We start from the raw sequence: 85,020 nt of genomic DNA on the forward strand, positions 1-85,020 counted from the left end.
GCCATGCCTGCTCCGGTTATTGTGTCGCGGCGACACTTTCGGCATTTCGTCGGATGGTCAAGCCGGTTGTGTGCCGACGCCTGCCCCTCAGCCCTTTAAGGCCGAAGTTTGCTGTAGCGCAGTTTCGGCCTTGGTTCGATCGCAGACTTTGCGGAATTCGAGCTGTGAAGGGACTTGCCAACGCAAAGCCGCTTGCGGACTTGGCGCGATGCCTTCCTTGAGCATCGCCTCATCGATATCGGTCGGGATCACGTGTGTCGAGGTAGTCTGTTCCGGCCGAACAAACGGCGCGAAGTACAGCACCTGGAGCCCAAGCAATGGAAAGTCTCCTGAGCAAACGGATGTGGCGAAACCCCACAAACCCTGATCCTTCTCGGCCTTCAGCACCCCCTTATGACCAAAACCACGCCGTCAAATTTCCTGTTTAACGATTCTGAAACGAATCATTTCCGGCCGTTTGCGGGGCCATGTTCGGAAAAAAGTCGCTCGCGGCACCAATGATTTACACCTGTGGTTGTGACACTCATCACAGACAGGGGCGCATTGTTTCACTTATGAAGTCAATGCGGGCATTACGTGAGTCACTGAACTCAAAATGCCACATTTCGCAGGCAATTTTATTTCGCTTTTTGCTTATTTTGAGAAACTTTGTCACCCTGATTTGGGGGAACACATTTTAAAGAGCGGGGGTCGCTCATGTATATTCAAACGAACACGGAAGGGTCGGGTCCGATTTTGGCCCGCAAGGTATCAACAGATCTGGATTGTGAAACCGCAGCACTTCTGCGTGCAGCGATCCGCCCAGTTTTTGCCAGCGCCGCCAGCTGGGGTAACCTGTCAGACATACTGAAAGACAAAGGTTACCACCTGGCGTTTCGACAGGGTCGGTTGTGCATCACGGATCTTGCGACGGGTGCGCGGGTTTGCGGGCTACGGTTTCTTGGTTTCGAATTAAAGGACCTGATCAGCCGACTGGGCCGTCCAATCGTTGTTGCACGCGGCAATCAGGCGGATGGCGACGTACTGGCTGTACGGCCAACATCTGCTCAGACCTGAACGCTAATCACACGCGGTTAAACAGCGTCTTCCAGAGATGCACTGCCGTCCACTGAACGGCAGGTGCCAGGCCCTTTTTGCCCGAGGTCCTCAGGTCAAGCGATGTTCTGATAGATCTCGGCGATCTTCGTGACGGCTGCCTCGGGGCTGAGCTCTTCGCTTTCGCCGGTGCGGCGGCTTGTCAACTCGACTACACCGTTCTTCAAACCGCGCGGCCCGACGGTGATACGCCAGGGCAGTCCTATCAGGTCCATCGTGGCGAACTTCCCGCCTGCGCGTTCTTTGCGATCATCATAGAGCGGGTCCAGCCCCAGCGCAGTCAGCGCTTTGTAGATACTGTCACACGCTGCGTCAGCTTCATCATCGCCCTGCTTCAGGTTGACGATGCCGCAATGGAACGGGGTTACGCCTTCAGGCCAGATGATGCCCTTGTCGTCATGGCTTGCCTCAATGATCGCTCCGACCAGACGGCTGACACCAATACCGTGGCTGCCCATGTGCACAGGAACTGGCTTGCCATCGGGGCCTTGGACGGTCGCGCCCAGTGGCTCGGAGTATTTGGTGCCGAAGTAGAAAATCTGTCCAACCTCGATTCCGCGCGCCACGCGACGGCGGCCTTCGGGGATCTGGTTGAAAAGCGCTTCGTCATGGGTTTCATCCGTGCGGGCGTATTTCGAGGTGAACTCTTCGAGAATCGACTGGCATTGCGCGCGATCGTCATAATCGATCTCGCGATCACCAAAGGTCAGATCGGTGACGGCACCGTCATAGAAGACCTCGGATTCACCCGTATCGGCGAGCACCAGGAATTCGTGCGTATTGTCGCCACCGATGGGTCCGGAATCGGCGCGCATCGGGATTGCCTGCAGACCCATGCGTTCGTAGGTGCGCAGGTAGGTCACCAGATGGCGGTTATAGGCGTGCAGAGCGTCCTCTTTATTTAGGTCGAAATTGTAGCCGTCCTTCATATAGAATTCGCGACCACGCATCACGCCAAAACGCGGGCGGATTTCGTCACGGAACTTCCACTGGATCTGGTAGAGAGTAAGCGGCAGATCCTTGTAGCTGCTGACATGGCCGCGGAAGATGTCGGTCACCAACTCTTCGGCCGTGGGGGTGAACAGCATGTCCCGGTCATGCCGGTCTTTCATCCGCAGCATTTCCTGACCGTAATCATCATAGCGCCCGGATTCCCGCCACAGATCCGCCGATTGGATGACCGGCATCTGGATCGCGATATGGCCAGCGCGCGCCTGTTCTTCGTGCACAATGTTTTCAATCTTGCGCAGTACTTTGAAGCCCAGTGGCAGCCAGGAATAGATACCGGCCGAAGCTTGCTTGATCATGCCCGCGCGCAGCATCAGCCGATGGCTGACAATCTGGGCCTCGGAGGGGTTTTCCTTGAGAACGGGCAGAAAGTAACGGCTGAGGCGCATAGTTTAACCTTCAAAGGTGAAAATCGACTTCAAAGGTGATTATGCCAAAGCCCCGCCGGGGGCAATCATGCATTGATGAATTTGCGACCTCAGGATGGTCGGTTTTTGATTGACCCGCCGATCAGGAATTTCAAATGTGACGGAACCACAAACTTCATGAGGCGTCGATGCAGACCATTCAGGAACCCGCCCGTCAGATCCCTGTTGTCCACAAAACAGATGTATTGGTCGTGGGGTCTGGCCCTGCGGGCTTGGCCGCAGCACTTGCAGCCGCACGCGCCGGTGCCGACGTCTCGCTGGTCGACCGCTTCGGTTGCATGGGTGGTAACATCACCGCCGTGGGCGTCGAAGGGTTTGCCTGGTATCGTCATGAGCAAACGGTCGAGGCTGGTGGCATCGGCATGGAGTTCGAAACCCGCGCCAAGGATATGGGCGCAGCGGTGCCTGAGAGCCAATCGTTGAGCTACGAGCTAGACAGCGAGGGGTTCAAACTGGTCGCTGACAAGCTGGTAGAAGAGGCAGGTGTGCATCCCATGCTGCACCGCCAGTTCGTTGCCCCGATCATGGAGGGCGACCGGATCACCGGTGTCATCACAGAATCCAAAGCCGGGCGTGAGGCGATCCTGGCCCGTCTCGTCATCGACGCGACGGGGGACGCCGATGTGGCGCATCGCGCTGGTGCCCCCACGCGCAAGACAGCGCGGGAAGATATGATGGCGGCGTCGGTCATGTTTCATCTGGCGGGCGTCGACAAACGTGCCTTTATGGACGGGGTCAAATCCGATCCGCAGACCTATAAGGACTGGGGCGGTGGCGGTGAGTGGAACATCGAAACCAGCGGTAAGGAGGACGACATGTTCTCGCCCTTCGTGCACAAACCGTTTCAGCAGGCAATTGATCAGGGTCTTATCCCGCCGCATCTGAATACCATCGCGGGCACATGGGGTGCGATGCATGATACCGGCGAGTTGACCTATATGAACCTGATCCATCTGGCCGAGATAGATGGCACAGACCCCGACAGCCTGACCCGAGGTGAGATCGAAGGCAGGCGGCAATCCATGCTGGCGATCGAGGCGCTGCGCCGTTTCATGCCGGGCTGCGAAAATGCGCGGCTGCGCAATTTCGGAATGACCATCGGCATCCGAGATACCCGCAAGATCGATGCGGTTTACAACATGACCGAAAATGACGCGCGTCATCAGGGACGGTTCGAAGACTCGATCGGGATCTATCCCGAATTCATCGATGGATATGGCATCCTGATCCTACCTACCACGGGCCGGTACATGCAGATCCCCTATCGCTCTATGCTGCCAAAAGGGATCAAAGGCCTATTGGTCGCGGGCCGCTCGCACGGGTCGGACAAGGTGGCACATGCCGCGACCCGGAATATGGCCTGTTGCGCCGTCATGGGCCAAGGCGCAGGAATTGCAGCAGCGCTTGCCCTCCGAAGCAATCAGGACCTGCACAGCATGAACCTTGCGCCGGTCCATGCCGAGCTGGATCGCCAGGGTGTCAGGGTTCACTGATGGTGCGAATTCCATCTATAAACATATCTCCACTGTGGGACAAAACCAGCGCGGGCTATGATGAGACAGTTCAGCAGATTTTAGAAGCCTGCACCGAAATCGGATTTTTATCGATCACGGGAACACATGTGCCACAAGATAAAGTCGACCAGGTTCGGCGCGTGACCCAGGCGATTTTCGACGTCGATGAGCAACGGAAATGGGATAAGGCCATCACCCGTGACAATTATCGCGGCTATATCCCGATGGGATTCTTTTCACCCAATGACGGCTCGGGGCAGACCGACAAGTATGAAGGGTACAAGCTGCATTATGACGTAGCTGAGGATGCCGAGGTTCGTCAGCAATGCGCCCTCTATGGACCCAATATCTGGCCCGAGGAGGTGCCCGAGGCGCGGGACGCTATTCTGGAATACTGGGCTCAATTGGATCAGGTCGCAGATCGCCTGTTAGACGCGTTGGAGGTCGGTATGGATCTGCCACCGAACATTCTGCGCGATGCGTTTCGAGACCCGATGACCAACATGACCTTGTTGCATTACCCGCCGCAGGCCCCGGACGAAGGCGGCTATGGGATTCACCCGCATAAGGATACCGATGCCCTGACGATCATCGCCCCCGACCCCGTTGGCGGCCTTGAAGTTCAGACCCGCAATGGCGGCTGGATCACACCTGACTGCCCCCCCGGCGGTTTCGTGGTCAATATCGGGGACATGCTGGAGCTTTGGTCCGGTGGTCGTTTGAAATCCACGCCACATCGTGTTGTGAACAAATCAGGCAGACAGCGCTACTCGTTCCCTTACTTCGCGGTCCCACGACACGATGTGGTTGTCGCGCCATTGCTGCCCGCCCTGCCCGGCTTCAAGCGCCCCTCAGTGCATTGCGGCCATTGGTCAGCCGAAATCTGGCGCACCAACTGGCCGGACCAGACGGCGGCCGAGGATACTCCGGAACTGGGAACGTTGCAGGATTAACGACCGAAAACGGCAGATCTATGAAGCGCTTGCATCGCAAGCCTTCATACGCCAAGAACGCAAGGAAAGGTCGCAACAAGGGGACCCACATGGCTTTGCCGGTAAAGGATCAGCTCAGGTACTGGGGCGTCGTTTCCGCGGTTATCGTGCTGCTGCTTTGGGCGCTTGGGGACGTCCTGTTGCCCTTCGTGATTGGGGGCGCGATCGCCTATTTTCTGGATCCGGTTGCAGACCGGCTGGAAAGACTGGGCCTGTCGCGCATGGCCGCGACTGCAATCATCACAGTCGTCGGAGTTTTGGGGTTTGTCCTGATGATCCTGATGGTTGTTCCCGCCCTGATCACGCAGTTGTTGGATCTGATCGATGTGCTACCCAGTCTGTTCAAGGAACTACGCGGGTTCATCGAAAAACAGTTCCCGGCCCTTCTGGACCAGGATTCGAACACGCATCAGATGCTGATCTCGTTCGGCGAAACGCTTAAGTCCAAAACCGGGGATGTGCTGCAGACCGTCCTCAGCTCACTGGGATCCGCGCTGAACATCGTTGTTCTCTTGGTCATCGTTCCCGTTGTCGCCGTTTACCTGCTGCTGGACTGGGATCGCATGATCGCCCGGATCGCCGAGCTGTTGCCACGCGACCACGCGCCGACCATCAAACGTCTGGCGGGAGAGATTGACGCGGTTCTTGCGTCATTTGTGCGCGGGATGGGGACAGTTTGTCTGATCCTTGGCACGTATTATGCCGTCGCCCTCATGCTGGTGGGTCTGCAATTCGGCCTGATCGTCGGGTTCATTGCTGGTCTGGTCACCTTCATTCCTTATCTCGGGGCGTTGATCGGCGGCAGTTTGGCGATTGGTTTGGCGCTGTTTCAGTTTTGGGGTGACTGGGCCCATATCGGGTTGGTGGCCGGGATCTTTGCACTGGGTCAGGTCACCGAGGGCAATTTCCTGACACCAAAACTGGTCGGCAGTTCGGTCGGGTTGCACCCGGTCTGGCTGCTGCTTGCGCTGTCGGTGTTTGGCGCCCTTTTTGGTTTTGTTGGCATGCTGATCGCAGTTCCAGTCGCCGCAGCATTGGGCGTATTGGCGCGGTTCGGAACCTCAATGTATCTGGACAGCCGCCTGTATACAGGCTTGCAGGGCCAGGATCAGGAAGACGAATAAATGCCTCGGCAATTGAGCTTTGATCTACCAGCAAAGACTGCGCTGGGACGCGAGGATTTCTTTGTCTCACCAGCCAATGCGTTGGCAGTTGCAATGATATCGGCTACGTCCTGGCCGGGAAACAAGCTGGTCCTCAGCGGGCCGACCGGGGCGGGTAAGACGCATCTGGCACATGTTTGGGCAGCCGAAACAGGCGGGCGTATCGTTCAGGCCACAACACTTCGGTATGATAACGTGCCGGAACTGGCGCAGGCACCAATTGCTGTTGAAGATATCCCCAATATTGCTGGCGATATGGACCAGCAAAAAGCACTGTTTCACTTACACAACCTGGTTCTGGCCGAAGGGCATGCCTTGTTGATGACCGGGCGTCTGGCGCCAAAACTCTGGCAATTGCCCCTGCCAGATTTGCAAAGCCGGGTTGAAGGCGCTCATCATGTTGCGCTGGATCCGCCCGATGATGCCTTGTTGGGCGCGGTGTTGGCGAAACTGTTCCTGGACAGGCAGCTGAACCCTTCGCCAGACGTGATCTCTTACCTGGTCAAACACATGGATCGGCGCTTTGAAACCGCCGCTGATACGGTGGCGCAGTTGGATCAGCTGGCGCTGTCCGAGAAACGCGACATCACCCGCGCTTTGGCGGTTCGGGTTCTGAATTCGGATGTAAATTCAGTCGATGCCGATGATTGACCCGCAAGCATCGATTTCGCATCCTGCGCCTGCAACACCTGGAAAAGATATGGATCAGACTGTCGATACCGACATCCCGGATTGGGGACCTTTCGGAAAACCTTTGTTCGATGACCCGGGAGCCCGCGCCCTATCGCGGGTTGGGGTTGTCGATGTAGGGTCAAACTCGGTCCGTATGGTGATCTTTGACGGCGCGGCGCGATCGCCCGCCTATTTCTACAATGAAAAAGTGATGTGCGAACTAGGGGCGGGTCTGTTGGAAACCGGCTGTCTCAACCCGCGCGGACGAGAGCGCGCGCTGGCAGCGTTGCGGCGGTTTCAGCAGCTTGCACAGGATCTGGACTTGCCCGGTTTGCATGTTGTGGCCACCGCCGCCGTAAGAGAAGCCAAAGATGGCCCAGATTTTTGCGAACAGGTTCGGGACGAAACCGGATTGCATGTTGGTGTCATCGACGGGCAGGAAGAGGCGCGATTATCAGCGCAAGGCGTGCTTTTGGGCTGGCCAGGTGCTTATGGTCTGATTTGCGATATTGGCGGATCTTCCATGGAGCTGGCTGAAATCGGCGATGGTCAGGTTGGTCGGCGGGTAACCTCTGCCCTTGGCCCGCTGAAGCTGCGCGATATCAAGGGCGGACGACGCGCCCGAAAGGCGCATATCAAATGCACGATGGAAGAGTTGCGCGATCAGATGGGACCACAGCGAGATCGGCTGTTTCTTGTCGGCGGCAGTTGGCGGGCTTTTGCCCGACTGGACATGTTGCGGCGAGGATACCCGCTGAACGTTCTTCATGAATACCGTATGACCACCAAACAAGTGCGCGAAACGATCAAGTTCATCGAAAAGAATGACCGCGACAAGTTGCGAAGTCAGGCGGGTGTTTCAAGCTCGCGCATGGCGCTAGTCCCTTATGCGATGGATGTGCTGGCCCGGCTAATCCGGACCTTCAAACCCAAAGACATCGCAATCTCAAGCTATGGGATTCGCGAAGGGCTGTTGTATGAGCAGATGTCGCAAGAGCAGCGCGACCGGGACCCGCTGATTGAAGCCAGCCGATTTTCCGAATCCAAGGATGCCCGACTGCCCGGATTTGGCCGTCATCTGTATGATTTCGTAACACCCCTGTTCAAATCCGCCCCACCAACACGCATTCGGCTGATCAAGGCGGCCTGTCTGCTGCATGACGTCAGCTGGCGCGCGCATCCCGATTATCGCGCCGAGGTCTGTTTCGACAATGTCACCCGCGCAAATCTAGGCGGTCTAAAGCACTCAGAACGGGTTTTCATTGGTCTCGCCCTGCAACACAGGTATCGCAACAAGCGCGAAGGCAACCGGTTTGCCCCACTGTACGAACTTTTGGATGAAAAGGACCAGAAGCAAGCCGAGATATTGGGCAAAGCGATGCGCTTCGGGGCAATGCTTTGGATGCACAGTGACGCCAATATGGGCCGGTTGCGGTTTTATCCAAAGAAGCGAGAACTTGAACTGTTTCTACCCAAAGCTGCTGCGTCGCTGTTCAACGAGGTTGCCGAGGCGCGCCTGAGTTCGTTGGCGAACGCGCTGAAATCTGACGCACGTGTCATCGTAAAGGGCTGACCCGGGCCATAATCAAATATCGGTTACGCCTTCAGATTCTTCTTCGTCAGGTTCGACGTCTTCCGGTGAGTCCTGTGTCGGCTTCTTTCGAATGATGATATCACCGTTCGGCAATATCTCGGGCGTTTCATAAACGCTCCAATCTTGGATTTCACCAGCCAGTTCGGCCAGGGCCGGGCCCATTTCTTCAAAGAATGACTGCATTGCCGGGCCGAACTCTTCAGCCAGCCCCAGCAACTCACCCAGTGCTGGTTCCATTTCCTTGCGCAGGCCTTCGAAAAACAGCTCGGCCCCCTGCTCCATCAGCGACTTACCGTTTTCTTGCGCAACAGTAGGCGCACCTAAGGCGCTAACCATCGCACTGATCATCAGAATCCGTTTCATGGGTGAAATATAAGCGACGCAATGCACGCTTGAAAGGTCACAACTCGATATCCAGTGTAACGGGGAAATGATCCGAGGCGGTCAGCAAGGCATCGCGAAGATCAGGCGAGGCCCAGCAAGCTGCATCGCGAAAGGGGTGCCAGATGCGCCAAGCGGGTCGGTTGGTCTGCAGGTCTTCGCTGATCATGATGTAGTCCAGCAAAGCCTCGAGGAATGTACCCTTGTCCGGGCGCGCAAACCGGGCCGTCGACAGGACGGAACCGGGCCGTGGCCCATGGGCCATGGCCGCATGCGGATCATACAGCCCCGCCTGCAACAGTATTTCGACCGAAGAGCGCCCAAACAAATGTTCGAATTCATCCAGACCCGGCCCGTCATTCAGATCGCCCAATAGTATCACCGGCTCGTCCGCACCAATATGCGTTTCGACCCGCCGAGCCAGCCAGATCGCCTGTGCCAGCTGCTTGCGGCGATTGGCAATCGAAATGCGGATCGCTTCATCCCGCGAATCCGCCCCGTGCGGCGCTTTGGATTTCAGATGTGCGCCGATCAGCCTGAATTCGGAACCTGCATGGGTCCGCACCGCCAGTTCCATTGGTGGCTTTGAGAACTGAATCACATCCTCGGTCGCGTCGATGTCCAAATCGATCCGAAAGTCACCATCGAATCGCGGGGCACGCGTCGACGTCACGTCCCCTTTGGGATCATGGCGCGCGGTCAACACATCGCGATCATACAGCAACGCCAATTCCTGATGTGTGTCATTGGCAAACCCCATAAGCGCATTGGATGTACGCAGTCCGAACGCCTCAGCAAATACCTGCAGGGCGCGAACCGTATTCTGGGTCTTGCCGGTGTTCGGCGCTTCGACGATCAGGACGGCGTCCGCATCAATTGCCGTCAGGACTTTGGCGATGGCCTCAATCTGCTGCGCCTTGGTAACGTCATGGCGGCCCGACCAACTGTTGTCGACAATCAGATTGTCTTCTCGGTCAAACAGATTGGCAAACCACTCGATGTTATAGGTCGCCAACCGCATCTGATCAGGCTCGCACGCCTTTGATTTCGTCCCAGGCGCGATTGATGTCGATCATCTTTTTTTCAGCCAGACGTATGGCTTCCTCAGGCACGCCCCGCGCCATCATCGCATCGGGATGTGTGTCGCGAACCAACTGGCGCCAGATCTTGCGAATGTCAGACACCGGCATATCGCGAGGCACGCCAAGGACCGTGTACGGATCATTTGGCGCATCTGGCACAAACCGTGCCCGCAAAGCCATAAATTGGGCATCGGTCTGGCCAAAGATCTGGCTGACGTCTTCAAGGAATTCATTTTCGTTCGGATGGTAGAAGCCATCGGCCATCGCTATGTGAAACAGCCCCTCCATCAGGTCACACAAGGTAGTGCTGTCTTCTGAGAACATTCGCGCAATTCGCTGCGCGTAATCTCGATATCCTGCGACATCAGTGCGTGCCATATCGAAAACGCGCGCTGCGCCCTCTTCATCCTCGCGCGCGATTTGAAAGACGTCGCGAAAAGCGGTCACTTCGTCCCGTGTCACCTGCCCGTCTGCCTTGGCCATCTTGGCGCCCAAGGCAATCACCGCAATCGTGAAGGCCACGGAACGTTCGGGCGGCGTGCGCAGTTTTTCAAAAACAGCGGTCAGGCTTTCGCCCTGGGCGAGCGCGCTGAGCGCATCGGATATTCTAAGCCAGATCGACATGCGCGTACCCTAGCGCTACAAAACCGGACTGTCAGGTGCGACAGATCACTCCGGCGAAAGAATTTTCTGCATCAACACAAGATCCAGCCGTTGACCCCATTTGAACCCCACTTCGGGCAAATGGCCAACCTCAGCAAAACCCAAAGCAGCGTGAAAGGCCACAGCCGCAGGGTTTGCCGAGGATATCCCTGCTATCAACACATGCACGCGTTCTGCCTGTGCCGCCTCTTGCAGTTTTGTCATCAAAAGACGACCCAGCCCGCTACCGCGCACCTCGGGTGCAAGCTGTATCGAATGTTCGCGGCATTGCGCATATCCAGGGCCGGAACGGAAGGGGCCATAGGTGGCAAACCCAATCACTTCACCCTCATGCTCGGCTACAAGGAAGCCGGGACCGCGGGCCCTGATATCAGCGACGATACTTTCAGCACTGCGTTCGTTTGTGGTGAACGTCACCAATGTTTCACGAATAATCGTGTTGGTGATGGAGGTTATGGAACCAGCATCCTCGACCCGTGCCTGACGGATGTTCATTCCAACACACGCATCCCATGTGGTGTCTCAATTTCGGCACGTAACGCCGCTGAACCGGGTTCGAAAACCACATCCTTTAGCTCACCCAAATGTTGTTCCAGTGTCGGCGCATCTGGATGACTGACGATCAACCGTTTCAAACGGCATCCGCTGTCATTCAACATCTGGGCGGGGTGCAGATCGCCCTGCCATTGGATAAGGGCAGGAAACAGATTGTCGTACGGCAAACGGCCATCGGGTGGCACGGCCATCCGCCAGCGTAGCGATCCGCGGGTCAAATCAATCGGCTGACCAACACCATCTGGGAACGCGGACAAGGCCGCTTCGATGTCGGGTACGCGGCAGATCCAATTGGTCAGGCGGGGCTTCCCTGCAAACCGATCCAGATCGAACCATCTTGTGCGTTGCGGGTGGCGCGCATTTGGATCAATGGAAATTGCCTCGAGATAAAGCCCGTCCCTCAGCCCTAATAGCTGGTTATGCGTTCCGAACTTCTCATGCTTGCCGCCTTCCTGCAGCTTTACTCCGAGGGTGTCCTCGACATGGGCTGCCGCCTCTTCCAGAGTGGCGCCGGCCACCGCGATATGATCCAGTTCCATAGCACCTCCCAAACACGTTCAGCCTACCGGTGAACCAAATGGGCGCAAGCCTAAGCTGCGCCCATTTTTTCCGCGATTGAGTGCCTGCTTGGTCGTCTTTTTGTCCGGCAAGATCTCTGGCTTCGTTCCTTAGCTTTAACGGCGTGCCTCAGCGATCAGTCGCAGGATATCCTGCGCAGCCTCGGGAATATTGGTACCCGGGCCAAAGATCGCCTTGACTCCATGGTCATAGAGGAACTGGTAATCCTGTTGTGGGATAACGCCGCCACAGATTACGATGATGTCGCCTGCTCCGGCTTTCTTAAGCTCTTCCACCAGCTGTGGTGCCAAGGTCTTGTGCCCCGCCGCCTGTGAAGAAATGCCAACAACGTGCACGTCGTTGTCCACGGCGTCCTGTGCTGCTTCGGCAGGCGTCTGGAACAGCGGACCTACATCAACGTCAAATCCGATGTCGGCAAAGGCTGTGGCGATCACTTTGGCGCCGCGATCATGCCCGTCCTGCCCCATCTTGACGACCAGAAGGCGGGGACGACGACCTTCAGTCTCCGCAAATTCCTCGATAGATTTCTGGATCGCGGCAAACCCTTCATCGCCTTCATACGCAGCCCCATAGACGCCGGCCAGTGTCTTGACCTCGGCGCGGTGGCGGCCGAATTCCTTTTCCATTGCCATGCTGATCTCTCCTACTGATGCACGGGCGCGGGCGGCCTCAACCGCGGCGGCCAGAAGGTTACCGCCGTCGCGGGCGGTATTGGTCAGGGCGTCCAGTGCTGTCTGGCACGCCGCTTCGTCTCGCGTTGCGCGGATGCGTTCCAGCCGGGCAATCTGCGCTTCGCGCACGGCGACATTGTCGACATCCAGAATGTCAATCGGGTCTTCCTGTTTCTTGCGGTACTTGTTGACGCCGACGACCACCTCTTCGCCACGGTCGATCATGGCCTGACGGCGCGCAGCGCTTTCTTCAATCCGCAGCTTGGGCATGCCGCTGGCAACGGCCTTGGTCATGCCGCCCATCTCCTCAACCTCTTCCATCAGAGCCCAGGCCTTTTCGACCAACTCATTGGTCAGGCTTTCGATGTAGTAAGAGCCCGCCAATGGGTCGACCACGTCCGTCACCCCGGTTTCTTCCTGCAGCACCAGTTGCGTGTTGCGCGCGATGCGGGCCGAGAAATCCGTGGGCAAGGCAATCGCCTCGTCCAGAGCGTTTGTATGCAGTGACTGCGTACCACCCAGAACCGCGCTCATTGCCTCATAAGCGGTGCGGATCACGTTATTGTACGGGTCCTGTTCCTGCAAAGACACGCCAGATGTCTGGCAGTGGGTCCTCAGCATCTTGGAGCGTTCGGATTTTGCGCCAAAATCCGTCATCACCCGGTGCCACAGCGTGCGGGCCGCGCGCAGCTTGGCGATCTCCATGAAGAAATTCATGCCAATGGCGAAGAAAAACGACAGACGGCCTGCGAACTTGTCCACGTCCATCCCAGCCTCGGTCGCGGCTCGGACGTATTCTCGCCCGTCGGCCAGCGTATAGGCCAGTTCCTGGACCAGATTCGCCCCGGCCTCTTGCATGTGATAGCCGGAGATTGAGATCGAATTGAACTTGGGCATATCGTTCGAGGTGTATTCGATAATGTCCGAGATGATCCGCATCGAGGGTTCCGGCGGATAGATATAGGTGTTGCGCACCATGAACTCTTTCAGAATGTCATTCTGAATGGTGCCCGCCAGCAGCGACTTGTCATGCCCCTGCTCTTCGCCCGCAACGATGAAGCTCGCCAGAATCGGGACCACCGCACCGTTCATGGTCATCGAGACCGAGACCTTGTCCAGTGGGATGCCGTCAAACAGGATTTTCATATCCTCAACAGAGTCGATGGCCACACCTGCTTTACCGACATCGCCAACCACACGCGGATGGTCGCTGTCATAACCGCGGTGTGTCGCCAGATCGAAGGCCACCGATACTCCCTGCTGCCCTGCTGCCAAGTTACGGCGGTAGAAGGCGTTCGATTCCTCGGCCGTTGAAAAACCGGCGTATTGGCGGATGGTCCAAGGACGGCCCGCATACATCGTTGCCTTCACGCCACGCGTGAACGGCCCGAACCCGGGCATCGATCCCATATGTGGCAGATCAGCGGTGTCTTCCTGCGTGTAGAGCGGTTTGACCTCGATACCTTCCAGAGTTTCCTTGGTCAGGTCGTCCAGCGGTCGTCCGCGTAGTTCTTTCTCGGCCAGCGCGCGCCAGTCGTTGGTGTCAGTCATTGAGTTATCCTCTCGTCATTTCGGATCGCGCAGGGCTAAGCCTGTGCGTAAATGTGTTGGGGGCCGTCGTTTCGAAAACGGCTAAGCGCGACATTTTGAGTGCCCGACGCATTTCGCCGGTCGCATTCGGGCGCATAGGGGCTATATTCAACAGAACAGGAGGCCCCATGAATCGTACGCTTGTCCTTGTTTTTTCGGCACTATTCCCTTTGACTGCTATGGCAGCCGACGGCGCCGCGCCTGTCGATGACGCGTTTGTCCGTCCTGTCGGCGACAGTGAGTTGGCCGATTTTCTGTGGACCCATCGACCGATTGTGGTCTTTGCGGACACCCCGGCGGACCCAAGGTTCCAACAGCAAATCGATATGCTGGCAAAGGGCGAAGATGTGATGCGCGACCGCGATGTGGTGGTTCTGACCGATACCGACCCATCTGCCCGTTCCGCAATTCGGTCCGAACTGCGCCCGCGCGGGTTCCAGATGGTTTTCGTCGACAAGGATGGTGTCGTGAAGCTGCGCAAACCCGCGCCGTGGAGCGTACGGGAAATCGGGCGGTCCATCGACAAAACGCCGCTGCGCCAGCGGGAAATCCGTGACCGGCGTGGCGGGAACTGAGCCGCACTGCGCTTGTAAAACCTGTTGGATTCACCTATATTTAGGACATGCAGGGCGTTGTGTCCTGCAGGCAAACAAGGAAAGGGCAACTGAATGGAGAAAGATCCTAACATTCCGTTTACTCCGATCCCTGTGACAGGTCGGACTGGACCGCGGCCGGGTTACTAAGCTTTTTGGCCAGCCTTTCAGCGGCTGGCTGACCTTTATCCGCATATTCCTTGATCAGGCGAAGCGCGAATTGCCCCATGGCAAAGGCGCTTTTTCGTGTTTCAAAATAGTCGCGATACATCAGGATGCGCCGTTCCTGCGCCATATCAGAGCTGCGAAATACATCGCCTCGCATATCTTCGGCCTGCGCCGATATTGATTTGATCAGACTGTAATAGGCGACCACCGCATCAATCGTGATGCGAGGCAAGACCTCGATTTCATCAACAAGAGAATCATAGACAAAATCGTGATGCTCGCGCGGGATCAATGGAATGAAATCCGGGTCTGCGGTCATCCGTTCGACCATCGCCTCGGCCTCGTCTTCAGCCTTACCGCGATCCCACAGCACCTGTAGCGTGTTACCTATCTCGGCATAGAGCGCTTTGTGGTAATCCCGCAGCTTTTCGGCCTTATCTCGGGATTTCCCGAGTTCGCCGAAAATCGCGGTTGTTAACCAACCTGTGGTGATCACAAAGCCTGCAATGATTGCCGCCCAGATGCGTTCATCAAAATTCGTACGCACGGCCATAATCGCCAGCCCGCTGCCGAAAATGACCAACAGCGGAAGGGCGATATTCAGAATGAATTGCACAAATACGCGTCGCGCCACATGGGCATCCTCGGACAGCCAGAAAGCAATCACGAGGACAGCGCAGGCGCCCACTGCCAACAAAAGCCAGTTATTTGTGAGAAACTCGGTCATCAGCCGACTATTCGAACTCCATGATCACATCATCAACAGCCAGGCTGTCACCCGGGCCTGCGTTGATCTTGGTCACAACGCCTTTCTTTTCAGCACGCAGTATGTTTTCCATCTTCATCGCCTCGACGGTGCACAATGCCTGACCTTCCTGAATTTCCTCGCCGACCTCGACGCTGATCTTAACGATCAGACCAGGCATCGGGCAAAGCAGCATTTTTGACGTATCGGGCGGTAGTTTCTCGGGCATCATGCGGGCAAGCTCTGCCTGACGCGGGGTGCGCACATGTACCTTAAGATCAGCGCCGCGATTGCGAATGCGAAAGCCACCGGATACTTTGCCAACCTTCAGAATTAGCGGGCTGCCGTCGACGTCCAGAACCGCCAACTGGTTCCCTGGCGTCCAATCTGAAGCAACTCGTAGCACGCCACCATCCAAGAATGTCACTGTGGAGCCGTCTTGGTCAGCCTCGATAGCGACCTCGAATTCTTGATCTTGCAACGTGACGACCCAGTCAGTGCCAACCTTGCGCTCGTGGTTGTCCATTCGACCGGAGACGCGGGCACGTCGAATTTCTGCGACGCGATGCATCGCTGCGCAGGAGGCTGCAATCCGGCGCAGGTCCGTTTCGGGAAGTTCGACGCCCTCGAACCCATCGGGGTACTCCTCGGCGATGAAAGCTGTTGTCATGTCGCCACTGATGAAAATGGGATGATCCATAACAGCCGACAGGAACGGCAGGTTATGCCCGATACCTTCGACTTCGAAGCTGTCCAGCGCCACACGCATGGCTTCGATGGCCTGATCCCGGGTCGGCGCCCAGGTACACAGTTTGGCGATCATCGGGTCGTAGTACATGCTGATCTCGCCGCCTTCATAGACGCCAGTGTCATTGCGAACAGCAGTAGCGCCTGCCGGTGCATCCCCCTGCCACTTACCATTGATCAACATCGGCCCAGCGGCGGTTTCCTGCGGCGGGCGATAACGGGTCAGACGACCGATTGATGGCAGGAAGCCACGATAAGGATCTTCGGCATACAGGCGGTTTTCGATGGCCCAACCCGTCAGGGTGACATCATCCTGTGTGATCGACAAAGGCTCACCAGCAGCGACGCGGATCATCTGTTCGACCAGATCGACACCAGTGATCAGCTCGGTCACTGGGTGTTCCACCTGCAGACGGGTGTTCATTTCGAGGAAATAGAAGTTCTTGTCACCATCGACGATGAACTCGACCGTACCTGCACTGGCATAGCCCACCGCCTTGGCCAGGGCGACCGATTGCTCGCCCATGGCGCGACGGGTCGCTTCATCCAGAAAAGGGGATGGTGCCTCTTCCACCACTTTCTGATTCCGGCGCTGGATCGAACATTCGCGCTCGCCCAGATAGACACCATTGCCATGGCTATCGCACAGAACCTGAATTTCGATGTGGCGTGGTTGGGTTACGAATTTTTCGATGAAAATCCGGTCGTCGCCAAAAGAATTTGCTGCCTCATTCTTGGATGACTGAAACCCTTCACGCGCCTCGTCGTCATTCCAGGCGATCCGCATGCCTTTGCCACCACCTCCGGCACTGGCTTTGATCATCACCGGATAACCGACTTCATTGGAAATCTTCACCGCTGCATCCGCATCCTCGATCAGACCCATATACCCGGGTACTGTTGAGACATTTGCCTCCTGAGCGATCTTCTTTGATGTGATCTTGTCACCCATCGCCTCGATTGCGCCTTTCGGAGGGCCGACAAAGGCAACACCTTCAGTCTCAAGCGCTTCGGCGAATTTGGCGTTTTCCGACAAGAAACCATAGCCGGGGTGGACCGCCTGCGCACCGCTTTGACGGATCGCATCCATGACCTTGTCAATCACGATGTAGGATTGGTTGGCCGGGGCCGGGCCGATATGCACAGCCTCGTCCGCCATCTCAACATGCAGAGCCTGACGATCCGCATCCGAATAGATGGCGACCGTGCCGATGCCCATTTTGCGCGCGGTCTTGATAACGCGGCAGGCGATCTCGCCTCGGTTGGCGATCAGGATCTTGTTGAACATGGTACGTCCTTTGTCTTGAAGGTCTGAAAACGCAAAAACGCCACCACAGGGCATTGACCCCGTAGCGGCGTGTTGCGCGATATGTGTTGGGACGCTGCAGGCCCCAAAGAAGGTGTCTTAGTTACAGTTGTTCTGCGTCTTGCAATACAGCACGTTGCCCGCTGCACCGACCGCAGCGCCGAAAAGCGGGTCGGCGCTAAGGACGGCGGCCCCGACCGCGCCGGCGCCTCCGCCAAGCAACGCCTGTTCGCCAGTGGTGTCGCCGCAGGCCGCAAGGCCCGCACAGGTCGCCAATACAAAGAAAATCTGTGGGATTCGCATGTTGTCTGCCCTTCTGATGTTTTTGACTGCTTTGGGTGCAGTTGCGGGCAGCAGGAGCTCACAGGCAATAAACGATGCTGTTGATCGGTGTTTTGCGCAGAAATCTGCCGCTTTTTGCCCGGAACATGCGCAAAGAAAAACGCGGGCAGGATGATGTGGAAACCACAAGCCTGCCCGCGGAAGGAAGGGGTACGGAATAGTAGGTGCATGTGCGGCGCAGGCAAAATAGAGCCACACGGCTGCATCAGAATGCACGGCACAATCAGGCCCGCAAGAAAAGTATTGTTTCCAGTCAAGATTCCGGCTGGTTTCTGCCCATTCGGCGAAACACCGCGCAAATTCGTGCCGAACACGGTCAGACGACGATTTGCGCTCCAAAGATCGGGAGATCGCGCTGCATCGCAGCGAAATCCGCGCCTTGACAGTGTCGAGCGTCGCCGCATTTGTGCTGCCACGCCTCGACGCCACCTCGCGTGAAGCGATGTTTCATCCGTTGGAACCGAAATATGTGGCGTCACGGCACCCATGATCAGGATGTCTCACCAAAGATGTCGGGAAAAGATGCGCGGGCCACATCCAGGTCGATCACCAGCAACGCTTCATAGCTTGCAGGATCAAACGGATCTTCTGCCGGAATAACCTCGCGTTCGAACAGCCAACTGATCCGACCCGCATCCAGATTGCCACGTTCAAAAGGCTGATCTCCGAAATGCCCCCACAGCGCCTCCATGAAAGCTGCATCCGCGCGCCTGTCTGCGGGTTTGCGATCACGGAACCTTTCGCGCTTGGTCAGCGGAGTGACGCCTTTTGGGTTGGCCCGACGAATGGTGAACTGAAAGTCCGTGCCTGTCAGACGGCCAGGGAATCCGCGATGTTTCAGCATGTCGGCCCCTCAGTCGCTAGAGTGTTTACCAAGTCGGAAATTTTGCATCCGCCAAAGGATGGGATCATGTTGTGCACCTCCAAAGCCGCACCGTTGGTCTGAGACGCTCTGGGATCATGAAAGCAATGGTTCACGGTCAGAGTCCCTCCCAGATACACCGGGACTGCTCCAGCCGGTAGGCTTCGAAAAACTGTGTCGCATCCGGAGCGGCATCGCCAAAATCAATTGGGCGGTCGGACAGCGAAACAACAACACGAAACGGCTCTAACTGATGTTGCGCCACGTAAGGAACGGCCAATGTCTGGCACAGGTGCTCCATGTCTTTGGTGGCCACATCGTAGCCGATCCGACCCACTGAGGACCCGATCTTTGGTGCTATGAAACGAAACCGGACCCACAGCTCGCCGGGGTTATTGTCCAGAAGAACGTCGCTCAGATGAACTGGCTGACCCGATGGCACCGGCAACAGTGTTTCTGTCTGAGCCAAAACCGGAGCGCAATGAAAGAAAAGCATCAGACCAATGGCGCAATCCCGGACCCGCCAGCGGCAGGCTCCTCCTTCCGGGATCGCGCGCGCAGCGCTGTTGGCCTGCGCGGTTTTATGTCTGATGGATCGGATCATTCAACTATTTGGCGGTTTTTGTCAAACTTGCGCTGTTTTCAGGCACTTTCTGAACATTCCGCTACACCTTTTCAAAGATCAGAGCGGAATATTGTCGTGCTTTTTCCATGGGTTCTTCAACTGTTTGCCACGCAGGCTGGCAAACGCCTTGGAGACGCGGCGGCGAGTCGAATGCGGCATGATCACCTCATCGATAAATCCCCGCTCAGCCGCAACAAATGGGTTGGCGAACCTGTCCTCGTAGTCTTGCGTATGCTGAGCAATCTTGTCCGCATCACTGAGGTCGGCGCGATGAATGATCTCGGTTGCGCCCTTGGCGCCCATCACCGCGATCTCGGCCGTGGGCCAAGCATAGTTGAAATCGCCGCGCAGATGTTTGGACGCCATAACGTCGTAAGCCCCACCATATGCTTTGCGAGTGATTACTGTCACCTTAGGCACCGTCGCTTCACCATAGGCAAAGAGCAGCTTGGCTCCGTGTTTGATAACACCGCCATACTCCTGACTGGTGCCGGGCAGAAATCCGGGAACATCGACCAAAGTCAGGATTGGGATTTCGAAGCAATCACAGAAACGCACGAACCGCGCGGCCTTGCGTGAGCTGTCAATGTCAAGACAGCCAGCCAGAACCATCGGCTGATTGGCGACAACGCCAACGGTTTGGCCTTCCAAACGGATGAAACCAGTGATGATATTCTTGGCGAAGTCTTCCTGAATCTCGTAGAAATCGCCCTCATCCGCCACTTTGGTGATCAGTTCCTTCATGTCGTAAGGCGTGTTGGCGTTATCAGGGATCAACGTGTCTAGCGAGCTTTCGATCCGATCCGGTTCGTCAAAAAACGGGCGAACGGGCGGTTTCTCGCGATTGTTGAGCGGCAGGAAGTCAACAAGGCGTCGCACTTCTGCCAGCGCCTCAACATCGTTTTCAAACGCGCCATCCGCGACCGAGGATTTCTTGGTGTGGGTCGATGCGCCTCCAAGCTCTTCGGCCGTGACCACTTCATTCGTGACGGTTTTCACCACCTCCGGGCCAGTCACAAACATGTAGGACGTGTCTTTGACCATGAAGATAAAGTCTGTCATCGCCGGGCTGTAGACTGCACCACCGGCACACGGGCCCATGATTACGCTGATCTGCGGCACTACGCCGGACGCCATGATATTGCGCTGGAACACTTCGGCGTAGCCCGCCAAAGACGCCACACCTTCCTGGATTCGCGCCCCGCCCGAGTCGTTAATACCGATCACTGGCGCGCCATTTTGCACCGCCATATCCATGATCTTGCAAATCTTTTGTGCGTGGGTTTCTGACAGTGATCCACCGAAAACTGTGAAATCCTGACTGAACACATAGACCATGCGACCGTTGATCGTGCCCCAACCTGTCACAACCCCATCGCCCGCAGGCTTTTGTTTTTCCATTCCGAAATCAGTACAGCGGTGGCTGACGAACATGTCGAACTCTTCAAAGCTGCCTTCGTCCAGCAGCAATTCGACACGCTCGCGCGCAGTCAATTTTCCGCGCGCATGCTGCGCATCGATCCGCCTTTGCCCGCCACCCAGCCGGGCTTCGTTGCGGCGGTCTTCAAGCTCGGAAAGGATGTCTTTCATGGCGATAATCCCCTGTAAAATCTGAGCGGACCGTATATGTTTCGATGTCTCAGCCAAAGTGGTTTTCCGCAAATTTGCAAAGTTTTGGCAACCAGAAACTGACAAAGTGTAAACTTGCTAAGTTTCAAATTGAAACGGGTGGACGTCTGGCAATCCCAAATTCCGTGACTATACATGTGAACAATGCAGTTCAGTTCGTCCACGGTTCGCCGCACACCGCCCTCAATTACAACGCTTGTCTTGCTCTCGGGGCTGTCCGCCCTGAGCATGAATCTGTTTCTGCCAAGCCTACCCAACATGGCTCTGCATTTCGAAACCGACTATAAGGTCATGCAGCTGTCCATTGCATTGTACCTGCTGGTTAATGCTGTTCTGCAAATTCTGATCGGCCCAATTGCCGACAAAGCTGGGCGCAGACCGGTATTACTTTGGGGGCTGAGTTTATTTCTGCTTGCAACCCTTGGCTGCATCTATGCGCCAAGCGCGGCAGTTTTTCTGGCGTTCCGAATGTGTCAGGCAGTGGTGGTGGTCGGGATGGTCCTGAGCCGTGCGGCTGTTCGCGACCTTTACGATCAAGACCAAGCCGCATCCATGATCGGCTATGTCACAATGGGAATGGCCGTGGTTCCGATGATCGGCCCTGCCATTGGAGGATTGCTTGAAGAAAGTTTTGGCTGGAGGGCCAACTTCTGGCTGCCCTTCGCGGTCGGCGCCCTGACTCTCGCCCTTACATTCACAGATTTCGGCGAAACCTCGACCAAAAGCGGCAAGACGTTGCTCCAGCAATTCCGGGAATATCCCGAACTGCTGACGTCGCCGCGGTTTTGGGGTTATTCGCTGTCATCGGCGTTTTCGTCAGGGGCGTTTTTTGCCTATCTCGGCGGAGCCCCCTTCATTGGCACCGAACTGTTCGGGATGAGCGCCGCCGAAGTCGGCATTTATTTTGGCGCCCCAGCTGTCGGCTACTTTGTCGGGAATTTCATCAGCGGGCGATACTCCGTACGCTTTGGCGTGAATCGCATGGTTCTTTGGGGGTGCTGGCTCAACGCTTTGGGTGTAGCACTCTCTGCTGTTCTGTTCCTGGCCGGAATGGGAACCGCGCTAAGCTTTTTTGGATTCATGACATTCGTGGGCGTTGGCAACGGGATGACCATTCCAAATGCGACCTCAGGTGCATTATCGGTGCGCCCGCATTTGGCCGCAACAGCCTCAGGCCTGAGCGGCGCAATCATGCTGGGTGGCGGTGCGGGGCTGAGCGCACTTGCAGGTGCAGTTTTGACAAAAGAGACCGGAGCAATGCCCTTGTTGTGGCTTATGCTCGCGACGGCTGTTCTGGCCATCGCAGCCATAAGTGTTGTGGTCTGGCGCGAACGGCAGCTGGGGTTGTAACACCACTTGCCCTTGAGGGTTTGCAAAGTTAGCTTTCAACTTTAGAAAAGTTGCAAAGGCACCACATGGGCACCCAAAAACTCTATGCTGGCGCGAAACTGCGCGAAATGCGCACACGCCTGACCCTGACGCAACGCGAGTTTGCGGCAAAACTTGGCGTCTCACTGCCTTACCTGAACCAGATGGAGAACAACAACCGGCCGATATCAACCACGGTTGTTTTGGCTTTGGCGCAGGAATTCGGAATGGACGTCACCGAACTCAGCACAGGTGACAGCGAGCGTCTGGTCTCAGATATGCGCGAAGCGCTGGCGGACCCGGTATTTGCGGATGCCCTTCCCCCCTTGGCAGATCTGCGTTTGACTGCCTCAAATGCTCCGGCACTTGCGCGGGCCTTTATCGAATTGCACCGAACATATCGCCAGACTCATGAACGGCTTGCGTCATTGGACGAAGCACTGGGTCGGGAAGATGCACGTATTCAGGCCAGCCCGTGGGAGGAGGTGCGCGATTTCTTCCACTATTGCGACAATTACATCGACGCAGTGGATCGCGCTGCTGAGCTGTTCGCAAATCGCGCCGAAGGCCCGGGTGGCGTTCGTCAGGCAGCACTGACCAGCCTGTCCGAACGTGGGATACAGGTCATCTTTTCAGACATCGCGTCCTTGCGCAGTTACGATACAGAAAGCAGGATCCTGCGCCTGTCGTCTCGCGCCGCTCCACAAACCCAGGTGTTTCAACTGCTGCTTCAGGTCGCTTTGATCAGTCAAGACAAACTGCTCGAGGCAACATTGGACTTCGCCAAATTTCAAAGCGAAGAGGCACGGTCTATCGCCAAGATAGGTTTGGCCAATTACTTCGCAGGGGCGTCCCTGATGCCCTATGCCGCCTTCCTGGCGGCAGCTCAGGAAGACCGACACGATCTCGAATTGCTCAGCAACCGGTTCGGCGCATCGATAGAACAAGTGGCCCACCGCCTGTCCACATTGCAAAGACCCGGCGCCAAGGGCATTCCGTTCTTTTTCGTGCGGGTTGATCAGGCAGGCACCATCACCAAACGCCACTCGGCGACGCGCTTGCAATTTGCTCGTTTTGGCGGGGCCTGCCCACTATGGAACGTACATCGCGCGTTCGAGACACCCGGCCACTTCCTGCTGCAACTTGCAGAAACCCCGGACGGGGTGCGCTATATTTCTTTGGCACGAGACGTGTCGAAATCGGGCGGGTCTTTCGGTGCGCCTGTGCGCCGATATGCCATCGCCCTGGGATGCGAGGTGCGGCACGCCCAAGCATTGGTCTATGCTGACAACCTCGACGTCAACAAGGCCAGCGCATTCGAACCCATTGGCATTTCCTGCCGTATCTGTGAGCGGCAAAACTGTCACCAGCGCTCGGTTCCACCGCTCGAACGTCGCCTGACCATCGACGCGCATACTCGCGGGACACTTCCCTACGAGGTCACCTGATCTTCATCTGGCCACAAGTATCCCGGAGGAGGCGCGGCTTGCCGCGACGGGGGCAGAGCCCCGCCCTTTTGTTCAGACCTTAGACAAGATGGTCCAAATTTCGTCTTTGAGCGCGGCCCGTTTTTTGCGCAGCTCGATCTCCGCCAACTCCTCCATCGGCTCGACATGTGTTTCAGCCCTGTGCACGACGCGATTGACCTCGTGATACTCATCTGCCAGCCGGGCAAAATGTGCGTCCGACTGCTTGAGCTGGCTCATAAGTTCCGTCTTGTCGGGAAATTCTTCCGCCAGTTCATGCGGGGTGTGAGACATTCCTGTTCGCTCCTTGATCTGTCATTGCAATCCATAGCTAGAGTTGATGGAAGCATACCTCTTTGACGCGGATCAAGTTGTGTGACGTTTAGCGACCTGCCTTACGCCATCCTGCGGCTTTGGCCTCGGTCTCGGAACAAAACCATCGCTCTTTGCCACCTGCACTTACCCGTGTTTTCGAATAGTGTTCTTGTCCCGGCGCGTGATAGATACGTTCGCCAGAAAATGAGATGTTGCCCTTGATCCGGCAAGGTCCGGACGATTGCGTAACACCAGACGCCCGGTACACCCACGGCATCTGAACATACGCGCTGTGCAATCCAGCCCGCTCGGACGCCGCATGAGCTTCTTCCGCTACATAATCGGTCGAGTACTTACGATAAGCAAAGGCCACGCCACGGCGCACCATGTCACGCCCGGCGTCCTGTCCAATGACCCGGCACCGCGCGATCACTCTGCCGTATCGATCCCAATCCAGTGGAGTGCACTGCGCAGGTTTTCGATGAAACCGCCGACGCACTTCTTGGGTCAACCAATTTCCACAGGCCCAGGCTTTGCCGTCGTTCTTTTCGCAGTTCTGACCCACTTCCGGCGCGTCTATGCCATGCAATCGTACTCGAACACCGCCCACAACCCAGGTGTCGGCATCGATAACATTCACCGGCCCTTCGACCAGATCAGCCGCGATAGCTATAGACGGGGCGAACAAAACAAAAGCCAAACAAAACCTTAACATTCCCTCGATATGCGCCCAGGCTCAGGCATATTCAACGGGGGCTGTTCACAAAGGTTAACGCTGTGCGGCCGCCCATCCTGGATGGATCCACGGGCGATCGTTTGACTTAGGCAAAGGGACCTTACCCAACAGGGAATCGGACATTTTCTCACCAACCATGATGGACGGTGCGTTCAGGTTACCATTGGTGATCTGAGGGAAAATCGAACTGTCCGCGACCCGCAGACCTTCCACACCAACAACACGACCTTGCGGATCAACAACAGTGTTTTTATCATCCGCTCGCCCCATGCGACAGGTGCCGCAAGGGTGATAAGCGCTTTCAGCATGTTCAGCGATAAACTCATTTAGCTCTTTATCCGTCTGTACGTCAGCGCCCGGTTGAATTTCTTTTCCCGCATAGGGCTTGAAAGCTTCCTGCCCAAAGATCTCACGGGTCAGGCGAACACAGTTGCGGAAGTCTTCCCAATCTTCTTCTTGGCTCATGTAGTTGAACCGGATCACTGGTGCGTCGTCGGGCTGGGCCGAGCGCAGCGTGACCGCCCCCCGCGAAGGCGAACGCATCGGGCCGACATGGGCCTGGAACCCATGCCCTTCGGCCGCAACCTGGCCATCGTATCGAACCGCGATAGGTAGAAAATGGTACTGTATATCGGGATACTCTACGCCCGGCTTCGACCGGATGAATGCTGCGCTCTCGAACTGGTTCGACGCGCCAAGACCGGTCTTGGTGAACAGCCATTGAGCCCCAATCAGGCCTTTGCTGAACAGGTTCCAATGCTTATAGAGCGTGATCGGCTGTAGCGAGGCCTGCTGGATGTAAAGCTCCAAATGGTCCTGAAGGTTGGCGCCAACACCCGGGCGATCCGCAACAACGTTAATCCCATGTTCGGCCAAGTGCGCACCTGGGCCGATCCCGGACAGCATCAACAGCTTGGGTGAGTTAATCGAAGATGACGCAAGCACCACTTCGCGGCGGGCACGGATGACTTCCGTTCTGCCCCCACGGACCAGCTCAACCCCGGTTGCGCGCCCGTCGTCCAGGATCACGCGCGTGGCCAGCCCGCGCACGATATCGCAATTCTCGCGCTTGAGCGCCGGTTTCAGATAGGCGTTTGCCGCAGACCAGCGCCGACCTTTCCAGACGGTCTGCTCCATCGGGCCAAAGCCCTCCTGCTTTTCACCGTTGTAGTCACCGGTGACTTCGTATCCCGCCTGTTGCCCAGCATCGACAAAAGCTTGAAACAAAGGATTTTGTCGGGGGCCGCGTGACACATGCAGTGGGCCATCAGTTCCGCGCCATGTTGGGTCGCCCCCATGGCCACCGTCGTGCCATGTCTCCATTCGTTTGAAATAGGGCAAGACGTCAGCATAAGACCATCCGTCAGCCCCCATGTCCGCCCATGTGTCGAAATCCCGCGCATGGCCGCGCACATAGACCATCCCGTTGATCGAGGATGACCCGCCAATCACCTTTCCCCGTGGGCACGCCAGCCGACGGTTGTTCAGGTGCGGTTCCGGTTCGGATTCGTAGCCCCAGTCATAGCGCGACATGTTCATCGGATAGCTCAGCGCTGCGGGCATCTGAATGAACGGCCCGACATCAGAGCCCCCATGTTCGATAACCAAAACCGACGCGCCCGCCTCGCTGAGGCGATAGGCCATCGCGCAACCCGCGGACCCGGCGCCCACGATGACGAAATCTGCTTCCATACTTAAGACTCCTCGCTCCGCCGAAACATGTTGCAACGCCTTCGGCGAGAGTATTTTTTGAAAAGATGAAGAGTTATTCCCCGCGCGGGAAGCGGGCGTTTTCCTCGACGATATTCAGATCCATGTGATTGCGCATGTAACGTTCGGATGCTTTCTGCAGTGGTTGGTAATCCCACGGGTAATAGCCGCCCTGCCGCAGCGCCTCGTACACGACCCAGCGACCTGCCTGGCTGGCACGAACGTCTGCGTCGAACCGCTCCAGATCCCATCTGGTTTCGGATTTCGCGCGCAGGGTGGCCAATGTGCCCGAGTGTTCCGGATTGTCAGCCAGATTTATCAATTCGTTTGGATCTGCGTCCAAATCGAACAGTTGATCAGGGTCCAAATCGCACCGATTGTACTTCCACTTACCGTAACGCAAGGACACCAAGGGGGCATACGACGCCTCGGCCGCGTACTCCATGGCGACCGGAGCGGTGCGTTCGGTCCCCTTTGCCAAGGGCACAAGATCCTGGCCATCCGTCCAAGGCGAGATTTCTTCCATGTCGACACCAGCGAGTGAACCCAACGTCGGAGTGACATCGATAGTCGATACCGGAGTGTCGATCCGACCCGTTGGCAGTTCCGGCGCTGAGATCATCAGCGGCACCCTTGCTGAGCCCTCATAGAAGGTCATTTTGAACCACAGGCCACGCTCGCCCAGCATGTCGCCGTGATCGGAAACGAATAGAATGGTTGCGTCTTGCCGGGTGGTTTCCAACACGTCCAGGATCTCACCGATCTTATCATCGAGATAGGAAATATTGGCGAAGTAAGCGCGCCGGGATTTACGGATATCCTCCTCGGTGATGTCAAAGCTCCGCCAATCATTGGCGTCGAAAATCCGCCGCGAATGTGCATCCTGATTATCATAGCCAAGATCCGCAATCTCGGGCAAAAGATGCTCACAGTCTTCGTAGAGGTCCCAGTATTTCCGCCGCGCCACATAAGGGTCATGCGGATGCGTGAAGCTGACGGTGAGGCACCAGGGTCGGTCATCCTTGCCGCGTGCCAGATCATAAAGCTTGGCCGTGGCGTTGTAGGCAACCTCGTCATCATATTCGATTTGGTTCGAGATTTCGGCGACGCCCGCGCCGGTTACCGAGCCCATATTGTGATACCACCAATCGATCCGCTCGCCCGGTTTGCGATAGTCCGGGGTCCAACCGAAATCGGCCGGGTAGATATCGGTCGTCAGTCGATCTTCGAAACCATGCATCTGGTCCGGCCCAACAAAGTGCATCTTGCCCGACAGGCAGGTGTAGTAACCTGCACGGCGCAGATGATGGGCATAGGTTGGAATATCACTGCGGAACTCGGCCGCATTGTCATAAACTCCCGTGCGCGAGGGCAGCTGACCTGACATGAAACTGGCCCGCCCCGGTGCACATAGCGGCGACGCGGTGTAAGCATTGGCAAACCGGGTCGATCGCTCCGCCAGCTTCTTCAAGTTCGGCGCATGCAGCCAGTCGGCGGGACCGTCGGGAAAGAGGGTTCCGTTCAACTGATCCACCATCAGGATCAGAATGTTTGGCTTTGTCATTTTTCAGCCTCGAGCAGAGTATTGAGGACACGCAGCGCGTGATTTACCGCCAGTTGCGGCTCTTCCGGAGCGCTAAGGGCAGCGCGAATGTATAAACCATCAATAAGCGCGATCATGTTCTCGGCCGCTTCGACGGGATCTTCCAGAAGGGGGCGCAACGCGTAGATCAGATTGGATCGGATGCGCGCCTGATAAATCTGCCACAGCCGCAATGCGTCCTTATTGGTCTGCGCCAGCACGTAGAAGGTCATCCAGGCTGCAATCGCATCAGGGGTAAAACAGGACGGCGCAAAACAGGCCCGGATGATGGCTTGGGCCCTTTGATCCGGCGCGGCCCCTTTAAGCTCGCTGCGGGCCTCGTTGGCAAAATCGGCGAGGATCTGTCGCATCGCCGCCAGAAATATCTGATCCTTGCCACCGAAGTAGTGATGTGCCAGCGCGCTTGACATACCGGCGCGTTTGGCAATCTGGCTGACAGTTACATCGAGGGATTTTTTGACGCCCAGCTCAGCGATCGTCGCACGGACGATCGCATCACGGCGAATTGGCTCCATTCCGACTTTTGGCATCGCTACCCCCTGAACACGCGCTATGGGAGCGAACGCTATGCGGTTTTTATTGACTCGTCAATCAATAACGGACAGGCCTATGCCACACTATAGCTTTGGCGCAATACTTGGGGGCGTCAAGTCTCGACGGTTGAGCACCGCCTCGCGCCAGGAAATAAAACTGACTGCAGCAAGGATCAGTGTTCCACCGGAAATCACCCAGACATCGACGCTTTCGTGAAACACTGCAGCGCCAAGCGCCGTTGCCCAGATAAGCTGAAGAAACGTAACGGGTTGCGTGACGGCCACCGGGGCCGCTTGTAAGGCAAGCGTCATGAAGTAGTGACCGGCTGTTGCAAAGCTCGCGACCAAGAATAGCACGCCCAGATCGCGCAGGCTGGGCGTGCTCCAAACGGCGATGGCAAAGGGAATCAGCGCGATAGTCACCCAGATCGACAGATGTGCCACAACGACTGAAGGTGGGATGTCACGCACCAGTAGCTTGGCCAACAGATATGATCCGCCCAAGGTCAGTGCTGTTCCCAGCATCGCAAGGTGGCCTGCGGAAACCTCTCGGAATCCCGGGCGCAGGATGATCAGAACCCCAACCAACGCGACCACAATCGCGGCAATGCGGCGAATGGCTAGTTTCTCGCCCAAAAACAGCGCCGCGCCGAGGGTGACGTAGACGGGAGTCATGTAGTTCATCGCCGTAACCTCGGCCAATGGGATTTGGGTCATGGAGAAGAACCACAACATGACGGCCGCTGCATGGATAACACCGCGCAGCCCAAACAAGGTCAGATGTCGGGTCGTCAGGTGCGTTTTCAGGATCAAGCGCAGCGCGGGCAACACGAAAACCAACCCCAGAACATAGCGCAGAAAAGCCGCCTGAATGGGGTCCATCGTCGTGCCCAAGGATTTCACAAGCGCCGTCATGACAACAAATGAAATGCCGGCGGCGAACATCCAGAACATGCCCGCGATCGGACGAGATGAGGCGACAGCTGTTGTCATGGCCCTGGTTGAACACGGAAAGCTGGCCGGGGACAACCCTTCACATGATAACAAGTTTCAAAGCGATACCCAGCATGACAACACCGATCACCACATCCAGAACCTGCCAGGCGCGAGGGCGCGCGAAAACGGGCGACAAAACACCCGCCCCGTAGCCCAAAGAAAAGAAGAAAACAAAACTGGACGACATCGCACCGATGGCAAACCCAAGCCGGTCGTCATACTGCGCCGAAATCGACCCGATCAGAACAACCGTATCCAAATACACATGTGGATTCAGCCATGTGAACGCCAGGACTGTCAGCAACACCGTACGTAGGCTGGTGCGATGGCTTTCGCCGACCTCCAATGCCGACCCGCCCTGCCACGCAGACCAAAAACTGCGCAATCCGTACCATAGCAAAAACGTTGCCCCACCATAGCGCATCACGGTTTCGAACCACGGCACGGCCCGCGCCAAAGTGCCAAACCCAGCCACGCCGGCACCGATCAGGATGGCATCAGACACGGCACAGGTCAGACACAGAACAAACACATGCTCGCGTCTAAGCCCCTGTCGCAGGACAAATGCATTTTGTGCACCAATTGCCAGGATCAGGCTAAAGCCAAGGGCAAAACCAGCAATCAGAGATGGGGACATGAAACCTCCTGTGTTCAAGGTGTTTGACTAAAGCCCGGCCAACGATCTATCAAATTAAAGATGCTTACCTGAATTAAGTTGCACTAATGCTGCTCGATCCTCATCATCTTTCCGCGCTGTCCGCCATTTTGCACTATGGCAGTTTTGACGCAGCAGCGTCTCAACTGGCTGTAACCCCGTCGGCGGTATCCCAGCGGATCAAAGCGCTGGAAGATCGCGTGGGCGCATCGTTGATCAATCGGGGATCCCCCTGCACCGGAACCCCGGCGGGGTTGCGCATTGCCCAATACGCAGAAGATATTGGCCTGCTTGAGGCGCAATTGTCGCGTGAGCTGGCCCTGGAACAGGGCGCGGGACCCGGTCAGGTACGGATTGCGGTGCCAGCTGATAGCCTTGCGACCTGGTTCGTTGATGCGATGGCCCAGACCCAGGACATGATGTTTGATCTGATTGTCGATGATCAGGACTACTCGGCAGATTGGTTGCGGCGAGGTGAAGTGAGCGCGGCAGTCACTGTCGGCGGTCAGCCTGTCTCCGGTTGTGATGCCGTGGCGCTTGGAGCCATGCGATACCTGCCCACGGCTAGTCCCGATTTTATCAGCACGTGGTTCAAAAACGGCGTCACTGCCAAAACGCTGGATCTGGCGCCGAGCCTGACATTCAACCGGAAAGACGGCCTTCAAAATGCGTGGATGGAGGCTCAGACAGGCAGCCGCCTCTCGCCTCCGACACATTTCATGCCTTCTTCACACGCTTTTGTCGAAGCCGCAATTGCCGGGCTGGGATGGGGGATGAACCCTCAAGAGCTGGTGCGCGCGCCGATCAAAGACGGGCAACTACGCTCGATCATCCCGGATGCACATTTGGACGTTACGTTGACCTGGCAGGTTGGCCGCATTCTTGCCCCTGCCCTCATGCCACTCACCAGTGCGGTTCAGAAGGCCGCCGCGAAGGTATTGCTCTCTCCGGTCAAAGCCGAGCGGCACCGTTAGGAATGCGCCGGTTCCTTGGCTGGGGGAACAACAATGCGATAACACGCAACGCTAGCCACCAAACTGGCCAAGATGATAATGTCGATCGCCAGCGCAACTTCGTGTAAATGCGCTATCCCCGCCAATGTGGCCGAGATAACTACAGCAGTCACACGGGCGATGCTTTTAACTGCAGCTGCCCCCTGAACACGCTGAGCTTTGGGTGCGACATCCAGAAAATACAATTTGCGGGCACTGCTAACGCCTGTCGAGGCGACGGTGACAACAAACAAGGCGGCCGCATGCAAGTGTACATCATGGTCGATATGCAAATAGTGGAAAGCCAGTAGCACCACACCCGTGATTGCCACCATGAGCGTTCCGGTCACCATGACCGCACGGTGAGACTTCATGTTCACAAGTTGCCACAATGGTGCGGCAACAAGATATCCGGACGCCGAGGATACGATGAGCGCCGTCAGGCCCCGGGTTGACGCATGATGGGCTTCGGCAGCGATCAGAGCAAAGAAGGGCACCGACAGAGAAACAAAGACCAGAGGTATACGCATAACCATATACCGCCTGAACCATGCGTGGTCGAACATGTCCAGGATGCCTTTGATGTTTGCAGCAAGGGAAAGTTTCGGTGACGGTTTTGAGGCCTGAACTTGCTGATCACGCTGCCCAATTTCAAACATCGCCAGAATTGACAATCCGGATAACAGAAAAAATCCGAATGAGACAGCGATCATGGTGGAGTGCCGGGAAAATGGCGGGTTTCCCTTGGTTATCTCGTGGACCAACAAGGCAAGCCCGATGGCCCCCAGACCGCCAACCCCCAGTTGAACGTAGCGCATGATCATCCGGGATTTCGACTGCACGTGATCCCCAAGCAGATCTGCATACATCAGGCCCTGAATCTCGTCAAACAGACCAATCAGAAAAAACACCGATACAAACGCCACCGCGATCAAAGGCACCACGCCGGTGGCCGCAACGGCGATTGCCAGAATCAGGCACACGCCAACTGCGAATTCGGTCAGTGCAATTCCACGCTTCTTTTGCTGTTTTGCAGCCAGCATCTGAGCCAGAAAGATGTCGGCAATCATACTCCCAACCATCCGCACAGACACCAAAGCCCCGGCGATGAACATTGGCAGTTCAAACGACACAGCAAGAAACGGCAGCACGACCGAAGGGCTGCCCAAGGTCCATGCGACCTGGGAGAGAATACTTTGACCGGTTAGAACCGGAACATTCCGCTTTGCAAGGTTCGAGGGGACTTCTACCATCGGTATGAACTCAAGATCCGGCACAACAGAGCCTATGTCTGCGTGCCCCTCTCCTCCGTTAGGTGCTGCAAGTCAGCCTAAAGGGTTCTGCGGCCCCGGCCAATCATCCAACAAAAACATTCGCAAAAAGCCAACCTTTCAAGCCGGGTTTCGTCTCATACCAAAACTGACCCAGTCAGAGCTGCGCCATGACTTCATCCGTGGCCTCAAAGTTGGTGGTGACGCGCTGGACGTCGTCATCATCCTCCAAAGCATCAACCAGCTTCATCAGGCGCTGCATGTCTTCTAAGCCCAGTTCGGTCGTCGTCGTGGGTTTCCAGACCAGTTTGGTAGATTCCGTTTCGCCCAGCGCTGTCTCAAGCGCGCTCGATACATCGTTCAGGTCGGTGTCTGCACACCAGATGATGTGACCATCGTCCGAGCTTTCGACATCTTCGGCACCCGATTCTATTGCGGCCTCGAAAATCGTGTCGGCATCGCCCGCTGACAACGGATAGACAACCTCACCCTTGCGTTCGAACATGAACCCGACAGATCCGGTTTCGCCCAGATTGCCACCATTTTTCGAGAAGGTTGACCGGACCGTTGACGCGGTTCGGTTGCGATTGTCCGTCATCGTTTCGACAATCACCGCCACGCCGTTGGGGCCATACCCCTCGTACCGGATTTCTTCGTATTCGTCGCCTTCGCCTGCAACCGATTTCTTGATCGCGCGGTCGATCACGTCCTTGGGGACAGAATTCGACTTGGCTTCTTTTACCGCCAGACGCAGGCGCGGGTTCTTCTCAGGATCTTGATCCCCCATCTTGGCAGCGACGGTGATCTCTTTCGACAGTTTGGAAAACAGCTTGGACCGCGCGGCGTCCTGGCGCCCCTTGCGGTGCTGAATGTTGGCCCATTTGGAATGACCGGCCATGGCTTACTCCTGTCGCGTTCTGTAATCCCGGGTCTATTACGCAAGGATGGGTTCGGTTTCAATAGGATCAGCGGCCATTGCCAGCTTGCGCAACGTCCTCATTTGAGGGTTCACCAGTGTTTCGATCATCCACAGGGCCGGAATTGACATCGTTTTCAACGCGACATCGAACAGAGGTCGCGTCGCAGCTGCGGGAAAATTCCCCTTCGCTTTGGCCAGGTTGTGCGGATAAGGTCCGCTCATGACGACGGATCAGATCATCCTTTTCGCACTTTTCTTCACCGTCTTTGGCATGCTGCTTTGGGGCCGGTTTCGATATGACCTTGTTGCATTCGCGGCGTTGATGGTCGGCGTAGTTCTGGGCGTTGTGCCCGTCGATAATGCATTTGCAGGGTTCGGGCACCCTGCCACCATCATCGTTGCACTGGTCCTTGTGGTTTCAGCCGGGCTGGTCAGATCCGGTGCAGTGTTCCTGATCACCCGCACGCTGGTCGATGCCTCTCGCGGACTGGGAGCACACATAGCCCTTATGGGCGGGATCGGTGCAGTGTTGTCGGCATTCATGAACAACGTTGCTGCCCTGGCGCTGTTGATGCCCGTCGACATCCAAACCGCGCGTAAAGCGGGACGTTCGGTGGGCCTGACGCTAATGCCGTTAAGCTTTGCGACCATTCTGGGTGGCATGGCGACCCTGATCGGAACCCCACCCAATATCATCATCGCGTCGATCCGGGCAGAGACATTGGGTGAGCCGTTTCGCATGTTCGATTTCGCCCCGGTCGGTGGCTTAGCTGCGATTGCCGGGCTCGCTTTTGTCTCTCTGATCGGATGGCGGCTGATCCCAAACCGCGGTCCACAAACGGAAACCTCCGAGGTTCTGGCCGAATACATCGCGGAATTGACGCTGCCGCAGGAGTCCCCGCATATCGGCAAACGTGTCAGTGAACTTTATGAGGCGGCCGAAAAGTCTGACGTGGCCATCATCGGGTTGATCCGGGACGGCAAACGTCGCTATGGCCGGTCGGCCCACGCAACGCTGAAAGAAGGCGACGCGCTGGTTCTTGAGGCTCGCCCGGAAGCGCTGGATGAGTTTAGGGCGGCGCTGAACCTGGATTTTTCCGATACGCGCAGACAGGAATTGTTAACCGCCGATGGAGATGGGCTTGAGGTGATCGAGGTGGTCGTGCCCGAAAACGCCCGCATCACTGGGCGCACGGCGCAGGGGCTGGGCCTTGCCTGGCGCCAAAGCACGGTGCTTATGGGCATGTCACGACAGGGCCAGCGGATCACCGAACAAGTCCGCAAGACCGAGGTTGAAGCTGGCGACATCCTGTTATTGCTCTGCCCCCGCGACCGTAGTGCAGACGTTACCGAATGGCTTGGCTGTTTGCCACTGGCACAGCGCGGCTTGAACGTCACCGCCAACAATAAGGCCTGGCTGGCCATTGGGCTTTTCGCCGCTGCTGTGCTGGCGGCAAGCATCGGGCTGATCTACCTGCCCGTGGCGCTGGGGCTGGTTGTGATTGGCTACGTGCTGACCAAAATCATGCCGATCTCCGACCTGTATAATCACATCGAATGGCCGGTTGTGGTTTTGCTGGGATCGATGATCCCATTGGGCAGCGCGCTGGAGACATCCGGCGGGACCGAGCTTATTGCGAACGCTCTGATCCAGTTGACCGATGGGCTGCCGGCTTGGGCCATTCTGACCGTGCTGATGGTTGTCACCATGACGTTGTCTGACGTTCTGAACAATACGGCCACGGCAATTGTGGCCGCACCAGTGGGGATCCAAATGGCAAGGGCTTTGGATGTGTCGCCTGACCCGTTCCTGATGACTGTCGCAGTGGCGGCCTCGGCAGCCTTCCTCACACCAATCGGGCATAAGAATAACACGCTTGTGCTGGGTCCGGGTGGGTATCGGTTCGGTGATTATTGGCGCATGGGGCTGCCCCTGGAAGTTCTGATCATCTGTGTGTCGGTCCCTGCCATCCTTGTGTTCTGGCCGCTCTGAAGGATAAAGGCAGCGGATGAAACGTTTTTTGATCTTGCAGCTGCGCCCGGAAACAGATGCCTCGGATGCCGAGTATGCCTCGATCCTGGACAAAACCGGTTTGGTGCCAGACCAGACCCATCGCATCCGGTTGGATTGCGAGGATTTGCCCGAAGGACTGGATGTCACCGACTATGCAGGCGTCATAGTTGGTGGCGGCCCCGGGTGCGTCAGCGATGACCCGGCGACAAAAACCCAATTGGATGCAAAGATCGAAAACACCATCATGGGCCTGATGCCCCAGATCACGCGGCGGGATCATCCTTTCATGGGCTGCTGTTATGGCCTGGGCATATTGGCGGCACATTTGGGTGCAGAGGTTAGCAAGGAACAATTCGGTGAACCTGTCGGCCCGTCGACCTGTCGCCTGACCGGTGACGGTGCGGATGATCCATTGACCGCGGGGCTGGCACCAGAATTCGACGCCTTTGTAGGTCATAAAGAGGCTGTTCAGGCTCTGCCCGATGGGTGCGTGCATCTGTTGGCTTCGGACCCCTGCCCCATTCAAATGATCCGCTGGGGACAGAATGTCTATGCCACCCAATTCCACCCCGAGGCAGACGCTGAAGACTTTGAACAGCGCATCAACATCTATAAACACCACGGCTATTTCCCACCCGGGGACGCCCAGCGACTGATCGACACCTGTAAGGCGGCGGATGTCACCCAGCCAGGCGAAATCCTGCGTCGGTTTGCCGAACGGTACACCTGACCCAACGGAGCGGTTGCCGGTTGGGTCCCTGCTCGACTAGGTTGATCTGACACGACTTTGGGAGGGGTTGTTCTTGGATCTACTTATTAGCGTCGGCCTGCCGATTTCTCTGGCCATCATCATGTTGTCCCTTGGCATTGGACTAGAGATTGCGGATTTTCGGCGGGTCATCAGCCGTCGTTACCCCTTCGCCATCGGTGCACTGTGTCAGGTCGTATTGCTACCCGTCGCTGCATTTGCGACCGTCAAACTGTTTGGCCTTCCGCCAGAAATCGCAGTGGGGTTCATGCTGCTGAGCTTTTGCCCCGGCGGGGTGACCAGCAATATCCTGTCCAAACTTGCCAAGGCGGATGTTGCTTTGTCGGTCAGCCTGACAGCGGTGATTAGTCTGCTTTCGATCCTGACTGTTCCAATCCTTGCCGCGTGGTCGATCAATCACTTCCTGGGGGAAGATGCACCAGAGGTTTCGATCAGCGGGCTGGCAATTGCGATGTTCCTGATCACCACCCTGCCTGTGGCAATTGGCGTGAGCGTTCGTCATTTCGCCGCCACCTTTGCCCAAAAGATCGATACCCCACTTTCAAGACTGGCCACCGCGCTGTTCGTTCTGATTGTCCTGGCCGCGCTGGCTGGGAACTGGCAGCTGTTTGTTGATAATCTTGGCGTCATGGGCGCCGGATTGATCTCCCTGAACGTTGCCTTGTTGCTGATCGGATTGGGACTGGCGCGCGCGGCAAGTTTGTCTTGGAATGAAAGCAAGACGATCTCAATCGAAACGGGCATTCAGAACTCGACTTTGGGCATTACGCTGGCCGCACTGATCACCGGAACGGAAAGCGGGTTCAGCCCCCTGGCCCTGCCCTCGGCCGTTTACGGGATAACAATGTACGCCGTGGCGATTCCGTTCCTGGCCTGGTTCCGCAATCGCTGAAAGGACATTTGATGAGCAATAACAGTGCAGATGCAATTGTCGTCGGTGGCGGCCTGGCCGGTTTGGCAGCCGCAGCAGAATTGGGGGACCGGGGCAAAAAGGTAATCATCGTCGATCAGGAGCCCGAGCATTTTCTGGGCGGTCAGGCGTTCTGGAGCCTGGGCGGGTTGTTCATGGTCGACACACCAGAACAACGCAGAATGGGCATCAAAGACAGTCACGATCTTGCTCTTCGTGATTGGATGGGCAGTGCGCAATTTGATCGGGAGGATGACACGTGGCCCCAGAGATGGGCTGAAGCATATGTTGAATTCGCAGCTGGTGAGATGCGCCCGTGGCTGCATGAGATGGGAGTGCGCTGGTTTCCGGTTGTTGGTTGGGCTGAGCGCGGCGGATCTTATGCCAACGGGCATGGAAACTCGGTCCCGCGTTTTCACATCACCTGGGGCACTGGACCGGGAATTCTCGAGCATTTCATTCGCCGGGTGCAGGAACATGTCAGCGCGGGTTTGATCCAGCTGAAGTTCCGCCATCAGGTCAGCCACCTCATCGTACAGAATGGCACTGCCAAGGGGGTCTCGGGTGAGGTTCTGGCCGATGACGCTGCCCAGCGCGGTGAAAAGACCAACCGCGACGAGGTCGGAGAGTTCGAAGTCTACGCCCCGTCGATCATCGTCACGTCAGGTGGGATTGGCGGCAATTTTGAAATGGTGCGCAAAAACTGGCCACGCGACCGGCTGGGCGCGCCACCCAAGGACATGGTGGCGGGCGTTCCCTTCCACGTAGATGGCCGAATGATCCCGATCAGTGAAAAGGCGGGCGGCCATGTGATCAATGGCGACCGGATGTGGCATTATACCGAGGGCGTCAAAAACTGGGATCCGATCTGGCCCGACCATGGCATTCGTATCCTGCCCGGGCCAAGCTCGATGTGGTTTGACGCAACAGGCAAGCGACTGGAGCCGCCCTGCCTACCGGGGTTTGACACACTCGGGACCCTGCGGGAGATTCTCAAAACGGGCTATGAATACAGCTGGTTTGTCCTGACCCAGAAAGTGATCAAGAAAGAATTCGCTTTGTCGGGGTCGGAACAAAATCCGGACTTTACGTCGGGCAGTTGGAAAGAGGTCATCCGCCAACGCATACTCTCAGGCTCCAAAGCGACGGCCCCGGTCGAGGCTTTCAAGGAGAAGGGTGAAGATTTCGTAGTGGCGAACACACTGACTGAACTTGTCGGTGGTATGAACCAACTTGGCGGTGGCCTGATCGACGAAAGCCATTTGCGCGCCCAGATCGAGGCCAGGGATTCTCAGGTCGACAATCCGTTTTCCAAAGATGCGCAGATGATGGCGATCCTTGCCGCGCGAAACTATCGTGGCGACAAGCTGATCCGCACCGCGAAACCCCACAAATTCCTGGATCCGTCCAACGGGCCGCTGATCGCGGTGAAACTGCATGTTTTGACGCGCAAGACGCTTGGCGGTCTGCAAACCAACCTCGACAGTCAGATGATCGGCGCCGACGGGAAGGTCGTACCAGGCCTGTTCGCAGCGGGCGAAGTCGCGGGCTTCGGCGGCGGTGGCTATCACGGCTACAACGCGCTGGAGGGGACATTCCTGGGCGGTTGCATTTTCTCGGGACGCAATGCGGGACGATCACGGGCTGTTGCCTGACATGTGCTACTGCTTGCGTAAAAACTCAACGACCGGCTCGCCATTGGCATCCAACAGAGCCAGTGCATTTCCCTGCGCTGCATAGGTGGTGACGCGCTGCAACCCTTTAAAGAACTGCCGTTCAACCTCGTCCAGTGGCGATGGGCAGGCCATTAGGGTAGCGGCCATGTTTTCCGGGAACTCGATCCGATTGCCCGAAATCTCGGCCGTACCGCTAAAGCGATTGCAGCCTCCGGACCCGGAAAACGCGCCGCCTGACGCAAATGAAAGCTCAGGCCGACGATCAGTTTCAATCGGCGCGCCATCCAACAAAACAGCAGTCCAATCTGTGTTTTCCAGCACAGCATCCTGTTGGGCCTGAACCAAAATCAGGTCAGCGGAGTTCGCCGCCCCGTTCGTGAGCACCGGATAAGCCGTATCCGTGGTGAACAGCAGGTTTTGACCCTGCGTGATCGAAGCCCTGACGACGAAGCTGTGATTGTCCTGTATCAATGTGTCGTCATAGGTCAGTTCAAACCCGACAGGCACGCCATCGATCGCATATCGTTGTGCTGAAAGAGTTAAGGCAGGTGCGTCGGCCATCGATACATCCTGAAGCTCAACAAACAAAGTCGCGTCAGGTGGAACGGCGATCCGCTCGCGGTAGGTGGCCGACCCTTCGACCGTTCCGGCAAAGGTCGCGCTGGCGAGCGTGGCCAGAATTGCGACGCTGGCCAGTATTGAATGACGGGTTCCGAGCATGTTCAAATCTCCTCAGTCAATCACATCTAAAAGATCGTGCCTGATCGAACTTATGCAAGACGTTCACCAACCCAGCGGCAGGTCTGTGCCGAACTTACAAAGGCCAGATCAGTGGGATCAACAACGAAGCTAGCAACCCAACACTCAGGTTCAGTGGAATTCCAACCTTCATGAAATCGGTGAACCTGTAGCCACCGGGTCCGTAGACCATCATGTTGGTCTGGTACCCTATTGGTGTGGCGAACGAGGCAGACGCAGCCACCATCACCGCCACCACCAATGGTCGCGGATCAATGCCGACAGCTTGGGCCAACCCGATCGCAATTGGTGTTACCACAACAGCAACCGCGTTGTTGGAAACCAGTTCGGTCAAGACTGACGTCAGCAGATAAACGGCCCAGATGATCAGGAACGGTGGCAGGGTGCTAAGACCCGGTGCGATGGCCTCGACGATCAATGACACAGCGCCGGAACTGTCCAAAGCCGCACCAATTGCCAGCATTGAAAAGATGAGGGCAAGCAGGCGCCCCTCGACAAACGAAAAAGCCTCGTCCGCGTCAATGCAGCGGGTCAAAAGAACCACGGCAACAGCCAAAATCGACAGCAGCAGGATCGGCGCCACGCCCAGCGCCGCCAATGCGACAATTCCAAAAAGCGCGGCAATAGCGATAGGGGCATGGCTGCGCCGGAACGCCCGTGCCGAAGGTTGGGTCACGTCGACCATGTCCATGTCGGCGGCCAGCTTTTGAATATCCGCGGGCGATCCTTCCAACAGCAAAGTGTCCCCGACCCGGACGACCAGATCCTCCAACTGACGACCAATATTTTGATTGCGGCGATGAACGGCTAGTACGTAGACACCGTACCGGCGCCGCAGTCGCATGGCGCCTAAAGTACGGCCCACCATGCGGCAACCGGGCGTTATCAGAACTTCAACCGTTTTGGTTTCCACCGCGGAGACCTGATCGACCCGTTTCAGTTCCTTGTTGCTCTGAAGGCTTAACAACTCGGTCATCTGGGTACGCAATACCACCCGGTCTCCCAATTGCAGTGCAACACCTTTTAGGTTGCGCCGCAGGGATTCATCCCCCCGGATGACGTCGATCAGGCGAACGCCGGGACGTTTGAACAGTTGCACGCCCGTGACCTCCCGGCCAATCAGGTTGCTTTCTGGTGGGATGACCGCCTCGGTGAAAAACTTCATCTTTGACCGATCGCTGAGCATCGATGCCATACTGTCACGCTCGGGCAGCAAGCGCGGCGCGATGAACCGTAGGTAAAACATGCCGTAAATCACCAGGGCGATGCCCAGCGGCGTGACCTCGAAGATCGTGAATGGTGTCATGCCCTGTGACCGGGCCACACCGTCCACCAGCAGGTTGGTTGACGTGCCGATCAGTGTCAGGGTTCCCCCCAGAATGGCTGCATAGCTGAGCGGGATCAGCAGTTTCGAGGCCGGAACATTCAGTGTCCGCGCGATTTGAATGAAAACCGGGATCATCACAACCACGACCGGCGTGTTTGACACCACGGCCGAGGCCAGAATCACAAAGCCCATCAGCAATGCGATGGCGATCTTTGGGGACACCTGCGCCTGTCTCTGGGCCACTGATGTGAAAGCATCCAGCGCGCCGGTCCTCACCAAAGCGCCCATGATGATAAACATCGCGGCAATCGTCCAGGGAGCTGGATTAGACAGAACGATCAACGCGTTCTGGTAAGGGAGTATCCCGGTAACCAGCATCAGAGCCACGCCACCGATGGCCACAACCTCGGTCGGATAGACCTCGCGCAGGAACATGACGAACATACCCGCAACAATCATGAGCGCAAGAATCGCGCTGCCTGTGTCTGTCAGTGAAAGGAATTGCATTCGTGGTATTCTATCTGAACCCTGGCCCAAGCGCCTGACCAACAGTTTCACGCATTGCGTGCAACAGGGCAAGCCCGACGTCTCTTTTAAGGGCCTGCCTGTTCCAGACGTCCACCCACGCGCACCATGCGCACCGATTTGGCCTGACCGGTGCGGTCGTCGGTGTCTACAAACACTCCGCTTAGGGTGGCCTCGCCATTGGCCGGTGTAAACCGCGTCTTGGGCATGCCGGTGATGAATCGACGCAGCGGTTCCTGTTTGTCCATGCCGATCACCGAGTCGTAGTCACCGCACATACCGGCATCGGTCAAATACCCTGTTCCTTGGGGCAGAACTTGAGAATCCGCCGTTGGGATATGCGTGTGCGTTCCCACGACAAGGCTGGCACGCCCATCGCAATAATGGCCCATCGCCATTTTTTCCGAGGTCGCCTCGCAGTGCATATCGACAATGATCGCCTGCGCCTGCCCGCCACGCGGGTGGGATTTCAGGATAGGTTCGATGGCCGAGAACGGATCATCGAAGGGGCGCTTCATGAACACCTGCCCAAGCACCTGAACCACCAGCACCTTACGACCTCCGGGCGCTGTGAACAGCCGATGCCCCCGTCCGGGCGCTCCCTTAGCAAAATTCACCGGGCGCACGATACGCTGTTCTTTTTCGATGAATTGCAGCATGTCTTTCTGGTCAAAAGCATGATCGCCTAAGGTTACGCAATCAGCCCCGGCATCCAACAGCAGCTTGGCGTGATCACCGGTCAGGCCCATCCCGTTCGAGGCATTTTCACCGTTGACCACAACAAAATCCAAACGCCACTCGTCGCGAAGACGCGGCAAGTGCGCTTGAATGGCCGCGCGTCCAGCACGACCCATGACATCACCCAGAAACAAAATTCTCATATTCCGGGTCGTAGGGGCTGCGCACGGCAATAACAAGGCGGAACCGTGCAAATTACGGGCCTCGGCGCAGTCTTGCAATCACATGCGAAGATGCCAATCTGAAACGCAGCAATTTTGTTCACGGAGAATTTCATGAAACCCCTTGCCGTAACCGCGATCGCCGCTTTTGCCACCACCGGTGCCTGGGCGCAGGCGACGACCAAGACAACGATGGCCAACCCCGCGGCCACGTTTTGCGTCGAAAACGATGGAGAGTATCAGATTCGAAAAAACTCAGACGGCAGCGAGTACGGTGTCTGCATCCTGAAAGACGGCACCGAGGTCGATGCCTGGGACTACCTGCGCAGCCATTTCGAAAACCAATAGGGTTAGAAAGTAAGCACTCGGCTTTCTGTGACAACCATGTTCAGCGGCTGATCCGTTGGCTCAAGCGGTAGGTTTTCGGCCTCTTGAGCGTCGAAGGCAAAGCCAATGGCTAGCGTAGGGCGTTTGGTGCGCAAACCTTCCAATGTACGATCATAGAAGCCGCCACCATAGCCCAGCCTGCCTCCTTGCGCGTCAAATGCAACCAGCGGCACGATCAGAATTTCAGGATCGAAGTAATCATCAATTTCAGGTATTTTCGCCCCGAAGGGACCGTCCTTCAGTATGCCTTCGGGCGACCAGCGGGAAAACTTCAGCGGCTGTCCGGCCGCCTGAATCACTGGCACACCCACGGGCCCATAGGCTATGGCCTCGGACATAGCCGGTAGCGGATCAATTTCGGTCCTGATGGGCATGTATCCCGACAACGGCACACCCCGGTACCCGGCCAGAACTTCGGACAAACGTCCCGCTGCGCCCGCTGGGCGCGTGTCGAAAGCTCCTTTGCGGCGGGCAAACGCCACCTTGCGTGCGACGGCTTTGATTTCGGTCAGATCGGTCACAAAAGCACCACGCTGGCAAGTCCCAAGAAGATGAAGAACCCCATGACATCGGTGGTCGTGGTCACGAAGGTTCCAGACGCCAGCGCCGGGTCAACACCCAAACGGTCCAGCACCACAGGTACTACCGTACCGGCAAAACCCGCGATGATCATGTTCACGACCAAAGCCGACCCAATCACGACCCCCAACAACGGAGAGCCAAACCAAAGCATGCCGACAGTTCCAAGAACGATGGCAAAACACAGCCCGTTCAGCATGCCCACCAGAAGCTCGCGCCGGATCACCCGCATGACGTTCGCGCCCGTCAGATCGCGCGTGGCCAAGGCACGCACTGCGACTGTCAGGGATTGCGTGCCCGCATTCCCGCCCATCGACGCCACGATTGGCATCAAAATGGCAAGTGCGACCAGTTGATCAATCGCTGCTTCAAATTGCGAGATCACCAGCGACGCACAAATGGATGTGCACAGGTTAACCGCCAACCAAGGTAGACGCCGCCGACTGGTGGCAGCAACACTGTCAGACAGAGAGCTTTCGTTGCTGACACCCGCCAGGCGCAAGATGTCTTCTTCGTGCTCCTCATCCAGAACAACCATCGCGTCGTCGATCGTGATCACGCCAACCAGGCGGCCATCCGCATCTACCACAGGGGCCGAGATCAGGTGGTACTGGTTGAATGCATAGGCCACATCCTCTTCGTCCTGATCGACGGGGATGGTGTGAAATTCCTCTTCTGCGATATCGTGAAGGGGCACTTCGCGCCGCGTGGCCATCAGCATGCCTAAGGTCACTTGGGCGACGGGTTTCAGCCGCGGGTCCACCAGAACAATATGGTAGAACTGGTCAGGCAGGTCATCATTGGCGCGCATGAAGTCAATGGCTTGTCCAACCGACCAATGCTCGGGCGCCATAACCACTTCGCGCTGCATAAGACGACCGGCAGAATTTTCGGGATAGGCCAGCGCCTGTTCCGCGGCAACCCGTTCGGCATCCGCAAGCGCATCCAGAATCGTTTCTTGCTGCGGTTCCTCAAGATCTTCCAGCAGGTCAACGACATCATCGCTTTCCATGTCCCGAACCGCCTCGGCCAGAACATCCGGGTTAAGGACATTGATGATTTCTTCGCGAACGGCTTCATCCAGTTCTGACAGGATGTCCCCGTCAAAATCCTTGTCATACAATCGGATCAAACGAGCCCGATCGTATGGGTTGATCTGTTCAAGAAGGTCGGCGATGTCGGCCGGGTGCAACGGCTCCATCAGCTCGATCAGCTTGTCGCGATCTTCCACGTCCAAGGTGTACAGAATGGTCGCCACGGTCTTGCGATCCAGCGCATAGACGTCTTCGTCCCGGGGCTGATCAGGTTTGGCTTCGTCAATGCCTGTCGTCATGCGCTGCCCCTCTTTCACGGCGATTGGCCCTTAAATAGAAGAAGCAGCTACCGGAAAACAATGACAATGCTCAGATTTACCCGCATCTTTCCCCCGCTTATGCTGCAGAGCGGTCCAAAACACTTGGAGATTAGGGCAAATGGCGCACAAGACGCTTTTGAAAGGGCGGGTATTGAGTTTTGACGGATCACCCTTCGAGGGTGAGCCGACCGATGCAACCCGCCTTAACGAAGCAGTTTTGGTTCAGGACGGGCACATTGCGGAACTCGGGACAGCTGACAGTCTGATCCGGTCGTATCCCGAGGCCGAGGTCAGAGATCATGGTGACCACCTGATCATGGCCGGTTTCGTCGACCCCCACGTGCACTATCCGCAAACCGCCATGATCGCCAGCTGGGGCAAGCGCCTGATCGACTGGTTGAACACTTACACCTTCCCAGAAGAGATGAAATTCGGCGATATCGACTATGCAAAGGAAGTTGCCAATCGCTATCTCGACCTCACAACGGCACATGGCACGACGACGATGTGCAGTTTTTGCACGATTCATCCCGAGAGCGTTGACGCATTCTTTGGTGCCGCGCAAGAACGCGGGCAACGCGTTGTGGCTGGCAAAACCTGTATGGATCGCAATGCGCCCGACGGGCTGCGCGATTCCGCGCAAACGGCCTATGACCAGTCCGCAGCCCTGCTGGAGAAATGGCACGGTGTTGACCGCCTGTCCTACGCGATCACGCCACGGTTTTCGCCGACATCCACACCGGAACAACTGGAAGCCATGGGTGCCCTTTGGGCAGAGCATCCGCATTGCCTGATGCAAACGCATCTAAGCGAACAGACCGACGAGATTGAATGGGTCCGATCCTTGTTCCCGGATGCACGTGATTACCTGGACACGTATGAGAAGTTCGGTCTTTTGGGTCAGAACGGTGTCTACGGCCATGTCATCCATTTGGAAGACCGCGAACGCCATCGGCTGCGTGAGGTAGAAGCCGCGCTGGTCCATTGTCCGACATCGAACACATTCATCGGTTCTGGCCTCTTTGACATGAACGGACTGATTGCCGATGGCCATCGGATCGGTCTGGCCACTGATACCGGCGGCGGGTCAAGCTTTTCGATGTTGCGCACAATGGCGTCTGCCTATGAAGTCGGCCAGTTGCGCGGGCGCCCGCTGCACCCGGCCCAACTGCTTTGGCTGGGAACAGTCGGATCCGCCCGAACTTTGCGGATGGGCGGGAGCATAGGCAACATCGTTCCGGGGATGGAGGCGGATCTGGTCGTGCTGGACTTGGCTTCGAACCCTGCCATTGCACAGCGCGAAGCCCACGCCAATGACATTTGGGAAGCTGTTTTCCCGACCATCATGATGGGCGATGACCGGGCAGTCTCCGAGGTTTGGATCGGCGGGAAACGGGCCGCCTAGTCCCGCAGCGCCCGCGCAAGGGCATTCTGACGCTCGATGACCCTTGGCAGATCGATGGTTGTCAGATGTCCGTCGCGAACAATCTGGCGCCCTTCGACAAACAGGTGGCGAACGCGCGTCGGACCTGCCAAAAGCAAAGCGGCAGGGTCCCAGCTGCCTGCGCTTTCAACGCAGCGCGTATCCCAAACGGCGATATCAGCGCGTTTGCCGGGCATCAGGCGACCGCAATCGGGGCGACCGAGCACATCTGCGCCACCTCGTGTCGCGATCTCAAGGGCTTCGCGGACCGACATGGCATCCGCCCCGTTCGCGACGCGCTGCAACAACATGGCCTGTCGCGCCTCAGCCATCAGGTTGCCGATGTCATTGCTGGCAGAACCGTCGACACCAAGGCCAACCTGTACGCCGCAGTCCCGCATGGCTCGCACCGGGGCGATACCTGACCCCAAACGACAATTCGAACAGGGGCAATGGGCAACACCGGTTCTGGTCCTGGCAAACAGATCAATTTCAGCCCCATCCAGCTTGACGCAATGTGCGTGCCAGACATCCTGACCCGTCCACCCCAGATCTTCGGCATACTGGCCCGGACGACAGCCAAATTGAGCCTTGGAATAGGCGATATCTTCGTCGTTCTCGGCCAGATGTGTGTGCAACATCACGCCTTTGTCCCGCGCCAGCAACGCCGTGTCCCGCATCAGGTCGCGACTAACCGAGAACGGCGAACAGGGTGCCAACCCCACACGGCACATGGACCCTTCACGAGGATCATGAAACGCGTCCACAACACGAATCATGTCGTTCAGGATATCACTTTCGGCCTCGGCCAGACTGTCTGGAGGCAGACCGCCGTCGCTCTCGCCAATACTCATCGCGCCGCGTGTGGGATGAAACCTTAGGCCCAGCTCGGAAGCAGCCGCAATGGTATCCTCCAATCGTGACCCATTTGGGTACAGATATAGATGGTCCGAACTGAGCGTGCATCCGGACAAGGCCAGTTCCGCCAACCCGATCTGAGCCGACGTAAACATCTCATCCGGGCCGAACCGCGCCCATATCGGATAGAGGGTCTGCAGCCATCCAAACAGCAACGCATCCTGTCCCCCTGGGACGGCTCGAGTCAGTGTTTGATAAAGATGGTGATGGGTATTCACCAGACCTGGTGTCACAACACAGCCTGACGCATCATGGACCTCACCGGTCGTCGCCAATCCGTGACCGATCTGAACGATCTGGCCGCTGTCAATCAAGATGTCTGCACCGGACAATTCGCGCCGTTTGTCGTCCATTGTTAAAACGGAATCAGCGTTTTTGATCAGAAATTCGGTCATACGGGCCCTCCTGCATATGCCCGTCTCATGCAAGGAGTGCGAAAGCTGGTGGAAAACGGGCGCAAGAACCAGCTTGGACTGATGTACCTGCCTACAGGCGCTGCGGCAACAGAATTCAGTAGCGGCGCAAGATATCCAGCGCGGCAGCGTGAATCTCGGGGTTGGCCGCTGCCAATACCCGACCGCCATTATGTGCCGGGCCACCTTGCCAGTCTGTTACGATCCCGCCCGCCGCATGAATGACTGCAATAGGTGCCTGAATATCATAGGCGTTCAAACCGGCCTCGATCACCAGGTCTGCCTGACCCGCCGCAACCAGTGCATAGGCGTAACAATCCATTCCGTATCGCGTCAGTTGAACCTGTTCGGCGACGGCGCGAAACCCTGCGGCGTCTTCCGATGTGCCAACCTCCGGAAAAGTCGTAAACAACATCGCTTGATCTAAGGCCTTTGTCGCACGCGTTTTCAGTGTGCTGGCACCCAACGGACCGGTGACTTGCGCGATCTCTGGCGTGCCTATAAAACGCTCGCCGATATAGGGCTGATCAATCACACCCAAAACTGGCCCGTCCCGAGCGCTAAGTGCAATCAAGACACCCCAAGTTGGTGTGCCGCTGATAAATCCACGGGTGCCATCGATTGGGTCTAAAACCCAGGTACGTCCGCTGACGCCTTCGGTGTGGCCGAATTCTTCGCCGAAAATACCGTCATCGGGGCAATGGCGGGACAGCACATCTCGCATCGCCTTCTCTGCCGCACGATCCGCAATCGTTACCGGATCAAAGCCTTCGGCCAGTTTGTTGGATGTTTCGAGATTTCCTTGCCGGAAATACGGAAGAATGGCCGCGCGCGCTGCGTCGGCCATTTCCTCGGCGATTTCAATATCACTTACCTGGGTCGTCCGCATGCAGCAGAGGTGCGATTAACGCCCCAGATAGTCAAGCGGGATTTATCAGGCGACGTCGCTTAGAACGCGAGCCAACTCGAACAGACGACGGCGCTGGTTTTCCGGGATCGCATAGTAAGAGCGCACCAAATCCAGAGCTTCTTTGTCACCCATCAAGTCCACAGGGACGGACTTTTTGTCTGCCTCGTCCTTTTGGGTTTCTTCCAAACCCTCAAAAAAGAAGCTGACCGGTACATCCAATGTCTCGGCGATGTCCCAAAGGCGAGACGCGCTGATTCGATTGGCACCCGTTTCGTATTTCTGAATCTGTTGAAACTTAATACCAACCTGCTGCGCCAACTGCTGTTGGGTCATCCCAATCAGCCAGCGGCGATGCCGAACGCGCTTGCCCACATGGACATCGACGTGATGAGTCATTGGTATTCTCCTCTACTACACAAACATCTGAAAGGGATCGCGCGACGACCGTGATCGCATCATTAGCGTGCCAGTCTTAAGCACTCACTAATCCGGATCGTGCCTTCCCCCGAAACAGCACTAGGCGCCTATATTGCTGCTTTTTGACTTTTTTTCAAGCTGGTTGAGTCATCAACACCGCACAGTGGTTTATGGTTGTGTCGTTTTGAGACACAATCACTTCAAATCGCACCTGTCGTTGCCGACTCAGTTCGCCTATGCGTTTCACTTTGCCGCAAGGGTCAAGTTATTGACAATGTTGGCTCAGCGCGAACGTATATGCGAAAAGCGCCGAAGGGTTCTCTATGCTGGCTTATCGCATTCAATCTAATGGGTCCGCGGCCCAACTGTGCCATGTGGACATTCCCGCGCCTAAGGCAGGTCAGGTTAGGATTGCGATCAAGGCCTGTGGACTGAATTTTGCTGACCTCTTGATGCAGAAGGGCACGTATCAAGATACGCCTGAGCCTCCGTTCACGTTGGGCATGGAAATTGCCGGAGTGGTGGACGGCGTTGGTGCCGGGGTCTCACACCTGGAATGCGGGGACCGGGTCGCAGTCTATTCCGGTCAGGATGGGTTGGCAGAATACGGCGTCTTCGATGCTGATCGTGCAATTGCCTTGCCCTCGTCCACCGGCTTTGAAGATGCCGCAGCCATTCAGATCGCTTATGGCACCAGCCATATCGCGCTGGATCACCGGGCCAGATTACAACCGGGCGAGACGCTGCTTGTCACTGGCGCCGCCGGTGGCGTCGGCCTCACCGCAGTGGAAATCGGAAAACTGATGGGCGCCACCGTGATCGCGCAGGCACGCGGCGAAGACAAGCTAGCCGTTGCCCAGACCGCCGGGGCAGATCATCTAATAGACGCGTCCGAAAACCTGCGCGACAGGGTCAGGGCGTTGGGCGGGGCGGATGTTGTTTATGACGCCATCGGCGGTGACGTGTTCAAAGCCGCGTTTCGCGCCACAAATCCCGAGGGGCGTTTGCTGCCGATTGGGTTTGCCGGCGGGGACGTCCCGCAGATCCCTGCCAATCACCTCTTGGTCAAGAACTTGACGGTGATCGGCTTTTACATCGGCGGCTATCTGAGATTCCGCCCCGAGATCGTGCGCGACAGTTTCAATACCCTGTTCCGGTGGCACGCAGAGGGAAGGATTAAACCGCACATCAGCCATGTCCTGCCTTTGCAGGACGTGGAAAACGGTATGCGGTTGCTTAGAGAGCGGAAATCGACAGGAAAGATTGTTATCAAACCCTGAACACGTCTATCCGGCTACGGCCCTTAACGGGCTGCCACCCAGCATGCGGAAATTCTGCCGCACTAAGGCAGCTAGCGCCTCGACCACCGGGTCACGACCAGCTTCGCCACCGTATAAATTGATCATGTGTGCGGGCAGTTCAGGCAAGACACCCCCTGTTTCTATCTGCTCCAGGTGTGCAGCCTCTGTGCCATCCAACATCGCGTGTACCGCTAGATCCGCGCTGACAGTGGCTTCTATCGTACGGTCGTTTTCAGTCTCGACTGAAAGCTCCCAAGGAATTCCGGCGGCATCCAGTGCGGAAATCACCTGCGGTCTGAACAGGCAGCGCCGCCCTAGCGCCAAAGGCAGCGGCCGTTTGCGCCAGGCTGACCCGCCCGGGGCACCGATCCAGCGCAACGGCAGCTCAGCAATTGTCTCAGCCCCATCGGCAATTGACGGTTCGGTCGTCAGGATCACATCGCATTCGCCGCGCTTGTACATGTCCTTCAACTGCAGTGAATAGGACGAAACCAGCTGCACCCTGACCCGTGGGAAATCCGCGTTGAAGCGCTGTAGAACACGCGGAATAGCCGGATAGACAATATCATGCGGCACTCCGAGGATGACCTCGCCTTCAAACGCCTGATCGGTAAGTTTGGAAATCACCTCATCATTTAACGCAGTCATCCGACGGGCATAGGCCAACAACTGTTCTCCAGACGCGGTCAGAGCAATTGTTCGTCCGCTGCGATCCAGCAATTCAAGGCCCAGCAGTTCCTCCAGACGCTTAAGTTGCATCGAAACCGCTGATTGCGTCAGGTGCAAAAACCCGGCTGCCCGAGTGACGCCGCCTTGATCCGCCACCGCCACGAAAGATCGCAGTGTGGTTATGTCCAGATTTCGCATCTTCACGATTCCTTATGGGTTACATCATAAATATTCGTTTTCAATATATGTCATACTGCCCCATATCAATCAAGGAAGTTGATGGAACCCGTCAAATCCATCGCAAACCGCAGAAAGGACAATAAGTATGACCCAAGTTGCAATTCATCGCCCGTGCAAGCCCGCTAAGCGATCTGTTCTTGGCATGATCACAAACGCAATGTCCCTGAAGCGCCAGCGCAGCAGTTTGGCTCAGCTGGATGACCGCGCCCTAAAAGACATCGGAGTGACTCGGAGCGAAGCCAATATCGAAGCCAGCCGTTACATATGGGACGCACCGGATTTCTGGCAGAAATGACGAAAAATCAGCATTGTAGTGCAGTAATGGCGGTCCGCTGCGGTGGATCGCCATTTTTGTTGCGCGTTTTAGTCGGTTTTATGCGGTAAACTCTTGAAACACAGCCTGTAGTTGCCGATATTTGCAGAGAAAGCGCTCTGCCTCGGTGGGGTGAACAAGAAGTATGTTTAGGGAGACCCTTTGATGGCACAATTCGACACGATCCGGACGGCATCCGGCGCGCGCGCCGCCGAGATCGATGAGGGCCTGCGCGCCCATATGAACAAAGTCTACGGAACAATGTCCGTAGGTATGCTGATCACGTTTGCTGTGGCCTGGGCTGTTGGATCCAGCCCGCAGCTACTGTCCGTGTTTCGTGACCCGGTCACGCTGAGCCCCAACATTCTGGGCTGGATCGTGATGTTTGCTCCGTTGGCAATGGTGTTCGGCTTTGGAGCCGCAATCAACCGCCTGTCTGCTGCCGGTGCGCAGTTGTTCTTCTATGTCTTCGCTGGGGTCATGGGCCTGTCGCTAAGCTGGATTTTCGTCGCCTTCACCGGCGTCTCAATCGCACAGGTGTTTCTGGTGACGTCGATCGCCTTTGCGGGCTTGTCGCTGTACGGCTATGTCACCAAAAAGGATCTGTCCGGAATGGGCACGTTCTTGATGATGGGCGTGATCGGTCTGGTCGTTGCCATGGTGATCAACCTGTTCTTGCAGTCGCCTGCGATTATGTTCGCAGTCTCCATTCTGGGTGTGCTGATCTTTGCCGGTCTGACCGCCTATGACACGCAAAAGATCAAGACCACCTATTTGCAGATGGCGCATGCCGGTGATCAGGAATGGTTGGGCAAAGCCGCCATCATGGGCGCACTGAACCTGTACCTGGACTTTATCAACATGTTCATGTTCCTGCTGCAGTTGTTCGGAAGCCGCGAATAACAAACCGGAAAGCACAATTGTCAAAGGGCGGGTCCGAACGACCCGCCCTTTTTCTTTTGTCTTAATAGCTGCGCTCGGCTGCGACGCAACACGATATCGATCAATGTCGAGATTCCCAAAAACAAAGCCCCCACCATCAAGATGAGGGCCTCATTGGTCTTAGTTGGCTAAGGTTCAGCTACAGTTCAGAGGAACTGCAAAGCCTGAACTCCGCTCGGACGATCCTTTGCGGAAAACGTCACCTGCCGGCAGACACCCGGTGAAACGCTCGGTCTGACTTCCGAAGGTAGCGCCGATCGAGTTGTCCACGGTTGTGGTGTTGGTCGGCGTACGCAACACACCGAATAATGTGCCGTTTACGTTGACGGTGCTCAGGAACAGATTGGTATCGCTGCCTGTCAATTGAACCGCAGAGGTATCCGTGCGCCCGCCATTGTCGATGGCGACACCGGCCACTTTGGACGGGTCAACCTGATCGGACAAAACAGACACTGTACGAAGTTCCGCAAGTTCCGCTGGGATATTGGTTGCTGGCGGGACAAACGCGACTGCGCCAGGAACATCCGAGATGGTGCGGGGCTCGCCATCGATCCCAGCAAACCCAACACCTTCACGGTTGAAGGGATCTTCACAGCCCGCAAGCGACAGGACGGCAATTGTGGATAACAAGATTTTTTTCATGGCGGTCAACATTTTGTGGCGGTTTGCTCAACCGTATGTGCAGGTCGGCGCAAATTGCAAGCCGGGGCAAAGACGATTGCGCCCAGCCCTGATGCGCCACTGCAACGGCACGATCCTTCGAATGCACGGTACCATAGGGTCAAATCATGGCAAAATAGACAACGAAAAAGGGGCCCTGCCTGCGCAGAGCCCCTTCGAATGTCCAATAGGAACGGCAGATTACTTGATCTTGCCTTCCTTGTACTCAACATGCTTGCGAACGACCGGATCGTATTTGCGAACGGTCATTTTTTCAGTCATGGTGCGCGCGTTTTTCTTGGTCACATAGAAGTGGCCCGTGCCCGCGGTCGAGTTCAGACGGATCTTGATTGTCGTCGGCTTCGCCATGATTATCTCCTGCGTCCGAAAAGGCAGGGGCCTTTCGGTTGAATTCCTATGAGCGTGCGCTTTTACGCCCTGCACAGCGCATGTCAAGGCCAATCACATCGGCTACGGTTAGGATTCTGCCGCCCGCTTAAACAGACAGGTTTGGCGCGCCCATATAGGTATGGATCTGGTCCCGCTCCTCATCGGAAAGGCCCAATGCGGTGGAAAGCTGGTGTAGGTAAGAGGCCTCAAGCTCGTTATCCAGTCGAATCGCTGCCAGTGAGGTCGCGTAAATCTGGGTCTTTAGTGGCGCCCCTGAATCGGCGGCCAGCCCCATGGCATCAATCGGTGCATTCAGCTGTTCCTGCACGAATGCGCGTTCTTCATCGCTGATATCGTCGCCCAACTCGCCAAGAATGGTGTCCTTTTCCTGTTCATCCAGTTCACCATCCGACTTGGCAGCCTGGATCATGGCGCGGAGCATCAGTTTGGCCTGTTCCTCCATCGCCGCACCGGCTGGTGTGCCTTGGAAAACTGTCTCCATCATATTTGTTGTTTGCTGGCTTCCGGTTCTGGCGGCGCCCTGCATTGCGTTCAGCAAGCCGCCCAGACCGGCTGAGCCTGCGGCGCCGCCGCCCATTCCCATTTTGCCCATCATGTCCTGCAGACCAGAAGCACCGCCGGGCATCCCGAACTGCTCGGCCATTTTGCCCAACTGGTCCATTCCGAACCCACCGCCTGACCCTTTCATCATATCCTGCAAACCAGCCATGCCGCCCATCTGCTTGTACTTATCCAAACCTTTGGCCGCCGCAAATCCCACCGCAACCGAAGCCAGCGCTTTCATGAAACTCATAACTTTCCTCCCAGACTCCTACTGCAATCCGTTTTCAAACTGTAACAGCGGATCGAACATTAGAATACTGCTCATAGGATTACCTGGGGTGTCGCAAATCCACTCTGCAAGAAGACAAGAGACCCAGCACATTCGGCTTAACGCTGGTCGCTCAAAAAGAACATGCGCGGAGGGCCTGTAAGCCGGATCTTGTTCCGGGGTTGCCCCCTTCGATGACCATTCCTCTAGGCCGCGCATTGCTGCGCGGCTCAAGCTGCCAACCCGGTCCCTCTCGGCCAAGACGTGCTTAGCGGTGGTATCGGCTGACGCCGACCAACCCGCGCGGGGACCCTATTTGGCATTGCTCCCGGTGGGGCTTGCCGTGCCACCGCTGTTGCCAGCGGCGCGGTGGGCTCTTACCCCACCGTTTCACCCTTACCTCGGACCGAAATCCGAGGCGGTCTGATTTCTGTGGCGCTTTCCGTCGGGTTTCCCCGCCCGGGCGTTACCCGGCACCGTTGCCTTGTGGAGTCCGGACTTTCCTCTCGGGCCCTCAGGCCCCAGCGGCCATCCGGCCCTCCGCGCGAGGGTTCAGGTATGACGGGCGACGCCGCAGGTCAAGCTCCGTTTGGGCAGGAAGGGGCCAGCCTCTTCTTGGCCTTTGGCCAATTCATCCCCGGGATATTTTGAGCCAGATGAGAAGGTGGATCAGGTCGAGAGGGCTGTGTAACCGAGCGGCGAGACATCTTCAGGTGTCAGTGGGCCTTTGGCCCATGGTCTGTACCGGAGACGAACCGCTGTAAGCAGGGTGGCGTCGTCGGCATCAGAGGTGAAACCTGCATCCCTTGCTAACGCGCGAAACTCATCCATCGAAACCCTCTCGGGGCCTTGGGCGCGTCCGCCGTGTTTCGCCAGCTGTTGATGTTCCAGTCTTTGCCAATCGAATTTGGCACCTGGATCAGACTTACGCCCGGGGGCCATATCGGAATGGCCTATGACGCCGTCCGGCGCGATGGTCCATCGGTCCATGATGCCGGGGAGCAGACGCTCTAACGCATCCATTTGAGGCTGCGCAAATGGGTGGTCGCCCTTATTGTCCAGCTCGATCCCGATGGAACGCGAGTTGATGTCATCCTTGCCGTGCCACTCACCGGCGCCTGCGTGCCAGGCACGATCTTCTTCGCGTACCATCTGCCAAACGGTCCCGTCGGCACCGATCAGATAGTGTGCTGAAACCTGCGCTTGTGGATCGCACAAACGATCAAGCGCCGCCTTGGCGCTGTCCATAGCGGTGTAGTGGATGACGATGAAGGACGGCAGCAACCCATCTCGGCGCTGGCCAAAATTAGGCGATGGGTGCCAGATCGGCGTCAGTCGGTCAGTTGTTGACGGCACTGCGAAACGGGCTGGGGTCCCAGCTGCAGGCAAACCCATCCCCATCCGGGTCCAGACCCTTGCGATCACGCTGAGGGCCCCCATTCGACAAAAATTCTATCTGAGCTTGGTCAGATGACGGGAATTGGGCGCAATTTCGCTGGGCCTTGGCTTGCAAGTTAAACCCAGCCCGGCTGTAAAGCTGGGCACCAACGGGGTTCGTGGTGCTCAGCGCGTATTGTACGATGTTAGGTTGGCCGTCAGCGCTGCGTTCGGGAACGGCGGTCGGGGCAACGACCTCGTATGTTTGACGATTCTGGTCGATCCGGGCAGCATCGGATTCGATGCTGCGGCGTTCGGACACGGCGGCAAAGTCCTGTTCGTCGGAAATCCCTGTGTTGCTCGCGGCCGTGGCTGCAACTGCCGTTGCGCCTGCCGCCCCAGAGGTGCTGGCCAATGCGGCCGCTGTCTGGTTGGCGATATCGGCATTTGACCCCGTCGCCGCGAGAACCGTGCCCTGCGCGCCCAGAGTTTCCTGCGACACATCAGCAGGGGCCAAAAGGGGATCGTAGACCGCGCCCTGCCCCGCCAGTTCAGCCTCGCGCTGAGCCTGATATTGTGGCGTGTTGAAACCCGTACCGGCAACCGGCGCAACTGTATTGCACGCAGCGATAAGTGCGACGGTGGGGATCAAAGGCATAAAGCGCATTCGATGGCTCCGTATCTGTTGTCCTGGCGGCCCGAGGCTTACCACCATTTTCCAGGCTTGGCCACAAAACCAGCCGCGTTTTCCAGCGCATAGGCGGTGTTGAGCAGGTCACCTTCATCCCAAGGGCGCCCGATCAGCTGCAAACCCAAAGGCAAACCATGCGAATCCAGGCCAGCTGGCACCGAAATACCTGGCAATCCAGCCAGGTTCACGGTGACCGTAAAGACGTCGTTCAAGTACATTTGAACCGGATCCGCCTCGGTCATTTCGCCCAGACCAAAGGAGGCCGATGGTGTCGCAGGCGTCAGGATGGCGTCGATGCCATTGGCAAACACATCCTCAAAGTCTTTCTTGATCAGGTTCCGCACCTTACGCGCCCGATTGTAGTAAGCGTCATAGAAACCAGCCGACAAAACATAGGTCCCGATCATCACACGGCGCTGCACCTCATGGCCAAAGCCTTCGGCGCGGGTCTTTTCATACATTTCAGTGATGCCGTCGCCCTGCGCCAGCGTGGCCCGGCGGCCATAGCGCACTCCGTCATAGCGTGCGAGGTTCGAGGAGGCTTCGGCCGGGGCAATCACGTAGTAGGCCGGCAGTGCGTATTTGGTGTGCGGCAACGAGATGTCGACCATCTCGGCGCCCGCATCCTTTAGCATCGCGGCGCCATCGGCCCACAGCTCTTCGATCTCGGACGGCATTCCGTCCATACGGTATTCCTTGGGGATACCGATTTTCTTTCCTCGGATGTCGCCGGTCAGCATCGCCTCAAAATTAGGGACGGCCAATTCGGCACTGGTCGAGTCTTTGGGATCGTGTCCGCACATAGTTTCAAGCATGATCGCCGCGTCGCGCACGTTTTTGGTCATCGGTCCAGCCTGATCCAGCGAGGACGCAAACGCCACGATGCCCCAGCGCGAGCAGCGGCCATAGGTCGGCTTGATGCCGGTGATGCCCACAAATGCTGCCGGTTGGCGGATTGATCCGCCAGTATCGGTGCCGGTCGCAGCCAGGCACAGATCTGCGGAAACGGCCGAGGCGGAACCGCCCGACGAGCCGCCCGGTGTCAGCTGCGCGTCATCGTTACCACGCCGCCATGGGCTGACCGCGTTGCCATAGGCAGAGGTTTCGTTGGACGATCCCATGGCAAACTCATCCATGTTCAGCTTGCCCAGCATCACCGCACCGGCGTCAGCCAGTTGCTGCGACACAGTGGATTCGTACTCCGGTTTGAACCCTTCCAGAATCTTTGAAGCGGCCTGAGACGGCACGCCTTTGGTGCAGAACAGATCCTTGATGCCGATCGGAAGGCCACACATCGACGGCGCATCACCGCCATTGATACGCACGTCCGCCGCCTTGGCACGTTCCAGCGCGATCTCGGGCGTCTTGTGAACAAAGGCGTTCAGCGCGTCGGCCTCATCAATAGCCTTAAGGCAGGATTCGGTCAGCTCGACCGAAGTCACATCGCCGGCGCGCAGCGCGTCACGGGCTTCGGCCAGACCCAGTTTATTCAGATCGCTCATGTCTTACTCCACCACTTTGGGCACTGCGAAAAACCCCTCTCGCGCATCGGGGGCGTTGGCCAGAACCTTGTCCTGCTGGTTGCCGTCGGTGACCACATCTTCACGTCGTTTCAGGCGCATAGGCTCGACCGAGACCATCGGTTCAACCCCATCGACATCGACTTCGTTCAGTTGCTCGATGAACCCCAGGATCGTGTTGAATTCCGAGGCCAGCGCCGGCAGCGCGTCATCCTCGACCTTGATCCGGGCCAGTTTGGCCACCTTAGCGGCGGTGCTTTGGTCAATCGACATCGGCTTCCCTCATATACGTTAGGGGGGCATTTACCCGTCTGGCGCACCAGTCGCAAGACCGCTGAGGGTCCGGTTTCTCTATGTATCTGGCCACCCGTCCTTCCCTGCCATTCAATCCTGAATACCCGGTATGCAAAAAAGTAAACTAATTAGTTCACTTTGCGCCTTGAAAACTGAACTGGACTGTTCATTTTCTATAATGTGACACAGCACAACAACGGAGACAGAAATGAAAACCTTCATCACAGCCGCCATCTTGTCTACCACCGTTCTTGCCGCACCGGCCATGGCCATGGGTGTCGACATGACCAACCTGACCCGGAACCTGAGCTTCCCCACCACAGTCTCGGAACCTGTCACCCAGGATAAAGTTAAACCGGGCAACTAAGCCTGCCCGAACCCGCCGGGTCAGCTACCCCCTCGTCTGACCCGGCAAAGGTTTATTTGATTGATGCACTTGCCGCATCAAGCCGCTACCATAGCAAAGAACACGCTGGTGAACTGCTGCGACAGCACGCAGTTCCCGCAAGCCAACGGAGCGGTGAATGAGCGCGCGAAAGCAAGCAGTTCTGGACGCAATAGATGCGGCCAATGCAAAAGACCCCAACATCGACAACGATCAGCCCGAAGCTTTGCTCTATGGGTCAAGGATGAGCGCAGAACTGGATCGCTTGTTTCCGGATGCGTCTGACGAATTGCAGATCGCCGCGCGTGGTCAGCATATCGAACGCTGGAAGCTTGCCCGCAGTGAATACCCAGATGGACGCGCAGGATATCTGGCCTGGCGCAAAGCCCAAGGGGTGCATCATGCCGATATTGTCATGTCGCTGATGATCCAGAACGGATACAGCGGGGATCAGGCGGAAACGGTCGGACGAATGCTGCGCAAACAGGGCATCAAGCGCGACGCCGAGGTGCAAGCGTTAGAGGACGTGATCTGTTTCGTCTTTCTCAAGTGGTATTTCCAGCCCTTCGCCGCGAAACACTCGGCCGAGAAAATCAAGAGCATCGTTGAAAAGACCGCGCGCAAGATGTCAGCCGAAGGCCGCGCCAGGGTGTTGAGCGAATTTGAGCTACCAGCCGACCTGGCCGCCTCATTTCAAAACTGACGGAGACCGACACTGATTTTTTGGATCTTAATGGTTCGTTTACCATTTCGGTCTCCGATTGAGACTCTCAAAATCATCTTGTTTCAGGTCTCACATGCCAAGAAAATTCATTCTCCTTATTGGGTTATTCAGCCTCTTGCTCGGGTGCCAGGAGGCACCGTCTAGTCAACCAGATGCAAAAATCATTGTCGTTGGTGATTCTCTTATGGCGTGGAATTCTACCTCCGGCTCTTCGATCCCGGATGTGATTGAGAAGAGTGTCGGGTCGGCGGTCATCGACAGAACAGTACCGGCTGCGTGGTTGCAAACTCAGTTCGACACAGATGACAGGCCCAAAACCGGCGTTCAGGCGCAATTTGTCGAAGGTGATTGGAAATGGGCAATCGTCAACGGTGGCGGCAATGATCTGATGCTGGGCTGCGGTTGTTCGCGTTGCGACGCCGTATTGGACAGAATGATCTCGGTTGATGGGGAGTCTGGTCAGATCCCGCGATTCCTGCGCCGCATACGGGACCGTGGCACCCAGGTCATTTATGTCGGATATCTGCGCAGCCCCAAACTGCTGACACCTATTGAGCACTGTAAAGCCGAAGGTGATGAGTTTGAGGCCCGGATTGCCCGTCTCGCACAACAAGAACAAGGTATTACGTTCGTCTCAAACCATGATGTCGCCCGCCCAGGTGATGCGTCGTATTTCTCGTTTGACCTGATCCACCCCTCCCGAAAGTCCAGTCGCATCATTGGCGAGCGGATCGCAAATATTATTAAAAGCGAAGGGCTTTGATCACGCCTTCGGTCCGCGCCCGGGATTTGCATCTTGTGCGCGGCGCCGCAAAATAGCGGCCCGATATACTTCGATCATCCAACCCAGCATGATGGCGTTCAGAATGTGCCACAAGAAATGCGTGCCTATGGGCCATTGCCCGCAGATCGGGATGTCCATAGCGCGAAACGTGATCGACAAGATCAGGACTAAAGCACCAGCCGCCATTCCCTTTGCCAGGCTCGGATCGCGGCTGCGCAGGGCAACGGCATAGATCAATATGAGCAAAGGAACCGGAGCGTAGACTGCAGACCCGCCCAGCCCGGGGACGAATTGAAACAGGGGAGCAGTCGCGGCCGCGTAAGGAAGGAACAGCAGAGTCCCGCCCAGCGCATATGCAGGTGACATGCCCCAAGCGCCTCGATTCACCGCGAATATGTAAATCAGAATAAACAGCAATATGGGTGTGGTATCTGCGATGGCAGCCCAAACCTGCGCATGGGTGTGGAACAGATAGCTTCCAATCCCGATAGCAGCCAACATGATGACCAACGCCGTGGCCAATGGCAGTTTCTCACCCCGAACACGCCGCCACATGACCCAGGCCGCAATCAAAAAAGCCGCATTTGTAACAGCGTTGATGGGTTCAGCCCAATACCCAGCTGACAAGCGTTCACAATACCCGTCGATTTCCTGCATCCAGTCCATGAACTTTTACATAACGGATGGTAAGCTGTTGCCAACAGTATGATTGGGAGGATTATTTATGAAAATTATTTGGTTGGGCCACGGCAGTTTTCGCATCGAAACCCAAGGTCAGGTATTGCTGATTGACCCATGGCTGACCGGGAACCCGGTCCTGGGCGAGGCGCAGCATGACGCCGCCCTGGAAAGCGCCACGCATATCCTGCTGACGCACACGCATTTCGACCATGTTGCTGACGTTTTGTCCCTAGCTAATCATCTCAACATACCCGTTGTCGGGCAATACGACCTAATGGGGTATTGGAGTGAAGCCGAAGGGATTGAAACAATTGGCTTTAACAAGGGCGGCACGGTGAACCTGAATGGCATCAAGGTGACAATGGTGCCCGCGTCTCACAGCTCGACCTTTTCAACACCTGACGGGCTGCGCACGGGTGGCAGCGAGGTCGGATTCATGATCGCGACCGAAGGGCATGTGGTTTATGTTTCGGGCGATACCGACATCATGGCCGACATGGATTGGATGGGAGATTACTACAAACCCGATATCGGCATTCTGTCAGCGGGTGGACACTTTACCATGGACATGAAAGCGACAGCCTACGCGGCCGAGCGGTATTTCAACTTCAAGACGGTCATCCCCTGCCATTACAAAACCTTCCCCATCCTAGAGCAGTCGGCTCAGGCCTTGATCGAGGGATTGCCGGGGGTGAACGTGATCGAACCTCAGCTGATGCAACCCATCACAATTTGATTCAAGGGGCTTGCCGGATCAGTCCAGCAAGTTCTGCCTGCGCGCAGCAAAAAAGGCTTTCAAAAGTGATGCGGCTTCTTCGCCAGCAATACCGTCATAAACCTCGGGGATATGGTGGGCCTGTTTGTGGGAAAAGACCCGTGCCCCGTGTGCAACGCCACCGGATTTCGGATCTGCCGCGCCATAGTAGATACGCCGAATGCGCGCCGCGGCCAGCGCGGCTGCGCACATCGCGCACGGCTCCAAAGTGACGTAAATGTCGTGATCAGGTAACCGCTCGGACCCTGCCGCAGAGCATGCGGTCCGCAACGCCAGAATCTCGGCATGCGCCGTTGGATCGCTCAGTTCGCGCGTGCGATTTCCCGCCGCAGACACGATCTGACCATCTGGCGCCACGATGACCGCACCGACCGGCACCTCGCCACGGTCGCCGGCTGCGCGTGCTTCTGCCAATGCACGGGTCATATGCGTTTTGAACGTCATGCCCCTGACTGCAACAGAAACCTGCCTTTCGCAAGCGGGCGGGATGCGCTATGGCCCACACATGAGCAATACCCCTCCTCCCGGCGACCGGATCGCCAAAGTGCTGGCGCGCGCGGGCGTCGCCTCGCGTCGTGAAGCCGAACGCATGATCGAAGCTGGTCGCGTCACCGTCAATGGCAAGGTGATCGACAGCCCTGCCCTGAATGTCACCGCAAAGGACAAGATCACCGTTGATGGCAAACCGGTGTCAGAGCCGGAACCCTCACGTCTTTGGCTATATCACAAGCCCTCAGGGTTGGTGACCACAACCCGCGACGAAAAGGGCCGAGCGACGATCTTTGACAAGCTTCCGGAAGACATGCCGCGTGTCATGAGTGTCGGACGGTTGGACTTGAACTCGGAAGGGTTACTGCTTTTGACCAATGATGGCGGCATCAAGCGCAAGCTGGAACTGCCCGCAACCGGGTGGCTGCGCAAATACCGCGTCAGGGTGAATGGCCGCCCCAAGGACGAAGACTTTGCGCCTTTAAGAAAAGGCCTTGTCATTGAAGGAGAGCGGTTTCAACCGATGACCGTCACGCTGGATCGTCAACAAGGTGCAAACGCCTGGCTGACGATTGGCCTGCGCGAGGGAAAAAATCGCGAGATTCGTCGCGCGATCGAGGATATCGGATTTACCGTAAACCGACTGCTACGCGTCTCATACGGCCCATTTCAGTTGGGTGATCTGAAACCTGGCGCAGTTGAAGAGATCCGTCGCCGGGTGATGCGCGAACAGTTGGGTCTGGATGCCGAAGCCGAACCCGCAGGAACAGCTAAGAGAGCGCCTCGCCCACAAAGAAAACGGGCACCCGTCGGCAAGAAACTTCGCAAGTGATGCGGGTTTGGCAACCTTCCCCCTAGCGCCAAGCCCTCGCATCTACTAAATTTTCTGCGAATGCTGCTATTGGGGGGCGACATGTCCGGAACCGGAGTGCAAAAACTGGCTTATGCGGCGCTGCTGGTGCTTTTGTTCGGCGTCTGTACCGGCGTCCTCGGGGGCTTGTAGCGCATGGCGAAACGGTACGGCGGAAAATTCAGCCCACAAGATGAACCTTCCTCAGACGAACCGCATCAGCGCGGGCAGTTCGAAGGTGCAAAGGTCGAACCTGCGGGTGCGCGTGCCAATGTGTTGTTTGTTCCGGCTATACCCTTGGTGTTTTTGTCCCTGAATGACGGTGCCATTGGCATGACAATCGGGCTTGTGGCGGCGGGCTTGTTGACCGCCGCCGCATTCTTGCTGCGTGAGGGTTTGCGGGCTGAAGCTGCCTATAAGGCCCGCCGCGCTGCCAGGCGACCTGCCTTTCCCCGCAAGATATTCTCCAGCGTGCTGACCGGTCTTGGTGCAGCGCTCGCATCCTACCGCAATGAGTTTCTGGATGCTGAGGCAGCATCACAGGTTAGCCTTCTGGCCCCGATCCTGTTTGGTGCAGTCGCAACCGTTCTACATTCAGTATCCTTTGGCCTAGACCCTATGAAAGACAAGGGGATGGAAGGCGTCGACACTTTTCAACAGGACCGTGTCGCGCGTGTTGTTGAAAGCGCCGAATCTCATCTGAGCGAAATGACGGATGCGATCAAACGCGCAGGTGATCGTCGGATCGAAGCACGGGTTGAACGCTTTCAGGACACCGCGCGTGATCTGTTCCGCACGGTCGAGGAAGATCCCCGTGATCTGGCAGGGGCCCGCAAGTATCTGACCGTCTACCTGCAAGGGGCCCGCGACGCGACAGTGAAGTTCGCGGATGTCTTTGCCCGCACCCGTGACAAACAGGCACTGGACGATTATTCGGCGCTGCTGGACGATCTGGAACAGAATTTCGCTGCGCGCACGCGCAAGATGCTATTGGATGACCGCAGTGATCTGACGGTTGAAATTGATGTGTTGCGCGAAAGGCTGCAACGCGAAGGCGTCCGGTTGGATTGACCGGCCATTATCTGAATGAGGAACATCCCCATGTCCGACGAGATCAAGAACAAGGCGGTTCAGGCAGAAACGCTTGTACAAGAAGTCACCGCAGTTGCGTTGCCCGAACCAAAAGCCGAAGTCATCTCGCTTGAAGATGCCGATGAACCTGTCAGCGCTGAGATTCGCAAGCGAATGGATGAAATCGACATGGAGAACACCAACTCGATTGTCTCGTTCGGATCGTCCGCGCAGTCCGAGTTGCAAGAAATCAGCCAAGCCATGCTTGCTGATGTACGCAACAAGGACGTTGGACCTGCTGGCGACAGCCTGCGAAACATCGTGACGACAATCCGCGGGTTTTCGATCAGCGAGCTGGACGTCCGCCGCGAGCGCAGCTGGTGGGAAAGATTGCTCGGCAAGGCCGCGCCGTTTGCCAAGTTTACTGCACAGTTCGAAGATGTTCAGGGCCAGATCGACCGGATCACAGATGATCTGCTGGGGCACGAGCACACGCTGCTGAAAGACATCAAGTCGCTGGACTTGCTATATGAGAAAACCTTGGGATTTTACGATGAACTGGCGTTGTACATCGCCGCGGGTGAAGAAAAGCTGACCGAACTGGACAGCCATGACATTCCGGAACGAGAGGCCGCGGTTCAGGCCGCACCGGAAGAAGAGCAGGTGATGAAAGCGCAAGAGCTGCGCGACATCCGCGCCGCACGCGACGATCTTGAGCGTCGGGTCCATGATCTGAAACTGACACGGCAGGTAACGATGCAATCGCTGCCCTCGATCCGCTTGGTGCAAGAGAACGACAAGTCGCTGGTGACCAAGATCAACTCGACACTGGTCAACACCGTGCCGCTTTGGGAAACACAACTGGCGCAGGCTGTAACCATCCAGCGCAGCGCCGAAGCTGCTGCAGCGGTGCGCGATGCCAATGACCTGACCAATGAATTGCTGACTTCGAACGCCGCAAACCTGCGAGAATCCAACAAGATGATCCGCGAGGAAATGGAACGGGGCGTCTTCGACATCGAGGCCGTTAAACAAGCCAATGCGGATCTGATCGGAACCATCAACGAAAGTCTGGCGATCGCGGACGAAGGCAAGGCCAAGCGCGCCGCCGCCGAAGAGGAACTGCAGAAGATGGAGGCCGAACTGCGCGATACCCTGGCATCCGCCAAGGCGCGCAAGGATGGTACAGGCGATAACGCCGGAACCGCTGTTCCGGGATAAAGGTGGACGGGGCGTGCAGCCAATGAGATCACTCAGGTTGGGGCTAAGTGCCGCCTCGCTTTTGGCATTGGCCAATTGCGAGGAAGCGCTGACAACACCTGCTGTTCCCGAGCCTCGCCCGGCTGCTCCTGTCGCTGTGCCTGTCGCTTATGTCCCTCCGTCGGCGGCCAGTCAGGATCTGGCCCGGTTCTACAAACGCGTTGAACGCGATTTGCTGACACGTGGCTTGCTGCGCACCGATGGAGGAGGCCCGGATACGCCTTATGACGCCGATGATCTTGCACGGAATTTCGAGGCGATCGCGTTTTACAGCGAGTATCCCAATCACAGCGTATCAATTGGCTCGCGCAAGACAGATGGTCAGCTTAGCCGCTGGTCTGGACCTGTGCGCATCAAAACCGAATTTGGCCCTTCGGTCTTGCCGTCAACGCGTGAAAAGGATGCCGCGCAGGTTAAGTCTTTTGCCAGCCGTCTGGCCAAGCTCACCAACCACCCGGTTTCGACGGTCAGCCGAAAAGCTAACTTCCATGTCTTTTTCGCCGGGAAGGACGACAGCGCATATGTCGTGAAACGGTTGAAAGAATTGATCCCGGGAATCAGCCAGGCCTCATTGGAACTGGTCGCCAACCCGCGGTCTAATTTTGATTGTTTCGTATTCGCTTCTGCCACTAACGCGTCACCGTTCAAATATGTACGCGCCGTGACTTTGATCCGGTCCGAGCTGCCTGATCTGGTGCGGCGGAGCTGCATTCACGAAGAAATTGCTCAGGGCCTGGGATTGTCCAACGACAGCCCGGCCGCGCGACCATCGATCTTCAATGATGATGATGAGTTTGCGTTGCTAACCAGCCATGACGAGAAACTGCTGACAATGTTGTATGATCCGCGTCTGGAGCCTGGCGTCTCGGTCGATCAGGCCCGACCCGTGGTGCGGATCATTGCACGTGAAATCATGGGGCAGCCGCTCTGACCCCAAGGACAGGAGAACCCAAATGGGAATTTTCGATTTTCTGACCGGAGAATTCATTGATGTCATTCACTGGGTGGATGACAGCCGTGACACAATGGTCTGGCGGTTCGAACGCGAAGGGCACGAAATCAAGTATGGAGCCAAGTTGACCGTTCGCGAAGGTCAGGCAGCTGTGTTTGTGCACGAAGGGCAGTTGGCGGATGTGTTCACGCCGGGTCTTTACATGCTTGAAACCAACAACATGCCCATCCTGACGACGCTGCAGCATTGGGATCATGGGTTCCAGTCTCCGTTCAAGTCGGAAATCTACTTCGTCAACACGACACGGTTTAACGACCTGAAATGGGGCACAAAAAACCCGATCATGCTGCGGGATCCAGAGTTCGGCCCAACGCGCATCCGCGCCTTTGGTACGTATACAGTTCGCGTCAAGGACCCGGCGAGATTCCTGATTGAAATCGTCGGCACCGATGGCGAATTCACCATGGACGAGATCAGTTTTCAGATCCGCAACATCATCGTTCAGGAATTCAGCCGTGTCATCGCAGGCTCGGGCATCCCAGTGTTGGATATGGCCGCGAACACGGCCGATCTGGGCAAGTTGATCGCGGCCGAAGTCTCACCCGTTCTTGACGGCTATGGGCTGGATATGCCCGAGTTTTATATCGAGAACATTTCGCTGCCACCAGCTGTCGAGGCCGCGCTGGACAAGCGCACCTCGATGGGTCTGGCAGGAGACTTGGGCAAATTCACCCAGTATTCGGCAGCAGAAGCAATGACAGCGGCTGCAAACAACCCCGGACAAGGCGGTGGCATGGGCGCCGGTCTTGGTATGGGGATGGGCATGGCGATGGCGCAGCAATTGTCGAATATGGCAGCGGGCCAACCCAGCGGCCCTTGGGGATCGTCCGCCCCCGCTGCCCAGCAACCACCAGCGCATGCGGCACCGCCGCCACCGCCTCCGGTCGAGCATGTGTGGCATATCGCGGTTGACGGTCAGACAAGCGGGCCGTTTTCGAAGGCCAAGATGGGCCGCATGGCGACCGACGGTGAGATCACGCGCGACACGCATGTTTGGACGGCGGGCCAGGATGGTTGGAAAAAGGCTGGTGATGTTCAGGAATTGGCCCAGTTGTTTACGATCCTGCCGCCTCCACCTCCGGACGCTTGATGCCAACAGACTAGCATCGTGCCAGCAAACAAGGCGGACAAATGACTGAAGAACACCGCTTTCCCTGCGACCAATGTGGGGCGGATTACCGCTTCAATCCGGGTGACGGCACCCTGAGCTGTGACCATTGCGGTCATTCCGAGCCGATCAGCACCGGCCCATGGGGCGGTGCCAGCTTGCGTGAGTTGGATTTTGACGCGGCCATCGCCGACCGCCTGCCCGAAAGCGAGATTGAGGAAACCCGGGTTCTGTCCTGTCCGAACTGTGCCGCTCAGGTCGAGTTCGATCCGGACACGCATGCAGCCGAATGTCCGTTCTGCGCCACGCCGGTGGTGACGGATACCGGGGTCAGCAGGCATATCAAGCCGAAAGGTGTGTTGCCGTTCGCGTTGGACGAACGCGCCGCTCATAAAGGCATGAGTGATTGGTTAGGTGGTCTGTGGTTTGCTCCCAATGGGCTGAAAGACTATGCCCGAAAAGGGCGCCGGATGCAGGGTATTTACGTGCCCTACTGGACCTTCGATGCGGACACAAAGTCCAGCTATCGCGGCGAGCGTGGCGTGGTGTACTATGAAACCCGCACGGTGATGCGCGACGGCAAACGCGTGCAGCAGCAAGTGCCAAGAACCCGTTGGACACCTAAGTCAGGACGTGTGGCGCGGTTCTTTGACGATGTTCTGGTATTGGCGTCGCGCTCTCTCCCCAAAAAATACACAGATGCGCTTGAGCCTTGGGACCTGCCTGCATTGGAACCCTATCAACCCGAGTATCTGGCGGGTTTTCGGGCCGAGGCCTACACCGTTGAATTGCAAGAGGGTCACGCCGAGGCGCGCGCCTACATGGCGCGGGTAATCGAGCGGGATGTGCGTTTTGATATCGGAGGAGACCGACAGCGCATCCATGCCGTGGACACGGACGTCCGGGATGTTACTTTTAAGCACATCCTGCTGCCAGTTTGGATGGCCGCCTACAAATATCGCGGGCAAACCTATCGTTTCGTGGTGAACGGGCGAACGGGACGTGTACAGGGAGAGCGCCCCTGGTCTGCAATCAAAATCACCATCGCTGTTGTTCTGGGCCTGCTGATTGCTGCCGGTGTCGGTTATATGGTGGCGACAGGGCAACAATAACCCTTGCCGGCCAGACACCCACGCCCCCTTGAACATCCTTTGGTCCGAAGCCATCCTCCGCGTCGCGAGTTTGGGGAGAAAGCCGCTGTGACAATATCCGTACTGAATACCCTGCTTGAGGATCGGCATTCTTGCCGTGCGTTTCGTCCCAACCCGGTCCCCAAGGGTCAGATCGAACAAATCCTGACCAGTGCCTCGCGTGTTCCAAGCTGGTGCAATGCGCAACCATGGCATGTGGTGATCACCAGCGGTGAGGAAACGGACACCTTCCGCCGCGCCATGCGGACCGAAGCTGAGACTGGCACCGCCACCCCTGATCTGCCTTTTCCCACGTCGTATTCCGGTGTCTATCAGGATCGCCGCCGCACCTGCGGCTGGGCTTTATACGAAGCAACCGGTGTCGAACGCGGTGATCGCACCGCATCTGCGCGTCAAATGATGAAAAACTTCACTTTGTTTGGTGCACCGCATTGCGCCATTGTCTCTAGCCCTGTGGAACTGGGCGCTTATGGTGCTTTGGATTGCGGCGGGTTTGTCACGGCATTTACCCTGGCCGCTCAGGCGCTCGGTATTGCGACAATTCCACAAGCGGCGCTTGCCAGCTATAGCCCGTTTTTACATCGCTATTTTGATATCCCGGATGACCGGTTGATCTTGTGCGCGATTTCATTTGGCTATTCAGACACAGATCACCCTGCAAACGCTTTTCGAACGGATCGCGCGGCTTTGGGTGACATTGTCGACTGGCGCGGATAAACCTTCCCATCAAACAGACCTGCACAACATCAGAGGTTCAATTTGCGCGCGCTGCTACAACGCATTTCCCATGCCAAGGTCTCGGTCGATGAGGTTGTTGTCGGACAATCAGGACCTGGGTTGCTGATTTTTGTGTGTGCGATGCAAGGTGATGACGAACAGCAGGCCGCGAAGCTGGCGGCCAAGGTTTCAAAGCTACGCATTTTCAAGGATGACGCTGGCAAGATGAACCGCTCGATCGTGGACAGCGGCGGATCTGCTCTTGTTGTCAGCCAGTTCACATTGGCCGCCAACACCGCTAGCGGCAACCGCCCTGGCTTTTCCGAGGCTGCTGCTCCGGAAACAGGTAAACACTTGTACGACGTTTTTGCCCAATACCTGGTATCGCACGGGATTGCCGTGGAAAAGGGGCAATTCGGCGCTGATATGGCTGTTGAGTTGCTCAATGACGGGCCTGTAACAATCTGGATGGACAGCCAATGACCCAAGCAGAACAAGCAATCAAACTGTGGCAGGCTGGGGTCGCGGCGGTCGACGGTTACACTGCAACACAATCCGCTTTGTCGGACGTCCCGAAACCCGATCGTATTCTGGCCGTTGGGAAACCCGCCGCAGCGATGGCGCGCGCAGCGATGGATCATTTCGGAATCGTTCCCACCCTTGTGGTCACCAAGGATGATCATGGCCGGGATCTGCCTGACGGCGTTGAGGTCATCGAAGCCTCTCATCCCGTGCCTGACGGCCGAAGCCTTGCAGGTGGGCGCGCTTTACGCCTAGCTGTTGAGGCAATGCAGCCGGGCTCGCATCTGCTGCTTTTGGTCTCGGGTGGGGCGTCGTCGTTGGCCGAGGATCTGTTGCCGGGAAACTCGCTTGAGGATCTTGAGGCCCTGAACAGGAGTTTGCTGTCCGAAGGTCTGGATATCACGGCAATGAATGCAAAACGTCGCGCGCTGTCCCGTGTCAAAGGCGGTGGATTGCTGTCGCATTTTGCGGGCAAAAAAGTAACAGTGTTGGCGATCTCAGATGTGCCCGGTGATGATCTTCACGTCATCGGGTCGGGGATTGGCGCATTGCCAGATACCTACACCTTCGAGGCCACGACCCGTATTATCGCATCAAACGCACATGCCCGGGCTGCGGCAACAAATGCGGCGCAGGTCGCCGGGTTCACCGTGCACGCGGATGAAGAGGCCCTGCACGATGACTATCTTTCTGTGTCTGCTTATCTGGGGTCGCGATTGCGGCAAATGGAACCCGGCGTGATGGTATTTGGCGGTGAGCCGACGGTGGTTCTGCCCGACAACCCGGGGCGCGGCGGTCGAAATCAGGCCCTTGCGCTTGCTTTGGGGCGCGAGATATCCGGCGTCCCTGGAATCACGGTGGTTGTTGGTGGCACCGACGGCACGGATGGCCCGACAAACGCGGCAGGTGGGATCGTTGATGGTTCAACCTGGGCCGAGGGGGCCGAAACCGCATTGGAAAACGCCGATAGTGGCAGCTATTTGGACAAGGTTGATGCTTTGCTTGTGACCGGCCCAACGGGCACAAATGTCATGGATCTGGTTGTCGCAATAAGAAGGTAGTTTGACGCTTTTACCCCGTCCTATGACCAACAGGACCCGGAGACTGCCACAATGACGTCTGCACCCAACTCGCTAAGTGAGATCGAGGAAATCGCCGACTTAGGCATCCATCTATCTGATGGGTGTCGCCTGTCTGCTCGGGTATGGCGACCCACGGACGTAGATCAGTCTCCGGTTCCGGCAATTCTGGAATATCTCCCCTATCGCAAACGCGATGGCACCGCTGCACGGGATGAACTAACCCATCCGTGGTTCGCCAAACGCGGCTACGCCTGCATCCGCGTGGATATGCGCGGTAACGGCGATAGCGAAGGCTTGATGACCGATGAGTATACCCAGCAAGAACTGGATGATGCTGTCGAAGTTATTCAGTGGCTGGCGGATCAACCTTGGTGCAGTGGCTCGGTAGGGATGATGGGAATCAGCTGGGGCGGCTTTAATGCGTTACAGGTCGCCGCGATGCGACCCGACCCGCTTAAGGCCATCATCACCCTATGTTCGACAGCGGATCGGTATGCAGATGATATCCACTACAAGGGTGGATGTCTGTTGAACGAAAACCTCGGCTGGGGCGCGACGATGTGGTCCTATTCCTCGCGTGCGCCCGACCCCAAGTTACGCCCGAACTGGCGTGAGCTGTGGTTGGACCGGTTGGAGAGCGAGCCGTTTTTGCCGTCGGTTTGGTTGCGGCACCAAACCCGTGACGACTACTGGCGACATGGCTCGGTTTGCGAAGATTTTGGGGCGATCCGTGCAGCAACGCTTGCGGTTGGTGGCTGGGGGGACGCGTATAAAAACACCGTTCCGTTGCTCATTGAACAGTTGAACACTCCGGTTAAGGGCATCGTTGGCCCTTGGGTTCACAAGTATCCGCATTTTGCAGTGCCAGAACCTCGGATTGGCTTCCTTCAGGAAGCGCTGCGGTGGTGGGACCATTGGTTGAAAGACGTAGACACCGGGGTGCAAAACGATCCGGATTATCGGGCCTATGTGATGGACGGTGTGCGCCCTGAACGTTGGTACGCCGAGCGAGCCGGTCACTGGATCGCAGAACCTGACGGTGCGACATCTCAACTGCCCACTGTGACCTTGCCCATTTCGGATGCGGGGTTCGGTCAGGCCGGTCATTTGAATGTACGCATACGCTCGCCCCAGCATTGCGGCATGGATGGCGGCGAGTATTGCGCCATCTGGTTGGGCCCTGACATGCCTGGCGACCAGCGGGCCGATGATTCATTGTCGGCCTGTTTTGACAGCGAACCGCTGGGCGATACCATGGACATCGTAGGCGCACCGCGGGTGCGACTGACGGTCAGCACCGACAAACCGCAGGCTCAGATCGCGATACGCCTGAACCATATTCATCCCGACGGCGCCACGACCAGAATCACCTACGGGGTTCTGAACCTTGCGCACTGGGACAGCCATGCAGACCCCGCGCCGCTAACACCCGGCGAACCTTATCAAATTGAAGTTGACCTGGATCACATTGCCTACCGTGTCCCTAAGGGGCATCGGTTGCGCCTGTCTGTCTCCAGCGCATATTGGCCGTTGATCTGGCCCTCTCCAGAGATGGCCGAGCTGCATTTGACAGCGGGCGAGGTTACGATCCCGCAGCGGGAACCTGTGTCGTCTGACGAGTGCGTGTTTCCTCCGCCTGATTCTGAAGAGCCGCGGAAAGTCAAAACCTTACGGCAAACATTGAATTCCCGCCGTGTCGAAACGGATATGAATACCGGAGAAATACGTCTGATCATCGAGGATGATTTTGGTCTTGTCGAAGATTGCGCGCATGGGTTGATAAGTGGCGGTTCTGCACATGAGATTTGGTCAATACGTCCCGATGACCCGCTTTCTGCACGGGGCACCTGTGACTGGATCCAGGAACAAAAACGCGGCGACCTGGAATTGAAAACTGCGACAAGTTGCGAGATGTGGTCTGACACCGAAAATTTCTATCTGCGCGCTTCGATAAACGCCTACGAAAACGAAGTGCTATTGTTTTCAACGCTCAAGGAGGACACGATAGCGCGGAACAACTTGTAGATCCAACCACTAAGGGCAGGACTTTAAACTTGCCCGGCAGGTTGAAATGCGCCAACGTTGACTCAAGCGTCAATAAAAAGTCCGCAAAGGGCTATAACAAACCAAAGGGAGATCTTTGCATGAACGACCAACTCACTCACATGACCGGACAAGTGACGGCAGGAAAACTAACACGCCGCGAATTCATGGGGAAAGCGGCCGCCCTTGGGGTCACTGCCGCGATGGCCAGCACAATGTTCGCAGATGCCGCCCGCGCTGCAGGCGCCAAAAAGGGTGGTGATCTGAAATTTGGCCTGCAGGGCGGCGAATCTACGAACTCGCTCGACCCGGCAACCTATGCCAGCTCGGTTCCGTTCCAGAACGGCAAGCAGTTTGGCGACCAACTGGTTGAAGTGGCACCTGACGGTACAATCGAGCCACGCCTTGCCGAAAGCGTTGAAGGCAGTGCAGACGCCAAGGTCTGGACCTTCAAGCTGCGTCAGGGTGTCGAGTTCCACAACGGCAAGACCATGACCAGCGAAGACGTTCTGAAGACGATGGAGCGCCATTCGAACGAAGACTCCAAGTCGGGTGCCCTCGGCATCATGAAAGGCATCGAGTCGATGAAGGCTGATGGCGACAACTTCCAGGTCACCCTGACCGAGCCAAATGCCGACCTGCCCTATCTGATGGCTGACTATCACCTGATCATTCAGCCCGATGGCGGCATGGACAACCCTGCAGCAGGTATCGGTACCGGCCCCTATAAGCTGGAAGTTGATGAACCGGGTGTACGCCACCTGTTCACCAAGAACGAAAACCACTGGAACAGCGATTTCGGTAACTTTGACAGCGTCGAAGTGGTCGTCATCAACGACGCGACAGCGCGTACTGCTGCGCTGCAATCCGGTCAGGTGCACGCGATCAACCGGGTTGAACCAAAGGTTGCCGACCTGCTGGGCCGCGCGCCCAATCTGACGGTGAATTCGACGGCTGGTCGTGGGCACTATGTGTTCATCATGCATTGCGACACGGCACCTTTCGACAACAATGAACTGCGACTGGCACTGAAATACGCCATCAACCGCGCCGATCTGGTCGACAAGGTCCTACGCGGCTACGGCTCAATCGGGAACGACATGCCAATCAACGCGGCATATCCGTTGTTTGACGAGACAATCGAACAGCGTGAGTTCAGCGTTGAAAAGGCTGCAGAACACTACAAGAAATCGGGTCATGATGGCTCTCCGATTGTCTTGCGTGTCGCCGACGGTGCGTTCCCTGGTGCCGTAGATGCTGCCGCTTTATTCCAGCAGACCGCTGCTCAGGCTGGTATCCCGCTGGAGATCAAGCGTGAACCAAACGATGGTTACTGGTCCGAAGTTTGGAACGTTCAACCGTTCTGCGCGTCGTACTGGGGTGGCCGTCCGGTTCAGGATCAGATGTATTCGACCGCATATCTGTCCACCGCAGACTGGAACGACACCCGGTTCAAGGTTCAGGCGTTCGACGACATGTTATTCGCGGCCAAGGCGGAGCTGGACGTTGAAAAACGCAAGGGCATCTATAGCCAGATGGGCAGAATGGTCCGCGACGAAGGTGGTTTGATCTGCCCGATGTTCAACGACTTTGTCGAGGGTATCAGCAACCAGCTGGACGGGTGGGAATCTGACCCGACGCAAGAGATGATGAACGGCAACATATCTCGTAAGATGTGGTTCGTCTGATACGGACTACGGATCATGCATCCCATCATCAAACTGGTTTCCCAGCGCCTGGCGCTGGGAATCCTACTACTGCTCGGCGCTTCGGCCCTGATTTTTGGCCTGACCGAAGCCCTTCCCGGAGACGCCGCGCAAGCCGTCCTGGGGCAGTCCGCAACCCCCGAGGCCCTTGCAAACCTGCGCGAAGAGATGGGTTTGGACCGTCCCGCATTGACCCGCTATGTCGAATGGCTGACAGGCATCCTGCAAGGTGATCTGGGTCAGTCGCTCACCAACAAGCTCGACATCGCTGACAGTATCGGAAAACGACTGGGAAATACGCTGTTCCTGGCGTGTGTTGCCGCGATCATCTCGGTTCCGCTTGCGATTTTTCTGGGCCTGTTGGCCGTCCGCTACCGTAACCGTTGGCCGGACAAACTAATTTCAGCGATCACGCTGACAACGGTTTCGATCCCCGAGTTTCTCATTGGCTATGTGCTGGTGTATTTCATTTCGGTAAAGCTGGGGTGGTTTTCGTCCCTTGCAATGGTCAACGATTCCATGTCGTTGGGGCAAAAACTGTATGCAATTGCGCTGCCGGCGTTGGTTCTGACACTCGTGGTTCTGGCGCAGATGATGCGTATGACCCGGGCCGCAATTTTGAACCTGATGCAGTCTGCGTATATCGAGACTGCCGAACTCAAAGGACTGTCCACCTTTCAGGTTATCGCCAGACACGCCTTTCCAAATGCCATTTCACCAATCGTAAACGTTGTCATGTTGAACCTGGCTTATCTGGTGGTCGGCGTTGTCGTGGTTGAGGTTGTGTTCGTCTATCCCGGCATGGGGCAATACCTTGTCGACGCCGTGACCAAACGCGATGTGCCGGTTGTTCTGGCCTGCGGCGTAGTCTTCGCGGCCGTCTACATTGGCCTGAACATGGTCGCTGACATTGTGTCTATCCTTGCGAACCCAAGATTGAGGCACCCGAAATGATGAAGAATATTCCTATTTCGGCAGCCATCGGTCTGTTTTTCACTGGCACCTACTTTTTGGTGGCCATCGCCGCGCCTTTGATCGCGCCTTACGGAATGGCCGAAGTGGTTGGGGACGTCTGGGAACCGGCCAGTGCCAAACATTTGCTGGGAACCGACAATATCGGACGCGATCTGCTGACCCGCATGATCTATGGAGGTCGTACCACGATCTTTATCGCGGCGGCTGCGACACTCCTTAGCTTTCTGACCGGTACGTCGCTTGGCCTGCTTGCTGCAGTTATGGGCGGTTGGGCTGATCAGGTTCTAAGCCGGGCGGTCGATCTGGTCATGTCGATTCCGACGCTGATCCTGGCGCTGGTCATTCTGGCGATTGTCCCTGTGACCGTTCCGATCCTGATCCTTGTGATGGGCCTTTTGGACGCCACACGCCCTTATCGATTGTCGCGATCTGTCGCGGTGGATATCAACGTGATGGATTATGTCGAGGCCGCTAAGCTACGCGGAGAAGGCCGGCTCTGGATCATCTTCCGGGAAATCCTGCCCAACGCGCTGTCGCCATTGGTGGCAGAGTTCGGTCTGCGGTTCATCTTTATGGTGCTGTTCATTTCGACCCTGTCGTTCCTGGGTCTGGGCGTGCAGCCGCCGCTGGCAGATTGGGGCGGTATCGTGAAGGAAAACAAAGATGGCATCGTCTATGGCATCGGCGCAGCACTATACCCGGCCGTCGCCATCGCGACACTCGCCATCTCGGTCAACCTTGTGGCTGACTGGGTGCTGAACCGTACAACTTCGCTGAAAGGAGGCCGGGGATGAGTGATACCCTTCTCAAGGTCCGCGACCTCAAGATCGGCGCGACTGTGTATCCGCCGGGTGAAAAACCCCATGACATTGAAATCGTGCACGGGGTCAGCTTTGACCTCGCGCCCGGCAAAGTCTTAGGGCTAATTGGCGAATCCGGGGCCGGCAAATCCACTATTGGCTTAGCATCCATGGCTTACGGCCGGGGCGGTGTCGAAATCACTGGCGGCGAAGTCTGGGTCAATGGGCGGGATATCCTGAAGTCTCCGTTTGGCGACATACGCAAATTGCGCGGGGGCGAAGTGACCTATGTTTCGCAATCCGCGGCGGCGTCCTTCAACCCTGCCAAAAAAATCATGGATCAGGTTGTCGAAGCCGCGGTCGAACAGAAAAAATTCTCGCGCAAGGAAGCCGAAAAGCGCGCGCGCGAGCTGTTCGCCAAACTGGGGTTGCCTGATCCGGACAATATCGGGGATCGGTATCCGCACCAGGTTTCCGGTGGGCAGCTACAACGTTGCATGACCGCCCTCGCCTTGTGTCCCGAGCCGGATCTCGTGGTGTTTGACGAACCCACGACAGCGTTGGACGTGACCACCCAGATCGACGTTCTGATGGCGATCAAAGAAGCCATTCGCGACACCGGTGTTGCCGCTCTCTACATCACTCACGACCTTGCTGTTGTGGCGCAAGTCAGCGACGACATCATGGTCCTGAAAATGGGCAACACGGTCGAATACGGCAGCACGGATCAGATCATCAACAAACCGCAGGAAGAGTACACCCAAGCGTTGGTCTCGGTCCGCTCGATCGAACATGAAGAGAAACAGCCCACGCCGGACCCGGTGCTGAGCGTCGACGGGATCACCGCACGCTACAAGGGGCTGAACTTCGACGTGTTGCACAACGTCAATGTCGAGCTTCATCCAGGACAGACACTGGCTGTTGTGGGCGAGTCCGGCTCGGGCAAATCCACGTTGGCGCGGGTGATTACAGGTCTACTACCGCCGAGCGGCGGTGAGATCACATTTGCAGGGCGCAAGCTTTCGGCGGATCTGGCCGGACGCTCGCGTGAAGATCTGCGTGAGCTGCAGATGATTTACCAGATGGCGGATGTCGCGATGAACCCGCGCCAGACCGTCGGGACAATCATCGGTCGGCCGCTGGAGTTCTACTTTGGCATGCGCGGTGCGGAAAAGCGCAAGCGGATCATCGAACTGCTGGATGAGATCGAACTGGGCGAAAAGTTTATGGATCGCTATCCGGCAGAGCTGTCGGGCGGTCAGAAACAGCGTGTCTGTATTGCCCGTTCGCTAGCGGCCAAGCCCAAGATGATCATCTGTGACGAAGTGACATCAGCATTGGACCCGCTGGTCGCAGATGGCATCCTGAAACTGTTGTTGGATTTGCAAAAGATCGAGGACGTGGCCTATCTGTTCATCACCCACGATCTGGCGACCGTGCGCGCCATTAGCGACAGTATAGCGGTGATGTATCAGGGTCGGGTGGTTCGCTATGGTCCCAAGAGCGAGGTCCTGAGGCCGCCATTTGACGACTATACAGACCTGTTGCTTAGTTCGGTGCCCGAGATGCATCTGGGATGGCTGGAAGAGGTCGTTGCGCATCGAAAAATGGAAAGCGCCGGGAACTAAGCCCGCAAATCAACACTTGAACCCGGCGCGTTTCGACACGCCGGGTTTTGTTTTTCTCACGCAGTGCTGCCGTATCGCCGCTGATGTCGGACCAGTAGCTCGCTTAACTCGTCCCGGTACCGCATGCCGCTTAACGTTTGCTGCAACCTCCCATCACCGTCGAACAACAGCAATGTAACGTGCGGCACGCCATAACGGTTGGCGAAGGTTGCGCCCTTTGTCTGACTGACATCCGCAACCAGATACACCAGATCGCATTCACCAAATTGCTTCATTGCATTTCGGGTTTCGCGTTGCAGGGCAGTACATGTCGCACACTGCGGATCATGCACCTGAACCACCACCGGTTTGCCTTGACCGATCCGAGTAAGATCCTGCTCGGCCTGCATCGCGTTTACCGATCGCATCATCCAGAAACCGCCGCCGCCAATTGCCACGGCGGCAACGCCAACATTCCGCGCCCAGCGCAATACATCGCGACGAGAGGGGTTTTGCTGCGCCTCAGACGTTTTGGCCCTTTGTTTCTGGGCTTTCTTGCGTTTGGAGATTTTGGCCATGAGTCATCCAGAGCTGGTTTGCAACAAGAACAACAATAGTGTCCGTCGCCATTGATGCGGTTCACAATTTCGACAACACAATTATGCTGTTTAAGCGATAGTACTGTCGCTTTTCTGACAGCCAAACGGCGTGCTTGAAACCACAACACTCAAAACAGAAGTGGAAAGGCACAGCATGGATCGCAAAATTCTACTGATCATTCTGGACGGAGTTCCGTATCGCAACTTTCGCCGCCTTTTTGGTAACCTGGAAGGCTGGGTTCAAAACGGTGAGGCGCGTGTCTGGAAACATCGCGCGGTTCTGCCGTCGATTTCTGCCAGTTGCTATGCTTCGATCCATACCGGTGTGACGCCGCAGGAACATGGCTGTACCGGCAATGGCAATGTATTCCGCCTGGGCCATAAGGACGTGTTCAGCCAGGTGAGAGAAGCCGGGGGCAAGACCGGCGCCGTAACCCACAGCTTCTGGTCACAGTTTTTCAATCGCCATCCGTTCGACTATGTGCGTGACGTCGAATATGACGAACCAGATAGCCAGACGATCAACCACGGTCGCTTTCACTCGATGACCGGCTATGGCAAGGACAATCAGATGACGCCGTCGGACGTGGATCTTTTTGCCACGCTGACCAATCTGTGCCTGCGACACCGGCTGGATTACGGCATTCTGCACAGCTGTACGCTGGACAGCATGGGGCATCGCTATTTTCACGACTGTCAGGAAATGGACCATGCGTGCTTTGTAATGGATGAAATGTTGGCCCCTTTCATCCCGCGGTGGCGCCAATTGGGATACGAAGTGATCGTGACCGCAGACCACGGACAGGACGAGCGGGGACATCACGGCGGGTGCGGTGAGCTACAGCAAGATACGGCGCTTTACTATTTCGGTGATGCGCAAGGCCCTGATCCGGGCACGGTCATTGACCAGCTGCAACTCGCACCGACAATATTGAAACGCATGGGTGCCCCGGTTGCAGAGACAATGAAGGCCGAACCGTTTCTGAAGTAATCCGGCGGGGCATCAGTCGTAGGACCAGATGCCCTGCCCCAAAGCCTCGATCGCGACCGAGATTCTTTCAAAACTGTCAGACGCGCGTTTGACGGTTGTTCGGGCGCGAATATACCCGTGAACAAGGCCCGGTTCGTTGATCCAATGCGCTTTGCCCCCTGACGCTATGATTTTCTCACAATACGCCGGTCCATCATCGCGCAGTGGGTCACAGTCGGCGGTGATGACAACAGTTGGTGGAAGCCCCGAGAAGTCGGTATCATTCAAAGGGGCATAAGTTGGATCCCTCTCGGGTTTCGTTTCCCCAAAGCGAACCTTTTCGTAGAACTGGATGTCTTCGAGCGTCAGAAGCGGCGCATAGGCATGTTCAACGTACGACCCTTGCGTCCTGTCACCGCCCAGACCCGGATAGATCAGTACTTGCCCCAAAACATGCTCTAGCCGCCCGCGCGCGTGATGCGCGACGGATGCTGCCAGATTGCCGCCGGCGCTGTCACCTGCAAGAACAATGGGATCGCCAAATTCGCTGGCAGCCCATTCGACGGCGGCCCAACTGTCGTCAAACTGCGCCGGATGCACATGTTCCGGGCACAACCGATAATCAACAGCCACAACGCGATACCCAGTTTGCACGCAAATCTCGGCACAGACGTCATCGTGGCTGTCGAGACCACCCAATATGAAGCCGCCGCCATGGAAGTAGACGACGGTTCGGGTCGGATCTCCGGCTGTGTAAACGCGAACGGGGACGCCGTCGGCGGACCGGTCCTGCGTTTTTACTTGATTGGGTCGGGGTTGGCGAAAGTCCTGACACATCGTGTCATAAACCCGGCGTTGATCGTCTATGGACAGGTCAACCGCGTCGTCGGGATAGCTTTCAGCCGTCCGTCTTATGAACGCCCAGGTTTCTTCATCAATCAGACGTTCATAATCCATAGCCCCTCCGTGATCAGGCTGCCCACTCCCATGGCCGGGTGAACGTTCCCAGCACTGTGCTGACATCGTCTTCGGAGGAGCCGTTCGCGTCAAGCTGTGCGACAAGCCCACGCTTTTTGTCATCGATGACCGAGACAACCCGCGCATCGACGCCCGCTTTTTCAAGCGCGCCGTTGTAGATACGGGTAATCGCGTTTTTGCGTAGATCAGGTTTGAACACCTTGCCCACGGCGGTTTTTGGCAACTCTGTCAGAATCGTCATGTGCTTGGGTTGCGCGGCCCGTTCGTGGACGTGGACTGTGCAGTACTCCAGCAACTCTTCTTCAGTCACGCTGGCACCGTCGACGAGTTCTACAAAGGCACAAGGCACTTCACCTGAATGGGCATCCGGTTGGCCGATGGCGCCCGCAAAGGCGACCGCCTCATGGCCCAGCAATGCCTCTTCAATCTCTGCCGGGTCAATGTTGTGGCCGCCACGGATGATCAGGTCCTTGGCGCGCCCTGTGATCCACAGATACCCATCCTCGTCAAATCGACCCAGATCGCCCGTGCGCAGATACTTGTCGAAATGATAGAGGTTCGCGTTCTTTTCCGCCTCGGTATAAGTGTTGCCCGCGTAGACGCCAGGGTTCGATATACAGATCTCGCCGATCTCGTCAGCACCACATTCCTTGGGACCATCTGGCCCATCCTGCAGGATTTTGACATCCGTATAGGGGAACGGAATACCGATTGACCCGATCTTCTTCTCGCCATCCACCGGGTTACAGGACACAAGGCAGGTGGCCTCGGTCAGGCCATAGCCTTCGACGATCGTGACACCGGTTGCTTCTTCGAAACGTCGGAACAGTTCCACGGGTAAGGGTGCGGAGCCCGAAAACGCCGTTTTCACGGATGAGATATCCGCATCTACCGGGCGCTGCATTTTGGCCGAAATCGCCGTTGGAACCGTGATGATGAACGATACTTTCCAGCGCTCGATCAGCTTCCAGAAATTGTCAAATACGCCGTCGCCGCGATACCCGGCCGGTGTCGGAAAGATGACATGCGCGCCGGATGAGACGGCGGCCATCATGATCACATGCACCGCGAAGACGTGGAACATGGGCAGCGGGCACATGATCACGTCATTTTCGTCAAACAGCAGCGTATTTCCCAGCCAGCCATTGTAGACCAGCCCGGAATACTTGTGCTGCGCGACTTTGGGCATGCCGGTGGTCCCACCAGTGTGGAAGTAGCAGGCCACACGATCTTCTTTGCTGTCTTCAAATGTCAGGCTGGTCGGTTGTTTGGCCAACTCCTGATTGAAACTTTTGTAATCCGCATGGGCCAGATGCTCTTTGTCACCCATCTTGGGACGCAGGAAAGGCACCAGCCAGGATTTCGGTGGCGTCAGGTAACGGTTCAGGTCGATTTCCAGAATTGTGTTGACCTTGGGCGCGTGGCGGACGGCTTCTTCAACCTTTTGTGCCACATCTGTCTTCGGGAAGGACTTCAGCGTCACCACAACCTTAGCTTTGGTTTCGCGTAGAATGGAGGCAATCTGTTCAGGTTCCAGCAATGGGTTGATCGGATTGACGATCCCCGCCACGGCGCCGCCCATCATGGTCACAAGCGTTTCGTTGCAATTGGGCAGAACATACGCCACCACATCCTTTTCACCCACACCGAGTGACCGGAACAGGTTGGCTGCCTGATTGACCTTGCCCAGCAAGTCGGACCATGTCAGTGTTTCGGCCTTATCATTCGGGCCCGAGAACAGCTGGAAACTGATCGCCTTGTGGTTTGGAAACTTACCTGCTGTTCGCGACAACAACTGATGGAACGTGACCGGGAGATCGCGATCCTCCCAGGACATTTCCTGCTCCATACGCACTTTGTCTTCTAGACCCTCAAATGCCATGTGGCTCCTCCCCATTTTTTCTCCCATGCGCGGCACAGGGTTTTTGATCTATCCTAGGATGGGACCATATCCTTGTCGTCGCAAGCAAGGGCTTAGCGTCGGATTTCTGGAAAATGTAGAATGACGCTGCGGCGGATCGCCATTTGTCGGTACGTCACTTCATTCTGCGGCGACGCCATCCGTGAATTGAAGACGGGCCAACCGGGCATACAGCCCGTCCTGTGCCACAAGATCTTCATGGGTGCCTTGTGCCACGATCTGCCCGGCCTCTAGCACCACGATCCGGTCGGCCTTTTTGACCGTCGCCAAGCGGTGCGCAACGATCAGGGTCGTACGCCCGGCGCGCATTTGATCCACGGCGCCCTGAACGGCACGCTCGCTTTCAGCATCGAGGGCCGACGTCGCCTCATCCAGCAACAGGACCGGCGCATCGCGCAGAATGGCACGGGCGATCGCAATTCGTTGTTTCTGGCCACCGGACAGCATCACGCCACGTTCTCCGACAAAACTGTCATAACCTTCTGGCAATGCTGCAATGAAGTCATGTGCCGCAGCCGCTCGCGCGGCCGTCTCAACTTCGGCATCCGTAGCATCCAGTCGGCCAAAGCGGATGTTTTCGCGGGCCGAAGCAGCAAAGATCACCGGGTCCTGCGGAACCAACGCCATTTGAGCGCGAAAATCTGCGCGATCCAGGTCTCGCAGGTCTTGGCCATCCAATGTGACGCGACCAGAGTTCGGGTCATAGAACCGTTGGATCATCTGGATCACGGTTGTCTTACCTGCCCCCGACGGACCCACAAAAGCAACAGTTTCGCCCGGGTTCACTTGAAGCGATAGATGGTCCAGCGCGATTACATCAGGGCGTGCGGGATAGCGGAAGGTAACATCTTCAAACCCGATTTCACCGCGCACGGGTTGCGATAGCGATCCGGCTTGCATCGGATCGGACACCGTATCCTCGGCATTCAGCAATTCAATCAGGCGTTCGGTAGCGCCGGCAGCGCGCTGAAGCTCGCTCCATATCTCGGACAAGGCAGCTACGGAGCCTGCCATGATGATCGAGTAGATAACGAACTGGATCAGCACGCCCTCGGTCATGACACCGTTGCGGACGTCATTCGCCCCCATCCACAGCACGCCGACGATACCGGAAAAGACCAGGAAGATCACGATGACTGTCAGTACGGCTCGAGTCCTGATGCGCCGTAGTGACACCACATAAGACGTCTCGGTCATATCACCGAATTGTTTGCGACTGGCTTGTTCGTGGGTGAACGCCTGCACCGTCTGGACAGCCCCCAGCGCTTCGCCCGCATTGCCCGAAGACGCCGCGATCCAGTCCTGGTTTTCGCGGCTGATGACTCGCAAACGACGGCCCAGAACCAGTATTGGAACGACAACGATTGGGATCAACAACAGGACAAGACCAGTCAACTTGGCAGAGGTCAGCAGCATCAATACCAGCCCGCCGATGAACATCAGCATATTCCGCAACGCGATCGAGACAGAGGACCCCAGAACCGATTGAATCAATGTCGTGTCCGTCGTGATCCGGCTAAGCACTTCGCCGGTCATGATACGCTCGTAGAATTCCGGGCTCATACCGATCACACGGTCGAATACGGCCTTGCGAATATCCGCCACCACTCGCTCACCCAGCCGGGTGACCAGCGTATAACGTATCCCTGTGCCGACAGCGAGAACGGCGGCAATGCCCAGCGCGGCCAGAAAGTACCAATCCAGCAGCTCCCCGTCTTGAATGCGGAAATTGTCCACCACGCGACGTACGGCCAGCGGTAGGGTCAACGTCATGCCCGCCGTCAGTATCAAAGCCAGCGTGGCACCGATCATCAACCATTTGTAAGGCAGCATGAAGGGCCAGAGAGACGCCAGCATGCTCAGCTTTTTCGATCCGGGCCGTTCCTCGCTGGCGCCGGGGGCCGGCGCGTTTGCTGGGTTGGCGGTGGTCTTTCGTGCCATATCGGGCCCTTACGCTCCAAACGGTCCTGAGTGGAAGCTTCTTGACCCTAGCAGCACCTGTGGTCAAGCAGCACAACACTTTTGGAGGCTTGCACGGGCCATTTGACGCAGAGATTGGGGAGATATTCTGGAGCGGGTAGACGGAATCGAACCGACATAATCCGCTTGGAAGGCAAGCGCGTTTATTTTTATTTGTTAAATAAAAACAAGTACTTGAGAGGCTTGATAATTGTCATTTGCAGATCTTGTGTCGGAAAATAAAACTTGGAGCGGGCGGCGGGAATCGAACCCGCGTCATTAGCTTGGAAGGCTAAGGTCTTACCACTACACAACGCCCGCTCAACAGAGACATCACCTATTTCATGTGAATTTTGACGTCAAGAGCGCGTTTCAGCTTAGAGCAACATTGTTGGCTCGTTTAAGGTCTTGGCCCAGAGCGAGCCTTGCCGATAACTTCAAGCGCCGCGATGCATTCACCAGACTAGACTTTCGCTGCCGTGCCGAGTTCTTGCCTCACCCGAATTCACAGTCTGTGGGACATTACCGACCTTCACTTTGCGACACCTAAACTGGTTGGAAAGGGCCACAAAGCAGACCTTCGCTGCCTTTGCAGCACTGGGCCTCAGCGACGGCGGCAATGCACAGGAAGCGGACTTTAGATCAAAGATGCAGTGTCTTGGAGCAATGGACAGCAGCTATGCGGACAAACCTGCCTTTCGCTGCGGTTGCTCCAATGACGGCTTCATGCGCTTGAGGACAGAGTCGACCTATCAATGCTTATGCGAGAATTAC

The 85,020-nt window shown here is 56.8% G+C and carries 85 protein-coding genes, 1 tRNA gene and 1 other RNA gene (1 of these 87 running past the window's edge); 38 read left to right on the forward strand and 49 right to left on the reverse strand.

The annotated features are described in order from the left end of the window. Both ACR0BU_RS02780 and ACR0BU_RS02785 read right to left on the reverse strand, forming a co-directional pair. Positions 1-5: the beginning of a lipoprotein-releasing ABC transporter permease subunit gene (locus ACR0BU_RS02780; RefSeq protein WP_480734881.1), read on the reverse strand. It extends 1,291 nt beyond the left edge of the window; 5 of the gene's 1,296 nt are visible here — the first part of the coding sequence; its start codon is at positions 3-5; its stop codon lies off the left edge, out of view. 82 nt (positions 6-87) lie between these two features. Continuing rightward, positions 88-318: a hypothetical protein gene (locus ACR0BU_RS02785; protein WP_480734879.1), complete on the reverse strand. Its 231-nt coding sequence runs from the start codon at positions 316-318 to the stop codon at positions 88-90. A 378-nt stretch (positions 319-696) separates the two neighbouring features. Between ACR0BU_RS02785 and ACR0BU_RS02790 the strand changes: the two genes are divergently transcribed. Further along, entirely contained in the window at positions 697-1,056 is a 360-nt protein-coding gene (locus ACR0BU_RS02790) for a hypothetical protein (protein WP_298933287.1), read from the forward strand. A 95-nt stretch (positions 1,057-1,151) separates the two neighbouring features. Here ACR0BU_RS02790 and proS read toward each other — a convergent pair whose 3' ends face one another. Continuing rightward, positions 1,152-2,492: a proline--tRNA ligase gene (gene proS / locus ACR0BU_RS02795; protein ID WP_480734875.1), complete on the reverse strand. Its 1,341-nt coding sequence runs from the start codon at positions 2,490-2,492 to the stop codon at positions 1,152-1,154. Positions 2,493-2,659: 167 nt separating this feature from the next. Between proS and ACR0BU_RS02800 the strand changes: the two genes are divergently transcribed. From ACR0BU_RS02800 to ACR0BU_RS02820, 5 genes are all read left to right on the forward strand, one after another. Beyond that, positions 2,660-4,024 (forward strand): FAD-dependent oxidoreductase, encoded by a 1,365-nt coding sequence (locus tag ACR0BU_RS02800; RefSeq protein WP_480734873.1) that lies wholly within the window; start codon positions 2,660-2,662, stop codon positions 4,022-4,024. Beyond that, positions 4,024-4,998 carry an isopenicillin N synthase family dioxygenase gene (locus ACR0BU_RS02805; protein ID WP_480734871.1) on the forward strand — a complete coding sequence of 325 codons (975 nt, stop codon included), beginning with the start codon at positions 4,024-4,026 and terminating at the stop codon, positions 4,996-4,998. Before ACR0BU_RS02800 ends, ACR0BU_RS02805 begins: the two co-directional genes overlap by 1 nt. An 89-nt stretch (positions 4,999-5,087) precedes the next feature. Continuing rightward, positions 5,088-6,161: an AI-2E family transporter gene (locus ACR0BU_RS02810; RefSeq protein ID WP_298933293.1), complete on the forward strand. Its 1,074-nt coding sequence runs from the start codon at positions 5,088-5,090 to the stop codon at positions 6,159-6,161. Further along, positions 6,162-6,851: an HdaA/DnaA family protein gene (locus tag ACR0BU_RS02815; RefSeq protein ID WP_480734869.1), complete on the forward strand. Its 690-nt coding sequence runs from the start codon at positions 6,162-6,164 to the stop codon at positions 6,849-6,851. It abuts the gene before it with no gap. A 49-nt stretch (positions 6,852-6,900) separates the two neighbouring features. Continuing rightward, positions 6,901-8,445 carry a Ppx/GppA family phosphatase gene (locus ACR0BU_RS02820; protein ID WP_299885762.1) on the forward strand — a complete coding sequence of 515 codons (1,545 nt, stop codon included), beginning with the start codon at positions 6,901-6,903 and terminating at the stop codon, positions 8,443-8,445. Between the two features lie 12 nt (positions 8,446-8,457). On the opposite strand, the gene ACR0BU_RS02825 is transcribed toward ACR0BU_RS02820, so the two are convergent. The 6 genes from ACR0BU_RS02825 to scpA all read right to left on the reverse strand — a co-directional run bounded on the left by ACR0BU_RS02825 (position 8,458) and on the right by scpA (position 13,948). Next, positions 8,458-8,829, reverse strand: coding sequence for a hypothetical protein (locus tag ACR0BU_RS02825; protein ID WP_480734867.1), 372 nt, complete (start codon positions 8,827-8,829; stop codon positions 8,458-8,460). A gap of 37 nt (positions 8,830-8,866) precedes the next feature. After that, entirely contained in the window at positions 8,867-9,868 is a 1,002-nt protein-coding gene (locus ACR0BU_RS02830; RefSeq protein WP_298933302.1) for an endonuclease/exonuclease/phosphatase family protein, read from the reverse strand. A 4-nt stretch (positions 9,869-9,872) separates the two neighbouring features. Beyond that, on the reverse strand, positions 9,873-10,553 hold the full coding sequence (locus ACR0BU_RS02835) for a molecular chaperone DjiA (protein WP_299079682.1): 681 nt from the start codon (positions 10,551-10,553) through the stop codon (positions 9,873-9,875). Between the two features lie 45 nt (positions 10,554-10,598). Then, positions 10,599-11,087 carry an N-acetyltransferase family protein gene (locus tag ACR0BU_RS02840; RefSeq protein WP_480734865.1) on the reverse strand — a complete coding sequence of 163 codons (489 nt, stop codon included), beginning with the start codon at positions 11,085-11,087 and terminating at the stop codon, positions 10,599-10,601. Continuing rightward, positions 11,084-11,686, reverse strand: a complete 603-nt coding sequence (locus tag ACR0BU_RS02845) for a VOC family protein (protein ID WP_480734864.1) — start codon at positions 11,684-11,686, stop codon at positions 11,084-11,086. The genes ACR0BU_RS02840 and ACR0BU_RS02845 overlap by 4 nt, the downstream gene beginning before the upstream one ends. 135 nt (positions 11,687-11,821) lie before the next feature. Further along, complete coding sequence (scpA, locus tag ACR0BU_RS02850) at positions 11,822-13,948, reverse strand: methylmalonyl-CoA mutase (protein WP_480734862.1); 2,127 nt, start codon at positions 13,946-13,948, stop codon at positions 11,822-11,824. 167 nt (positions 13,949-14,115) lie between these two features. Here scpA and ACR0BU_RS02855 point away from each other — a divergent pair, with 167 nt between their 5' ends. Beyond that, the gene (locus ACR0BU_RS02855) at positions 14,116-14,562 is read left to right on the forward strand and encodes a DUF4174 domain-containing protein (RefSeq protein ID WP_480734860.1); all 447 of its coding nucleotides are present in this window, start codon (positions 14,116-14,118) and stop codon (positions 14,560-14,562) included. A gap of 118 nt (positions 14,563-14,680) precedes the next feature. Here ACR0BU_RS02855 and ACR0BU_RS02860 read toward each other — a convergent pair whose 3' ends face one another. The 6 genes from ACR0BU_RS02860 to ACR0BU_RS02885 form a co-directional block, all read right to left on the reverse strand. Continuing rightward, on the reverse strand, positions 14,681-15,475 hold the full coding sequence (locus ACR0BU_RS02860) for a hypothetical protein (protein WP_298933313.1): 795 nt from the start codon (positions 15,473-15,475) through the stop codon (positions 14,681-14,683). A 7-nt stretch (positions 15,476-15,482) separates the two neighbouring features. Then, positions 15,483-17,528, reverse strand: coding sequence for an acetyl-CoA carboxylase biotin carboxylase subunit (locus ACR0BU_RS02865; RefSeq protein ID WP_298933315.1), 2,046 nt, complete (start codon positions 17,526-17,528; stop codon positions 15,483-15,485). Positions 17,529-17,645: 117 nt separating this feature from the next. Then, entirely contained in the window at positions 17,646-17,849 is a 204-nt protein-coding gene (locus ACR0BU_RS02870; RefSeq protein WP_298933317.1) for a hypothetical protein, read from the reverse strand. Between the two features lie 529 nt (positions 17,850-18,378). Next, positions 18,379-18,732 (reverse strand): hypothetical protein, encoded by a 354-nt coding sequence (locus ACR0BU_RS02875; protein WP_298933319.1) that lies wholly within the window; start codon positions 18,730-18,732, stop codon positions 18,379-18,381. Between the two features lie 136 nt (positions 18,733-18,868). Continuing rightward, a complete protein-coding gene (locus ACR0BU_RS02880) occupies positions 18,869-19,354 on the reverse strand; it encodes a DUF6497 family protein (RefSeq protein ID WP_298933321.1) in 486 nt (161 codons plus the stop codon). 78 nt (positions 19,355-19,432) lie between these two features. Continuing rightward, a complete protein-coding gene (locus tag ACR0BU_RS02885; protein WP_298933322.1) occupies positions 19,433-20,965 on the reverse strand; it encodes an acyl-CoA carboxylase subunit beta in 1,533 nt (510 codons plus the stop codon). A 183-nt stretch (positions 20,966-21,148) separates the two neighbouring features. Here ACR0BU_RS02885 and ACR0BU_RS02890 point away from each other — a divergent pair, with 183 nt between their 5' ends. Together ACR0BU_RS02890 and ACR0BU_RS02895 are read left to right on the forward strand one after the other, a co-directional pair. After that, positions 21,149-22,354: a multidrug effflux MFS transporter gene (locus tag ACR0BU_RS02890; RefSeq protein ID WP_480734858.1), complete on the forward strand. Its 1,206-nt coding sequence runs from the start codon at positions 21,149-21,151 to the stop codon at positions 22,352-22,354. A 65-nt stretch (positions 22,355-22,419) separates the two neighbouring features. Continuing rightward, the gene (locus tag ACR0BU_RS02895; protein ID WP_298933325.1) at positions 22,420-23,820 is read left to right on the forward strand and encodes a helix-turn-helix domain-containing protein; all 1,401 of its coding nucleotides are present in this window, start codon (positions 22,420-22,422) and stop codon (positions 23,818-23,820) included. A gap of 72 nt (positions 23,821-23,892) precedes the next feature. Here ACR0BU_RS02895 and ACR0BU_RS02900 read toward each other — a convergent pair whose 3' ends face one another. The 7 genes from ACR0BU_RS02900 to ACR0BU_RS02930 form a co-directional block, all read right to left on the reverse strand. Further along, positions 23,893-24,132, reverse strand: a complete 240-nt coding sequence (locus ACR0BU_RS02900) for an HP1242/YdcH family protein (protein ID WP_298933327.1) — start codon at positions 24,130-24,132, stop codon at positions 23,893-23,895. An 88-nt stretch (positions 24,133-24,220) separates the two neighbouring features. Continuing rightward, the gene (locus ACR0BU_RS02905; protein ID WP_480734856.1) at positions 24,221-24,853 is read right to left on the reverse strand and encodes a thermonuclease family protein; all 633 of its coding nucleotides are present in this window, start codon (positions 24,851-24,853) and stop codon (positions 24,221-24,223) included. 69 nt (positions 24,854-24,922) lie between these two features. Continuing rightward, complete coding sequence (gene betA, locus ACR0BU_RS02910; protein ID WP_480734854.1) at positions 24,923-26,581, reverse strand: choline dehydrogenase; 1,659 nt, start codon at positions 26,579-26,581, stop codon at positions 24,923-24,925. Between the two features lie 73 nt (positions 26,582-26,654). After that, positions 26,655-28,163, reverse strand: coding sequence for a choline-sulfatase (gene betC / locus ACR0BU_RS02915; RefSeq protein ID WP_480734853.1), 1,509 nt, complete (start codon positions 28,161-28,163; stop codon positions 26,655-26,657). Further along, entirely contained in the window at positions 28,160-28,732 is a 573-nt protein-coding gene (gene betI / locus ACR0BU_RS02920; protein WP_299079648.1) for a choline-binding transcriptional repressor BetI, read from the reverse strand. Before betI ends, betC begins: the two co-directional genes overlap by 4 nt. 87 nt (positions 28,733-28,819) lie before the next feature. Beyond that, a complete protein-coding gene (locus ACR0BU_RS02925) occupies positions 28,820-29,728 on the reverse strand; it encodes a DMT family transporter (RefSeq protein WP_299079645.1) in 909 nt (302 codons plus the stop codon). Positions 29,729-29,768: 40 nt separating this feature from the next. Then, positions 29,769-30,368 (reverse strand): LysE/ArgO family amino acid transporter, encoded by a 600-nt coding sequence (locus ACR0BU_RS02930; protein WP_480734851.1) that lies wholly within the window; start codon positions 30,366-30,368, stop codon positions 29,769-29,771. Between the two features lie 86 nt (positions 30,369-30,454). Here ACR0BU_RS02930 and ACR0BU_RS02935 point away from each other — a divergent pair, with 86 nt between their 5' ends. After that, on the forward strand, positions 30,455-31,360 hold the full coding sequence (locus ACR0BU_RS02935) for a LysR family transcriptional regulator ArgP (RefSeq protein ID WP_480734850.1): 906 nt from the start codon (positions 30,455-30,457) through the stop codon (positions 31,358-31,360). Here ACR0BU_RS02935 and ACR0BU_RS02940 read toward each other — a convergent pair. From ACR0BU_RS02940 to ACR0BU_RS02950, 3 genes are all read right to left on the reverse strand, one after another. Then, positions 31,357-32,631: an MFS transporter gene (locus ACR0BU_RS02940; protein WP_299885810.1), complete on the reverse strand. Its 1,275-nt coding sequence runs from the start codon at positions 32,629-32,631 to the stop codon at positions 31,357-31,359. The genes ACR0BU_RS02935 and ACR0BU_RS02940 overlap by 4 nt on opposite strands. A 175-nt stretch (positions 32,632-32,806) precedes the next feature. Beyond that, the gene (locus ACR0BU_RS02945; RefSeq protein WP_480734849.1) at positions 32,807-33,547 is read right to left on the reverse strand and encodes a YebC/PmpR family DNA-binding transcriptional regulator; all 741 of its coding nucleotides are present in this window, start codon (positions 33,545-33,547) and stop codon (positions 32,807-32,809) included. 36 nt (positions 33,548-33,583) lie between these two features. Next, positions 33,584-33,790 carry a hypothetical protein gene (locus ACR0BU_RS02950; protein ID WP_480734847.1) on the reverse strand — a complete coding sequence of 69 codons (207 nt, stop codon included), beginning with the start codon at positions 33,788-33,790 and terminating at the stop codon, positions 33,584-33,586. Here ACR0BU_RS02950 and ACR0BU_RS02955 point away from each other — a divergent pair. The 4 genes from ACR0BU_RS02955 (at position 33,789) to ACR0BU_RS02970 (ending at position 38,916) form a co-directional block, all read left to right on the forward strand. Continuing rightward, positions 33,789-35,561, forward strand: a complete 1,773-nt coding sequence (locus ACR0BU_RS02955; RefSeq protein WP_298933348.1) for an SLC13 family permease — start codon at positions 33,789-33,791, stop codon at positions 35,559-35,561. The genes ACR0BU_RS02950 and ACR0BU_RS02955 overlap by 2 nt on opposite strands. 16 nt (positions 35,562-35,577) lie before the next feature. Continuing rightward, positions 35,578-36,312, forward strand: a complete 735-nt coding sequence (locus ACR0BU_RS02960; protein WP_480734846.1) for a glutamine amidotransferase — start codon at positions 35,578-35,580, stop codon at positions 36,310-36,312. Between the two features lie 73 nt (positions 36,313-36,385). Continuing rightward, positions 36,386-37,243 (forward strand): bile acid:sodium symporter family protein, encoded by an 858-nt coding sequence (locus tag ACR0BU_RS02965; RefSeq protein WP_480734845.1) that lies wholly within the window; start codon positions 36,386-36,388, stop codon positions 37,241-37,243. 11 nt (positions 37,244-37,254) lie between these two features. Further along, entirely contained in the window at positions 37,255-38,916 is a 1,662-nt protein-coding gene (locus tag ACR0BU_RS02970) for an FAD-binding dehydrogenase (protein ID WP_480734843.1), read from the forward strand. A 6-nt stretch (positions 38,917-38,922) separates the two neighbouring features. Here ACR0BU_RS02970 and ACR0BU_RS02975 read toward each other — a convergent pair whose 3' ends face one another. The 3 genes from ACR0BU_RS02975 to ACR0BU_RS02985 form a co-directional block, all read right to left on the reverse strand. Next, the gene (locus ACR0BU_RS02975) at positions 38,923-39,657 is read right to left on the reverse strand and encodes a YbaY family lipoprotein (RefSeq protein WP_480734842.1); all 735 of its coding nucleotides are present in this window, start codon (positions 39,655-39,657) and stop codon (positions 38,923-38,925) included. Positions 39,658-39,751: 94 nt separating this feature from the next. Further along, positions 39,752-41,530: an SLC13 family permease gene (locus ACR0BU_RS02980; protein ID WP_480734841.1), complete on the reverse strand. Its 1,779-nt coding sequence runs from the start codon at positions 41,528-41,530 to the stop codon at positions 39,752-39,754. A gap of 86 nt (positions 41,531-41,616) precedes the next feature. Beyond that, a complete protein-coding gene (locus tag ACR0BU_RS02985; RefSeq protein WP_480734840.1) occupies positions 41,617-42,429 on the reverse strand; it encodes a TIGR00282 family metallophosphoesterase in 813 nt (270 codons plus the stop codon). A 132-nt stretch (positions 42,430-42,561) separates the two neighbouring features. Here ACR0BU_RS02985 and ACR0BU_RS02990 point away from each other — a divergent pair, with 132 nt between their 5' ends. Next, positions 42,562-42,795: a putative hemolysin gene (locus ACR0BU_RS02990; protein ID WP_298933365.1), complete on the forward strand. Its 234-nt coding sequence runs from the start codon at positions 42,562-42,564 to the stop codon at positions 42,793-42,795. A 2-nt stretch (positions 42,796-42,797) separates the two neighbouring features. Here the strand turns inward: ACR0BU_RS02990 and ACR0BU_RS02995 are convergent, their stop codons facing one another. Further along, complete coding sequence (locus ACR0BU_RS02995; protein ID WP_299885836.1) at positions 42,798-43,355, reverse strand: 5-formyltetrahydrofolate cyclo-ligase; 558 nt, start codon at positions 43,353-43,355, stop codon at positions 42,798-42,800. After that, positions 43,352-44,746 (reverse strand): magnesium transporter, encoded by a 1,395-nt coding sequence (gene mgtE / locus ACR0BU_RS03000; protein WP_480734838.1) that lies wholly within the window; start codon positions 44,744-44,746, stop codon positions 43,352-43,354. Before mgtE ends, ACR0BU_RS02995 begins: the two co-directional genes overlap by 4 nt. A 139-nt stretch (positions 44,747-44,885) precedes the next feature. On the opposite strand from mgtE, the gene guaD reads away from it, so the two are divergent. After that, positions 44,886-46,172, forward strand: coding sequence for a guanine deaminase (guaD, locus tag ACR0BU_RS03005; RefSeq protein ID WP_480734837.1), 1,287 nt, complete (start codon positions 44,886-44,888; stop codon positions 46,170-46,172). Here guaD and ACR0BU_RS03010 read toward each other — a convergent pair. From ACR0BU_RS03010 to ACR0BU_RS03020, 3 genes are all read right to left on the reverse strand, one after another. Continuing rightward, entirely contained in the window at positions 46,169-47,503 is a 1,335-nt protein-coding gene (locus ACR0BU_RS03010; protein WP_480734836.1) for an 8-oxoguanine deaminase, read from the reverse strand. The genes guaD and ACR0BU_RS03010 overlap by 4 nt on opposite strands. 115 nt (positions 47,504-47,618) lie before the next feature. Beyond that, positions 47,619-48,410 (reverse strand): histidinol-phosphatase, encoded by a 792-nt coding sequence (gene hisN / locus ACR0BU_RS03015; RefSeq protein ID WP_480734835.1) that lies wholly within the window; start codon positions 48,408-48,410, stop codon positions 47,619-47,621. Positions 48,411-48,455: 45 nt separating this feature from the next. Next, positions 48,456-48,827: a helix-turn-helix domain-containing protein gene (locus ACR0BU_RS03020; RefSeq protein ID WP_298933377.1), complete on the reverse strand. Its 372-nt coding sequence runs from the start codon at positions 48,825-48,827 to the stop codon at positions 48,456-48,458. Positions 48,828-49,171: 344 nt separating this feature from the next. On the opposite strand from ACR0BU_RS03020, the gene ACR0BU_RS03025 reads away from it, so the two are divergent. After that, positions 49,172-50,128 carry an NADPH:quinone oxidoreductase family protein gene (locus ACR0BU_RS03025; RefSeq protein ID WP_480734833.1) on the forward strand — a complete coding sequence of 319 codons (957 nt, stop codon included), beginning with the start codon at positions 49,172-49,174 and terminating at the stop codon, positions 50,126-50,128. 6 nt (positions 50,129-50,134) lie between these two features. On the opposite strand, the gene ACR0BU_RS03030 is transcribed toward ACR0BU_RS03025, so the two are convergent. Next, positions 50,135-51,016 (reverse strand): LysR family transcriptional regulator, encoded by an 882-nt coding sequence (locus tag ACR0BU_RS03030; RefSeq protein WP_480734832.1) that lies wholly within the window; start codon positions 51,014-51,016, stop codon positions 50,135-50,137. Between the two features lie 127 nt (positions 51,017-51,143). Here ACR0BU_RS03030 and ACR0BU_RS03035 point away from each other — a divergent pair, with 127 nt between their 5' ends. Then, a complete protein-coding gene (locus tag ACR0BU_RS03035; RefSeq protein WP_298933383.1) occupies positions 51,144-51,353 on the forward strand; it encodes a DUF1127 domain-containing protein in 210 nt (69 codons plus the stop codon). 183 nt (positions 51,354-51,536) lie between these two features. Next, on the forward strand, positions 51,537-52,274 hold the full coding sequence (locus ACR0BU_RS03040) for a Bax inhibitor-1/YccA family protein (RefSeq protein WP_298933385.1): 738 nt from the start codon (positions 51,537-51,539) through the stop codon (positions 52,272-52,274). 174 nt (positions 52,275-52,448) lie between these two features. Here the strand turns inward: ACR0BU_RS03040 and ACR0BU_RS03045 are convergent, their stop codons facing one another. The 8 genes from ACR0BU_RS03045 to gatC all read right to left on the reverse strand — a co-directional run bounded on the left by ACR0BU_RS03045 (position 52,449) and on the right by gatC (position 58,056). After that, entirely contained in the window at positions 52,449-52,955 is a 507-nt protein-coding gene (locus ACR0BU_RS03045; protein ID WP_298933387.1) for a hypothetical protein, read from the reverse strand. Positions 52,956-53,174: 219 nt separating this feature from the next. Next, positions 53,175-53,342 (reverse strand): 50S ribosomal protein L33, encoded by a 168-nt coding sequence (rpmG, locus tag ACR0BU_RS03050; RefSeq protein WP_007799108.1) that lies wholly within the window; start codon positions 53,340-53,342, stop codon positions 53,175-53,177. Positions 53,343-53,469: 127 nt separating this feature from the next. Further along, on the reverse strand, positions 53,470-54,177 hold the full coding sequence (locus ACR0BU_RS03055; protein WP_480734830.1) for a DUF533 domain-containing protein: 708 nt from the start codon (positions 54,175-54,177) through the stop codon (positions 53,470-53,472). A gap of 162 nt (positions 54,178-54,339) precedes the next feature. Then, positions 54,340-54,739, reverse strand: an RNA gene (rnpB, locus tag ACR0BU_RS03060) — RNase P RNA component class A. Positions 54,740-54,864: 125 nt separating this feature from the next. Next, positions 54,865-55,590 (reverse strand): N-acetylmuramoyl-L-alanine amidase, encoded by a 726-nt coding sequence (locus tag ACR0BU_RS03065; RefSeq protein WP_480734828.1) that lies wholly within the window; start codon positions 55,588-55,590, stop codon positions 54,865-54,867. Next, positions 55,535-56,239 (reverse strand): hypothetical protein, encoded by a 705-nt coding sequence (locus tag ACR0BU_RS03070; RefSeq protein ID WP_298933393.1) that lies wholly within the window; start codon positions 56,237-56,239, stop codon positions 55,535-55,537. The genes ACR0BU_RS03065 and ACR0BU_RS03070 overlap by 56 nt, the downstream gene beginning before the upstream one ends. 38 nt (positions 56,240-56,277) lie before the next feature. Further along, positions 56,278-57,765 carry an Asp-tRNA(Asn)/Glu-tRNA(Gln) amidotransferase subunit GatA gene (gatA, locus tag ACR0BU_RS03075; RefSeq protein WP_299079593.1) on the reverse strand — a complete coding sequence of 496 codons (1,488 nt, stop codon included), beginning with the start codon at positions 57,763-57,765 and terminating at the stop codon, positions 56,278-56,280. Between the two features lie 3 nt (positions 57,766-57,768). After that, complete coding sequence (gene gatC / locus ACR0BU_RS03080; RefSeq protein WP_039536649.1) at positions 57,769-58,056, reverse strand: Asp-tRNA(Asn)/Glu-tRNA(Gln) amidotransferase subunit GatC; 288 nt, start codon at positions 58,054-58,056, stop codon at positions 57,769-57,771. Positions 58,057-58,285: 229 nt separating this feature from the next. Between gatC and ACR0BU_RS03085 the strand changes: the two genes are divergently transcribed. From ACR0BU_RS03085 to ACR0BU_RS03095, 3 genes are all read left to right on the forward strand, one after another. Further along, entirely contained in the window at positions 58,286-58,444 is a 159-nt protein-coding gene (locus ACR0BU_RS03085; protein ID WP_298933400.1) for a hypothetical protein, read from the forward strand. A 157-nt stretch (positions 58,445-58,601) separates the two neighbouring features. Further along, positions 58,602-59,165: a DUF4202 domain-containing protein gene (locus tag ACR0BU_RS03090; protein WP_480734825.1), complete on the forward strand. Its 564-nt coding sequence runs from the start codon at positions 58,602-58,604 to the stop codon at positions 59,163-59,165. 94 nt (positions 59,166-59,259) lie between these two features. After that, on the forward strand, positions 59,260-59,949 hold the full coding sequence (locus ACR0BU_RS03095; RefSeq protein WP_480734824.1) for an SGNH/GDSL hydrolase family protein: 690 nt from the start codon (positions 59,260-59,262) through the stop codon (positions 59,947-59,949). Here ACR0BU_RS03095 and ACR0BU_RS03100 read toward each other — a convergent pair whose 3' ends face one another. Next, a complete protein-coding gene (locus tag ACR0BU_RS03100; protein WP_480734823.1) occupies positions 59,950-60,636 on the reverse strand; it encodes a ceramidase domain-containing protein in 687 nt (228 codons plus the stop codon). Between the two features lie 58 nt (positions 60,637-60,694). Between ACR0BU_RS03100 and ACR0BU_RS03105 the strand changes: the two genes are divergently transcribed. Next, positions 60,695-61,387 carry a metal-dependent hydrolase gene (locus ACR0BU_RS03105; RefSeq protein ID WP_480734821.1) on the forward strand — a complete coding sequence of 231 codons (693 nt, stop codon included), beginning with the start codon at positions 60,695-60,697 and terminating at the stop codon, positions 61,385-61,387. Positions 61,388-61,405: 18 nt separating this feature from the next. Here the strand turns inward: ACR0BU_RS03105 and ACR0BU_RS03110 are convergent, their stop codons facing one another. Next, on the reverse strand, positions 61,406-61,870 hold the full coding sequence (locus tag ACR0BU_RS03110; protein WP_480734819.1) for a nucleoside deaminase: 465 nt from the start codon (positions 61,868-61,870) through the stop codon (positions 61,406-61,408). A gap of 61 nt (positions 61,871-61,931) precedes the next feature. Here ACR0BU_RS03110 and ACR0BU_RS03115 point away from each other — a divergent pair, with 61 nt between their 5' ends. The 14 genes from ACR0BU_RS03115 to ACR0BU_RS03180 all read left to right on the forward strand — a co-directional run bounded on the left by ACR0BU_RS03115 (position 61,932) and on the right by ACR0BU_RS03180 (position 77,840). After that, the gene (locus ACR0BU_RS03115; protein ID WP_480734817.1) at positions 61,932-62,747 is read left to right on the forward strand and encodes a pseudouridine synthase; all 816 of its coding nucleotides are present in this window, start codon (positions 61,932-61,934) and stop codon (positions 62,745-62,747) included. A gap of 174 nt (positions 62,748-62,921) precedes the next feature. Next, entirely contained in the window at positions 62,922-63,836 is a 915-nt protein-coding gene (locus ACR0BU_RS03120; protein ID WP_480734816.1) for a 5-bromo-4-chloroindolyl phosphate hydrolysis family protein, read from the forward strand. Positions 63,837-63,866: 30 nt separating this feature from the next. Next, positions 63,867-65,057: a toxic anion resistance protein gene (locus ACR0BU_RS03125; protein ID WP_298933416.1), complete on the forward strand. Its 1,191-nt coding sequence runs from the start codon at positions 63,867-63,869 to the stop codon at positions 65,055-65,057. 22 nt (positions 65,058-65,079) lie between these two features. Beyond that, positions 65,080-66,027 (forward strand): DUF2927 domain-containing protein, encoded by a 948-nt coding sequence (locus tag ACR0BU_RS03130; RefSeq protein WP_480734814.1) that lies wholly within the window; start codon positions 65,080-65,082, stop codon positions 66,025-66,027. 22 nt (positions 66,028-66,049) lie between these two features. Continuing rightward, positions 66,050-67,198 carry an SPFH domain-containing protein gene (locus ACR0BU_RS03135; protein WP_480734813.1) on the forward strand — a complete coding sequence of 383 codons (1,149 nt, stop codon included), beginning with the start codon at positions 66,050-66,052 and terminating at the stop codon, positions 67,196-67,198. A gap of 41 nt (positions 67,199-67,239) precedes the next feature. Beyond that, positions 67,240-68,328 (forward strand): TFIIB-type zinc finger domain-containing protein, encoded by a 1,089-nt coding sequence (locus ACR0BU_RS03140; RefSeq protein WP_480734811.1) that lies wholly within the window; start codon positions 67,240-67,242, stop codon positions 68,326-68,328. An 87-nt stretch (positions 68,329-68,415) separates the two neighbouring features. Beyond that, positions 68,416-69,084 carry a nitroreductase gene (locus ACR0BU_RS03145; protein ID WP_480734809.1) on the forward strand — a complete coding sequence of 223 codons (669 nt, stop codon included), beginning with the start codon at positions 68,416-68,418 and terminating at the stop codon, positions 69,082-69,084. A gap of 42 nt (positions 69,085-69,126) precedes the next feature. Continuing rightward, entirely contained in the window at positions 69,127-69,567 is a 441-nt protein-coding gene (gene dtd, locus ACR0BU_RS03150) for a D-aminoacyl-tRNA deacylase (RefSeq protein WP_300068229.1), read from the forward strand. Next, the gene (locus ACR0BU_RS03155) at positions 69,564-70,667 is read left to right on the forward strand and encodes a glycerate kinase type-2 family protein (protein ID WP_480734808.1); all 1,104 of its coding nucleotides are present in this window, start codon (positions 69,564-69,566) and stop codon (positions 70,665-70,667) included. Before dtd ends, ACR0BU_RS03155 begins: the two co-directional genes overlap by 4 nt. 51 nt (positions 70,668-70,718) lie before the next feature. Continuing rightward, positions 70,719-72,713 carry a CocE/NonD family hydrolase gene (locus tag ACR0BU_RS03160; protein WP_480734807.1) on the forward strand — a complete coding sequence of 665 codons (1,995 nt, stop codon included), beginning with the start codon at positions 70,719-70,721 and terminating at the stop codon, positions 72,711-72,713. A gap of 119 nt (positions 72,714-72,832) precedes the next feature. Further along, entirely contained in the window at positions 72,833-74,419 is a 1,587-nt protein-coding gene (locus tag ACR0BU_RS03165) for an ABC transporter substrate-binding protein (RefSeq protein WP_298933432.1), read from the forward strand. Between the two features lie 15 nt (positions 74,420-74,434). Continuing rightward, entirely contained in the window at positions 74,435-75,391 is a 957-nt protein-coding gene (locus ACR0BU_RS03170; protein WP_480734806.1) for an ABC transporter permease, read from the forward strand. Continuing rightward, complete coding sequence (locus ACR0BU_RS03175) at positions 75,391-76,206, forward strand: ABC transporter permease (RefSeq protein WP_480735792.1); 816 nt, start codon at positions 75,391-75,393, stop codon at positions 76,204-76,206. Before ACR0BU_RS03170 ends, ACR0BU_RS03175 begins: the two co-directional genes overlap by 1 nt. Next, complete coding sequence (locus ACR0BU_RS03180; protein WP_480734804.1) at positions 76,203-77,840, forward strand: ABC transporter ATP-binding protein; 1,638 nt, start codon at positions 76,203-76,205, stop codon at positions 77,838-77,840. The genes ACR0BU_RS03175 and ACR0BU_RS03180 overlap by 4 nt, the downstream gene beginning before the upstream one ends. 56 nt (positions 77,841-77,896) lie before the next feature. Here the strand turns inward: ACR0BU_RS03180 and ACR0BU_RS03185 are convergent, their stop codons facing one another. After that, positions 77,897-78,397 (reverse strand): thioredoxin family protein, encoded by a 501-nt coding sequence (locus ACR0BU_RS03185; protein WP_480734802.1) that lies wholly within the window; start codon positions 78,395-78,397, stop codon positions 77,897-77,899. Between the two features lie 175 nt (positions 78,398-78,572). Between ACR0BU_RS03185 and ACR0BU_RS03190 the strand changes: the two genes are divergently transcribed. Further along, positions 78,573-79,409, forward strand: coding sequence for an alkaline phosphatase family protein (locus ACR0BU_RS03190; RefSeq protein ID WP_480734800.1), 837 nt, complete (start codon positions 78,573-78,575; stop codon positions 79,407-79,409). A gap of 12 nt (positions 79,410-79,421) precedes the next feature. Here ACR0BU_RS03190 and ACR0BU_RS03195 read toward each other — a convergent pair whose 3' ends face one another. From ACR0BU_RS03195 to ACR0BU_RS03210, 4 genes are all read right to left on the reverse strand, one after another. Then, complete coding sequence (locus tag ACR0BU_RS03195; protein WP_480734798.1) at positions 79,422-80,345, reverse strand: alpha/beta hydrolase; 924 nt, start codon at positions 80,343-80,345, stop codon at positions 79,422-79,424. Positions 80,346-80,358: 13 nt separating this feature from the next. After that, positions 80,359-82,248 (reverse strand): acyl-CoA synthetase, encoded by a 1,890-nt coding sequence (locus ACR0BU_RS03200; RefSeq protein ID WP_480734796.1) that lies wholly within the window; start codon positions 82,246-82,248, stop codon positions 80,359-80,361. A 159-nt stretch (positions 82,249-82,407) separates the two neighbouring features. Continuing rightward, a complete protein-coding gene (locus ACR0BU_RS03205; protein ID WP_480734794.1) occupies positions 82,408-84,228 on the reverse strand; it encodes an ABC transporter transmembrane domain-containing protein in 1,821 nt (606 codons plus the stop codon). Positions 84,229-84,493: 265 nt separating this feature from the next. Further along, a tRNA-Gly gene (locus tag ACR0BU_RS03210) sits at positions 84,494-84,567 on the reverse strand. Between the last annotated feature and the right edge of the window lie 453 nt (positions 84,568-85,020).

The organism is Ruegeria sp. CK2 (assembly GCF_056536585.1).

Bases quoted from the DNA above. Each gene is read 5' to 3' on its own strand.
- ACR0BU_RS02790 (WP_298933287.1), top strand. From the start codon at position 697: ATGTATATTCAAACGAACACGGAAGGGTCGGGTCCGATTTTGGCCCGC.
- proS (WP_480734875.1), bottom strand. From the start codon at position 2,492: ATGCGCCTCAGCCGTTACTTTCTGCCCGTTCTCAAGGAAAACCCCTCC.
- ACR0BU_RS02800 (WP_480734873.1), top strand. From the start codon at position 2,660: ATGCAGACCATTCAGGAACCCGCCCGTCAGATCCCTGTTGTCCACAAA.
- ACR0BU_RS02805 (WP_480734871.1), top strand. From the start codon at position 4,024: ATGGTGCGAATTCCATCTATAAACATATCTCCACTGTGGGACAAAACC.
- ACR0BU_RS02810 (WP_298933293.1), top strand. From the start codon at position 5,088: ATGGCTTTGCCGGTAAAGGATCAGCTCAGGTACTGGGGCGTCGTTTCC.
- ACR0BU_RS02815 (WP_480734869.1), top strand. From the start codon at position 6,162: ATGCCTCGGCAATTGAGCTTTGATCTACCAGCAAAGACTGCGCTGGGA.
- ACR0BU_RS02820 (WP_299885762.1), top strand. From the start codon at position 6,901: ATGGATCAGACTGTCGATACCGACATCCCGGATTGGGGACCTTTCGGA.
- ACR0BU_RS02825 (WP_480734867.1), bottom strand. From the start codon at position 8,829: ATGAAACGGATTCTGATGATCAGTGCGATGGTTAGCGCCTTAGGTGCG.
- ACR0BU_RS02830 (WP_298933302.1), bottom strand. From the start codon at position 9,868: ATGCGGTTGGCGACCTATAACATCGAGTGGTTTGCCAATCTGTTTGAC.
- ACR0BU_RS02835 (WP_299079682.1), bottom strand. From the start codon at position 10,553: ATGTCGATCTGGCTTAGAATATCCGATGCGCTCAGCGCGCTCGCCCAG.
- ACR0BU_RS02840 (WP_480734865.1), bottom strand. From the start codon at position 11,087: ATGAACATCCGTCAGGCACGGGTCGAGGATGCTGGTTCCATAACCTCC.
- ACR0BU_RS02845 (WP_480734864.1), bottom strand. From the start codon at position 11,686: ATGGAACTGGATCATATCGCGGTGGCCGGCGCCACTCTGGAAGAGGCG.
- scpA (WP_480734862.1), bottom strand. From the start codon at position 13,948: ATGACTGACACCAACGACTGGCGCGCGCTGGCCGAGAAAGAACTACGC.
- ACR0BU_RS02855 (WP_480734860.1), top strand. From the start codon at position 14,116: ATGAATCGTACGCTTGTCCTTGTTTTTTCGGCACTATTCCCTTTGACT.
- ACR0BU_RS02860 (WP_298933313.1), bottom strand. From the start codon at position 15,475: ATGACCGAGTTTCTCACAAATAACTGGCTTTTGTTGGCAGTGGGCGCC.
- ACR0BU_RS02865 (WP_298933315.1), bottom strand. From the start codon at position 17,528: ATGTTCAACAAGATCCTGATCGCCAACCGAGGCGAGATCGCCTGCCGC.
- ACR0BU_RS02870 (WP_298933317.1), bottom strand. From the start codon at position 17,849: ATGCGAATCCCACAGATTTTCTTTGTATTGGCGACCTGTGCGGGCCTT.
- ACR0BU_RS02875 (WP_298933319.1), bottom strand. From the start codon at position 18,732: ATGCTGAAACATCGCGGATTCCCTGGCCGTCTGACAGGCACGGACTTT.
- ACR0BU_RS02880 (WP_298933321.1), bottom strand. From the start codon at position 19,354: ATGATCCGATCCATCAGACATAAAACCGCGCAGGCCAACAGCGCTGCG.
- ACR0BU_RS02885 (WP_298933322.1), bottom strand. From the start codon at position 20,965: ATGAAAGACATCCTTTCCGAGCTTGAAGACCGCCGCAACGAAGCCCGG.
- ACR0BU_RS02890 (WP_480734858.1), top strand. From the start codon at position 21,149: ATGCAGTTCAGTTCGTCCACGGTTCGCCGCACACCGCCCTCAATTACA.
- ACR0BU_RS02895 (WP_298933325.1), top strand. From the start codon at position 22,420: ATGGGCACCCAAAAACTCTATGCTGGCGCGAAACTGCGCGAAATGCGC.
- ACR0BU_RS02900 (WP_298933327.1), bottom strand. From the start codon at position 24,132: ATGTCTCACACCCCGCATGAACTGGCGGAAGAATTTCCCGACAAGACG.
- betA (WP_480734854.1), bottom strand. From the start codon at position 26,581: ATGGAAGCAGATTTCGTCATCGTGGGCGCCGGGTCCGCGGGTTGCGCG.
- betC (WP_480734853.1), bottom strand. From the start codon at position 28,163: ATGACAAAGCCAAACATTCTGATCCTGATGGTGGATCAGTTGAACGGA.
- betI (WP_299079648.1), bottom strand. From the start codon at position 28,732: ATGCCAAAAGTCGGAATGGAGCCAATTCGCCGTGATGCGATCGTCCGT.
- ACR0BU_RS02925 (WP_299079645.1), bottom strand. From the start codon at position 29,728: ATGACAACAGCTGTCGCCTCATCTCGTCCGATCGCGGGCATGTTCTGG.
- ACR0BU_RS02930 (WP_480734851.1), bottom strand. From the start codon at position 30,368: ATGTCCCCATCTCTGATTGCTGGTTTTGCCCTTGGCTTTAGCCTGATC.
- ACR0BU_RS02935 (WP_480734850.1), top strand. From the start codon at position 30,455: ATGCTGCTCGATCCTCATCATCTTTCCGCGCTGTCCGCCATTTTGCAC.
- ACR0BU_RS02940 (WP_299885810.1), bottom strand. From the start codon at position 32,631: ATGGTAGAAGTCCCCTCGAACCTTGCAAAGCGGAATGTTCCGGTTCTA.
- ACR0BU_RS02945 (WP_480734849.1), bottom strand. From the start codon at position 33,547: ATGGCCGGTCATTCCAAATGGGCCAACATTCAGCACCGCAAGGGGCGC.
- ACR0BU_RS02955 (WP_298933348.1), top strand. From the start codon at position 33,789: ATGACGACGGATCAGATCATCCTTTTCGCACTTTTCTTCACCGTCTTT.
- ACR0BU_RS02950 (WP_480734847.1), bottom strand. From the start codon at position 33,790: ATGAGCGGACCTTATCCGCACAACCTGGCCAAAGCGAAGGGGAATTTT.
- ACR0BU_RS02960 (WP_480734846.1), top strand. From the start codon at position 35,578: ATGAAACGTTTTTTGATCTTGCAGCTGCGCCCGGAAACAGATGCCTCG.
- ACR0BU_RS02970 (WP_480734843.1), top strand. From the start codon at position 37,255: ATGAGCAATAACAGTGCAGATGCAATTGTCGTCGGTGGCGGCCTGGCC.
- ACR0BU_RS02975 (WP_480734842.1), bottom strand. From the start codon at position 39,657: ATGCTCGGAACCCGTCATTCAATACTGGCCAGCGTCGCAATTCTGGCC.
- ACR0BU_RS02980 (WP_480734841.1), bottom strand. From the start codon at position 41,530: ATGCAATTCCTTTCACTGACAGACACAGGCAGCGCGATTCTTGCGCTC.
- ACR0BU_RS02985 (WP_480734840.1), bottom strand. From the start codon at position 42,429: ATGAGAATTTTGTTTCTGGGTGATGTCATGGGTCGTGCTGGACGCGCG.
- ACR0BU_RS02990 (WP_298933365.1), top strand. From the start codon at position 42,562: ATGAAACCCCTTGCCGTAACCGCGATCGCCGCTTTTGCCACCACCGGT.
- mgtE (WP_480734838.1), bottom strand. From the start codon at position 44,746: ATGACGACAGGCATTGACGAAGCCAAACCTGATCAGCCCCGGGACGAA.
- guaD (WP_480734837.1), top strand. From the start codon at position 44,886: ATGGCGCACAAGACGCTTTTGAAAGGGCGGGTATTGAGTTTTGACGGA.
- ACR0BU_RS03010 (WP_480734836.1), bottom strand. From the start codon at position 47,503: ATGACCGAATTTCTGATCAAAAACGCTGATTCCGTTTTAACAATGGAC.
- hisN (WP_480734835.1), bottom strand. From the start codon at position 48,410: ATGCGGACGACCCAGGTAAGTGATATTGAAATCGCCGAGGAAATGGCC.
- ACR0BU_RS03020 (WP_298933377.1), bottom strand. From the start codon at position 48,827: ATGACTCATCACGTCGATGTCCATGTGGGCAAGCGCGTTCGGCATCGC.
- ACR0BU_RS03025 (WP_480734833.1), top strand. From the start codon at position 49,172: ATGCTGGCTTATCGCATTCAATCTAATGGGTCCGCGGCCCAACTGTGC.
- ACR0BU_RS03030 (WP_480734832.1), bottom strand. From the start codon at position 51,016: ATGCGAAATCTGGACATAACCACACTGCGATCTTTCGTGGCGGTGGCG.
- ACR0BU_RS03035 (WP_298933383.1), top strand. From the start codon at position 51,144: ATGACCCAAGTTGCAATTCATCGCCCGTGCAAGCCCGCTAAGCGATCT.
- ACR0BU_RS03040 (WP_298933385.1), top strand. From the start codon at position 51,537: ATGGCACAATTCGACACGATCCGGACGGCATCCGGCGCGCGCGCCGCC.
- ACR0BU_RS03045 (WP_298933387.1), bottom strand. From the start codon at position 52,955: ATGAAAAAAATCTTGTTATCCACAATTGCCGTCCTGTCGCTTGCGGGC.
- rpmG (WP_007799108.1), bottom strand. From the start codon at position 53,342: ATGGCGAAGCCGACGACAATCAAGATCCGTCTGAACTCGACCGCGGGC.
- ACR0BU_RS03055 (WP_480734830.1), bottom strand. From the start codon at position 54,177: ATGAGTTTCATGAAAGCGCTGGCTTCGGTTGCGGTGGGATTTGCGGCG.
- ACR0BU_RS03065 (WP_480734828.1), bottom strand. From the start codon at position 55,590: ATGGGTTTGCCTGCAGCTGGGACCCCAGCCCGTTTCGCAGTGCCGTCA.
- ACR0BU_RS03070 (WP_298933393.1), bottom strand. From the start codon at position 56,239: ATGCGCTTTATGCCTTTGATCCCCACCGTCGCACTTATCGCTGCGTGC.
- gatA (WP_299079593.1), bottom strand. From the start codon at position 57,765: ATGAGCGATCTGAATAAACTGGGTCTGGCCGAAGCCCGTGACGCGCTG.
- gatC (WP_039536649.1), bottom strand. From the start codon at position 58,056: ATGTCGATTGACCAAAGCACCGCCGCTAAGGTGGCCAAACTGGCCCGG.
- ACR0BU_RS03085 (WP_298933400.1), top strand. From the start codon at position 58,286: ATGAAAACCTTCATCACAGCCGCCATCTTGTCTACCACCGTTCTTGCC.
- ACR0BU_RS03090 (WP_480734825.1), top strand. From the start codon at position 58,602: ATGAGCGCGCGAAAGCAAGCAGTTCTGGACGCAATAGATGCGGCCAAT.
- ACR0BU_RS03095 (WP_480734824.1), top strand. From the start codon at position 59,260: ATGCCAAGAAAATTCATTCTCCTTATTGGGTTATTCAGCCTCTTGCTC.
- ACR0BU_RS03100 (WP_480734823.1), bottom strand. From the start codon at position 60,636: ATGGACTGGATGCAGGAAATCGACGGGTATTGTGAACGCTTGTCAGCT.
- ACR0BU_RS03105 (WP_480734821.1), top strand. From the start codon at position 60,695: ATGAAAATTATTTGGTTGGGCCACGGCAGTTTTCGCATCGAAACCCAA.
- ACR0BU_RS03110 (WP_480734819.1), bottom strand. From the start codon at position 61,870: ATGACGTTCAAAACGCATATGACCCGTGCATTGGCAGAAGCACGCGCA.
- ACR0BU_RS03115 (WP_480734817.1), top strand. From the start codon at position 61,932: ATGAGCAATACCCCTCCTCCCGGCGACCGGATCGCCAAAGTGCTGGCG.
- ACR0BU_RS03120 (WP_480734816.1), top strand. From the start codon at position 62,922: ATGGCGAAACGGTACGGCGGAAAATTCAGCCCACAAGATGAACCTTCC.
- ACR0BU_RS03125 (WP_298933416.1), top strand. From the start codon at position 63,867: ATGTCCGACGAGATCAAGAACAAGGCGGTTCAGGCAGAAACGCTTGTA.
- ACR0BU_RS03130 (WP_480734814.1), top strand. From the start codon at position 65,080: ATGAGATCACTCAGGTTGGGGCTAAGTGCCGCCTCGCTTTTGGCATTG.
- ACR0BU_RS03135 (WP_480734813.1), top strand. From the start codon at position 66,050: ATGGGAATTTTCGATTTTCTGACCGGAGAATTCATTGATGTCATTCAC.
- ACR0BU_RS03140 (WP_480734811.1), top strand. From the start codon at position 67,240: ATGACTGAAGAACACCGCTTTCCCTGCGACCAATGTGGGGCGGATTAC.
- ACR0BU_RS03155 (WP_480734808.1), top strand. From the start codon at position 69,564: ATGACCCAAGCAGAACAAGCAATCAAACTGTGGCAGGCTGGGGTCGCG.
- ACR0BU_RS03160 (WP_480734807.1), top strand. From the start codon at position 70,719: ATGACGTCTGCACCCAACTCGCTAAGTGAGATCGAGGAAATCGCCGAC.
- ACR0BU_RS03165 (WP_298933432.1), top strand. From the start codon at position 72,833: ATGAACGACCAACTCACTCACATGACCGGACAAGTGACGGCAGGAAAA.
- ACR0BU_RS03170 (WP_480734806.1), top strand. From the start codon at position 74,435: ATGCATCCCATCATCAAACTGGTTTCCCAGCGCCTGGCGCTGGGAATC.
- ACR0BU_RS03175 (WP_480735792.1), top strand. From the start codon at position 75,391: ATGAAGAATATTCCTATTTCGGCAGCCATCGGTCTGTTTTTCACTGGC.
- ACR0BU_RS03180 (WP_480734804.1), top strand. From the start codon at position 76,203: ATGAGTGATACCCTTCTCAAGGTCCGCGACCTCAAGATCGGCGCGACT.
- ACR0BU_RS03185 (WP_480734802.1), bottom strand. From the start codon at position 78,397: ATGGCCAAAATCTCCAAACGCAAGAAAGCCCAGAAACAAAGGGCCAAA.
- ACR0BU_RS03190 (WP_480734800.1), top strand. From the start codon at position 78,573: ATGGATCGCAAAATTCTACTGATCATTCTGGACGGAGTTCCGTATCGC.
- ACR0BU_RS03195 (WP_480734798.1), bottom strand. From the start codon at position 80,345: ATGGATTATGAACGTCTGATTGATGAAGAAACCTGGGCGTTCATAAGA.
- ACR0BU_RS03200 (WP_480734796.1), bottom strand. From the start codon at position 82,248: ATGGCATTTGAGGGTCTAGAAGACAAAGTGCGTATGGAGCAGGAAATG.
- ACR0BU_RS03205 (WP_480734794.1), bottom strand. From the start codon at position 84,228: ATGGCACGAAAGACCACCGCCAACCCAGCAAACGCGCCGGCCCCCGGC.